The following is a 115,343-nucleotide window of genomic DNA, read 5'->3' on the forward strand; positions in this document are numbered from 1 at the left end:
GATAAGTCAACATCGGATCGCTAGCGCTTCTCCGTGTTTCCTTTATCTCCTGCGGTTCAGTCCAGTCCGTACGTCGGTAAACGGCCGCTTCCGCTTTTCATGTCTAGCTGCAGCGGCCACCGACTAGTGAGACTTCCTTCACCGCCGTACGATAAGTCAACATCGGATCGCTAGCGCTTCTCCGTGTTTCCTTTATCTCCTGCGGTTCAGTCCAGTCCGTACGTCGGTAAACGGCCGCTTCCGCTTTTCATGTCTAGCTGCAGCGGCCACCGACTAGCGAGACTTCCTTCACCGCCGTACGATAAGTCAACATCGACTCACTTTTTCTAATTTTAACGTAACAAATAAAAGAAAGCTAGAGAAGCCATTTTACTGTGAAATGTGTTTTTTAATTACTAGGCTAGAGTGATCAGTTTATTCATAAATTGGTGAGGGGTCTCCAATGCTTTATTACTAAGATATATTGCATATTCTAATGGAAGCTCTCTAGAAGTAATATCTTCTTTTTTTAATTTGCCTTGTTCAAAAATTAATCTTCCAGGTTTTGAATTGGCTTCAAATAGCCAAACTTGCCCATTTTCGTCCATTCCTAGGTCAAAGCCAATTTCTCCAATGCAGCCTTCTAATTGCTGCTCTATTTCTTTACTTAATATTATGGAAGCTCGCTTCAAGTCACGTACCTGCTCTTTTGAAAATAGTCCGTTTTGACAAAGCTCTTCAACCGACAACACTTCTCCTCCACGGTGAATATGAGTCGTCACACTTTGCCAGCCAGCCTTTTTGGCTGCAATTGCACTTACTTCCCACTGTCCATCTATATTTTTATTTGTATGAATTCGGAAGTCGAGTGGATGTTTTCCGATTTTTAAAAGATCAATACCTTGTTGAACAATAATATCATTTAAGCCTTGAGAGAACTCATCACGTAATAGCCTTTTTAAGCTAGAGTATCTTCTTAAACGAAGCTTTTCTTCCTCATGGAAGCGACAATAATAATAAGGCTCATCAGGGAGTTTAATGATTTGTTTGATTTCTTCACCGTGACTTCCTTCAATCGGTTTCAGATAAAGGTGTTTATATTTTTTTAATAGCTTCTGAACTTCTAGGTAGTTTGGTTTGTTTAAGCTTTCAGGTAAATAATGTTGAACTTTATCGACCGTCGATAGTTTTTGATATACCTCCCATTTATTAAAAAAGCTAGGGTTGAAATATGGGATTGCATAATCGGTTTCAAATTTTACTTTTGCCGATTGGATAACCTCAAGGTTTTCGGTGCGCCGGTTTGGAATTCGGTTATAGATTACATTTGGAAACGGAACGGTCATTAATGTCCAGCTTCCTTTTTCTAGGAAATACCCATTAATTTCTCCGTTCTCCCAGTTGATATGATGATGACCAAACAAGAAGTAAAAACCACCAATTTCATCTTGGGTTCTTAACATTTTTGTATACTGTAAAGTTCTCTGTCCTAACGGGAACTGACTTGAAGAAGTAAAGCCTGCTGTAAAAATGCCAATCAGAGGCCCAATCGCTAAACATCCGTTCTGATAAAAGAGATGAATGGGCTTTTCAAAGGGAATACTCAATTCTTTGTATAGGTTTTCTGATAGAAAGATGGTATGTTCACATTCTTCGTTTTTCTTAATCTGGCAATGCACAGTTTTACTTCCAAATGACAATTCAATTGAAGTATTCGTATTAAGTGATCTTTGACCTAGAAATGAAGGGGGTAACTGGACAATAGAAGCATCATCGAAACTTCTTTTTAATTGAAATGATTGTTTCATTAGGAGCACTCCTTCACTCAATTTTTATAAACAGAAAAAAGGGGCAACCATTTCTTTTTTTTTACTTTTTCGATATGATGGTTAATAGTGTATATTAGGCATTTGTTGATAGCGTATAGTATGTAAATGACCAATTTTTTGTGAATAGATGAGTTGTAGGAGGTTAGTTAGAAAGTGAAGGATGTCCTTTTAGTTTTGATAATGATCGTCATTGGAGCAATTATTGGTGGGGTAACTAATTCTTTAGCTATTAAGATGTTGTTCAGACCCTATAATCCAATATACATAGGAAAAAAGCGAATTCCGTTTACACCCGGTTTAATTCCTAAAAGAAGAGGAGAATTAGCGGAACAATTAGGGAAGATGGTTGTTCAACACCTCTTGACTCCTGAAGGGATACAACGAAAGTTGCTTGATGAAACGTTCACACATGAAATGAAGCAGTGGGCTCAAAAGGAAGTCGCCTCATTTTTAGAAAGTGATACGACATTAAACGATTTATTGGCTCAACGTTTTGGAGTGGAAAATGTACGAGATACACTCGAAGTAAAAACTGAGCAATGGATCAAAACTAGCATAAAGACTTTTTGCGTTGAAAATAGACAACGACCGCTTGACCAATTGTTACCTAAGAATTGGTCAAGAAAATTGGAAAAAACCATTCCGAACTTAACCCAATTTATATTAGAAAGAACAAAGGATTACTTTCAAAATGAGGATGGTAAAGAGCGATTAAGTCAAATGATTGACCGATTTTTAATGGGAAAAGGAACACTAGGAAATATGATATCAATGTTTTTAGGCAACGATCGATTAGTCGATAAAGTTCAGCCCGAGATCATTAAGTTTTTAAATGATGAAAGTGCACAGAAAATGATTGAGTCAGTATTAAGAAAAGAGTGGAATAAGCTTAAAGAAAAACCACTTTCTTACTATTTAAATAAAGTAGAGGAAGAGGAAATTATTTCATTTATAAAAAAAACAGTAGTAGAGCGTGTTCCAGTGTATCGCTGGGTGGTTGAACCATTAAATGACTGGACAAAACCGTACGCAGAAACAATCGTTCAAAACTGGATCCCTAAGGTAGTTGACATGGCTGGTTTAGCATTAGTTTCACGTCTTGAAGGGCTAATGCAAAAACTTAATTTAGAAGATGTTGTAAAAGGACAAGTGGAAGGCTTTGCTGTAGAACGTCTCGAAGAAATGGTCCTTTCGATTTCAAGAAGAGAATTTAAAATGATTACTTATTTGGGGGCACTTCTTGGGGGAATGATTGGCTTTATTCAAGGTATAATAGTTGTTTTTTTATAGATTGTACATTAGTGTTTAGTTAATAATTTATAAAAAATCAACATGAGAGATGAAATTGAACTCATATTATGGTAGAGTCGGTAAATACCACATTGAAGGAGGAGTTATTATGGCTAATATTTACGATATAGCACATGAACTTGGAAAAACGATTAAAGAAAGTGATGAGTTTAAATTATTAAAACAATTGCATGTAGAAATCGAGAAAGATCAAGCAGCAAATCAAATGCTTGAAAATTTCCGTAAAATGCAAATGGAATTACAGCAAAAGCAAATGCAAGGAGTGCAAATTTCTGAAGAAGAGGCACAAAAAGCACAACAGCTATTTGAATTAGTGCAACAACAACCAATCATTTCAAAGATGATGGAAGCAGAACAACGTTTAAGTGTCATCATTACAGATATTAATCGTATTATCACTGAGCCATTAGAGGAATTGTACGGAAATCCTGAGCAATAAGAGCTCTAATAATATGTGTTTAAAAAGCAGAGCCAGACTTTTTTGAACAACAGCTAAAGAATGTTCTATTCTAGCCCCCGTTTTCATAGTCTTTACTATAACGTATGTCACGTTCTTAGTAGAACAATGAGAAGGGGGATTTTTGTGGCTTACCGTCTATTAGCTCTAAATATTGATGGGGTTCTTTTACGCTCTAATGCTCGCCTTAGTCGACAAACAAAAGATGCGATTGAATTCGTCAAAAGTAAAGGTGTATATATTACATTAGCGACTGATCGACCATTTCCAGCTGCTAAGAGAGTTGCGAAGGCCTTAAAATTAGATTCATGTTTAATTACACACGATGGTGCATATTTAGCTTCAGAATTGGATGAACCTATATTTGAAAAACGAATTCATGAAGATAAAGTGTTTCAAATTGGAGAAATACTTGAAAATTATTCTTGTCACGTACGCCTTCTTCATGAACGATATGGAATTGGTAATAAATTACGAAGCAAAAGTCAGCTCATGGCAAAAATGACGATAGGACTCGGTGATCCGTTATTTTATCCAGTCACTTTTGTCGATTCAATTTGTGATTATATTTTAGATAATCCAATTGCACCACCGAAGATTCAAATTCAGTTTTTAGAGCAAGATCAAAAAATAGAAGCTATTGAAGAAATAGAGAAACAAGTAGGTAATATCAATGTTATAGAAGGTCAACAAGGACGAATTAGTATTGTACCTGAGGGTGTTTCGAAGGTAAGAGGACTCCAACGTTTAGGGCGTGAACTTGGGATCGGGTTAGATCAAGTAGTAGCAATTGGTTCAACCGAAGAGGATATAGATCTTATTACGCAAGCAGGTTTGGGAGTAGCGATGGGAAACTCACCAAAATCAGTTCAACAAGAAGCAGATTGGGTGACTCGTTCAAATGATATGCATGGTGTAGCGTATATGGTTCGTGAAGTGTTTCGAAAGCAGTTGAAAATCGAAAAGTAATAGCATTAGTATAGATAAATTTAAATAAATGAGGCGGACCTATTGGTCTGCCTCATTTATTTAATTACAACAAAGTATAACTGTTACAGTTAGAACCCTGTCTAGCTACAGCTTAGCGGTGAAAAAGTAATAGCTTTCCAGCTCTTGTTAATCGATGAGGGTGCGCACTATAATTTGCTTCTGCTAGCTTTTGCTCCCCTATCCGTTTCGCTTCCTCATCACTAGCTGCTTGGATGGTTTCATTTAATAATTGTTCACCCGATTGATTGAAAACAGTTAAATAATAGTCTGCCATCATAACCCACCTCTAATATATTATTAGACTTGTAATCATATTTTAAAATTAAACGCTTACATATTCAAGTGAAAATGTATTCAAAACTTTATGCAAACGCGTGAAAGTTAATAGTAATCTATTAAAGAAGTCGTTAAAATTTCATATAGAAGCTTTGGCTTATCGATTATCTTTGTCACCATCTTTATCCGTTTAGTTATTTTACCGTTAACAATAAAGCAAAGCCGTAGGAGCTTAAACAAATAGAAGACATAAAAAGTGAGGGCTGCCTCGTTTTTTATTTAGGAACAGGATAGAACGTGTGTTCACTTTTTGTTATAATTAATAAATATACCATTATTTCCTATTGGGTGGTGAAATGATGAGACGATTGCGTTTTATTCATACAGCAGATTTACATTTAGATAGTCCATTTAAAGGCTTGACTCATTTACCTGAGTCGTTACTTCACCAAATACATGAAAGCTCATTTCAATCGTTTCGGAAAGTGATTGATACGGCAATACAAGAAAATGTTGATTTTGTCATTATTTCAGGAGATTTATATGATAGTGATCAAAGAAGTTTAAAAGCCCAACTGTTTTTAAGAAAAGAATTTGCACGTCTTGACGAAGAGAATATCCCTGTATATATAATTCACGGCAACCATGATCATTTGAACGGGAAGTGGGTCTCTGTTAACTGGACGAAAAACGTTCATGTTTTTTCTAGTGAAATAGAGTGTAAACACTTTGTTGCTCGTAATGGAACTACAGTTCATTTATATGGGTTTAGTTACCGTGATCGTGAAGTGTTCGAACGAAAGGTTAGTTTCTATAAAAAAATAGCTGGAGTAGATTATCATATAGGTCTTCTTCATGGTCAAGAGCAAACTATGTCAGGTCACAATCCATATGCACCATTTCATTGGCGAGAATTGGAAGAAAAAGAGTTTGACTACTGGGCTTTAGGGCATATTCATCAATTGACGCAACTAAAGCCTTCAATTTTCTACCCGGGAAATATTCAAGGTAGACATCGTAAAGAAACAGGAAAAAAAGGATGTTTGCTTGTTGAAATAGTTGAAAAAAAAGATGTAAATGTACAATTTTATGAAACAGCTCCAGTAATATGGGGAACGATTGAAGTTTCAATTAACAAAATTAAAACCGCAGAGCAATTTTTTTCATACTGCGAACAAGTTATTGATAATCAGCGTTTAATAAATAAAAACACGATGTTACACCTTCATTTTACTGGTGAAGGGTCAGCTTCAGAAATTATAGATGAGGCAGGTCAAATGGAGGAGTGGATTGAATACGTTAATGGAGAGCAAGAGTACGAAGATGGTTTTGTATGGATTTGTTCATATGAAAATGACACAAAAAAGAAATGGGATATAAATGAATTAAAAAAACAGGAGGACTTTTTAGGTGACATTACAAGAGTAACCGAACAATTAGTCGAAGGATCTTATGAAGATGTAAAAGAAATTCTAAAAGAATTATATCGTCATCGTAAAGCTAGACATTTTTTACAGCCACTGAACGAAGAAGAGTATAAGAAGCTTATACAAAATGGACGAGATGTACTTTTAAAAGAGCTGTTAAAGGAGTGGGGTTAATTGAGAATTACCAAGTTACATATTTATGGATTTGGAAGGTTTTACAATGTGCACATTGACCTCTTACCCTCAGCGTTACAAGTAGTTTATGGAGAAAACGAAAAAGGAAAATCCACGATAAAATCGTTCATAACAACGGTGCTTTTTGGGTTTCCGATGAAATCTCAAGTTGGCGCACACTACGAACCGAAACAAGGGACAAACTATGGTGGTAAGCTATTTTTAGAAACGAAGGACTTAGGGGAAGTAACAATCGAAAGACAAAAAGGGAAAAATGGTGGTAAAGCAATCGTCTATTTCGCAGATGGCTCAATTGGTGGAGAGGATACATTACATCAGCTACTAGGTGGTATGGATAAAAGTTTGTTTACAGGAATATTCTCTTTCAGTGCTAGCGACCTTCAAAAAATTGAGCAACTAAAGTCAGATGAATTAAACCGATATTTGCAAGGGGCGAGTATTTTAGGAAAAGGTTCATTAATCGAGTTAGAGAAAAAACTGGAAAAAAATCAACAAGAGCTTTTTAAACCAAGTGGAAAAAAGCCGATTCTTAATGAGAAACTTCAACGGCTAGAAGATATTCGTCATAAACTAAGAGAAGTTGAAGGACAGCTTTCTCAGTATGACGAATTACTGTCGCAAAGAAAAAATTTAAGCTATCAACAAATAGATGTAGACAAGGACATCAATCGCATAAAGGAAGAAATAAGGGTACTAGAAATTCTAAAAATCATGAAGCCTTTATATTTTAAAGAAAAAGGCATTGTTGCACAACTAGAGCAACTTCCGTCTGTAAACGATTTTCCATTACATGCAGTCGATCAAGTAAAAGATAGTTTAGCGAAAGAACAAACGCTTAGAGAACAGATAAACGAATTAGAAGGAAAGTTAGTTGAATATAAAATGCGGTTGAAAGACATTGCTTTAAGACCAAACTTTGATCAATTAAAGGAACAATCCTTATTAATCAATGAGAAATCGTTTGAATATGGTAAGTTAAAAGAAGAGCTATCGAATATTGAATTGGAGATACGTAAAGTAGAGCAATTAATTACTGATCAAACAGAAAGGTTAGGTAAGGATTGGAATAATGACCTCATTCTCCAAACACAAACTAGTTTAACAGCAAAAGAAGAGTTGAAAAAGCTCGCTAAAAGAGAAAGAAAGGTTCACTATGAAAGAGAACAACTAGAAGTTGAGCTTAAAACAAAGTCGATGCAACAGGAACAAACCAAACGTACTATTCAAGAAATTCTTTCACAATGTCTATCTGATGATGATGAACATAGATTAGAGCAACAAATGTTGAAAGTGAAAGAAGACATAACTAGAAGAAAAGAAATCGAACAAAATATCAATTGGCTTAACATTCAGTCGAAAGACTCTATTAATAAGAATAAAAACAGCTGGTTGTTTAAATGGATCGCTTTATTTTTTCTTGGGGTGAGTGGGTGGCTAATATCTACACAGCAATGGATTCCTGCTTTACTTTCAATCATTTCAGCTATATTCATGATTATCGTAGGTAGTAATACGAAAAAAAGTGAGAACAATCAGTTGCCACAAAAAATAAAGGAGTACAAAAAAAAGCTAGATCAACTCCAAACGACTCTAGAACTTGAAAGAGAAATGGATCGCATTGATCACATTGTAAACGAAAATGTTGCTAGAAAAAATCAGCTAGATTTATGGATTAAACAAAGTTCTCAAGAGGAAAATGGATATAGATTATTATTGCAAGAGTTTGAAATATGTGAAAATGAAAAAGAGCTCATTCATAATCAAATAACAGAATGGTGCAATAAGTATCAATTTGTCCATTATGGAAATTGTGAGCATCTATTAGAATTGTTTGGTCTCATTGTTGAAGTGAAACAAAACATCAACCATAAAAATTATTATGAAAATAGAAAAATAGAAATCGTTGAAAACCTCAATGAAATTGAAGAGTTAGGTCGTAACATTGCAGCAGAGCTCGAAATTGATGAACATGTTAGCTTATCTGTTCTTGTGCATAAAATAGCAGAGATCGTAGAGATGGAACAAAAGAGTAGGTTTGAGTATAATGAGGGCCAAAAAAATATTAATATGATCGAGCTGGAGTTGGATGCTCTTAAACAAAAAACTCATTATTTGAAAGATGAACGTTCAAAATGGATGATGAAAGCGAAGGTAAAAAACGAAGAACAGTTTTTTTATTATGCAAAAGTCGCTATTGATAGACAAGCACTTGAAAAGGAATTGTTATTGTTACGTTCACAGCAAGCGCAAGTTAAACCAGATCAGTTCACATTAGAACAAGTGAAAGGCTTATTAGATCAAGACAATACGAGTATTCTAGATCCATTAAAAACGTTAACTGAGCAATTAAAGCAAGCTGAAGTTCAGCAATCTACTTTACAAAACAAGCTTGGTCGCATAGAGCAAGAAATTGAACAATTAGAAACTGAAGAAAGCTATTCCCAGCTTCGTCAAACCTATGAAATAAAAACAGATGAATTTCAAGCGGTAGCTAAAGAGTGGGCGACAGTTCGCATAAGTCAACTTATTTTGAGTAAAGCAAAATCGATCTATGAAACAGAAAGGCAGCCTGTTGTGATTCAAAAAGCGAAGGAGTTGTTCTCTCTTATGACAAATGGAGAGTATGTCAATTTAATTGCACCTGTATCAGAAAATGCATTTATTGTTGAGCGTTATGATGGTATGCGTTTCTCTCCAGACGAGTTGAGTCAAGGAACAGGTGAACAATTGTACTTATCGCTAAGACTGTCACTTGCTTTAGCTTATCAAGCGCCATCTCCAATGCCGATCATTTTAGATGATATAATGGTAAATTTTGATGATGAGAGAAAGCAAAATACTAAATATGTTATTGAGCAAGTAGCCGAAAATCATCAGATTCTTTTCTTCACATGTCATCAGCAAATTAAAGATCTGTTTCATCAAGAATTAACGATGGTTTTGTCATAGTCATGTTTCTTTATTATAGGATGTAGATTTGATAAAATATCAATGTACCATTATGATACATTTGTTGGAAACTAGTATTGAGGAATCCTGCTTAAGAAGAGTAGGATTTTTTCATATCATAATGATTGTAATAAAGGACACCTTGTAAATCCTAGGAGGGATGAAAGTATGAGTAAGTTTATCGTATATTTAGTTGAAGATGAAGAAAATCTTTCTCAAGTATTAAAAGCGTATTTAGAAAAAGAAGGTTGGACTGTAAAAACATTTAACAATGGAGATGCTGCTGTTCAAGCCATAGAAGATAAACCGCATTTATGGATATTAGATATTATGTTACCTGGTACAGATGGTTACCAAGTGTTAAAGGCGATTAAAGAACACGGGGACACACCTGTTATCTTTATTTCAGCTCGAGATCAAGATTTAGATCGAGTATTAGGATTAGAAATGGGTAGTGATGATTACCTAGCCAAACCATTTTTACCACAAGAATTAGTGATCCGTGCAAAAAAATTACTTTCAAGAATTTATGGTACAGGTCAAACTGAACAACGGAAAATAGAATTAAATGATTATTTAATTGACCCGATTGGAAGAACAGTAATCGATAAACACGGGTCAACCGATCCAGTAGATTTAACGACAAAAGAAATGGATTTAATTTTATTGTTAACAGGAAAAGTAGGAAAAGCTTTTTCGCGTGAAGAAATTATTGAACATGTGTGGGGAGAAAATTATTATGGATCTGAACGTGCAGTTGATGATGTAGTAAGACGAGTTCGAAAGAAGATGCCTCGAGTACATTTAGAAACTTTATATGGTTATGGATACCGCGTACTATCGTCATGATTAGAGTTAATTTAACCCAAAGAATTTGGCTGTCTTTTATTTCATTAATTGTACTTGTTGGACTTTCTATAATTATCATCTACCCGATTTCTATTAAAGGAACACTAACTGAAGAAACGTATCGGATTATTGAACAGGAACAAGCACGCTTTGCGAATCCGTATAGTGAGTATTTTACTCCGCCACAATCAGAAATTGATTTTATCGAACGGCGAGAAGCGGAACGGTCAGTGGGGCACTTGTTTGTTTTAAACCAATATGGGACTCTGCGAGGAGACCCAGTTCCGAATGAAGTACTCCAAGAAATGGGGGAAAATGCGTTTACACAAGAAAGCACGAGAGGCCGATACGAATTAACATACGGTGGTGCGACATTATTTTATGTCATCACTAAATTAAAAACAACCAACGAAGAAGCTTATCAAATTTCCTTTATGTGGGATACGTATCGGGATCGGATGGTTAACCGACTTTGGGAACGATTGCTTTACATTTTATTACTTACGAGTGCATTAAGTTTATTGCCAGCCATTTATTTAAATCATTATTTAAGACAACCACTAGCCGTATTAGGTAATCATTTTGAACAAATAGCAGCACGTAATTGGCAGGAGCCTTTCAAATGGAAAGGCGATGAAGACTTTCAAAAGCTATCTTATCAGTTTGAACGAATGCGTCAAAATTTGATGCGTTATGACCGGGCACAAAAGACGTTTATTCAACATGCATCACATGAACTAAAGACACCGATCATGGTTATTAAGAGTTATGCTCAGAGTGTTAAGGATGGTATACTACCAAAAGAGAATATAGAAAGTACGATGAATGTCATCCTTGAAGAAGCGAATCGAATGGAACGTCGTGTGAAGGATATGTTGTATTTTACAAAACTAGACTCTTTAAAAGATGAGGATCCGATTCGAGAAGAAATTTCGTTTGGAGCGATAGCCTTTCACTTGGAGGAGAGGTTCCGTATTCAGCGTGAAGATGTGACGTTTATTATTACAGGAGCAGATATTAAATTCAAAGGAGATAAAGAACAAATTCAAGTTTTATTAGAAAACTTCATTGAAAATGCGCTTCGCTATGCCGATCAAAAAATCTATATAAAAGCTGAGAAGAAAGAACAATCGGTAAAATTAACTGTAGAGAATGACGGTGAACCAATACCCGCAAACGATGTGCCTAATATTTTTACACCATTCCATAAAGGAAATAAAGGACAATTTGGTTTGGGGCTAGCTATTGTAAAACGAATTGCTGAATTACATGGTGGTTATCCTGGTGTTGAGAATAAAGAGCAGGGTGTTTGTTTCTTTGTCATATTACCACAGGATGATGTTAAGAGGAAAAGATAAAAATAAAAAAAGAGGAATAATGTGATGAACTTTGATAACAACATTGTTATTGCAGGTAAAATCACATGTCCTTATAAAATAGGGTCTTTTACGCAAACGATACACTAAAGTGAATAAACAATATGATATACTAAATGAGATAAAATTGTTGAAAGTGGTGGAATTATGAGCAAAGGAATTGTCCACTATCGAACAGGGGATTCTTTAGATAGTTATTTTCTAATTAAAACAGCAACAAAAGGTATAGCTAGTAATGGAAAACCTTTTCTAACCTTAATATTAAGTGACAATACTGGAGAAATAGAAGCCAAACTTTGGTCCTGTTCACCTGAAGATGAAGTAACATTTGTAAGCAAGGAAATTGTTCATATTATTGGTGAGCTTTCTGAGTTTCGAGGAAGAAATCAATTAAAGATTAATAGTATTCGTCCAACAACGGCACTGGATAATGTAAAAATAGCTGATTTTATACGTTCGGCACCAGTTTCACCAGAGGAAATGCTTGAAAAGATTACTCAATATATATTTGATATGAGGAATGCTAATATTCAACGGATTACTCGACATCTATTGAAGAAACATCAAGAAGTATTTCTTGAATCACCAGCCGCAACTAAAAATCATCATGAATTTGTTTCAGGTTTAGCGTATCATGTTGTGTCGATGTTGGATTTAGCAAAATCAATATCAATGCTTTATCCTAGCCTAGACACAGATTTACTCTATGCTGGAATTATATTACATGACTTAGGGAAAGTTCGAGAGCTCTCGGGTCCAATTGATACAGTTTATACTCTTGAAGGAAAGCTACTTGGCCATATTACAATTATGGTCAATGAAATAGGTGAGGCCGCTCAAGAGCTTGGGATAAATGGGGAAGAAGTGATGATCCTCCAACACCTTGTCCTTAGTCATCATGGAAAAGGCGAGTGGGGGAGTCCAAAACCACCATTAATACGTGAAGCTGAAATTCTGCATATGATTGATAATATTGATGCAAAAATGAATATGATGGACCGAGCCCTTGAACGAGTGGAACCAGGTGAGTTTTCTGATCGGGTCCAAGCTCTTGAAAATCGCTCACTATATAAACCATCATTCCATGACAGACCGTTAGATTTATAATTCAACGAACTCGGAATAAAAAGCTTCCTTCCAAGCAGTAAAATAGACATAGAAAAAAAAGACAAGCATAGATTAGTAGAAAGAACTGTTTAAGGAAGGGAGATTTTAATGAAAAATAAGCAAATACAAATGATAGTCCTCGTATGTATTGGTCTTTTTCTTTTCTTTGTTTCTGGACTTGATTTTTCATCAGTTGTATTATTGAATGCGGATCCATGGTGGATGTATTTTGTAGTCTTGGGAATATTAGTAAGTGCCTATTATTTTATGAAATATTCGATAGAAGATAAAAAAATTGATGAAGAATTTATTGAAAAAGAAGGACAAGTGTTTATGGAGCGTATCGAAGAGGATCGTGCAAAAAGAAGAGAATATAGTGAAAAGCCATAAGGAAGCTATCCTTATGGCTTTCTTTTTTAATTCCCTTTTGGTTGATAATTAGCAGTATGATGCACCTACAATGATTAATAAGATGAATAGAACAACGATTAAAGTAAAACCACCGAATGCTGGTTTAGGAGTTGGACATGCTGACATTTATACCATCCTTTCAATTACTAATTAATGACTTATACAATAACCTATGCGAGAGGATAGAAGTTGGTCTAGGCAAATGTGGAAATAAAAAAATGCAGGTGAAGCATTTGCTTTACCTGCGGCATTTCAATTAATTAAAAAGATCTTTAAATTGTGGATCATTTACTTTTAAGTTGGCATCATTATACAATTCGTCCATGACTTCATCATAGGATTTCACTATCACACGTTTATCCGTGACTTTAATAATATGGAAACCGTGTTCAGTTTCGACAATGTCACTAACTTCACCGACCTCTAAATTGAAGGCAGCTTCCTCAAACTCTGGAACCATTCTTCCTTGTCCAAAGAAACCAAGCTTTCCACCTTTTTGAGCAGAGCCTGGATCAACAGAATGCTCAGTTGCCAGTTCCTCGAAGTCTTCTCCAGCATTAATTTTTTCAAGTATTTCTTTAGCTAAGTCTTCTTCTTTAACTAAAATATGACTAGCTTCGACTTCAATTGTAGATTCATCTATATTTTCTGCATCAACTTCTTCGATATCTTGAGTCATTAAGTCCTGAATAGCAAGTCTTGAGATAATAAAGTCATTTTTAAATTCTTCGATCGTTTCAACAGGTAAGCCGAATTGTGTTTGAAGGATTTGTAATAGTTCCTCATCTGTTTCAACACCAAATTCTGCTTTAAAAGTATTAATCTCTTCTTCAACGGTAGCTGGATCAATACCTGCATCTGCAATAACTTGATTTAAAATTTGCTTTTCAACCATTTCTTTTAATAATTCATTACCATGTCTATCTTTTAATTCTTGAAGGAATTCCTCTTCTGTAACTGTTACATTTGTTCCTTCAACAATTGTTCCACCTTGTGTACCATTATTAGCACATGCTCCTAATAATAGCGCACCAGACAAACTAAGCGCTAAAATGCTTTTTTTCATCATGCTTGTCCACTCCTCAACCGTTTATGTTTTCAACATTTTTTCTTGCACAATCTTTACTATAACACAATCTTTAATGAAATGAAAAAGGTACAAGGCTTTTAAACCACTATCAGAATTAGTGCAATCGCCCAGTACATTCAATTGTTTCGTGCATAGGATATGGTAACGAAGCAATGAGGAGGTGTTTTAGATGTCTCACGCATATTACGGTGGCTTCGCGTTAATTGTGGTGTTGTTCATCTTATTAATCATCGTTGGTGCAGCTTGGTGCTAAAAGAACGACTTTTATAGCCTAAACCTAACTTAATCGGATCGACAGGTGAAACTTGAGTTAATTAGAGAGAGCCTATTTAAAATTCAAAAGGAGGATGGCTTATGTCAGGCGGATACGCTGGTGGATTTGCGTTACTTGTCGTCTTATTCATCCTGTTAGTAATCATTGGAGCTAGCTGGGGCTACGGTTACTAATAATGGAATAAAAAGGATGGGGCATATAGCCTCATCCTTTTTACACTTTAGGTGTTTTCCTTTTACTTATTATGTAAATAGTATTTTTACATATGTTGATGTTAACAAAATGGTAATGAGAACATTTATAGTACGAAAGACAACTGGTTGTCTTTCTTCAGGAATTTCTTTTTGCAAACATAAAGCATTCGTCATAGAATTAAAAATAAAAAGGATAAATAAGGCAAAAATAGCAAATATAAAAAGCATATATGAGCCCCCAATATATTTAATAAAAATAAGATGGACGTAACGTAGCAAGTTCTTATAAAATAACTTTAACAAAAGATGAGTAAAAAAGATAGTTGTTCGCCTGAAGAACAACTCGAGTGAAGATTAGAAAAAATTGTAGGTGGTGTAGTTTGAAGAAAACTGTTAATTGGAAAGTTAGTTTTTTAGTTTTAGCAAGTTTCAATGTAATTCTATTTTTTTCAGTCGGAATTTTATTTTTAATGCTATTATCTTCCATTGACCAAGACGAGGGTCAAATGATAGATGAAACTAAACCTGAAGCCAACTTTACGATTAAAACGACGCGAGACGAATTAAATCAACTCATTGCCTTAAAGCTTAAAGAACAACCGAAACAAGTTGTGACATACCATGTTTTTTTGACAAATGAACAAATCGAACTGCGAACAGCAATACCAATATTGTCTAGAAATATAGAAGTCCAAGTAAATATGATTCCAGAAGTTGCACCTAATGGAGATTTATTATTGCATATTTCCACCTTATCAATGGGCCAACTTCAATTACCACAGCAAATCGTACTTCAGATGCTCACAGACTTTCTTTCATTTCCACCATATGTAAATTTAAACCCTACTGAACAAACAGTGCATATTGTGATGTCAGAAATAACGGAAGTAGAAAATATATTCTTCTATTTTGAAAAATTTGATTTACCAAATAATGAGATTGAATTATTAATGAAAATCGAGTAAATGTGAGGCTGACACATAAGTAGTTTCGCTATGAGTCAGCCAACACTAAATCATTCCTACTAGCCAATAAAAATCTATCGTTAGCAAAATTATCATTAGCTAGCTCTACTTAATAAAATATGAAAACCGTCATAATGATCTTCAATAAACGATGATTTTGGTGCTTTAAATAAGTGAGTAACATAAATAATATCGTATATACTAAGTCCAAAATTGATCGCTGCAAAAATAGAGAAATAAGGTAGATGTTCAGGTGAAAAAATCGACCCGATAGTTGCAAATACAGTTATCGTTAATAATGGAAATAAGGCAGATGTAATACATAGCCTTTTGGTAATCGTATTTGGAATAAAGCAATACAAAATAGGGAATTTCTGTGTTCTTTTTATCGTTAATTTAGCATACTTCCCACAAAGCCAAATCGGTACGCAATGTAATAATTTATGGAAAATAGTGATTAATATAAGTCCGCCGATAAAAGGGATCACCCCGTATTGATTTATACTTGTTACTTCAATAAATGAACTTAAGAATAAATAAAAAACAAGAAAAAATAAAACTCCAGAAGTAATTGAGACGATAGTAAGTCGAGTGTGACCAAAGTCACGAGCAATATTAACAGATTTCCAGCAAAACAAGGTGAATAGCACCTCCTTAATCTATTTGAATAATTTACGATGAATTCGCTAGAAAATCAATAGGTATGACAAAATAATTAAATATTCTTTTTTTATTGACAAATAAATTTTTTAGTGAAAAGTAGGTGATGAAGGTGTATGACGAGGATTATTTTAAAAAATTACAATTTCAATATAGTCTGTTATTAAAGATGATTGATAGAGAATCTTATCCATTTTATGCACTAGCACTTGAAAAAAACTTATCAGAGGATGAAGTTGAGCAAGTATTATTATTGTGTCAAGAACTACAAAAAGAATACGAGGAGCAGTGTGAACTTGGTTTTGTTCATCATACACCACTTCTCGTACATTTTGTTGGTATGCTTCCCGAAAAATTAAATTTAGAGGATACATTGAGTGCTTTAAAAGCACAAGATTTATATTCTGATCTAATTGAAGTGTTACAAAAGGCTGTAAAAAGGATTGAAAAGGAATAACCAGCAACCGTGCTTACCTAGTTTCTGCAGGTTGTTGCGGCTTTAATATTCCATCTTCATCAGTGAAGTCATGTTCAAATTTGTCTAATGTTTTTTCAAAAATGTCCATAAAATCATGACCATAAATGTGGCGAACAATACTCATTAATTCAGAAAACTCAGGAAATTTACCATATAAGTCTTTAATTGGCAATGCTCCACCATAAATGCTATAAGTTCCTGGGTTGTAGCATTCTAGAGTTTTTAGAAGTAGCTTTTCACCATCCGGTGTTAAATAAACATAGGTATTCCTTTTATCATTTTCTTTTTTCGAGAATGTTAGTAAACCACGCTCTTCTAGCTTCTTGGAAAAATTGAAAGCTGTTGAAACATGCATAACTCCGAATTTCGCTATATCAGAGATTGAAGCCCCCTCTAAGTGATAGGCAATCCACAAGATATGATGTTCGTTAATGTTTAAGTCAAAGGGTTTAATCCATGACTGCCAATCTTTTTCAACAGACTTCCACAAGGCCTTACTTAGCTGAGCAACCTTGTGGCTAAACATTATTGACTGCTTAATAGAGTAAGGTACGTTATGGTCCATTGTTCTCCCCCATTACTAATATTATTTTTATACTATATTTTCTTTATATTATGACAATAAATTGTATATTAATAAAGAGAAATTTTAATTTTTTTTAAAAAATCCGATAATTTCATGAATTATTATTCATGAAAGCGTTTAAATAATGAAATGATTACCAGCGTCGACTACTTTCAACTACTTCTTGTAACCTATTAATTTCCTTTTGGAGTTGCTTTAGAGCAGGCTCTATTTCTCGTTTCCAATCGTCGACAGAGTCTTTTACGTCTTGTGAAACGATTTCGATTGCTTCTTTACTTATTTTTGCTGTTTCAGAAAACTGTTTTTTGAGTGAAATAGTTTGTTCTTTTGTTTCGTCTAAGTTTTTTTTAATTTTAGTAACAGATTCGGTAAGTGAAGCTTGTACTTCTTGGCCTGATTTAGGTGTGAATAATAGAGTTGTAATGCCTGTTACCACGCTACCAAAAATCACTCCATAAAATAAAGGTTTGAACTTCATATAAATAACCTCCCATTATTAAATAGTAGGAAAATATATTAACTATCAACATATAATGGTTAAAATACAAAATTGAAATATTTTATAATTTGTGTTCATGAAAAGCCAAAGAAATTTAAAAAGGAGGCTTTACAATGAGTGGATTAATATTTGCTTTTTTTGCATGTGCAATCTTATTCCTTTTTAGTACGGGTTATATATTCCTCCGAACTGTAAAACGTGCCCAAGATAATGAGGAAAGGAAGAATTGGAAACGATATGGACTTAGGCTAGGTTTCTTTTCGTTCCTCTTCTTAGGACTTGCAATATGGCTATTAACTTCATATTATTAATTATTTTTAACAAAGCACCCCCAATGAATGGAAGGTGCTTTTGGTTTAAGACAAATTATTGATTGTTTTTAAATGTGATCATAAACTGACGTAATGCCTCACAAGCTTCGACTGGCACAGAATTGTAGGTTGATGCTCTGCAACCTCCTACTGAACGATGGCCATTAAGACCAACAAAACCTGCTGCTTTTGCTTCAGCTAAAAACTTTTTATTCAGCTCTTCGTTTGGAAGGTTAAATGTAATATTCATTAGAGAGCGGCTGTCTTTTTCAGCATGCCCACGATAAAACCCAGAACTTTCATCAATGACATCATAGATTAATTTTGCTTTTTCAACATTTCTATTTTCTATTGCTGCTAGTCCACCTTGTTCTTTTACCCACTCCAATACTTTCGATAACATGTAAATAGCAAATGTAGGAGGGGTATTATAAAGTGAATTTGCATCAGCATGAGTCGTGTATCGAAGGATGCTTGGAATATCTTGACGTGAATTTTCGAGTAACTCTTTTTTTACAATAACAACTGTTACACCTGAAGGTCCTAAGTTCTTTTGAGCCCCAGCATAGATCATCGAAAAATTCTCAACTTCGATAGACCGGCATAAAATATCGCTTGACATATCAGCAATTAAAGATGTATTTTCTAATTGTGGGAATTTATGCCATTGTGTACCGAAAATTGTATTATTGGATGTAATATGGAGGTATGCATCATTTTTATTAATTGAAATTTGTTCCACATTAGGAATGGAAGTATACCCACTTTCTTTTGTTGAAGCGCCGATAAATGTTTCACCAATTAGCTTTGCTTCCTTTAAAGCTTTTTCAGACCATGAACCAGTTAAAACATAATTTCCAATTTCTCCTTCTTTTAACAAATTCATTGGAATTTGTGCAAATTGAAGGCTTGCTCCACCTTGAAGGAAGAGGACTTCATAGTCGCTAGGAATTTGTAATAATTCTCGTAACAAGGATTGAGCTTGTTGGTGAACGCCTTCATACTCCTTACTTCGATGGCTCAGCTCCATTACAGACATTCCAGTTTGCTTAAAGTTTACAAGTTCTTCTTGAGCTCTCTTTAAAACCTCTAACGGTAATGCAGATGGGCCTGCATTAAAATTGTACGCTCTCTCCAATTCTTTCACTCCTTTATCTCTTTAAAACATTAATGTTTATATTACTCCTATACTATCACGGCAAGGGTTGTGTTTCTATTATTTTTTTAATTATTAATAAATTTGCCTTTAATTGAAAAGTGAGAATGAGACTGGTGTTCAGCCTCATTCTCTTACCTATTTAATTCCGGCTGAAATGGAAGTGGCTATTTCTTGTAGTTCTTCGAATGAATATTGACTGCTATTGTCTTTCCATACAGCCCCAAAGCCATCGCCTTCTCCATATCTAGGGATGAGATGAATATGATAATGGAATACAGTTTGTCCAGCAGCTTTACCGTTATTATTAACGATATTTAATCCGAGTGGGTTGAATTGTTTCTTAATTGAATTTGCAATCTTTGGAACGACTGAAAAGAGGTGAGCAGCAATTTCCTCATCCAATTCAAAAATATTTTCCTGATGAACTTTTGGTATGATTAGAGTATGGCCTTTTGTTACTTGACTTATGTCCATGAATGCTAAAACATGTTCGTCTTCATAAACCTTTGCGGCAGGAATTTCGCCCTGAACAATTTTACAGAAAATACAGTTTGGATCATAATTAGTCATCGATTATCCTCTCTTTCACTTTTGGTACTTTTTACTATATGTAAAGAATAACGTGTAAAAGTATTGGATGCAACAACATAACAAGAGAACAAAAAGGAAGTAAACAAAGTAAAATAACCTGTTATAAAACAGAATGAAAAATTATTGAATTAATTATACAGAATATAGACACAGACTGAGTGGTTTGTTATAATTGTTTCGAAGATTAAAAAAATATAAAATATTTAGTGTGGAGTAAAATGATGATAGGGGAGGAATTAATATGCACGTACCTTTAGTTTTAACTCAATTTTTAGACAGAGCCGTAAGTCTTTATGGAGAGAAAACCGCAATCATCGATGACACAAGAGAACTAACGTATAACCAATTAAATGAAAGAGTGAATCAACTTTCACATGGATTGAAAGCGCTTAATATCAAAAAGGGTGATAAAGTAGCATATTTAGCACCCAATACAATTGAAATGCTAGAAGGCTTTTACGGTGTGTATCAAGTTGGAGGGATAATGACTCCGTTAAATACACGTCTTAAGCCAGAAGACTATGTTTTTATTCTTAATCATAGTGAAAGCCAAGTTCTATTTGTCGATGAAGAACTTTATCCTTTAGTTGAACCAATTCTCAGTGAATTAACAACGGTTAAGAAAGTTATTGTTCACGGAGCTACTAAATCATATGAAAACTGTGAAAGCTATGATGAATGGCTAAGTCAATTTCCATCTTCAGTTTTTGACCGTATAGAATTAGAAGAAACTGATATTGCTAGCTTACTATATACGAGTGGTACGACAGGTAATCCTAAAGGAGTATTATTAACACATCGTTCCAATTATTTACATGCTTTAAGCGTACAACATCACTTACGAGTTTCTGACGAAGATAAATTGCTTCATATTTTACCGATGTTCCATGTGAATGGATGGGGTTCACCATTTTACTACACAGCAAATGGTGCTACTCAAGTTATGCTTCGTAAAGTAGACCCTAAAGTTATTCTAGAAAAGGTTCAGAAGCATAACATTTCGATCATGCACATGGCTCCTACGGTATTAAATATGATTTTTGAAGAGTACAATCAATCTAAACCATCTATTGATCAAGATGTTCGAGTAGTTATTGCTGGTTCTGCACCACCGCCTGCATTCGTAAGACGAGTAGAAGAAGATCTCGGGTGGGAATTTTTACAAGTTTACGGTATGACTGAAACATCACCACTTATTACAGTTTCTCGTATTCGTTCACACCTTAATGATTTACCAATCGAACAGCAATACCGTTTAAAGGCGAAAACAGGATACTCAATGATTGGTACACAGGTTAAAGTAGTTGATGAGAATGGTGATGAAATCCTACATGATGGTGTTGCAATTGGAGAAATTGTCACTCGTACAAATGGTGTTATGGAAGGGTATTTAAAAAACCCTGAGGCTACAGCGGAGACGATTCGTAACGGTTGGCTGCATACAGGTGATATGGCTACAGTAGATGAAAACGGCTATATTGAAATTTGTGATCGGAAAAAAGATGTCATTATTAGTGGCGGAGAAAATATTTCTTCCATTGAAGTTGAAGGTGTTCTTTATGACCACCCTGCAGTACTTGAAGCGGCAGTCATCGCTGTTCCACATGAAAAATGGGGAGAAGCTCCACATGGAGTAGTTGTTCTTCGTGAAGGACAATCTGTTTCTGAAGAAGATTTAATAGCATTTTCGCGTACAAAACTAGCTAATTTTAAAACACCTAAAGGAATTACATTTACAGATGCCCTACCAAAAACAGCGTCTGGTAAAATCCAAAAGGTTCAAATACGTAAAGAGTTCTGGGGCGAGCGTACACGTCTCGTTAACTAATGAAGGGCTGGCACAATTTTCGTTGTGTCAGCCTCTTTAGTTTTATGATATTCGATTTAAGAATATTATCTGATACAATAAATACAATAGGATAAAAAAGGAAGGGATATAACGACGTGGGAAAAGTATTAGAAGTAACTAACTTAACAGGTGGTTATCATGCGAGTAAACCTGTTCTTCATGATGTTAATTTCTCGGTTCGATCTGGAGAGATTGTCGGATTAATTGGTTTAAATGGTGCAGGGAAGAGTACAACCATTAAACATATATTAGGCTTAATGGAACCAATTAATGGTAAGGTAACCATTGATGGACAATCGTTTATCGAAAATCCGAATGAGTATCGAGCTACGCTAGCTTACATACCTGAAATTCCAATTTTATATGAAGAACTTACATTATGGGAACATTTAGAACTCACAGCGATGGCTTATGGTATTGAGGAAAAGACACTTCAAATGAGAGGTGAATTATTACTTAAAGAATTTAAAATGGAACAAATGAAACGATGGTTCCCTTCTCACTTTTCTAAAGGTATGAAACAAAAAGTAATGATTATGTGTGCGTTTCTCGTCAACCCTAGTGTATATATCGTGGATGAACCGATCGTTGGATTGGACCCTGTTGGGATAAAATCATTTTTAGACTTGTTAGTTGAAATGAAAGGAAATGGAGCAAGTATCCTTATGTCGACACATATACTAGCAACAGCTGAAAAATACTGTGATCGCTTTGTCGTCTTACACAGAGGAAGAGTCATTTTATTTGGAACTTTAAACGAATTAAGGCAAAAATTAGGTATTCCAAATGGGAGTCTTGATGATATTTATATCGAAGCGACGAAGGATGAAAGCCAATGAAAGAGGTCGAACAGTTATGGAGCAGTCGTTTAAAAAGTTATTGGGAAGTGGCGATAAGATACCTACGTCTAATTGGAAATAGTGGATTTTTATTCACAATCTATTTATTGATTATTGTTGGAAGTTATTATTACCGTCACTTTTTAGATTGGCTTCCTGAAACATTTCCGGCAGTATTGTTTTTTGTTCTCGTCAGTATGTTGCTATTAACAAGAGGTGCAGTGAGGACATTTGTAAAAGAAGGAGATTTAGTATTTCTATTACCAATGGAAGGAAAGCTACAACCTTATTTTCGCTCATCGATAATTTATTCAGTTATCATACAGAGCTCTTCCATGGTTATTATATTATTTTTGTTAGCACCAATATTCGCAGAGCGAATCAATCGTTCTTTTTCATCTTTCCTATTAGTGTTACTCTTCCTCATTGGAGCAAAAATATGGAATTTATTATGTAACTTTGAAGAGCAACGGCTGACATCACTACAGGAGAGAGTTTCTCATATAATTTTACGTGCTACCATAAATAGTACATATGCTTTCTTTTTATTTATTGAAGAGGGGTTGCTCTTTTTACTTGTAATAGCTGTAATTATGATAGGTGTTTATTTGATTTATTATCGTAAACTTCAATCGAAACATAGTATAAAGTGGGAGCAACTATTATGTATTGAAAATAAAATGCTCACTCATTTTTACCGGATTGCTAATCTGTTTACTGATGTACCTAAATTAAAAAGTTCAGTTAAAAAAAGGAGTTGGGCTAATCCCATCTTAACTATGATAAGATATCAAAGTCAGAATACATTTGATTATCTTTATACGAGAGCGTTTTTTCGTTCAAATGATTATTTTGGAATATATATCCGACTTATCATTGTAGGTACGATCGTACTTTTAGTTTTACCTGAAGGAATAGTACGTTACCTTTTATATTTCGTCTTTATTTATATGTCAGGATTGCAGATGTCGACTTTGTGGAAACATTTTTATAAAGCTATATGGGTTGAGTTGTATCCTATTGGCAAGAAAGCAAGACAACAATCTTTCTTCAGGTTAGTATTTGTTCTTCTTTCTGTTAAAGCTGTACTACTTGTTGGACTATTATCTTTATTTGCAGAAAGAATGGGTCTCTCGCTTAGTCTTTTACCACTTGGTATTGCTTTTGCTTATATATATAGTTTTCATTGGATGCATAGAAAGTTGAGAGTCAGTTGAAGTGACCCTTAAGGAAGGACGATGAAAATGGTAACGGATGATAGAGTAAAAGATGAACTTCGCAGCTGGCAAAAAAAGATGATGAAGCGTCAGTCAATGACAGGTCGGTTAGCGAAGCGGCTGCAAACAAAGGTGAATCAGATGATCCCTGAGAAAGTCCATCAAGTTGTAACAGCAAGTATTAAAAAAATGGTACATGCTACTTTAATTGGTTCAGAGTATACGACCTCTGTCAAACTTATTAAAAATAAAACGTTTGAACAGCGTGAACATTTAGTAGATGAAGCTATTAATAAGTATAAAAAGGCAGCTGCAGTTGAAGGGGCCGGAACTGGCGCTGGTGGGATTTTATTAGGAATGGCGGATTTCCCTCTATTATTAGGTATTAAGATGAAATTTCTTTTTGAAACAGCGAGCTGCTATGGATGTGATGTGAATAACTTTAGGGAACGATTATTTATCCTTTATTTATTTCAATTAGCCTTTTCAAGTGAGGCGAAACGAATAGAAGTGTACGAAATTGTTTCGAACTGGGAGGAATATGTACAAACGATTCCGACAGAACAAGCGTATTTAGAGAATATTAATTGGAAAGAGTTTCAACTGGAATACCGTGATCACATCGATTTAGTTAAAATGCTTCAGCTTATTCCTGGGTTTGGAGCCATCGTTGGGGCCGCAGCTAATTATCATTTTTTAGATGTTCTTGGTGAAACCGCCAAAAATGGATATCGTATGAGAATATTAAAAGAATAGTTGCAAAATACGTTGTAGCAACTATTAAGGAATACAAGGAGCGTTCCTATACTATAGATACGCTCCTTCTTATGAAGTATACTTTTGTTATTTATTACGTTAATATTAAATTAGAAATTCCTATAGACCTTATTCGTCTTCTACTAAATAGTGTAATGTGATATGCCCTAAAGTTTTAGCTGCGATTAGCATAGCTCTTTCATCAAAGTCGAATTTTGGGTGATGATGTGGATAAGCAACGTTCCACTCTGGGTTTCTAGCTCCAGTAAAGAAGAAAGAACCTTTAACATTCTGAAGGTAATAGGCAAAATCTTCGCCACCCATTTGTGGTGTCATATTTTCAACTTCGTAAACTCCTGGAACTTTATTCGCGATTGTCGCTACAACTTCAGTTTCTTCATCATGGTTCACCACTGCAGGATAGCCTCTAAAATAATGATACGTAGCTGAAGCATCAGCAGCTAAAGTTGTACCATCTACGATCCTCTTAATCTCTTGTTCCATTTTAGTACGAATATCTTCATCAAATGTTCTTACTGTACCAATTAATTTGGCAGAATCAGCAATAACATTAAAAGCATTTTTAGCTTCAAATGAACCAATGGAGAGTACGGCTGCTTTTAATGGGTCTACTCTTCTACTTACAAGCTGTTGCAAGTTTGTAACTAGCTGTGATCCAATAACAACGGCATCTTTTGTTAAGTGAGGCATCGCACCGTGTCCACCTTGGCCATGAATTTCTACTTCAAATCGGTCTGCAGCAGCCATGATTGGTCCTTTTCGATATTGAATTTTTCCTAAAGGCTCAGTTGCCCATAAATGAGTGCCGAACACATAATCTACACCGTCGAGACAACCGTCTTGTATCATCGCAATGGCCCCACCTGGAGCGTATTCTTCTGCATGTTGATGAATAAATACAATTGTTCCAGAAAGCTGTTCTTTCATACTATTAAATACTTTAGCTAAACCAAGTAGAGTAGCTGTATGTCCATCATGTCCGCAAGCATGCATAGCCCCATCTACTTTTGATTTATAAGGAACATCTTTTTCATCTTGAATCGGTAAGCCATCAAAATCAGCACGAAGAGCAATCGTTTTACCCGGTTTACTTCCACGAAGAATAGCTACTACTCCTCTTTCGCCGACATTTATTTTTACTTCATGTCCAAGCTTTTTATGGAATTCAGCAATGTATGCTGGTGTATTTTCCTCTTGAAATGAAAGCTCAGGATATTGATGTAAGTACCTTCTAATATCGACCATTTCTGAATATACGGAATCTAAGCCTTTGTTAAGTTGTTCTCTCACGGTTATCACCCCAAAACTAAGAAAATGGCATTCTTAATATTATATTTCGATAAATGAGTGAAATATTCCTTTATTTCTAAAGGGGTTTCTATTTAACAGGGCAGTTGTCTTCCACTTAAAAAACGAAAAAACCTAAAGGAAAAGCAAAGCTTTAACCTACAGGTTTTTTACACAAAGCCAAGTATTTGCTAGTCGGAGCTAAACAAGATTCTGCTAATGTTTTTAAATAGTTAAAGGTTGAATATTTGGAAACGGGAGAAGTATGCTGCAATTGCTGCAAATTTCCCAGTAAATAATAATATTCCGAGAATGATCATAATATATCCGCTTACTTTTTGAATTCTAGGAAGTATTCGGTTGAGTTTTCTCAGCTTGTGTAAAGAACGAGACCATAATAATGCAACAACGATAAATGGTACACCTAAACCCATTGAATAAATAAAAAGCATAAACATTCCTTTAACCATTGTTTCTGATTCCATCGCTAAAAGAAGAATCGATGAAAGGACAAGACCGATACATGGTGACCAGCCGGCGCCAAAGAATAAACCGAAGAAGACTGAGTTAGCAAAGCTTGTTGATTTTTTTGGAGTCCCCTTTAAACGCTTCTCACTTAATAACATGGAAATGGAAATAATACCAGCCATTTGTAAGCCGAAAACAACAATAATAATACCGCCGATTTGTTGAATTAATTGCTGATTTTCAAGGAATATACGTCCGACAAATGTTGAAGAAGCCCCAAGCATAACAAATATGATAGTAAAGCCTAAAATAAATCCAATACTTCTTGAAAGGATGAGTGACCGGTCGGCTTGGATTTGATTTTCACTCACTGACGTTCCTGTTAATTGCGCTAAATAAGCTGGAACTAATGGGAAAATACAAGGAGATAAAAATGAAATAACTCCTGCAAAGAAGGCTAACCATATTGTGATTTCTGACATATTTTCACCTCGATTAAAGATTCCGCTATAAGAGGATTTACTCTCACCATTAAATACTCTATGAAGACGAGTATTCAAGTAATACCGTCATTATAACTGATTTTCCTCAAATGAAAAAAACGAAACGTCCTTACAATATAATGATATTTCGTAAATGTGTAGGATTTGTGAAATTGGTCAGAAAAGTGGTCCGTCTTAAGTCCGAGAGTAAAACCGTTCTCATGCTCGTTATGTACGACATTTAGAGTGTTTACAATAAAGGAAGTTAAAACAAAGATTGCCATGGTTTAGTCAATTAATTAACTGTCTAAGTGTAAAAAGAGCTTAGACAGTTTTTTTTACGTTTGAAACTATATTATAATGGTACGTATTAGGATTCGACAAAGGTGATGCGAATGACGAAAAAACATTTGTTTTTAAGTGGCGCAATAGTATTTTTAGCTATAGGCTTGGGCTTTTTAATGTATTTAACAATCATATTAGCAGGCAATTATGTCGTCGATGATAAAAAATTAGTGATGCACAGTTCATCATCATTAGTAGATGAAGGAGGAAAGTTGTTAACGAAGTTATTTATTGAAAATAGAGAAATTGTTTCGATACAACAAGTACCAGAACATGTTGAGGAAGCGTTTATAGCGATTGAAGATTCTAGGTTTTATGATCACCAAGGAATTGACTTTCGTGCCATTACTAGAGCTTTGTATCGTGATATATTAACAGGATCTAAGGTAGAAGGTGGAAGTACGATTACTCAGCAGCTCGCAAAAAACACTTTTCTAAGTCATGAGAAAACATTTTTGAGAAAGACAAAAGAAGTTCTGATTGCGATGAACTTAGAACGGAAATATAGTAAATCAGAAATCTTAGAGTTTTATTTAAACCGTATATATTTTGGTCATGGTGCGTACGGTATTCAAGCAGCAGCTAAGCTTTATTTTGATAAAGATGTAGAAGAGTTAACCATTGAAGAAGGTGCATTATTAGCAGCCCTTCCAAAAGCACCAAATGCGTATTCCCCAATTACTTATCCTGAACGAAGCAAACAAAGAAGGGATTTAGTTTTAAGTATGATGGAACGAAGGGGATATTTATCACCAGAAGAAGCTGTTAGGTTACAGGGTAAAACAATTTCTGTTCTACGAAATAATGTGAATAAAAAAGAGGAGTATTTGACTTACATTGATATGGTGCTAGACGAAGCAGAACAGAAATATCAAATTTCGAACGAAGAACTTTTAACAGGTGGCTATACGATTGTTGTACCGATGCATGCCGATCTTCAAAAAAGTGTGTATGAGAAGTTTCAACAAAATAAACATTTTCCAAGTAAGAATCCAAATGTCGAAAGTGCGATCGTTCTAATGGATGTTCAAACAGGTGGGATACTTGCAGCTCAGGGAGGAAGAGAGTATGTGAGTAAAGGGATTAATCGAGTCAATGCGAAGCGTCAGCCAGGTTCAACTATTAAGCCTTTAGCTGTTTTCGCCCCAGCACTTGAAACTGGACAATATCATCCATATTCGATGTTGAACGATGAAATAGTAGACTATGATGGGTATGAACCGAAAAATTTTACGAATGATTATAAAGGCGAAGTACCATTAGTTGATGCACTAACGTATTCAATGAATGCACCTGCTGTATGGTTATTAAATGAATTAGGAATAGAACGAGGGAAGGCCTATTTAGAACAGCTTGGCTTAAGTACAGAAGATAATGGACTAGCAATTGCATTAGGTGGTATGACAGAAGGTTTTTCTCCGCTACAATTAACGAATGCTTACCGGACGCTTGCTAATCATGGAAAATATTCTGATCACTATTTTATAAAAGAAATGTATGATCGAAATGGTCAGCTCATTGGCGCTTCAGAAGTAAAGGAACATAAAGTCTTTTCAGAGCAAACGGCTTGGTACGTAACGAGAATGCTCGAGTTAGTAGTTAAAGAGGGTACCGGTACGAATGGTTTTACGAATGAACCGTTAGCTGGGAAAACGGGAACAACCTCATTTAAAGGGGTAAGTGGAGGCGTGAGGGATGCATGGTTTGCTGGCTATACACCAAATGTCGTAGGCACCATTTGGATGGGATTTGATAGGACGACCGAAACATCATATTTAGAAGGTGGAAGTAGTTATCCTACAGCATTATTTAAAGAAATTTTGAACGATTTACCGAACGACCTTAAAAGCACTAGTTTTATCAGATCGATGGCAGTCAATGATCTAGAACCTCCTATTCAACTTGATAAAGTTTCAGACCTCAGTGCTTCTTTAGTTTTTGGAGGAAAACGATTATTAAGTGTAAAATTAACGTGGACACCTTCTGATGATGAACGAACTCGTTATCATATTTACGAGGTTACTAATGAACATGGTGCCAAAAAGATTGGCTCTGTTGATGGAAGTGGTGAATATTTTATAAGAAGTATTAATGTATTCCGATTACATGAGTATTTTGTCGTTCCTTATGATTATTTAACAGATAGAGAAGGCCCTGCTTCAAATGTGTCGGAAGTTTCTGGTCCATTTGGATTTTAGTATTCTCAAATAAAAAAGTGTTAGGCTGTATATAAATACGGCTGACACTTTTTTATTATATTTTGTCAATAAGTCCTAGATATTCATCAATTTTTTGACAGTTTGTTTAGGAGTATATACATTGTAATTTGTGGGATTTATAGTAAAAGAGGACAAAAAATGATTTTTACCATAGAATGATTTACAATAAACTTCGTATCGATTGATTAGGAATCAGAAAGGTGTGCAGGAATGACTACACAATTTAATGATAATTTTTTAAGAGCCTGTAGAGGAGAAAAAACAGATTATACACCAGTTTGGTATATGAGACAAGCTGGCCGTTCACAACCAGAATATCGTAAATTAAAAGAAAAGTACTCATTGTTTGATATCACACATCAACCTGAGCTTTGTGCTTATGTAACGAAGCTTCCGGTTGACCAATATAATAATGATGCAGCGATTCTCTATAAAGATATTATGACGCCATTACCAGCAATAGGTGTTGACGTTGAGATTAAATCAGGGATTGGTCCGGTCATTGATAACCCGATCAAATCAAAAGAAGATGTAGAAAAGCTAGGGACGATCCAACCTGAAGAAGATGTTCCTTATGTTTTGGATACCATTAAAATCCTAAGGGAACAACTAAATGTTCCACTTATTAGTTTTGGAGGAGCTCCGTTTACCTTAGCGAGTTATATGATTGAGGGTGGGCCTTCTAAAAACTATAATAAAACAAAAGCATTTATGTATGCCGAACCAAAAGCGTGGCATCTTTTGATGGAAAAGCTTGGAGAAATGACGATTACATATGTGAAGTCACAAATTAAAGCAGGGGCTCAAGCAATTCAAATTTTTGATTCTTGGGTTGGAACTTTAAATGTTCAAGATTATCGATTATTTGTAAAGCCTGTGATGACAAGAATTTTTGCTGAGCTAAAAGGGGAAGGTGTTCCACTGATTATGTTTGGTGTTGGGGCGAGTCACCTAGTGAATGAGTGGAATGATCTCCCATTAGATGTTGTTGGCTTAGATTGGAGGCTTTCAATAACAGAAGCACGTAATAAAGGTATAGATAAACCTGTTCAAGGAAATTTAGACCCTGCGATCCTTTTGTCTCCTTGGGAAGCAATTGAAGAGAAGGCAAAGAGTATACTTGATCAAGGAATGGATCATGCACCAGGACATATCTTTAACCTTGGACACGGGGTTTTTCCTGAAGTAAATCCTGACACATTAAGAAAACTCACTGCATTTATACATGAATATAGCAGTACTAAATAATTAGGAGAATGGGGCTGTTAAAGGATGTCTAAACGAAAAATAGGACTTCTTGTGATGGCATATGGCACCCCTCGTAGTCTTGAAGAGGTTGAACCATACTATACACATATTCGTCGAGGCAGAAAGCCATCTGAAGAAGCACTAGAGGAATTAACTTCACGCTATGAAGCGATTGGTGGAATTAGTCCGTTAGCTAAAATTACAGAAGCACAAGCAAAAGGACTAGAAGATGAGATGAATAAACGTTTTGATCATCTTGAATTTAAGGCGTATTTAGGGTTAAAACATATTGACCCTTTCATTGAAGATGCAGTCGGACAAATGAAAGAAGATGGAATTGAAGAAGCGATTAGTATTGTCTTAGCCCCACATTATTCAACATTTAGTGTGAAATCTTATAATGGTCGAGCTCAAGAAGAGTCAGAAAAAGTTTCTGGGCCAGCAATTTATAGTATTGATAGCTGGTATGCTGAGCCGCTTTTTGTTGAGTATTGGGCGACACAAATTAAGCAAACAATGATGAACATAGAAAATAAAGAGGCAGCTATTGTGATTTTTTCAGCACATAGTTTACCTGAGAAAATTCTTCAATCTGGTGACCCATATCCAGACCAACTGCAAGAAACAGCAGATCTTATTGCAGCAGCTGCTAATATTAAAAATTATACAATTGGGTGGCAAAGCGAAGGAAATACTCCAGAGCCATGGTTAGGACCAGATGTTCAAGATTTAACGCGTGATCTTTATGAAAAGTCGAATTATCAATCGTTTGTATTTTGTCCTGTTGGCTTTGTTGCAGATCATCTTGAAGTTCTTTATGACAATGATATTGAATGTAAAATAGTAACTGATGAATTAGGTGTCAATTATTACCGACCAGAAATGCCTAATGCAAAGCCAGAATTTATTAGCTGTTTAGCCAAAGTTGTGACGGAAAAACTTAAAGAGAAAGTACGTGACATTTAGTGGTAAATGAACAGAAAAAAAGAGTGGCTATTATTGGAGGGGGAATAACGGGTTTAACGGTGGCCTATTACCTTCAGAAAGAAGTGATGAGTAAAGGCTTAAACTTAGAATATCAATTGTTTGAGTCTAATCAACAGTTAGGCGGGAAAATTCAAACCGATTATTCAAACGGATTTGTTATTGAACGTGGTCCAGATTCCTTTCTTGCTCGAAAACAAAGCGCAGCAAGATTAGCGAAGGAAGTAGGGTTAGAAAAAGAACTGGTTTATAATGATTCAGGACAATCATTCGTTTTAAAGGGGGATGAACTGTATCCTATTCCAGGTGGTGCAATTATGGGAATCCCAACAAAGGTAGCACCATTTGCGACGACAAAGTTGTTTACACCATTAGGAAAACTTCGTGCAGCAGGCGATTTGTTTATCCCTAAAACGAGTTCATCAAATGAAGATCAATCTCTAGGACAGTTTTTTAGAAAGCGGTTAGGAGATGAAGTTGTTGAAAATTTAATTGAACCGCTGTTATCTGGTATATATGCAGGGGACATTGATCGCTTAAGCTTATTGGCGACTTTCCCACAATTTCATCAAGTGGAGCAAAAGTATCGTAGTCTTATTTTAGGAATGAGTAAAGCGATGCCCAAGCCGACAAAACCTGCAAAGACAAAACAAACAACTAAGTCTAAAGGAATGTTTTTATCGTTTAAAGGTGGTTTACAATCGTTAGTGGAAGGGATTGAAAACCATTTAGATGAAGACGCTGTTAAAAAGGAGACAGGTATCGAGCGAGTAGAAAAAGTAGAGAGCAATACAAGCTTACTTTTACGAGTGGCAATGTTGAGCTGTTTGACCATGTAATCTTAACGACTCCACATGAAGTGACGGCAAAGTTATTAAATGAATATCATCAGACGATCGCTCCATTAAAAGAAATCCCATCTACTTCTGTAGCTACTGTTGCTATGGCATTTCCACTATCAAGTATTAAAGGTGAACTTGGTGGAACAGGATTCGTAGTTACTAAGAAAAGTGGCTATTCGATTACAGCTTGTACATGGACACATAAAAAGTGGAAGCACTCGGCTCCTGATGGTTATGCCCTTCTCCGCTGTTATGTCGGTCGTTTTGGCGATGATGAAATTGTAAGTGAGTCGGATGAGGTGATCCTTTCAGCAGTCAGAAAGGATTTAAAAAAGATCATGAATATCGATGAACATCCAGAGTATCAAAGTATTAAACGGTGGAACAAAGCGATGCCACAATATATTGTTGGTCATCAGCAAAGAATTGAGAAGTTTCAATCGAATTTAGCCAACAATTTACCTGGAATACACGTAGCTGGGGCAGCATACGAGGGCTTAGGTCTCCCAGATTGTATTGACCAAGGTGAAGCTGTCGTGAAGAAAGTCCTTGAAATGATTTAAAATATAAGGCCTCTCTAATAGCGTTCAAAAACGTTTATTAGAGAGGCTATTTATTATGTCACCCACTTCTTTTATTTCAAGAACACTAGTAAAAGAGGCTGCCATTAAAGTAAAGGCAGCCTCACTCATTTTTTTATTAGATAAGCATGTAGAAATTTCGAGAATGTCTAGCGGAAGCGCCCACCAACTAGCGAGACTTCGCTTCCCCTCCTTACGAGAAGTCAACATCGGCTCGATACCTCTCGCCGTGTTTCCTTTATCTCATACGGTGGGGCTCCAGTCCGTACGTCGGTATACGGGCGCTTCCGCTTTTCTTATTTTAAAAGTTCTTCAAGTTTTGAAGTATCGACAAAGCCTGTTAGATCAGGCTCTTCTTCAATAAAGCTTAATTGGTAAGAAGCATCGGCCCAAGCTTGTAGTGCTTCTGGGAATGTATTAGTTGTAACTACCATACGTTGCCAAGCACTTTCAAGAACACTTTCAGGTAAACGTTGCTGTGTTAAATTATAAAGAGCATCATTAATTGTCTTTAACGTATCTTCAGTATTTTCATGAGTATATTCAACCGATTGGATGTGTCCTTTTAATACAGACTCTACGATTTCAGGCTGTTCTTCTAGGAAACGTTTAGAAGTTACTAGAACTACACTTGGTAGAGTTTCACCTAAAAATACTTCGTCCCACTCAGCAACAACTTTTGCACCTAATTCTTCAACAAGGTACGTTCCCCAAGGCTCTGGAGCTGCAGCAGCATCAATTTGCCCTTGTTCAAACATAGCAACCATGTTTGCAGGAGCAACACGTGATTGATGCTCAACAGTACCACCTAAGCGGTTAGATTCAAGGCCAAGATCCTGTAGCATAATTTCTAACTGAACGTTATGAGTACAACCATTACCAGGTGTACAGAATGATTTCCCATCAAAGTCAGTAAGTTCTTCAATACCTGCATCATCGCGAGCAACAATTAAAGTGGCTCCATTAGCTGCTGCACTTATAACGACCACATCCCCACCACGTAAAAAGTAGTTAATTGCAGGACCTGGTCCAACGTATCCGATGTCTAAAGTTCCAGCGTCTAATGCATCAATAAAATCATTTCCATTAGGGAAGTCTCTGAAATTTGCTTCTACATCCCCTAGTTCATCCTGGAAAAAGCCTTTTTCCTTCCCAACTATACCTGCAGCGTGATCAAGGTTTGGAAAATATCCGATTGATACACTATCTGCAGAAGAGCCGTCACCTGAAGTGTTGCCAGTTCCACAAGCTGTGAGCATTCCAACCAAGGCAATACCTGCAAATGCTTTTAATATTTTTTTCATTTTGTTTCCCCCTAGAACTATTTTCTTTAATTATAAGAAAGTGATATCCGCTTTTCTTATGTGTTTTTTGATAAACCAAAGCGAGTTAAAACTCGTTTTTCGACTCTATTAAAAATTAAATATTCTACTATTAAACCAATTAATGAAATAATGACCATGATTGCGATAACTAAGTCCATATTGAACATATCTTTTGCGTTAAGAAGTGTACGTCCTAATCCGCCTGTACCAAGTAGTTCCCCGGCCATTAATGCTCGCCATCCGAAAGCCCATGCAAGTCTAGCGCCAGTTAAAGCAGATGGTATAGAAGCTGGGATCATAACTTTCCATACGAGTTCGGATCGATTGTATCCCATCGTTCGTGCAGCTCGGATAAGGAGCGGCTGAACATTTTTAATTCCCATTCTTACGTTTAATGTCATTGCCCACGTTCCACCTAATAATACGATAAAGATAATAGCGAAATCACTACCGGCAAAAAACATTAGTGCAATTGGTAACCAAACAATACTTGGCACAGATTGAAGGGCAATTACAAGAGACCCCAATGTTTCGTCTGCAACCTTTGATCGGGCTAAAAGAATTCCAATAGCAGTACCAATGACTAAAGCAATTGAAAAACCTATAGCAATTCGTTGAATACTAGTTATTAACGCATGAAATAAAATTCCTGTTTCAAAGAAGCCTCGATATAACTGTGTTAACGTTCCACCTGGTGATGGGAACATCATTACAGAGAAGAATTGATAACTGAGGTTTAATCTATATGTGATCTCCCAGATTGCGATTAGTACCATAAAGAAGAGCAGCCTTCTTACTATTGTAGTCATCTCCCATCTCCTCCCTCATGACTTTTTCGATTTCACCAGCTAGATGCCCCATAATTTCTTCTTCAAGTTTCAAAAATTCAGGACTCGCTTGCTTTCTAGGCCTAGGTATATTTACGTCAAATGTTTTAATAATACCGCCGGGTCTAACACCCATTAAGACGATACGATCTGATAAAAGGATAGCTTCTCGAATATTATGTGTTACAAAGAGGATCGTTTTTTTTGTTTCTTCCCAAATATACTGAACTTCTTTGTGTAGCATTGATCTTGTTTGCTCATCTAAAGCCCCAAAAGGTTCATCCATTAATAGAATTTTCGGGTCCATCGCTAAAGCACGTGCAATAGAAACACGCTGTTTCATTCCCCCAGAAAGTTCATGAGGATAGGAATTAACAAATTTACTTAAGTGCACGAGTTTAAGATATTCGATCGCTTTTTGTGTAGCTTCTTCTTTATTCATTTTCTTTTTTAATGCAAACATGACGTTTTCAAGCACCGTTAACCAAGGCATTAGTGCTGCTTCCTGAAAAACAACCCCACGGTCAGGTCCAGGATTTGTAATGACTTTGTTGCTAATTTCAACAGTCCCATTTGTCGCTTGATCTAGTCCTGCAACAATATTTAATAATGTAGACTTACCGCATCCGGAAGGACCGAGCAATGATACAAATTCTCCCGATTTTAATTCAAGGTTAATATTTTCAAAGACTGTGTAAGCTGTTTTATCTTCTTTGTTATGGAATGTCTTGGCCACATTTTTAATTTGGACTTCAGCCATTGCACAGACCTCCTTCAACTGACTTATTTTGTAATTCGTGATAAATCATATCTTTTTAGTCGGCTTTAATCATGTTGTTAGTATATGACTTTAATTTTTGTCTGTCAATACTTATTTAGAACATTGTTTTTGGTAAGGACGAGACCTAACATGTCGGTCTTTGGATATCGAATAGTCCACCTTGAGAATGGCTATCTAACGAGGAATAAGACCGAAAAAATGAGAGTTGGACCGATATAACTGGAATTAGACTGATATAATTGGGGTTAGACCGATAAATCCGGAGTTAGACTTACTTATATATTAATTATTTAAACCAAAGCCTTTGTTGTTGATGTAATTGGTGGTTTAATTCATATAACATGGCTTCAATTTGTTGTTCGGTTTGTTGTATTTGTTGTTGGACTTGAGGAATAGCTGAATTTTCTTCCTCTTTAAGTTGTTTCATTAGTTCTTTTAATTTGATTTCAGCGTCAATCATTAATTGTGGGTTTTCAGCCTTAACTTGTATTGCTTGTAAAGCCTTTTGCATGGCGAGAATTGACTGATGGATGATTTCGTTTTGTGGTTGGGGCATTTTTTAGTCCTCCTTATGCTCTTTTTTATTAGTATGGATTAGTTAGAAAAGATTATTTTAGTTATTAATTTATTAAGGCTTATATCCTAGGTTATTATTTCAAATAATTAGAAATTTCTGTATAATAAAACTGGAGGGGACAATATGAGCCAATTATTAAAAACGTTTTAGTGATTTTTACATGTATAATTTCAACTTCACTTTCATTTTATATGTACATATATTTATTAATGGACTTAATTCTTGGTATCTTTTGCAAATAAAAAGAAACATACGTGAATTTTTGCTATACTGTTTAGAGCATAGTAATGATAAGGTGGAGTACAGGCATGACAAAACCAAATGAAATAATTAATATTTTACGTCATTCTCGGCATGATTGGTTAAATGTAATCCAATTGATCAAAGGAAACCTTGCCTTGAATCGTCCTGAACGAGTCGAAGAGATTATTCAATCTGTCATACAGCAGTCTCAAAATGAAAGTAAGCTATCCAATTTAAACATACCAGTGATTGTTGCGGATTTATTAACTTTTAATTGGGAAAACCATGGGTATAAACTAGAAATAGAAGTTATTGGTGACGCAAAAGATTTAAGTCATTATGAGCAGGAATTGCATGAATGGTATTCTCAGTTCATGCAACTTCTTGATCAATGCTGCGATGAAGGTACAGAAAATCACTTATTGATTACATTTCAACTATTAGTAGATGAAACAAAATTAATGTTTGATTATCAAGGACAGTTCAAAGAAATTTCATTAATTAATTCTTGGTTGCAGTCCCGATCATCAGAGCTATTTTTTATTACTGAAGAACAAGTTTCAGTTAATGAATTGTTTTTTGTTGTAACGTTGAAATAATTAGAGGTGAGAACAAGATGTTTGTAGATAAGGTTAAGGTTTATGTTAAAGGTGGCGACGGAGGTAATGGTATGGTTGCCTACCGCCGTGAAAAATATGTTCCAGATGGTGGTCCAGCTGGTGGGGATGGCGGAAAAGGAGCAGACGTTGTTTTTGAAGTCGAAGAGGGATTACGAACGCTTATGGATTTTCGGTATCAAAAGCACTTTAAAGCACCTAGAGGAGAGCATGGGCGTCCTAAAAATCAACATGGGAAAAATGCTGACGATTATGTAATCAAAGTTCCTCCAGGTACAACAGTCGTGGATGATGACACGAAGGAAGTGATCGCGGATTTAACGCAACATGGTCAACGGGCAGTCATTGCTAAAGGTGGTCGCGGAGGACGAGGAAATACTCGGTTTGCAACGCCATCCAATCCAGCACCAGAAATTGCCGAAAATGGAGAACCAGGTATAGAAAGGTATGTAACGTTAGAATTAAAAGTTCTAGCTGATGTCGGTTTAGTTGGATTTCCTAGTGTAGGTAAGTCTACACTTTTATCTGTTGTTTCTGCTGCAAAGCCTAAAATTGCTGATTACCATTTTACAACCCTCACTCCAAACTTAGGTGTTGTCGAAACTGAAGATGGTAGGAGTTTTGTAATGGCAGACCTACCAGGATTAATTGAAGGAGCTCATTCTGGGGTGGGATTAGGTCATCAATTTTTAAGACATATTGAACGTACGAAAGTCATTGTACATATTGTTGATATGTCTGCGCTTGAAGGTCGTGATCCTTATGAAGATTTCTTGAAAATTAATGATGAATTAAAACAGTACAACATGCGTCTGTTGGAACGACCGCAAATAATTGTTGCCAATAAAATGGACATGCCAGATGCAGAAGAAAACCTCGAGAAATTTAAAGAACAGCTACAAGAAGATCTTCCGATTTTTCCAATATCAGCTTTTACAAGGCAAGGTGTGAGGGAGCTTCTCTTAGCGATTGCAGACAAAGTGGACAATACGCCTGAGTTTCCACTATATGAGGAAGTACCTGACCAAACGAGAGTATTGTATCGACATGAAAAGAAAGAAGATCCATTTATTATTACACGAGCGGATGATGGTTCGTATGTTATTTCAGGCGCCGATATAGAAAAATTATTCAAAATGACTGACTTTTCACGGGACGAGTCGGTTCGTCGTTTTGCAAGGCAGTTACGTGGAATGGGAGTAGATGATGCATTACGTAAGCGTGGTGCAAAAGACGGGGATATTGTTCGTTTATTGGAGTACGAATTTGAGTTTGTTGAATAAGCTATTATAAGAAAGCTGCCTGGTGCAAGGCGGCTTTTTAAGTTGTTAAAGCGTAGTTAAAAAGTCTTTCCTTGATGAGAAAAACTTTTATTTTTTAGAATGTCTGTTATTATAAAAAAAGCTGAAAAGGATAATGGGGAAATTACCATTGTCAAAAAGTTCTAACAAATTTATAATGATATAATAGCTTTAGATGGAATGGGTGGTGGTACGATGTCCAAAGGGATTGAACAATTTTACCTCGTTCGTGAAGATATGTTAACTGAGGCGATGCAAAAAACATTGGAAGCGAAAGAGTTATTAGAATCAGGTAAAGTGAAAAAAATTAATGAAGCTGTGAAAGAAGTTGGCTTAAGCCGAAGTGCATTCTATAAATATCGCGACGGAATATACCCTTTTCATAAAATGGTTAAAGAGAAGATTATCACCTTATCCATTAATTTAGAGGATCGTTCAGGAACTTTATCCCAACTACTTTCCATTGTGGCAGCTTCGGGGTGTAATGTATTAACGATTAACCAAACGATCCCATTGAAAGGAAAAGCTAATATTACATTATCTTTAGATACAGTTTCTATGAAAATAGAAGTAAGTAAGCTTATTGAATATATTCGTGAACTAGAAACTGTTGTAAAAGTTGAAATTGTTGGATCAGGCTCTTAACAGAAAGGAACGGTGTACTAAAGTGAAAACGATTGGATTTTTAGGACCAGCTGGAACATTCACAGAAATGGCTACAATGTCAATTTTTCCAGAACTAAAACGAAAAGAATTTGCAACTATTCCAGCATGCATGGATGGTGTTTCTAAAGGAGATGTGGATGCCGCAGTTGTTCCATTAGAAAATGCAATTGAAGGCTCAGTAAATTTAACATTAGATTATATTATTCATAAACATCAACTACCAATCGTTGGGGAAGTCGTCGTACCTGTTGAACAACATTTACTTATTCATCCAAGACATATAGATGATTGGAAATCTGTTAATACAATATATTCTCATCCACATGCAATCGCTCAATGTCATGAATTTTTAAGAATGGCATTACCGGATAGTGAATTAAATTATACAAATTCAACAAGTGCTGCAGCAAAGTTTATTATGGAAAATCCAAACCTTAAAGCAGCAGCGATTGGTAATGAACTAGCAGCGAAAACGTACAATCTATCGATAATTGAAAAGAACATCCATGATTACGAAAATAATCGAACACGTTTTGTTGTTTTATCTAGAAAACAGGAGGATATCATTACGCCACATAATATAGGCCATAAAACGACGTTAATGGTAACACTACCTTCTGATTATTCAGGAGCATTACACCAAGTTTTAAGTGCATTTTCATGGAGAAAGCTTAACCTGTCTAAAATTGAATCACGTCCAATGAAAACAGGGCTAGGTAACTATTTCTTTGTCATTGATGTTGAGCAAAAGATGGATGAGATATTAATTCCAGGTGTAATTGCTGAACTAGAAGCATTGGGCTGTGGAGTTCGAGTATTAGGTAGTTATCCGTGTTTTACAATTACTTCTAGGAAAGAAAAAGAAGAAGCAGTCAAGAGACCAATTTAATGCAGTAAGAAGGAAAACTGAAATTAAGTATATGTTACAGGATGAAGTTATTTGACGACCGTAGGCTATAGATGCAAATACGGTCGTCAAAGCTTAATACTTCTGTTAATTTAAGGCTATTTTATTTTCAAAATCTTCACGCATAGCGTGAAGAGCCAAGCATCCGCTTGGCTTACGGTCCAAAAGCTAAAAGCAACAATCTTAGAGAAAAAAGCCTAATTTAATAAAAAACCTCTTTGTTTTAAAGCATTAACCGCCGCTTCGATATGTTCCATTCGATCAGCTTCAATGGTGTGAAGATGTACACCTTCAGTCAGTTCAGAAAGAAGTAAAGCTTTCGTATCACGCATTTTTGTCATAAACTGAATCACGTCGTTTCGGTTATTTAACATTAATGATCCTGTCAGATCACCGTAAATAGGATGTTCTATCATTACATCTCGAATGGTAATACGGTGATCAACAAGTAGTAAAAGTTCTTCTTCCGTTTCTTCAGGAGTGTGTTGACAAGCAATCACTTGTTTCACAGTTTGTTCTTCTTGAGTTGGTTTGATATACATATACCCTTGTGCGGTAGCTAATAAAGGATGATTTCTAGCTTTTAATATAGAAATATCCTGAACGATAACTTGGCGGCTGACCCCAGTCTTTTCAGCAAGCTCATTCCCGGTAATTGGAGCTGTTGATGATTTTAACCAGCTTAAAATTAACTTCCTACGTTCTTCTCCTAATATTTTTTTTGAAGTCATTATTTTCCTCTCTTCCTAGTAATAAAAGTTTTCTATAATATCGTTGATGGCTTTGGCGATATAATGAATATGATCTTCAGTTGTATCTACCCCGAAAGATATTCGAATCATTTCTCTTGCTTCGTCTAGATTTTTTCCCGTTTCTGTCATTGCTTTTGAAGGAGCAGTTTGTCCAACTTTGCAGGCACTACCTGTGGATATAGCAATCCCTCGCCGATTACATTCAAGCATCATATATTGTCCTTCAATTCCTTTTATACGTAGGCAAAGGTGATGCGCTAATCGCCTTGTCGGATGACCTTCAAGAATGACTTTTGATGAATCAATAGAGGATAAAAACAATTTCTGTAATTGCTCGAAGCGTTGTAATTCATTATCCATTGATTGAATAGAGTCCGTTGCTGCAATTGTAAAAGCTGCAATACCAGGTACGTTTCCAGTGCCTTGACGGAATCCTTTTTCTTGTGAACTATTGGGAACAGATGCTTGCCATGAGATGTCAGGAGATAAGTAGACAGCACCTACTCCTTTAGGACCGTATATTTTATGTGCTGACATCGAAACAGCCGACAGATGAAAAGCCTCTACGTCAATTGGGATTTTCCCAAAGGTTTGGACACAATCACTATGAAATAATACATTTTTACACTTTAATAATCCACCGATATCCTTCATATTTTGAATCGTTCCAAGTTCACTATTGGCATGGCCGATTGAAACAAGTATCGTATTCTCATTAATTTCTTGCTCTAATAGTTCAAGTTCCACTTCTCCATATGAATTGACGGGAACAAACGATATTGTAAAACCTTCCTCTAGTAAAACATTTAATGAATTAATTACGGATGGATGCTCGATTTTTGTTGTAATGATATGGTTTCCTCTATGCTTATTTCCTCTTGCAATTGATAAAAGTGATAAATAATTACTTTCTGAACCACCACTTGTAAAAAAAATGCCTTCTTTTTCTGCTTGGATCATCTTTGCTATATCTTCTCTTGATTGCTCAAGCAAATGATTTGCCATAGTACCGTAATCATGAAGGCTACTCGGGTTACCGAAGTGTTCCTTTGCTACTTTTGAGTAGATGGTTAATGACTTTTCTGACATAGGAGTTGTAGCACAATAATCGAGATAGATCATTTATAGAAACCTTCTTTCAGATGAATTTCGTCATTTTCTAAAATATAACACTGATCTAAATATAAAAAAACTCTTGTCACTAGTTTAAAATTATGTAAAGATAGGTGTCAAGACAGATGTAAATGACTAAGGGGGTCATTTAAATATGAACGTATATACTTCAGATGTCATTATTGTAGGAAGTGGACTTGCTGGATTAATGGCAGCTGAACTTCTTTCTTTCCATAAGAATGTGATAATTGTCACAAAGTCTGAGATAGAGCATAGCAATTCAATGTTAGCTCAAGGCGGAATAGCGGCAGTAATTGATAACGAAGATGATTGGAGAGATCATTTTCTGGATACAATTCGAGCTGGCTGCTATTACAATAGCGAGGATGCTACTGAGCTTCTTGTAAAGCAAGGTGCCTATATGATTGAGAAACTAGAAGCACTTGGTATTCAATTTGATAAAAACAAAGATGGTAAGTACGTACTAGGTCAAGAAGGAGCGCATATGAAACGGCGAATCCTTCATGCAGGTGGAGACGCAACAGGGAAGGAGCTCACCTCAAAATTGATCTCGAGAGTTAAACAACATGTTCCTATTCATGCCCATGTGGATGCTATTGATCTAATAGTCGACAATAATCGGTGTATTGGTGTCATGTGCATAGATGAAAATCAACAGGTTGTCCAATATTTTGCAAAGCATATAGTATTAGCGACAGGTGGAGCAGGACAACTATACTCCGTCACTTCTAACGATTCGTCCATTACTGGGGACGGAATGGCACTCGCTTATCGTGCAGGAGCACGTCTTGCTGATATGGAGTTTGTTCAATTTCATCCAACGATGCTCGTAAAGGATGAAAAAGGAGCGGGCTTAGTATCAGAAGCCGTGAGGGGTGAAGGGGCCAGGCTTGTTACTGAAGACGGTAAGCTATTAATGGAAGACAAGCATGAGCTTGGTGATTTAGCTCCTAGAGATGTTGTAGCAAGAGAAATTTATCAAAAGGTCTCACAGAAGCAAAAGGTTTTTCTAGATATACGTTCGATTAAACATTTTGAAAAGAAGTTCCCTTCAGTAACTAATCTCTGCAGAAAAGCAGGAATTCACATAGAAAAAGGGTTAATTCCAATTGCTCCTGGGGCCCATTTTGTAATGGGGGGAGTAGAAACAAATGCACAAGGAAGAACATCTCTTAATGGTTTATATGCTATTGGAGAAGTTGCGAATACAGGAGTGCATGGAGCCAATCGGTTAGCGAGTAACTCGCTATTAGAAGGTATAGTATTTGCCAACGAACTAGCACAGACGATCGTTCATGCTAAAGAAAACGTATTGAAACCAAGAATGAGTCCCAACGTTAGTAGTATCAAAAATTATTCACATCCACTACCAACCAAGAACGAAATTCAAGCAATAATGTCTAATTATGTTGGGATAGTGAGGACAAAAGAAAATCTATTACAGGCCATGCGCTGGTATGAGTTGTATAAACCTCTCATTCAATCGAAGCAATATTACGAGCTTACTTCTGAAGAGCACACGATAAGAAACATGCTGACAGTAGGATATTTAATTACAGCTTCAGCCCTTTGTCGAAAGGAAAGTCGTGGTAGTCACTTTCGCACAGATTTTCCGCTGTCCAATGAATGTTGGTTAAATCAAACGGTTTATTGTTCCATTAACAAGAATGGACCGTTTACGCTAAGCAAAAAAGACTTTGTTAGTAATTTTGTCATTTAGGGGGGACTAGCATGAATGATCTTAAAGTAAAAGAAAAGCTCCAGCAGTTTTTTATTGAAGATATCGGTGAAGGTGATATTTCAACGACTACGATTTTTACTGATGATGATATACAAACAGGTAAATTTGTCGTTAAAGATGAAGGAGTCATTGCAGGCTTAAGTATTATAAAGCTTGGCTTTGAAACACTTTGTTCCAATGTAGATGTTCAGATTAATTACACGGATGGTGATAAAGTTCATTTCGGATCTTGTGTTGCACAAGTAACTGGTCCAGTAAAAACTTTATTAACAGGAGAACGAGTGATATTAAATTTACTACAACGTATGAGTGGAATTGCGACATTTACAAGACTAGCGGTTGAAACATTAAACGATAAGCATACGAGGATCTGTGATACAAGAAAGACTACGCCAGGTTTACGAATGTTTGAAAAATTTGCCGTTCGATGTGGGGGTGGATTTAACCACCGCTTCGGCCTTTATGACGGTGTAATGATCAAAGATAACCATATAACCGCAGCAGGTGGGATTACACAAGCTGTTAATAAAGCAAAGGCAACTTTAGGACATATGGTGAATATTGAGGTTGAAGTTGAAACAGAGGATGAAGTATTAGAAGCAATTGAAGCGGGAGCACATATTATTATGTTTGATAATTGTCCACCAGATATTATGAAAAAATGGGTTGAACTAGTTCCTGCACATATTGTAACTGAAGCATCAGGTGGAATTAAAGTCAGTAACCTTGCTAATTATCGAAATGTAGGGGTCGATTATATATCACTCGGTGCATTAACACATTCAGTTAAATCATTAGATATAAGCTTTAATTTACAAGGGGGTAAAAAAGGATGAGTTTATTAGAAGTAATGAGCACAACCCAAGTTCTACCAGAAAAATATCGACAAATGGCGACGGAAGAAATGGAAAATAGAATTCGTGAAATAAAAGCAGAATTAGGCGAAAAACTGTTCATACCAGGACATCATTATCAACGAGATGAAGTGATTCAGTTTGCAGACGCAACGGGTGACTCCTTACAACTGGCACAAATCTCTGCTAAAAATAGTAAAGCTGATTATGTCGTTTTTTGTGGGGTTCATTTTATGGCTGAAACAGCAGATATTTTAACAGATGAACGTCAAGTTGTTGTTTTACCAGATATGCGTGCAGGCTGTTCGATGGCAGATATGGCTGATATAAAACAAACAGAAAAAGCGTGGAAAGCATTAGAAAAGGATTTCGGAGATACGATACTCCCTTTAACTTATGTAAATAGTACTGCAGCAATTAAAGCGTTTTGTGGTCGTAATGGAGGAGCGACAGTAACTTCTTCGAATGCAAAAAAAATGGTTCAATGGGCTTTTACTCAAAAAGAACGAATTTTATTTTTACCTGATCAACATTTAGGTAGGAATACAGCGTATGATTTAGGAATTCCACTTGTACAAATGGCAGTATGGGATCCATTAGCAGAAAAGCTTGAATATGAAGGTTCTCTTGATGAAATCAAAGTAATTTTATGGAAAGGGCATTGTTCGGTTCATGAAAAGTTTACGGTTGAGAATATTCAAGAACTACGTGAAAATGATCCTGAATTCAAGGTTATCGTTCACCCTGAATGCACCCATGAAGTTGTTCAATTAGCAGATGATGCAGGATCTACTCACTATATAATTGAAAAATTAAAAGCAGCTCCACCTAATAGTAAGTGGGCAGTAGGTACAGAAATGAACTTAGTTCGTCGTTTAGGAAATGTCCACACGGATAAAACAGTTATATCATTAAACCCGAATATGTGTCCTTGTTTAACGATGAATCGCATCGATCTACCTCATCTATTATGGTCTTTAGAATCGATAGTAGAAGGTAAGCCAATTAATCAAATTAAAGTTGAAAATGATGTAGCGAAGGATGCTGTAATTGCATTAGAGCGTATGCTACAACGTGTATAACTATTCAAGAAGGAGATGAAGGAAAATCTCCTTCTTTTTTTACAAATAAAAATTTTTAATACATACCATGTTAATTTATATGGTATTTTTTGTTATTTTTATGTTAGTTGCACTTACATAAATGGGCGCTTTTTACTCTTTAGATCAAAAATTGTTATGGAGGGTACTAATTCTTTATCTCACACCAGGGAAATACGTTTCAGTTATTCGTGGTAATAGGACAAGGTTTGGACGCATAGATTGACCTTAGAGAAATCATTTCGTCCATTTATTTAATTTAATAAAGGATACTAAGTTAAGGAGGGACATTTATGAAGATTCATATCGTTCAAAAAGGCGACACGCTTTGGAAACTCGCCAAAAAGTACAATGTTGATTTTGAACAACTGAAAGCGGCCAACAATCATTTATCTAACCCAGACATGATTATGCCAGGAATGAAAATTAAAATTCCTACAGGAAGTGTTCCAGTTAAAAAAGAACAACCACTGGATTCTCTTGTTGGAATGGCAAAAAAAGAAGCTCCGATTGTCAAAAAAGAAGCACCAGTAACACCACCAGTTAAAGAAAAACCTAAAGTAGCACCAAAGCCACCAGAAAAGCCAAAACAAGTGCCAATGCCAGAAATGCCACCAATGATGATGCCTACTGCTCCACCACCACAGCCAATGACTGCTAAGCAAATGCAAGAATTTAACATGAATTTTAATATTTACAAGCCGCAACCATACCAACCACCAAAACCTAAAGAAGCACCAAAGCCACCAGTTGCTCCTAAGGCGGAAAAGCCAAAAGAAATGGTGAAGCCTGAAATGCCTAAGAAAAAACCCGTTATGCCTAAGGAACAGCCAAAGATGATGCCACATATGCAGCCAATGGTACCTTGTCCACCATATTACCCAATTTCACCAGTTTTACCAGGGTGTGCACCTTGTGGTAGTGGGAATCAGTGGCTTTATGGTCAACAACAAAATATGGCACCATATTATGGACAGCAAGTAATGCCGGGAATGATGCCTAGTTATCATATGCAACAACCATACCAAATGGCACCACAACAAGGCATGTCATATCCATCACCACAGCACATGGCACCGCAACAAGGCATGCCATATCCATCACCACAGCACATGGCACCGCAACAAGGCATGCCATACCAACCACAGTATCAAATGGCACCACAGCAAGGTATGCCATATCAAAAATATACAAAACCAGATATGAATAATTACGATCCAAATACACAGCCAATAGAGAATGTGCCGGGTTGGAGTGGAATGAGACCTTCACAACAAATACTAGGGATGAATCCATACTATAGTATGCCAGGAATGATGCCAGGCCCAAGTCAACCAATGGGAGCACAAATGCCTCATCAGTTTCAAGAGTTTGATGATGTAGATGATTAAAATGAGGTGCAATTATTATGTGAAGAGACAGTGTTTTAGACTGTCTCTTTTTTCTGTTTTTTCTACATTTGCAATGTGTCTCATTATCATTTTAATCTTTGTAAAATATCCCCTTATTTAGTAAGCCTTGTTTTACTTTATTTCCTACATATTAACAGACTAAAATAGTTCACTAAATGCCACTCTAAGTGGTGAAAGGAGGTTATCAAATGCGAAAATTCGCTATTACAATAACTGCAGCAACAATGATTATAGGTGGTTTAGCTGGTTGTGGTGTTGACAATCAAGCAAGGGATATGGGTGGAGCTGGTGCCGCTAATAGAGAAATTGGATACAATACAATGGATGCAGGTAGATATGGTGCTGCTGGAACTGGCGCTGCCGGAACTGGTGTAAATGGCACTGCTGATTACAGAGGCGGCTGGCTTGGACGAGATGCTGGTACGACTGGTGCAGCTGGTAGGAATGTAACAGGTGCAAGATGGACGGGTGAGGGCCCGATTACAGATATGTTTACACCAAACCGGCGTACTGCTCGTCAAGGAATTACTGGATATGGTGTGCAGCAAGGTCGAGGTAATGGCATTCGTGGTGGACAATTAGGTGTGAATGATCGTGGTGCTGAATTAAATGGAACTGACAATACCATAAACCAACGTTTAATGCGTGGAACAGGTATCGGTGGTGCAAGGTTTACCGAACGTGGAATGGCTGGAAGAACCGGTATGACTGGAAGAACTGGTATGACTGGTGCTGGAACTACAGTCCCTCATGGAACGTTGGATGATCAAGACGGCATGCGTAGAGCAGGGATCCGTGGACAAGCAGGTACACGTAATGGTACTACAGGGATTACAGGTGGAAACCGTGAAGGTATGGTAGATCAACGTGGCGTATTACGTGGTCAAAACCGTACAATGAGAGGTCAAACTACAGCTAATTACCATCGTGGTTATGACGGAAAAACCGTACAACAAATTGAACGATCTGTTGAGAATATGGACGGTGTTAGAGACTGTCGTGTTGTCATAAATGGTGATGAAGTTGTAGTTGCAGTTGAACCTTCTCAAACAGGTACGAACCAAGGTCAAATAGAAGAAAAAGTTGAGAAAAATATTGAAAAAATGGTTCGTGGTAAAAATGTTCATGTTGTAACTGACAGGGATGCATTCACAAGAGTACGTACAATGGATGATCGTTTGCGTGGTGGAGCTGCATTTGATGAGATTGGAGCAACATTTACGGAAATGGTAAGGGACTTAGGACGTGCAGCTGGTCGACCATTTGAACGTACACGTGATTAGTTAATATAAGAACAGGAGATCTCTTCTCCTGTTCCATTACATAATGGGTAATATTATTGCTGAAGATTATAGATTGGAACTAATTTCATACTACACGGATAAAAGCATTTATTCATGGCAATGATAGACGATGAATATATGCTTTTATTTTTTATATGGTGGTGATCATTATGAAGGGCGGTCAAATCATTAAAAAGTGTACAAAAAGAAATATGGTTATAGCTGTCCTATTTTTGTTAAGTTGTGTCTTACTTTTAGGGTTTCAAACGGAAACCGAAAAGACGTTTCAAGCTCATGCACCGAAACAAGCAGCTACTGTATTAAAAACAAATCAGGATGAAAAATTAGGACCTAAAACGATTCAGGTGATATTACAACGAGTATACTTAGATGGAGAAATAAGTGAAGAAATTGTAGAAGAAACAATATGGTCTATGGAGGACTTTTGGGCTTTTTATGACGAGTGGTTACTTATTGATCAAAATGAAGAAAAAATTCTTTTTAAAAAAGAAATAGATGACATATCCCCTTTACTAAAGATCAATGGTTATTTTGGTATTTCTGAAGATGGTGTATTAAATATTTATGAAGGAAAGCCAGAAGAAAGAAAGATCATACAATCTTTTTTTCAGATCAATACGAAAAAATTAAAAAGTCACCATGAAAATGAATTAAAAAATGGAATTCCAGTAATGTCACGAGAAAATTATCAAGAAGTGATAAAAACATTTAAAAAATATGCAGTAACTGAAATGTAAAAGACGTGGAACTTTCACGTCTTTTTCGTTCTTTTTTCCACTTTCTACTACAGAGCTTTCTTTACACTATATGAAAGGATATGGATATGATAAAATAGAAATGCATGTTCGTTTTTTAATTGGAATTAAAGGGAGCGAGTTTTTTGTTTGATTTTATTCATGGAAAAGTGGAATTTATAGATATTCAATATATAGTCATTGAAGTAAACGGGATAGGCTACCAAATTCACTGTCCTAATCCATATATTTTTCAAAAAGAGATAAATGAACAATGTAAAATTTATACATACCAACATGTACGAGAAGATTTAATCCGTTTATATGGATTTAAGACAAGAGAGGAACGTCATTTATTTGAAAAGCTATTAAATGTTTCTGGGATTGGGCCAAAAGGAGCTTTGGCCATATTGGCATCCGGACAGCCGGAACAGCTTGTTAATGCGATTGAAGAGGAAGATGAAAAGTACCTTGTGAAATTTCCTGGAGTAGGTAAAAAAACAGCTCGACAAATTATTTTAGACTTAAAAGGTAAATTAGATGAATTTGCCCCGAATTTATTTCAGCAGGATGTGTCTAAAGTATTTAGTAAAGAAAGCAGAAGCAGTAATTCAAAAGAGCTAGATGAAGCTGTGGAAGCATTAAAAGCACTTGGTTATGTCGACCGAGAAATAACAAAAATTGTTCCACAGTTAGAAAAAGAACAAACAACAACGGATCAATACATTAAAAAAGCGTTACAATTGATGTTAAAGCAATAGTAAAAATTGGGGGGGAGGGACAAATCGTGGAAGAACGTATTATTTCTGCGCAATCGCAGCTGGAGGAAGACATGATTGAGGGGAGTCTCCGTCCACAACAATTTTCTCAATACATCGGACAGGAGAAAGTGAAAGAAAACCTTAAAATCTTCATAGAAGCTGCTAAAATGCGTCAAGAGTGTTTGGATCATGTACTTTTATATGGACCACCTGGACTTGGTAAAACAACTCTCTCAGCTATTATTGCTAATGAAATGGAAGTACAAATGAGAACCACTTCAGGGCCCGCGATTGAAAGGCCAGGTGATTTGGCTGCTGTTTTAACGGCTCTCGAACCAGGAGATGTCTTATTTATTGATGAAATTCATCGTTTAAACCGAGTCGTTGAAGAAGTACTGTATCCAGCTATGGAAGACTTTTGTATAGATATTGTGATTGGGAAAGGACCAACGGCCAGGTCAGTACGTCTTGATCTCCCACCATTTACATTAGTTGGGGCAACGACAAGAGCCGGCTTATTAAGTGCTCCTTTACGAGATCGTTTCGGTGTGTTATCTCGACTTGAATATTACAATGAAAAAGAACTTGCACAGATTGTCATAAGAACAGCCGATATATTAGAAGTAGAATTAGGAGAAGATGCAGCTTTAGAGATTGCGCGACGATCAAGAGGGACACCAAGAATTGCTAACCGCCTGTTGCGACGCGTCCGAGATTTTGCTCAAGTACAAGGAGACGGAAAGATCACAGCACCATTAGCACATCATGCGTTAGAGCGTCTTCAAGTGGACCGTTTAGGATTAGATCATATTGATCATAAATTATTAATGGGGATTATTGAAAAGTTTCGTGGAGGGCCGGTTGGTATTGACACGATCGCAGCGACCATTGGTGAAGAACCAGATACTATTGAAGAAGTATACGAACCATATTTACTGCAAATCGGCTTTTTACAAAGAACCCCGCGAGGACGTGTAGTCACTCCACTAGTGTATGACCATTTTAATATGGAGGTGCCAGAAGCTTGAGCAATATGCCTAAGTTATTAATAACCGTTGGTGTCATATTAGTAATTATAGGAGTTTTGTGGCAGTTAGGTGGAAAAATCTTTCCGTTCGGAAAGTTACCAGGAGATATTTTAATAAAAAAGGAAAATACGACTTTTTATTTTCCAATTGTAACTTCGATTGTTTTAAGTGTTGTTATTTCACTTATTTTATTTATCATCGGCCGTTTTCGTTAAGTTGTACTTGTGTTTAAGATTTCATTTATGTATGCTAATAAATATTGACATTTGATCATTTTGAAAAGGAACGATGGAATGAATGTAAACGACTTTGATTTTTACTTACCAGAAGATTTAATTGCACAAACTCCTTTATTAGATCGAACTGCTTCTCGACTACTTGTGCTAGATAAAGAAACAGGTGAAATACAAGACGCCCACTTTTACGACATCATAAATTATTTAGCTGAGGGGGATTGTCTTGTCTTAAATGATACGAGAGTTTTACCTGCCCGGTTATATGGGGTTAAAGAAGATACAGGTGCTAAAGTTGAATTGCTTCTTCTTAAACAATTAGAAGGAGATCAGTGGGAGACATTAGTTAAGCCTGGAAAGAAAGTAAAGGAAGGAACTACACTTCTTTTTGGCGATGGAAAACTTCGTGGAGTATGTAAAGAGGGCCTTGAACATGGTGGTCGTATTATTGAATTTATTTATGACGGGATATTCCATGAAATATTAGATGCTCTAGGAGAAATGCCATTGCCGCCTTATATTAAAGAACAGCTTGAAGACCAAGATCGTTATCAAACTGTATTTGCTAAACATCGCGGTTCTGCCGCTGCACCAACAGCAGGACTTCATTTTACCGATGAATTGTTAGTGAAACTCCGTGAAAAGGGTGTGCATATAGCGTTTATTACACTCCATGTTGGTTTAGGCACGTTTCGTCCTGTTAGTGTTGACAAAATTGAAGAGCATGAGATGCATGCGGAGTTTTACCAAATGACAGAAGGAACAGCATTACTTCTTAATCAGGTTAAAGATCAAGGGGGTAAGGTAGTTGCTGTTGGAACCACTTCTTCGAGAACGTTAGAAACCATCGCTAATCAATATGATGGGAAATTTGCGGCTTCGTCGGGGTGGACCAATATTTTTATTTACCCAGGCTATACGTTTCGCGGTATTGACTCGTTGATTACAAATTTTCACTTACCTAAATCAACACTAGTCATGCTTGTTTCAGCCCTAGCAGGTAAAAATAACATACTTTCAGCATATGAACATGCTGTCCGAAACAAGTATCGCTTTTTTAGTTTCGGTGACGCTATGTTTATAAGAGAAGGGGGGCAACTTTAATTGTCTGCCATTACATATGAATTAATAAAAACATGTAAACAGTCAGGCGCGCGTCTTGGTAAAATCCATACACCCCATGGCGTCATAGAAACACCGATTTTTATGCCAGTAGGAACGTTAGCAACAGTAAAAACGATGAGTCCAGAAGAATTAAAGGAAATTAATGCTCAAATTATCTTAAGCAATACATACCACCTATGGCTTAGACCTGGTCATGATATAATTAAAGAAGCAGGTGGGCTTCACAAGTTTATGAATTGGGATCGACCGATATTAACGGATTCTGGTGGCTTTCAGGTCTTTAGTTTAAGCGATTTGCGTAAAATCGTAGAAGAGGGAGTCCATTTTAGAAATCATTTAAGTGGAGAAAAGCTATTCTTAAGTCCAGAAGGTGCAATGGAAATTCAAAATGCGCTAGGACCAGATATTATGATGGCATTTGATGAATGTCCACCATACCCTGCAGAATATGACTATATGAAGAGTTCAGTCGAACGCACAAGCCGCTGGGCAGAGCGGTGTTTAAAGGCACATAATCGACCGGAGGACCAAGCATTGTTTGGAATCGTTCAAGGTGGCGAGTATGAAGAGCTTCGCAAGCAAAGTGCGGCTGATCTTGTCTCATTAGACTTTCCTGGCTATGCAGTTGGTGGTTTATCTGTTGGAGAACCAAAAGATGTGATGAACCGAGTTCTCGAATTCACTACTCCGCTTCTACCGCAAAATAAACCTAGATATTTAATGGGGGTAGGATCACCTGATGCTCTTATCGATGGTGCGATAAGAGGAATAGATATGTTTGATTGTGTATTACCGACTCGTATTGCTCGAAATGGAACATGTATGACAAGCACGGGACGTCTCGTTGTTCGTAATGCGAAATATGCCCGGGACTTTAGGCCGCTGGATGAAAACTGTGACTGCCATGTTTGTAATAATTACAGTCGTGCTTATATTCGTCACCTTGTCAAATGTGATGAAACGTTTGGATTTAGACTTACCTCTTATCATAATCTCTTTTTCTTGTTAAAATTAATGGAGCAAGTGAGACAAGCTATTCGGGAAGACCGTCTTCTTGATTTCAAAGAAGAGTTTTTCGAAACGTATGGTTTTAACAAACCTAATGCGAAAAACTTTTAAAGAGGAAGTTCAAAAAGTATATTTTGTAAAGGGGGGAAATGAGTATGGAAATGTTAGGCACTATTTTACCATTGCTACTGATGTTTGCAATCTTCTGGTTCTTACTAATTCGGCCACAGCAAAAGCGTCAAAAGGCAATTCGTGAGATGCATTCAAATCTGCAAAAAGGTGATAAGATTGTCACGATTGGTGGCTTACACGGTGTCATTGATTCGATTGACGAAGACATCGTCGTTATTCTTGTAAATGATAATCGTAAACTCACATTTGACCGTAATGCGGTTCGTGAAGTAGTAAACCCTGATTGATGTACATAAAGAGGCTGACTCTCTAGAGGTGTTAGGTGTCTTCATTACACATTTGTGTAAATGAGCGAACCTTCACATAAGGAGTCAGCCTCTTTTCTTTCCAGAATTTAAGCGTCAGTATTACTAATAGGGCGCATTTACATCTCCTACTTTGCTAAATTGACCCCAATGATTCCTCCAAAAACGGATGAGACTAAATAACCGCCATGGTATAAGTATTGCTCCGTTGTAAATCCTGAATTGTACCCTAAATATTGAATAAAAAACGTGATTGCTGTAAATAAAAGTGCAGTACCAGCTCCTACAATCCATCCTTTTTCCTTTGCTTTAACCCCTGATATCAATCCTCCGATGAATAGAGCTAAAAAGGAAACAATAAGAATGAACCAATTAAACGAAGCTTCGGTTAAAGAACTAAAAGATAAAATTAATGAAATGATAAAACTAAATGCTATAGCAATTACTAATATACTGACAAGGCCATATAGCATTGATCCAAACATTCCACGGTATGCCAAAGAAACCTCTCCTCTCACCTTTCTTTTGTATGATTAATATAGCTTATTCATGCTTGACCCAACATAGAATATAATTTAAAAAAAATGACATTTCAAACGCTTGTGCAAAGCTTGAATAGCTAGGCACCGGCTTGGTTATGATCCAAATAAATGATAGCGACAATTTGTTTAGGTAAAAGTTTTGAAAATTGAGATTTTTGATTTGTTTAAAAACAAACATGATAAGGACATCCCTGTCATAGGATGATAGAAATAAGAGGAGAGGAAAATCAGCATGGAAGTGACCTTAGCCTTTATCATTTTTATCATCAGTTACATATTCATTATTAGTGAAAAAATAAATCGAGCGTTAGTGGCATGTGTTGGTGGAGTGGGAATGCTTTTCGTTGGGATTATTGACTTAGACGGAGCTTTTCTTCAATATATTGACTGGCATACGATTTCGTTATTATTAGCGATGATGATATTAGTTTCGATTACTAGTCAAAGTGGTTTTTTTGAATATATTGCACTCCATGTGGCAAAGTATGTAAATGGAAGACCGATTCCATTACTTATTTTAATATCATTACTTACTGCTTTTGGTTCGGCATTTCTTAACAATGTGACAATGGTCTTGTTGGTCGTTCCAATTATTTTGACGTTAACAAAAATTCTAAACCTTAATGCAGTGCCTTTTCTGTTATCTATCATATTGGCCTCTAATATCGGTGGCACAGCAACATTAATTGGTGACCCACCAAACCTAATGATTGGTCAAGCTGTAGATCATTTAACATTTAATGATTTCCTGATTCACCTTGGACCGGTTGTGTTAATTATTTTCATTGTTGTCATGCTTGGACTTGTATTTTATTACCGTAATTCTTTACAGGTTTCAAAAGAAGATCAACTTAAACTAGCCCAAGTTCATCCAAAAGCGTATTTAAAAGATAAAGTTCTTTTATTGAAGTCGATTTCTGTACTAACCATTACTACCTTTGGGTTTATTATCCAACCTTTACTGGATGTGGATATTACAAGTATTGCAATGGGTGGAGCCCTTCTTTTGATGTTACTTACATACGAACAACAAGATGTAGAAGAAGTGTTTCGGTCTATTGAGTGGGTAACTTTATTCTTTTTTATCGGATTATTTATGCTTGTTGGTGGAATAAAAGAAGTTGGTTTAATTGATGAAATTGCCAAATCCATTATTTATTATACCGAAGGAGATTTACCGAAGACTGCACTTTATATTTTGTGGGGGTCAGGTATTTTATCTGGATTTGTTGATAATATTCCTTTCGTTGCTGCGATGATCCCAGTGATTCTTGAATTTCAAAGTTATGGCATGACAAACTTAGATCCTTTATGGTGGTCACTTGCATTAGGAGCTTGCCTTGGAGGGAATGCTACATTAATTGGAGCAACAGCCAACGTAATCGTTGCAGGTCTTGCAGTTAAAGCTAAACAATCGTTTAGTTATCTGGAATTTTTAAAGGTAGGAGCACCGGTTGCGCTTATTTCCTTTATAATTTCCACAATCTATATTTATTTTCGCTATTTAATTCATTTTTATTAGTGTCAAATCATCAGGTTTTTTTAGAAATACTCAAATGCTTAGTATATATATATATCTAGATAAAAGTCTGATTGGGCGTGTTGCCAAAAGCTTCATCTCATTTTCTAATGAACTTAAGCAAAAACTACAGTTAAGGATATTTGCAATAAGGGTGATTGTCTTACTTCCTTTTTTGCAGATTCACCTAAAGTGGTGTGTAAGATGAGATGGAAGGAGGCGCGATCAAATGGACTATTCAACAATTGTTTTACGGACGATATTTATCTATTTCATCATTCTTTTAGTTCTTCGTTTTATGGGAAAGCGAGAAATAGGTCAGTTATCCGTGCTTGATTTTGTCGTTTCCATTATGATTGCAGAATTGGCTGTTATTTCAATTGAAAATATTCGTGCACCGATGCTACATACAATCATTCCAATCGTCGTCCTTTCATTAATTCAAATAATGTTTGCGTTTATTTCATTAAAAAGTGAAAAGCTTCGAAAGCTTGTAGACGGAAAGCCTTCTGTCTTAATTAACCAAGGGAAAATTGATGAAGGAGAAATGCGTAAACAACGTTATAATTTTGATGATTTACTCATTCAGTTAAGACAAAATAAAGTCAGTAAACTATCTGACGTTGAATTTGCAATACTGGAACCTTCTGGTAAATTATCGATCATTGAAAAAGATGAAGACCAACAAAATGGTAAACAATCGAGATTACCACTGCCGCTTATTCTTGATGGAAAAGTGAATAAGGAGCATCTTGAACAAATAAATAAAACGCCACTATGGTTAAGGCAACAACTCCGTAAACTTGGATATCGAGATGTAAAAAAAATATCATATTGCGCATTGCATGATGATGACACTTTTTTTATTGATGAAAAAGATGAAAAATAATCATTGATATAACGATACTATACACCCAAAATATAGAAAAATCGATAGGGCTTATAGATTTGAAGAAAACATATCGGATTAGGTACATTCGTACAAGCATTAGGCCTCGTCAGTACGTTGCACCAATCCGACGATCGACTGGGTTAGGTGGGTTTAGTTTTGGCTTTTTTGGTGGAGGTTCTGGCTATGGTTACAGCTATGGCTATGGAAGTGTAATTCCAGTTGCATTAGCTGCAATAGGAGGATTTGCATTAGCTAGTGCATTTTTTTTGTGGTAATAATACGGTGTCAGGCACCTTTAACGCGATTAAGAGTTAAAGGTGCCTGACACCGTTCTTATTCTTTCGTAAACGGCGCTAACCTTTTTCCGATTAATGGAATACGAACGATTTCTTCCCTTTTAATAAGTCCAAATGCAATTAATAAGATAGCGTAGAATATTCCAACAATACTTATTGATAATAATGTTTTAATTAGTAAGCCCATGGATAAAAAAGCATGTTTATATAAGAGCATTCCGATAACCCCTGTTACAATCATAGCGATGAATGCTTTTACGATTTCCCTAACATGTAACGTAAAGCTTATCGTTTTAACGACGGAGGCAAAGTGTAGCATCGTAACAAGGACCATTCCAATGACAATGGCTAAAGCGGCCCCCATAATTCCTAATTCTGGTCGAGTAGCAAGTACGAAGATTGCGGCTGTTTTAATAACGGCACCGAATAAGCTGTTCATCATGGCTGCCTTGGCTAAATTTAATGCTTGAAGAGTTGCTTGTAATGGCCCTTGGAAATATAAGAATATGCTAAACGGTGCCATAATTTGAAGGTATACTGCGGTAGTAGGGGCGTTATACATTAATGACATGATTGGACCTGCAAATATATATAGGATAACAACCGAAATTCCTCCTGAAATAAGGGCTAGCCTTAATGCTTGATCTAAACGGTGGTTAATTAATTGATATCTTTTTTGTGCAGCTGCTTCACTGATGGCTGGAACGAGCGAAACAGATAAAGAATACGTAATAAAGGTCGGGAGTAAAAGGAGTGGGATGACAAACCCAGCCAGCTCCCCGTATTGCTTGGTGGCAACAACCGTCGCTACCCCAGCAATTGCTAGACTTTGTGCAACAACAATGGGTTCAAAGAAAAAGGAGATGGAACCGATCAGTCTACTACCAGTTGTTGGTAAAGCAATATTCATTAGTTCATTAAATGTCGTCTTACCTTGGCGTAAATAATTCATAAACCCTTTTCGGATTCGAATTCGTTTTTTCGTTTTAAACATAAATAACATGTAAAGAAGGGAAGCAAGCTCTCCTATCACGACCGAAATCATTGCTCCAGCAGCAGCATATTCGACCCCATATGGCAAAAAGGCACTTGTCATTACAGCAACGAGAGTAATTCGGACGACCTGTTCAATGACTTGAGAATAGGCGGTAGGGCGCATATTTTGTCGGCCTTGGAAGTATCCCCTAAGTACACTTGATAAAGCAACAATGGGTACAATCGGTGCAATTGCAATTAATGGGAGGTAGGCACGTTCATCAGTTAATAATGTTTTAGCAATGATCGGAGCAAATACAATCATTGCCGTTGTAAAAATCGCGCTTAAAATACTTGTAACTGCTAAAGAAACAACAAGGATCCTTTTTATTTTTTTTCGATCTTCTCTCGCTTCAGCTTCGGCGACGAGCTTCGAAATCGCTACTGGTAACCCTAACTGGGTAATCGTAATCACGAGTAAAAGTGTCGGGACAGCCATCATATACAGACCAACACCTTCAGCTCCCATAATTCTTGCAACAACAATTTTATTTATAAATCCTAAAATACGAGTAATAAGTCCAGCTATTATCAAAATAACAGTCCCTTGTATAAAGGTTTGTTTTGACATGTCAGAAGCCCTACTTTCTAAAATTGATCTATGTCTCATCTACATTCATTTATATGCACGAATGGTGGTCAAGCATGACAAGTTGTTAAGTGAAAAATGAACGATAAAATAAATTGACATATCTGTTAGAAAGTGAGAAGATGACTTTTGATTTCATTTATTTTCATAAAGAATACAAGCTGTACATAAATTGAACTATATCTATTTTGTTAAAGGGGCTTCATTATGTTTGAGTGGAAAAACTTGTTTCGCGGAATGATGATTGGTATATCTGACCTTGTCCCAGGTGTAAGTGGAGGAACGATAGCGGTAATCTTAGGGATTTACGATCGGTTGATTGCCGCTATTAGTGGTTTTTTTAGTCGAAAATGGAAGGAACATATCGGGTTTATCGTACCATTAGCTTTAGGTACCGTTTTAGCTATTTTTTTATTGAGTCATCTCATTAAATGGTTATTAGAATACTACCCGCAACCAACATACTTCTTTTTTCTAGGCTTAATTGGTGGTATCATCCCTTATTTATTCAATAAAATAAATTACAAAAGCACGTTTCGTGCACTCCATTATTTAGCTTTACTAATAGCAAGTATTGCAGTTGGTTCCACAGCCTTTTTTGTAGAAAGAGAAAGTCAAACGTTAATTGAGACCGTGACAGTTTCTTCGGGGTTGTTCTTATTTTTCTCAGGGTGGATTGCAAGTATGGCTATGTTACTACCAGGGATTAGTGGATCATTTGTTTTATTATTACTAGGAGTTTATCATTCTGTTATTCATGCAGTAGCCGAATTAAATTTTGTCATCATCCTACTTGTAGGTGCTGGTGTAGGAGTTGGACTGATTGTTAGTAGTAAAATCATCCGAGTTTTACTTAATAAAGTACCAGTTCTTACTTATGCGATCATTATTGGGATGGTAATTGGTTCTATCGTAGTGATTTTCCCTGGTATTGAAAATCATCTTTTGTTACTTCTTATAAGTATCGTAACGTTTATTTTAGGCTTTTTTGTCGCAGCGTTTTTTGGAAAGATGGAAACAGGTCGAAATAAAAAACTGTCCTAAGGGCAGTTTTTTTGTATAAGTCCTGATTATAAAAAACTGTAATAGTTTTTTAGTGAGTAAAAGGTTTATAATGGAAAGTAGGGGAAAGGAGAGTAAATCGAATGAAACAACAGTTTGAAGTTTGGAAAGATGACGTAATGCCTGCTCTACAGAGTAAGGTGGAAGAGTTCCATATGCTAGGGTATAACAAAGCAACAAAGGATCAAATCTGGAAAAGTATCATTTACAAGTTACGTAAGAAAAAGGAGTACATCCATTTACATGAGTTTGTTAATGTTATCTTAACCCTTCGTGCCCCAGAGTATATGAATTACTTGACGGTTGAAAGTTATAATGCTAAGGATTGGTTCGCTAATGAAGGGGTGTTAGAAGACTTAGTAAACGAAGGAAATTAAATTTTGATCTGATACGGCACACATAGTCACTCTGGTTTTTTATTAGAACATAGTGACATGATATATAAGCAAATTGACATGGAAAAAGTATCATCGCTATAATTGAACTATTGCTAATTTGTGGACAAGTATTTTCCGTTGTGATAGTTAAGGAGGAAGTTCGTAGTATGGTGAAAAAAGGTCGTATTTTTGCTTTTTTTCTCATTGTAATTATTCTTGGTGGTTTAATAAGTACGACCATTATGGGAATTGCAAAGGAAATTAAGTTAGGTCTAGATCTCCAAGGTGGGTTTGAAATTCTCTATCAAGTGAAACCTGCTGAAGAAGGGGATGTTATCAACGAAGATGTTTTAAATGCAACAGTAAGTGCTCTTGACCAACGGGTTAATGTTTTAGGGGTTTCTGAGCCATACATAACGATTGAAGGGGAAGACCGAGTTCGTGTTCAGCTAGCTGGTGTAGAAGATCAGCAAACGGCAAGAGACCTGCTTGCAACGGAAGCTCAGTTAACGTTCCGTGATGTTGATGATGTTGTGAAATTAGACGGGGCAGACTTAAAGGAAGGTGGTGCAAGAGTTACCTTTAATGATGCCAATCAACCTGAAGTTGCAGTAACCCTTAAAGATGCCAATATGTTCGGAAATGTAACTCGAGAAATACTCGACCGAATGCCTCAAGGTGAAAACCTTCTTGTTATCTGGTTAGATTATGAAGAAGGTGATAGCTTCTTTGAGGAAGTGCAAAAAGAAAACCCTAAATTTTTATCCGCACCAACTGTAAGACAAGTATTAAATACAACAGATGTTGTTATTCAAGGAAATTTTACAATTGAAGAGGCTACGTTTTTAGCTGAAGTATTAAATGCAGGTGCGCTACCTGTCCAGCTTGAGGAAATTTATTCGAACTCTGTTGGTGCATCGCTCGGTGAAGAAGCGATGAAAAACACGATATTTGCTGGATTTATTGGAGTTGCGCTTATTTTCTTATACATGCTAGCTTTTTACCGTTTCATGGGAACGATCGCGATTATTACCTTATCGGTTTATATTTTCCTTGTTCTCGTGATTTTTAACTGGATGAATGCTGTACTTACTTTACCAGGAATTGCAGCTCTTATCCTCGGTGTAGGGATGGCAGTAGATGCTAATATTATTACCTATGAACGTATCAAAGATGAAATTCGCTCAGGCAAATCGATTATGTCGGCATTTAAAGCAGGAAGTAGACGGTCTTTATCTACCATTTTAGATGCGAATATTACGACTATCTTAGCAGCGAGTGTTCTATTTTACTTTGGAACAAGTTCCGTTCAAGGTTTTGCGATCATGTTAATTGTGAGTATTTTAACTAGCTTTGTAACAGCAGTTTATGGATCTAGATTATTATTAGGATTATGGGTTACGAGCCGAATTTTTAATAAGAAGCCTCGTTTCTTTGGAGTAAAGGAGAGTGAGATCAGTGAGCTTTAATTTTCATGACCGAACGATTGATTTTGTTCAACATCGTAAGAAGTTTTTCATCTTTTCTTTGGTCGCGGCTCTAGTTGGTGTGATCTTACTTTCAACGGTAGGACTCAACCTTGGAATCGATTTTGAGAGCGGTTCGAGGGTCGAAGTGTCTACAAATGAATCTGTTACTGCTGAACAAATTTTAGCTGATTTTGCTACTATAGGTGAAGGCTATACTCCTGATGATATTACAATGGCAGGAGAACAAAATAATCTTGTTCACGCTCGTTTTATCGGTGTTCTTGACGCAAATGAAATTGCAGAGATTCAAACTTTTTTCAATGAAAAGTATGGGTCAGAACCTAATGTAAGTACGGTTTCACCAATGGTTGGTAAAGAACTGGCCCGTAATGCTTTAATTTCTGTATTAATTGCATCCATTGGAATTGTTATCTATGTTGCGATCCGTTTTGAATGGCTTTACGGTATTGCTGCAATTGTAGCCTTGTTTCATGATGCATTCTTTATCATCGCAGTTTTTAGTGTCGTACAGTTTGAAGTTAATGTTCCGTTTATTGCTGCTGTCCTCACGATTGTTGGTTATTCAATCAATGATACGATCGTTACGTTTGACCGTATTCGTGAAAATTTGAGTAAGACAAAACGTGTAAAATCGTTTGATGATTTAGCAAAAATTGTTAATGTCAGTTTAACGCAAACATTAGCAAGATCGATTAATACGGTAATGACGGTTGTATTAGCTGCAGTAGCGATTTTCATTTTTGGCGGTGAGGCGATTCGCTCATTTGCATTTGCATTAGTTGTCGGCTTAGTTGCAGGGACGTATTCATCGATATTCTTAGCTGCTCAGTTATGGCTTGTATGGAAAGCTCGTCAATTAGAAAAAGGAAAGTTTAAAAGTCAGCCGAAAGTAGATGAAGTTTAAATACTTAAGGTCATGGTGCATACCATGGCCTTTTTATTGGTATAATTTACTTATGTGCCCTTTTTTATAACTCAGTCGAGGAGACACATATTTTGTAAGTGTTAATATGATATGAGAAGGTGAAAGTATGGATGAGGATATTCGCTATGAAAAAGTGAAGATGGGTGCATGGATTGGCATAATCGGTAATATCGTGTTAGCGGTTCTTAAAGGTATCATTGGTTTCATGTCAAATAGTCGTGCGTTAATTGCAGATGCCGTTCATTCTGCATCTGATGTTGTAGGGTCAGTCGCAGTGCTGATTGGCGTACGTGCAGCGAAAATGCCACCTGACCAGGATCACCCATACGGTCATGGAAAAGCTGAGTCCATTACTGCAATTATTGTGGCAGTTCTTCTTTTTTTAGTTGGAGTAGAAATCGCGATTGATGCAATTAAGGCTTTTTTCGAACAGATTGCCGTTCCAAAGATTATAGCAATTTATGCTGTTATTTTTTCGATTGTTGTCAAGGAAATTATGTTTAGATATAAGTATCATTTGGGAAAAAAATATAGAAGTGAAGCGTTAATAACAGATGCTTGGCATCACCGATCTGACGTTTATTCATCAATAGCAGCTTTACTGGGTATTGGTGGTTCTATATTAGGAGGAACTATAGACGTTCCTTGGCTTGTATATGCCGATCCGGTTGCAGGACTATTTGTATCGATATTAGTGGTCAAGATGGCGTGGCAGCTCGGGAGTCAGTCTATTCACAATACGTTAGATCATGTCCTTCATGATGAAGATACGATAGATATGAAAAAAGCAGTCGCCTCTGTTGAGGGGGTATTAAATGTTGATGAATTTTTAGCAAGAGAACATGGTCATTATGTTATCATTGACTTAAAGATTGCCGTTGATCCTGAAATAACTGTGAAGGAAGGCCATTCGATTGGTAAAGCAGTAAAAAGAAGACTTCTTGAAGAAAATTATGTTCACGATGTATTAGTACATATAAATCCACATGAGAAAAATGGGGAGGTGTCTTAAATGAAAGGTCAGTGGGGATTAATCTTAGGAATTATAGCTGCACTTATTATTGCTATCTTTGCAGTTATCAATGTAGAAGCAGTACGTGTTAATTATTTATTTGGTACAGCGGAATGGCCGTTAATTCTAGTTATCATCGGTTCTGTACTTATGGGTGGTATTATAGTTGGAGCTGTAGGAATGGTAAGAGTTTTTCAGTTACAACAAGAAATTAAGCGGATAAAACTAAAACAAAGTAATGCACTGAAGAATGACACTTCTGAAACAACTGCGAAAGAAACAACCCGTCATGACGGTGAAAAAGAAAATGTCCAGACAACTACACTAAAGGACTAATAATTGAATACAAATGAAAAACGACCATAATATTATTCATTGCCCCTCTATGACCCCTCTTGTATAATAGGTAGGTCAAGGGGTGTTTTTTTATGCTTAAATCAAACAAAAGATGGAAAGTAGCACAGCTAGAACAAGCTAAAGTAAATCAGTTGATAGAAGAGTTAAGTTTATCATCAATTGTTGCAAAACTTCTCGTACTACGTGGGATTGACACAGTTCAAGCTGCAAAACGTTTTTTATATAAAGAGGAAGTAGATTTTTACGATCCGTTTTTATTACATGGAATGAAAGAAGCTGTTGATAGAATTAGAGTAGCGCTTTCAACTAAAGAAAAGATTTTAATTTATGGTGATTATGATGCTGATGGCGTAAGTAGTACATCAGTGATGATCTATTTAATGCGTGAGTTAGGTGCGAACTTTAACTATTATATTCCAAACCGCTTTACAGAAGGATATGGTCCAAATGAAGCTGCATTTCGTCAAGCGAAGGCGGAGGGGTATGATCTAATTATTACAGTTGATACAGGAATATCGGCTGTTCATGAAGCTGAGGTTGCTAAAGAGATCGGGATCGATTTAATCATTACAGATCATCATGAAGCACCGCCTAAACTTCCCGATGCTTATGCGATTGTTAACCCGAAAAAACCAGGGTGTACATATCCTTTTAAAGGCTTAGCGGGAGTGGGGGTTGCTTTCAAAGTGGCACATGCCTTACTTGAGGATGTACCTACTCATTTACTAGATATAGTAGCGATAGGAACGATTGCAGATCTAGTACCGTTGGTAGATGAAAATCGATTACTTGCTAAAAGGGGAATTGATGCACTACACCGAACAACGAAGCCAGGATTAAAAGCGATAAAAAAAATAGCTGGTATCGACGGACAAGTGTTGAATGCTGAGCATGTAGGTTTTACGATAGGTCCTCGTATTAATGCAGCAGGACGCTTGGAATCGGCCGACCCAGCAGTTGAATTAATGATAACCGATGACGAAGTAGCAGGTAAAGAAATGGCAGAGGAAATCGATCTGCTGAATAAACAAAGAAAAGCGATCGTTGATGAAATAGCAAAAGAAGCGATCTTACAAGTAGAAACGGAATACCCGTCATCAGATAATCGCGTGTTAATTGTCGGAGGGGAAGGCTGGAATCCTGGAGTTATTGGTATTGTAGCTTCTCGTTTAGTCGAGAAGTTTTATCGACCAACGATCGTTCTCAGCATTGATAAGGAAAAAGGGGTAGCAAAAGGGTCTGCTAGAAGTATTGAAGGATTTGACATGTTTGTAAACCTTTCAGAAAGTCGAGATATTCTTCCACATTTCGGTGGACATCCTATGGCTGCTGGACTTACTATGCAAATTGAACATATTGAAGAATTAAGAAGTCGATTAAATGCTCAAGCAGAGCAATTGCTGACAGAAGAAGATTTTATACCAATCACAAAGGTTGACCTCGTGGCGACGTTAGATGAAATCTCATTAGATGTAATTAACCAGCTTGACGAACTCGCTCCTTACGGTATAAGTAATCCCATTCCTAAGGTGTTGATTGAAGATGTTAGCATCGCGCAAGTGCGTAGAATTGGTAGCGATGAAAATCATTTAAAGGTACTGTTTGAACAGGATGGAACGACGTTAGATGGAATTGGCTTCCAGCTCGGTTATCTTCATCCTGAAATCAATCCAGCAGCGAAAATCTCAGCAGTAGGTACGGTATCGGTTAATGAGTGGAATGGTCATTGTAAGCCACAATTATTTATTGAAGATGTTCGAGTGAAGGAATGGCAGTTATTTGATTGGCGGAATGCAAAAAAACTGTTAGAAAATATTCAAGACTTACCTAAACAAAAACGGAAGTTAATTGCATTTCAACGTTCAACGGTGGATAAGCTAGGATTAGAAACGATAAAAGATGAAATTTGTCTTGCTCCGGCAGAGGAAGTTCATTTAGTCGATAAATATATTGTATTACTCGATTTACCTAATTCAATTAACCAATTAGAAGAATTACTTTCCGTGATAGAAGGTACTCCAGAACGGATATATTCTGTTTTTTATCAAGAAGATTCACATTATTTTTCAACCCTTCCGAAAAGAGAACATTTTAAATGGTATTATGCATTTTTAAAGAAAAAAGGAATTTTTAATATTAAGAAATACGGCCAACAACTTGCAACACATAAAGGTTGGTCTAAAAACACAGTTGATTTCATGACAAAGGTGTTTTTTGAATTAGATTTTGTTACAATTGAAAATGGAATTATTAGCCTGCACCCTACCCCTTCTAAAAAAGGGCTCGACGAATCTGAAACGTATCAACGGATGACAGAACAGTCGAAGCTAGAGCAGCAATTTTTATATTCTTCATATTATGAGTTGAAGCTCTGGTTCGATCAAGTGATAGAACAGGCAAGAAAAGTTAAGGAGTCGGTATAACAGATGGATTTTAAAAAATATATTACGATTGTAGAAGACTACCCAAAAGAGGGCATTCGTTTTAAAGACATTACTACATTAATGCAAGATGGAAAAGTATACAAAAAAGCAATTGAAGAACTATCAAATTATGCTCGTGAAAAAAACGCTGACATCATTGTTGGTCCAGAAGCACGTGGATTTGTTGTTGGTTGTCCGATAGCTTTCGCATTAGAAAAAGGCTTTGTTCCTGTACGAAAAAAGGGAAAGCTTCCTCGTGAAGTGATTTCAGTGGATTATGGCTTAGAGTATGGAAAAGATAGCTTGACGATTCATAAAGATGCTATTCAAAAAGGTCAACGAGTTCTTATTGCCGATGACCTTCTTGCAACTGGTGGAACAATTGAAGCAACAGTTAAAATGGTTGAACAATTAGGTGGAGAAGTTGTTGGGATTGCCTTTTTAATTGAACTATCGTACTTAGATGGAAGAGACAAGCTTAAGAACTACGATGTTTTTTCTTTAACACAATATTAATATAATAAAAAGGCTGACTCATAAGTGTCTGCACTCCTCTCCTCGCAATTACACAAAATATAGTTGCTTTATAGCAACTATATTTTGTGATTGAGGTGCCTGACATTTTTCACTTCGCCTTTGGTTCACCATATTCCATCCTTTACTTTATCTATCGTCTCCTGAGTTAGTTGCATATAGAATTGTTTTTCAATTAACCTTTTTTCAGTCTTTTTTGCCTCTTAATGCCCTCGTTTTTTATTTCACGGCTATTTTTCAAGAAGATCGTCAAAAATAAAAAAGAATTCGACATTTTTCGTAATATATCTTTACACATCTAGGTTACTTAATGATAATATAAAGAAATATAGAAAAAATGGGACCAATTATGAGTAGGGATAAAAAGGTGATTCCATGACGATAGATCAATTATTTGAAAAAGCAGAGCGCTATCTTTCAGAAAAAGATATGACGTTCATAAAAAAAGCATATGCATTTGCTGAAGATGCACATAGTCATCAGTATCGGAAATCGGGTGAACCGTATATTCATCACCCGATTCAAGTCGCTGGTATTTTAGTCGAGCTAGGAATGGATCCAGATACGATTGCAGCTGCTTTTCTTCATGATGTAGTAGAGGATACAAATGTGACCATTGATGAGCTGAAAGAAGCTTTTAATAGTGAAGTCGCGATGCTTGTTGACGGAGTTACGAAGCTAGGGAAAATAAAATATAAGTCAAAAGAAGAACAACAAGCTGAAAATCATCGAAAAATGTTTGTTGCGATGGCTAAGGACATTCGTGTAATTTTAATCAAACTTGCCGATCGTCTTCACAACATGCGAACATTGAAACATTTACCTCCGGAAAAGCAACGTCGTATTTCTAATGAGACGCTGGAAATATTTGCCCCATTGGCGCATCGTCTAGGGATCTCTACGATTAAATGGGAGTTAGAAGATACAGCGCTTCGCTATTTAGATCCACAGCAATACTATCGAATTGTTAACTTAATGAAAAAGAAGCGGGCCGAACGAGAACAATATATCGATGAAGTTTTAAAAAAGATAAGATCAAATTTAAATGATATTCATGTTGTGGCAGATATATCAGGCAGACCGAAGCATATTTACAGTATTTATCGAAAAATGGCATTACAAAATAAACAGTTTAATGAAATTTACGATTTGTTAGCTGTTCGAATTATCGTAAAGAATATAAAAGATTGTTATGCAGTCCTTGGTGTTATTCATACGTGCTGGAAACCAATGCCAGGACGGTTTAAAGATTATATTGCGATGCCAAAAGCAAATATGTATCAATCGCTACACACAACAGTAATCGGACCAAATGGAGACCCGCTTGAAGTGCAAATACGTTCTGAGGAAATGCACCGAATTGCAGAATTTGGGGTAGCTGCTCATTGGGCATACAAAGAAGGAAAACGCGTCACGCAAGATGATGAATCCTTAGAAACGAAATTAACATGGTTCCGAGAAATTATTGAATTTCAAAATGACTCACAAGATGCTCAAGAGTTTATGGAGTCGCTGAAAATTGATTTATTTTCTGACATGGTATTTGTATTTACTCCAAAAGGAGATGTCATCGAACTTCCGCGAGGATCTGTTCCATTAGACTTTGCTTATCGGATTCATTCTGAAATCGGTAATCGCTGTATCGGAGCAAAAGTCAATGGGAAAATGGTTCCACTAGACCATGCACTTAAGACAGGCGATATTATAGAGATTATGACTTCGAAGCACTCGTATGGTCCAAGTCAAGATTGGATTAAGATCACACAAAGTTCTCACGCGAAAAATAAAATACGGCAATGGTTTAAGAAAGAGCGCCGAGAAGAAAATGTTTCTAAAGGTCGTGAAGCGATTGAAAGAGAAATTAAGGCTCTTGATTTAGATCCAAAAGTTGTAATGACAGCTGACAATCTGGCTGAGGTGGCTCATAAGTTTAGCTTCGCAGGGGAAGAAGATATGTTTGCTGCGGTTGGTTACGGTGGAATGAGCCCAAAACAAATTGTTAACCGATTAGCTGAGAAGTTTAGAAAAGAAGCTGGGCAAGAACAAGAGGAACGATCTCTTGCACAAGCTGTTGCGGAAGTTCAAACATTAGCACCGAAGAAAAAAACGAGTACAGGGGTAACAGTTAAAGGAGTTGATAACTTACTGATAAGGTTATCGAAATGCTGTAACCCGGTTCCTGGTGATGACATCATTGGCTACATTACAAAAGGGCGTGGTGTATCGATTCACCGTACTGACTGTCCTAACGTTTTAGCAGAGGAAGCAAAGACACGTTTATTGCCAGTTGAATGGGAAGCTAGTCATCTAGAAAATAAAAATTACAATGTTGATATCGAGATCACTGGATTTGATCGAAACGGCCTACTAAATCAAGTTCTTCAAGCAGTGACTGAATCGAGAACGACGATAAACGCAGTTTCTGGTCGTTCAGATCACCGAAATAAAGTTGCAACAATTCATATGACGATATTAATTCAAAATGTCGATCACTTGCATAAGGTTGTTGAAAAAATTAAGCAATTACCACACATTTATTCGGTACGAAGAATAATGCATTAAAAGATAGGAGTTTGAGCATTAGCATGAAAGTCGTTTTACAAAGGGTAAGTGAAGCTTCAGTTAAGGTAAAAGAAGAGGTTGTCGGGAAGATTAATTCTGGCTTAATGCTACTTATTGGTATTACTCATGAAGATACAATTGAGGATGTTGAATATATTGCAGAAAAAATTGTGAACCTTCGCATATTTGAAGATGACGAAGGGAAGCTGAATCTTTCATTGTTAGATGTAGGTGGTCAAATTTTATCGATTTCTCAATTCACATTATATGGAGATTGTCGTAAAGGGCGCAGACCTAACTTTATGGGAGCTGCAAAACCGGATCTCGCTGAACCTTTATATGAAACATTCAACGAACAGTTACGTCAAAAGGGTGTTCACGTTGAAACGGGAATATTTGGAGCAATGATGGATGTACAGCTCACCAATCAAGGTCCAGTCACTTTAATTATTGACAGTAAACAAAATTAACATAGTTTTTCTTCTGAACCTGTAAGAATTAGTTCATTTTTGGTTATGCTAGTTCTTAATGTTATTAGGGAAGGAAGATTCTATGCGAACAAGTATGAAGCAAGAAGGTAGCGGAAGAAATGAGCACCAGCTATTTCATGTGAACTTTCATGATTTTGTAGAAAAAGAACATAGTAGTACAAGTATGGAATTAGCAGATGAATTTGGATTAACCTTAAGAGAAGTCAAACAATTAAAAAAGAGACTCAACCGGAATTGATGAAGTTTTAAAAAAATGTTGACAGATTTATTAAACATTCGTATGATAAAAAACAAATGCAAAGACCGTATACACCGATGATGGAGAATAGTAATTAAGGTGGCACATGTTAAGAGAGGAAATGTCGTGGCTGTAAGCATTTCTACATGGACCTTAATGAATGAACACTCCGTAGGTTTTTTTCTGAAAGCGATCATGTTAGTAGGAAAAAACGTAAGCGAGGCGTTAACTGCTTAAAGTGGAAGCTTAGGCTTCAATAAGGGTGGCACCACGGGTATAACTCTCGTCCCTGATTGATTTTTGATCAGGGGTGGGAGTTTTTTTATTTTCTAACAGAAATAGATGTTAGCTGTCGATAGTATAAAAAAGCTCTGGAGCATTGATGATAAACCAAGCTATTCTAATGGAAATTTAAGTAGGAGGATCATGATGAATATACATATCCCTAGAGGAACACAAGACATTTTACCTGGAACTTCAGAGCTATGGCAATATGTTGAAGCAAAGGCTCAAGATATTTGCCGTAGGTACAATTATAGAGAAATTAGAACACCGATATTTGAGCATACAGAGCTTTTCCAACGAGGCGTTGGTGATACGACAGATATCGTTCAAAAGGAAACGTATACGTTTACCGATCGTGGCGATCGTAGTATTACTTTACGTCCAGAAGGAACAGCATCTGTCGCACGAGCGTTCGTTGAAAATAAATTGTATGGAAACCCTGGACAGCCGACCAAGCTGTATTATATCGGACCGATGTTCCGCTATGAGCGGCCTCAATCCGGAAGAATGAGGCAATTCGTTCAATTCGGGATTGAGGCGTTAGGAAGTGCTGATCCAGCCATTGATGCCGAAGTGATGGCTCTTGCGATGGAATTTTATCGGGAATTAGGATTAACCGGCTTAAAGCTTGTAATTAATAGTCTTGGTGATACAGAAAGTCGAATAGCGCATCGTGAGGCATTAATTAAGCATTTTAAACCGAGTATTCATGAGTTTTGTTCTGACTGCCAACAGCGACTTGAGAAAAATCCACTACGAATCCTAGACTGTAAAAAAGATCGGGATCATGAGCTTATGGCAACTGCACCTTCCATCTTAGATTATTTAAATGCAGAGTCTCTCGCATTTTTTGATAAAGTAAAAAATCATTTAGATGCAATGGAAATACCATATGTCGTAGATCCAACATTAGTGCGCGGTCTCGATTATTACAACCATACAGCTTTCGAAATCATGATCGAAGGTGAAGGCTTTGGATCGATTACGACTTTATGTGGTGGTGGGCGTTATAACGGTCTCGTTGAGGACATTGGTGGACCAGAAACACCAGGTATCGGTCTAGCTCTAAGTATTGAGCGCTTGCTTATGGCATTAAAAGCAGCAAATATTGATATTCCAATTGAACAATCGATTGACTGTTACATCCTTACTTTAGGTGAGGAAGCGAAAAATAAAGGTGCTAGCCTTTTATTTGAACTACGTAAAGCAGGATTATCAGCTGAAAAAGACTATCTAGATAAAAAAATAAAAGCGCAATTTAAAGCCGCAGACAGGCTAAAAGCAAAGTATACTGCTGTATTAGGTGAAGAGGAATTAGCTGCTAATAAAATCAATGTGAAAGAAATGAGTACTGGAGAGCAAGTAGAAGTTTCACTAGAGAAGTTTATTTCTTATATGCAAGGTCAATTAAAGGAGGAGCAATAATGATAGGGAGAACACATCATTGTGGGCAAATATTAGAGAACATCATTGGAGAAAGAGTTCAATTAAAAGGATGGGTACAAACACGACGCGATTTAGGACAAGTCATTTTTATCGATTTACGGGACCGTTCAGGGATTGTCCAAGTCGTTTTTAATTCAGAGGTATCAGCAGAAGCGCATGCGATTGCAGACCGCGTTCGCAGCGAGTATGTGCTTGATGTAGAAGGAACAGTTGTAAAGCGTGAAGCTGAGACAGTAAACGAGAAAATTCCAACGGGAAAAGTTGAGGTACATGTTGATAAAATTACCATTTTAAACGCATCGAAACCACTTCCGTTTCAAATTGAAGAAGGTACAGATGCTTCAGAAGATGTTCGTTTACGCTATCGTTATTTAGACTTGCGACGTCCTGATATGCAAAACATCTTTACATTACGTCATAAAACGACGAAATTAATTCGTGATACGCTCGATAGCGAGCAATTTTTAGAAATGGAAACACCGATGTTAACAAAGAGTACACCAGAAGGAGCTCGTGATTATTTAGTACCGAGTCGCGTGCATCATGGAGAGTTTTATGCTCTTCCTCAGTCACCACAACTTTTCAAACAGTTATTGATGGTTTCAGGGTTTGAACGTTACTATCAAATTGTTCGTTGTTTCCGTGATGAAGACTTACGTGCAGATCGTCAGCCAGAGTTCACTCAAGTCGATATTGAAACATCGTTTATGGATAAAGAAGATTTACTTGCGATGATGGAAAACATGATGGCAAAGATCATGAAAGAAATCAAAGGTATTGATATTACAACGCCGTTTCAACGACTTACTTACGATGAAGCGATGAATCGTTACGGGTCAGATAAGCCAGATACACGTTTTGACTTAGAGCTATCTGAATTAACTGAGGTTATGAAAAACTCACAATTTAAAGTGTTTGCTAATGCCATTGGTAATGGTGGTATCGTCAAAGGGTTAAATGTAAAAGGAGCTGCCACAAAACTTACTCGTAAAGAAATTGATGACCTTGCAGACTTTGTAGCCATTTATGGAGCGAAAGGCTTAGCATGGCTTAAAGTTGAGGAAAACGAGTTAAAAGGACCTATTGCGAAGTTCTTAAGCGAGGAAGAAACGGTCGGTATGCGTGAGGCGATGAACGCTGAACCAGGTGATTTGTTGTTCTTTGCTGCTGATAAAAAGCAAGTTGTATATGATAGCTTAGGGGCATTACGTCTAAAGTTTGGAAAAGATTTAGACCTAATTGATAAAACGAAGTTCAACTTCTTATGGGTTGTAGATTTCCCACTCGTTGAATTTGATGAAGATGCTAAACGCTACGTCGCTCTTCACCATCCGTTTACGAGCCCTAAAACAGAAGACTTACATTTGCTAGATACTGATCCTAGTCAAGTACGTGCTGAAGCCTATGACCTCGTGTTAAATGGTTATGAACTTGGTGGTGGATCACAACGTATTTACCAACGTGAAGTACAAGAAAAGATGTTTAGTACTCTAGGCTTTTCTGAAGAAGAAGCAAAAGAGCAATTCGGCTTCCTATTAGATGCATTTGAATATGGTACACCACCGCATGGAGGTATCGCATTAGGTTTGGACCGTCTCATCATGCTTTTAGCAGGTCGAAATAATTTACGTGATACAATTGCGTTCCCTAAGACAGCGAGTGCGAGCTGCTTACTAACAAATGCACCGAGTACTGTAAGTGAAGCACAATTACGTGAATTGAATTTATCAATTGTTCCTAAAAAAGAGGAAGAAAAAAAAGTTCAAGTATAATTAAAGATTGACAAAGATCGATTATTCGAATTATAATCATAACTATTAAAATTCGAATAAATACGTAGACAATATAACTTATCACGAGAGGCTGAGGGACTGACCCGATGAAGCCCGGCAACCGGTTTGTATGCCAAGCAAACAAAGGTGCTAATTTCAGCAGAGCAATGGGCTCTGAAAGATAAGTGGAGGCGTTTTTTTAAAAAAACCTTTCCCTTATCCGGAGAGGTTTTTTATTTTTTTCTTGCTTAGTGAAAAGTAGTTGCTGAAATGGACGTGAAAGTAAATCAAGGCGTTTTATGCATTCAGATTAGGGGGAAGATGTATGTTGAAAATTGGAATCATCGGGTTTGGGACAGTTGGTTCAGGTGTTTATGAGCGTATCCTAAGCTCCCAAAAAGAGTTAGAAACAGCTTTGAAGAAAGAAATTCTTGTTAAAAAGGTTTTAGTTAAAGATCATGGTAAGGACCGAGAGAATAGTAGTGTAACGCCATATATAACAAGCGATGCTGCTGAATTTTTTGCCCTTCAATATGATGTGGTATTTGAGGCGATTGGCGGCATCGAACCTGCTAAAGGATATATCACCAATCTCATCAAGGCAGGGACGTCAGTTATTACAGCGAATAAAGAGCTCATTGCGAAACACGGAGAAGAACTGGAGGCGTTAGCTAATAAGCATGGTGTTTATTTAGGTTTTGAAGCAGCTGTTGGTGGGGGAATTCCTATCGTAAATAGCTTTAAAACATTATTTACAACAACGCCAATTCATTCGGTAACTGGCATATTAAATGGTACGACGAATTATATCTTAACAGAAATGAAAGAAAAAAATCGCCATTTTAATGATGTATTAGCTGAAGCAAAGCAATTAGGCTATGCAGAAGCTGATCCAACAGACGATATTGAAGGCTATGATGCATTGTATAAGATCAGAATATTAAGTCGACTAGCGTTTAACGTTTGGCCAAATGAACAGCATTTTCACTGTAATGGTATAAGTAATATTGAAGATGAAGCACTCGAATTTGCAGAAAAAAACGGATTAGCGATTAAGCTCATTGCAAAGACATCTAATGAAGGTGGAACGATTCATGGCTTTGTATCACCTTCATTTGTTACTCAATCACACCCTCTTTATAATATTAATGGTGTAACGAATGGTGTATGTATTGATGGGAAGACGATCGATCAGATTATGATGAGCGGACCAGGTGCAGGAAAGCATGCGACTGCTAATAGCATGGTCGAAGATTTTGTACTACATGAACAGTTTCAAAATTTTGCAAGGCAGACGATTGGGCAATCAAACAAAGAGTTAAGCAAAGGAACGGAGGTTGTTATCTTTGTAGGAGAACATGAAGAAAAACAAGTAGCTTCTCAACTACTTGCTATTACAGACCAAATTAAAACGGAAGATGTTCTAAATGGAAAAAGAGCTCTTATTGTGACGTTAGCACCAGGAAAGACATTGAGTGATTTACAAGCTTCTATTCAAATACAGACGTATCCTCTTTTAGGAGAGCTAGCAATTAATAAAATCGCTTTATTTTCCTAAAGTTATCGATAAAGGATATAGGGTCTGTTTTAACTAAAGATGGTATGACACCTTGATTGGTGTGAAGGTATAAAAAGCCGATCTCTTTTGTTACCTTTCGATAAGAGATATCAAACACATTCTCGAGTAAAAACTCTTTTTCTTTTAACCGAATTTTATCAGAGTAAAGCTCAATGTCGAAGTTTTTTTCGATGGTATACTTTTTAGTGAATTCTATTTTTTGTTCAACTTCAATACAATTATGAGTTGAAATGAGATCCATTGAAAACATCCTTTTAAAAAATTAGGCTCTTTTCTTAAAGATTGTTGCTTTTAGCTTTTGGACCGTAAGCCAAGCGGATGCTTGGCTCTTCACGCGTAGCGTGAAAAACGGTCCAAAAGCAACAAAGTTTACGAAAAAACAGCCAAAAAATTAATATAATTAATGTAGCATAGCTTATTTAAATTTGCAAAAGAATACATGATAGAAAATTCAGAAAAATGTAACTTTTTTTCTTGATCAAGAAAAATTTTTATGCTATGATTTCATTAAGGTAAAATAAGAGTCCTAGCGTGTTTGTAAGCGACTGACAGTTTTGAGCCAACACTTTTTTTTCGGGAGTATTAAGTCTTCTTTTGGAATACATGCCTTGATCGCTGAGGACGTATGAAGAAAGAAGCTAGGCACCCACCTGCGAGAGCAGGTTCAAAACTAGGGAGTTACGGCACTTTGGGTCTCTTATTTTTTGTGTATCGTCTTACAATATAAGATGAATTTCAAAAACAACAAAGATTATCGAAAGCAGTGAAAAATTAACCAAGCTGACTCAAATATCAGTGTCAAGCATCTTGAAAACGACAAGTTGCAGCCACAAAGAAGCAACGATGTCGTAAAAGGAAAGGTGCCCAAACACTTAAGAGGCGGCTTTTTCTTATGTAGATCAAGCTTTTGGTGCATAATAATGAATGTAGTTATTATTCGATCATAGATTTTTCTTTATAGCTATGGTATATTTTACCCCGATTGCGTTTATAGGTATAATCAGTATATGAAACGAGCTTACAGATCGTATGTGTTGGCATAGTGAGAAAGGAAGAGGTAAGATGTTGTATCAATTTTCAAGAAACGAACTTGCAATTGGAAAAGATGGTGTCCAAGCATTAAAAAACAGTACAGTTGCAGTATTAGGTGTCGGTGGAGTAGGGTCATTTTCAGCAGAAGCCCTAGCAAGGTCTGGTGTAGGACGCCTTGTCCTTGTAGATAAAGATGATGTCGATATTACAAACGTTAATAGGCAAATTCATGCACTAATATCTACTATCGGTCAACCTAAAGTGGAGTTAATGAAAGAACGGATAAAGGATATCAATCCTGATTGTGAAGTAATTGCTTTAAAAATGTTTTATACAGAAGAAACGTATGAGCAGTTTTTTGACTATGGGCTAGATTTTGTTGTTGATGCTTGTGATACTATTACGTATAAAATTCACATTATAAAACAATGCTTGCAACGGAACATTGGTATTATATCAAGTATGGGTGTTGCCAATAAAATGGATCCTACAAGATTACGAATTGCTGATATTTCTAAAACAAGTTACGATCCTATTGCAAAAGTGGTTCGAACAAAGCTACGTAAAGAAGGCATTCATAAAGGTGTAAATGTAGTTTTTTCAGACGAACGTCCGGTTAAAATTCGAGAAGAAATCCGTAAAGAAATCGTACCCGAAGCTGCTGAAGAAGGGCCTATTCGGAAGGCGAAGCTACCACCATCCTCTAATGCTTTTGTTCCTTCGGTTTCAGGACTTATTATGGCAGGCCATGTGATCACGAAAATTTTAGAACAAAATAAGATTCTTATAGAACGATAAATTGACTTATTCTTAGGCGGTTTAACAGTTTTCAAGATTAATTAATATTTTTTTGGTAATACCTCGGTGACTTTACTGACCAATCTACGTAGATTGAGTCAGTTTTTTATAGTGTTTTTTTAATTTTATAAAAAATTAGAAGTGGAATTTTAAAAAATATATTGAATAATGTATGAACATTTTTTATAATGAAAGCACTTGCAGTTAATTAAACATCTGATGACCGGAAGATAAGATAATAGGATGAGATGTTAGGTTATCAGGGGAGTATGAGGGGGAGTTTGAATAATGAGTTTAGGAGCTTTATCAGTTTTAGCATTAATACCAATTTTAACGGTCTTACTATTTTTAGTCATCTTAAGATGGCCTGCTAAACGAGCAATGCCTTTAGCATTTTTTGTAACCGTTTTAATTGCATGGTTTGTTTGGGATGTTCCAACAAATCAAATCGCAGCTGCTAGTACTAGAGGTCTAGTTTCTGCAATAGAAGTATTAATTATCGTTTTTGGAGCGATCCTTCTTTTAAATGCTTTAAAGGAAAGCGGTGCCATTCAAACAATACGTCAAACATTTACGGATGTGTCACCTGATCGTCGAGTTCAAGCGATTATTATTTGTTGGCTATTTGGTTCGTTTATTGAAGGAGCTTCTGGTTGGGGGACACCAGCGGCTATTGCAGCACCATTGTTAGTAGCCATCGGCTTTCCAGCAATGGGAGCTGTTATTGTAGCTTTAATTATTCAATCGACACCAGTTTCTTTTGGTGCAGTTGGTACGCCGATCTTAATAGGTGTAAATTCAGGATTAAGTGAATCGACGATTGTTCATGAGACGGCTTCAAGTCTTGGAATGACTTTTGATGCATACATTCGTGCAATCGGTGGAGAAGTTGCTATTATTCATGCGATGGTCGGGTTATTTATACCGCTCTTTATGGTTACGATGTTAACTAGATTCTTCGGGAAAAATAGATCAATTGTCGAAGGTTTAGCAATTTGGAAGTTTGCAATATTTGCGGGTCTTGCGTTTACTATTCCATATGCAATAGTAGCTAATTTACTTGGACCTGAGTTTCCTTCCATGTTTGGTGGGTTAATTGGGTTAGCTATTGTAATCCCAGCAGCTAAGCGCGGCTTCCTCATACCTAAGAAAACGTGGGATTTTGAAGATAAAGCAAGTTGGGATCCAGATTGGACAGGCCAATTAAAAGTATATAATCAACCTACAGGAAAGAAGATTACTCCTTTTATGTCGTGGTTACCTTATGTAATTGTTGGAGTAATTCTTGTATTCACACGTATTAATTCATTACCATTTGGTGACTGGTTAAAGTCAGTTAAGTTTACTGCTACAGATGTTTTTGGTACTACAATTACATTTACTAGTACACCTTTACATTTACCAGGGACGATATTAATTTTAGTTTCATTTATTGTATTCTTTATGCATCAAATGGATACAAAAGCATATGGACGCGCTGTTAAAGAGTCGTTTGGCACGGTGGCTAGTGCTGCACCTGCATTACTTTTTGCAGTACCAATGGTTCAAGTTTTTATTAATTCTGGTGTAAACGCTTCAGGATATAGTAGTATGCCTCTTGTTTTAGCAGAAACGGTTTCGGTCGCAATAGGGGAAAATTGGCCTGTTGTGGCTCCTGCCATTGGTGCATTAGGGGCATTTGTCGCAGGAAGTAATACGATTAGTAATATGATGTTTTCATTGTTCCAGTTTGGAGTAGCTGAAAATATTGGTGTGACAGCTTCAACGATTATTGCTTTACAAGCAGTGGGTGGTGCAGCTGGGAACATGATCTGTGTTCATAATGTTGTAGCTGCTTCTGCAGCGGCTGGACTAATTGGTAAAGAAGGAAATATTATTCGTAAAACATTAATACCGACTGCATTTTACGTGTTCTTTGCAGGGGGAATAGGCTTCGTTCTTATTAATGGCTTTGGATTAAATATTGGTACATTGATGGTACTAACCGTTGTTGCTACTGTCCTTTTTGCCTTTTATAAAGGGAGTAAGGAAAACCGTCGCGGAAAAAAAGAAAATAAAGCTGCTTGATTTAAATGATTTAATTTCAAGCTCCACATTAGTTGTGGGGCTTGAATCTTTTTTCTTTTCCTATTAAATTTGTTATATAAGTATATTCATCTGATGACCGGATAACTAAGGAGCTGAAATATATGAAAGTATCATTATTTATCACTTGTCTTGCTGATGTCTTTTATCCAGGAGTCGGCAAAGATACCGTTGAAATATTAGAACGTCTTAATTGTGAAGTCGTGTTTCCAGATAACCAAACATGCTGCGGGCAGCCTGCCTATAATAGTGGCTACCATAAAGAAGCAAAAGAGGTTGCAAAACATATGATTGAAACGTTTGCTTCATCTGATTATGTCGTGTCACCATCAGGGTCCTGTGTTTCCATGATACATGAATATCCTCACCTTTTTAGTGACGATGCGATCTGGAAGGTAAAAGCTAACGCATTAATGGATAAAACGTTTGAATTAACGCAGTTTATAGTCGATGTACTTAAAATTGAAGATGTTGGAGCATCTTTACCAACAAAAGCGACGTATCATACGTCGTGCCATATGACACGTTTATTAGGCGTGAAAGATGCTCCAATGAAGTTGTTAGAGAATGTCGAAGGACTTGAGTTTGCAAGCTTACCAAATAAAGAAACGTGCTGTGGTTTTGGTGGTACATTCTCAGTAAAAATGGTGCCAATCTCAGAACAAATGGTTAATGAAAAAATAGAGCATATAGAAGAAACGGAAGCTGAAGTATTGGTTGGTGCTGATTGTGGCTGTTTAATGAATATTGGTGGTCGGATCGAGCGTCAAGGAAAACCAATCAAAGTGATGCATATCGCACAAGTTTTAAATAGTAGAAAATGAAACGTACAAGGTGGTGAAACGTATGCCAATGAAAATTAGTGATGAACAATTTTTTGGACGGGTTGAAAAAGGATTGAAAAATGAGTTTATGAGAAGCGCCATGGTTTCGGCTCAGGAACGTTTAAAAAATAAAAAGTTGGAATCCCAGGAAGAACTCGGTAACTGGGAGGAATGGCGAAATCTTGCCGAAGAAATTCGTCAGCATACATTAGAAAACTTAGATTACTATTTGGAGCAATTAACAGACAATGTCATCCAACTTGGCGGAAACGTCTTTTTTGCGCAAACAGCCGAAGAAGCGAATGAGTATATTACAAACATCGCGAAACAAAAAGAAGCCAAAAAAATCATTAAATCAAAATCGATGGTGACAGAAGAAATAAGTATGAATGAGGCGCTTGAAGCCCTAGGATGTGAGGTAATTGAGTCAGATCTAGGGGAATATATCTTACAAATTGACGATCATGATCCACCTTCACATATCGTCGCACCTGCTTTACACAAAAATAAAGAACAAATTCGTGATACATTTCAAGAAAAGCTTGGATACACTAAGTCATCTAAGCCTGAGGAGTTAGCTTTATTTGCAAGAGAACAGCTTCGCGCCGAATTTTTAGCAGCAGATATCGGCATAACAGGCTGTAATTTTGCGGTAGCAGAATCGGGAAGTATTTCACTTGTTACCAATGAAGGAAATGCAAGGCTTGCTACATCTCTACCGAAAACACAAATTACTGTTATGGGAATGGAACGCATTGTACCTACATGGGAAGAACTTGATATTCTAGTAAGTATGTTATGTCGCAGTGCAGTCGGACAAAAGCTTACAAGCTATATTACAGGATTAACAGGCCCGAAAGACGAAGGGGATGTCGATGGGCCAGAAGAGTTTCATCTTGTTATCGTAGATAACGGTCGTTCTAATATTTTAGGAACAGAATTTCAATCAGCCCTTCAATGTATACGCTGTGCCGCTTGTATTAACGTTTGTCCAATATACCGACATATTGGTGGGCATTCTTACGGTTCAATTTACCCAGGCCCGATTGGTGCGGTATTGTCACCATTACTCGGAGGCTATGACGATTATAAAGAACTTCCTTATGCATCAAGTTTATGTGCAGCATGTACTGAAGCCTGTCCAGTGAAAATTCCACTTCATGAACTCTTAGTAAAACACCGTCGCAATATCGTTGAAGAGCAGGGTAAGGCTGGGTTTGGTGAAAAGCTAGCAATGAAAGGCTTTGCGATGGCTGCCAGCTCGCCGAAATTGTATAACATGGGATCAAAAGTAGCGCCGACAATGATGGGACCATTTGCCAAAGAGGGGAAAGTAACGAAGGGGCCAGGCCCGATTAAGCCATGGACAGATATCCGCGATTTTCCAGAGCCAAGCAAACAAAGCTTCCGCAAATGGTTTAAGGAACGGAAAAAGGAGGAGAACGAATAATGGCTAACGGAACGGTTTACAACAAAGAGAAGTTTCTAAACCAAGTAGCTAAGAGCCTTGGACGACAGCGCCAAACGAAGCCTGTACTTCGCCCGAAATGGAAGCATCAGCCACAATGGGACGTCTATCAAGACCTTTCACAAGATGGATTGCTTGAAGTATTAAAGGATCAATGTACTCGTATTCATACGGAAGTGGCTATGGCTACCATAGAAACTTTAAATAATGTATTAGCTAAGGTTGTGGGTAACTACCAGGCAGAAACGATTGTGAGCTGGGCTGACCCACGCTTTACAGAATACGGAATAGATCAATATTTTGAGCAAGCAAAAGCTACTGAAATCGATATTCATATCTGGGATACAAGTAAAGGAGAAGAAAACGTAAAATTAGCTGAAAAAGCGGATATTGGCATAACGTTTGCGGATATGACTCTTGCTGAATCTGGAACGGTTGTTTTACTAAGTGATAATGGAAAAGGAAGGTCGGTAAGCTTGCTACCGAAGTATTATGTTGCGATTATTCCGAAAAGTACGATCGTACCTCGAATGACACAAGCAACGTACTATATTCATCAGCTTCAAGAGGAAACAGGTAAAGTTCCTTCGTGTGTGAATTTCATCTCGGGTCCAAGTAACAGTGCCGATATTGAAATGAATTTAGTCGTCGGGGTTCACGGACCTGTAAAAGCAACGTATATCATTATAGAAGATAAATAGAATTAAATGAATCAGATTTAGTACCAAGAATGCGAAGACGGTGAAAATCGAGATCTTTTTTAATACTTTATTTCTGAAAATAAGTTAAATATAAAGTAAAAGAAGCAACAGAAGAAATGTTCTGTTGCTTTTATTTTGCTACTTTTTCTAAATTTCCGTTTTTATCCATTCGGAAAGTGGCATTAGACAATGGCTCTTCTTCTTGTAAAATAGCCATACGTCTAGCACGGTTCATAATTTGAATAAGTGACTGATAGTCCTCTTCAATCGTTTTGTGTTCATCCTTTATCGCCTTCAATTCTGCTTCTAGCTCTTTATTCTGCGTTAATAGTTCGAGATTTTCTTTTAAAAGTTTCTCATTCTCTTTTTTTAAGTGATCTGCCGGTAGTTGATTAGAAGTTAGAGAACGAAGATACGAAATAACCGTTTCGATATCTAAATTATCGAGATTTAAAGGTTGTGCTGGATTAACAACAGGGTAATACAAAGATGCATTTCTTACAGGTCTGCGATTTGTTGCAAATGCCGCTGCTCTTTTTCTTTCTTTTCTTTCTTTTTTCGCTTCTTTAATTTGTTCTACATATTTTTGGCGTACGACTGCATTCCAGCGAAATCCACAAGCTGCTGATGTTCGGTGTAATTCGTCACCAACCTCATCAAATGCAACTAACTGTGTACTTCCTTCTCGAATGTGACGTAAAACCGTCTCTGCTAATAAAACATCATCTTCATGTGACCAAGCATCTTGACGAACTTTCATTAAATCATCTCCTTATCTTTCTTGGTTATAAGTAAATTCATATTTTAGTGAAATTTACTACTACTATTACCAAGAAATCTAGGATATATACATTCATGTTTAAAAAAATACTAGTGTTGTGTTTTTCATTTGAAGATAAGAAAGTTTTTCTAATTTGCAAAGTGGAACAGAATGATATATATAATAGAAATATTAATATGAAGAACTATTGTCAAATGACACGTAAACTCTGTATCTAAAATGTTGAATATTGAATTTTTGTTTTTGAAAAATAGATCAGTGGAACAGAGACTAATAGATTAGACTGGAATTTTATTGTTGGAGTTGATTTTAGTGGATAATTATTTAAGAGAACCACTAGCTTATCGAATGCGTCCTAGTACGCTGGGTGAAATCGTCGGACAAAAGCATATTGTTGGTGAAGGAAAATTACTTCAACGAATGATTAAATCAAATCGACTATCATCCATTATATTGTATGGACCACCTGGGACAGGAAAAACGACGATTGCAAATGTAATTGCCCAGCTGACGTCATTACCCTTTCATGAAATTAATGCTGTTTCTTCAGGGAAAAAGGAAATGGAAGCAGTTGTACAGGAAGCAAAGTTACTCGGTAAGTCAATATTATTCGTGGACGAAGTGCATCGTTTTAATAAGAGTCAACAAGATTTTTTGCTTCCGTATATGGAGAGTGGACTGATCATTCTTATTGGAGCAACAACAGAGAATCCCCATTTTGAAATAAATAATGCAATTAAATCTCGCTGTACAATATTAGAATTAACTCACCCTCAACCTGAAGAAATAAAAGAGGTGCTTGAAAGAGCACTATACGACGACAAGAAAGGTTTTGGGAAGCTTGATTTCATAATTGAAAATGGTGTACTTGATGAGTTAGCACTTCATTGTGGTGGTGATATTCGATTAGCACTTAACGGGCTAGAAATTGCTGTATTATCTACAGAGCCAAATGAAGATGGTCAAATTGAAATTACATTAGAAATTATTAAAGAGTGCTTGCAAAAGAAAAGTCTTCATTACGATAAAAAAGGCGATCATTTTTACAACATTATTAGTGCGTTTCAAAAAAGTATGAGAGGCTCAGATGTCGATGCGGCGCTCCATTATTTAGCACGATTAATAGAGGCTGGTGATTTAGATGTGATTTACAGACGACTTCTAGTTACTGCGTGGGAGGATGTTGGTTTAGCAAACAGTCAAGTGCCACAAATGGTATTATCAGCGATCCAATCCGCAGAACGACTTGGCTTACCAGAAGCAAGGATTCCATTAGCAGTTGCTGTGACGGAACTTTGCCTTTCACCAAAATCAAACACGGCTTACAAAGCACTCGACCTTGCGTTAGCCGATGTCAGGTCGTCTAATATTGGTGAAGTACCTGACCATTTAAAGGATGCTCACTATAAAGGTGCAAAGGAATTAGGTCGAGGTGTTGAGTATAAATACCCACATAACTTCGGTGGTTGGGTAAAGCAACAGTATTTACCTGATACCTTGCAAGGAAAATCATACTACCAACCGAAAGAAAGTGGTCAAGAAAAACGGTTGTCACAATTTCACAAGCGAATTCATGAATTGAAAAATAGTTAAACCTCTTCGATTCAAATAAAAACCATTTCGTGCTATAATGGCTAAGAATTTAAAGTTTCAGCAGAGTATAGAGAGAAGGAATATGACATGAACATAGATAAGCGTAGGGAGTGGAGAAGAAAGAAACTGGGCTTTCGCTGGGGAATATTTATGCTTGGTTTAGTGATCATGTCTTTTGGAATTTCGTTAATGATAACCGCTGACCTAGGAAGTGCACCTTGGGATGTCCTTCATATTGGTCTGACATTACAGTTAGGATTAACGATCGGTACGTGGTCAATAATCATGGGGTTTGTCATCATTGGTATCACAGCTTTATTGACAAAGGAATGGCCTCAATTAGGGGCGTTTGTTAATATGGTCCTAGTTGGAGTATTTATTGATATATTTTTATTTTTCTTAATCACACCAGATTCTTTTATTAGTAAGCTTATAATGCTTATTAGTGGGATCATTATTATTGGTTATGGAATGGGACTTTATATTGCTCCAAACTGTGGAGCGGGTCCAAGAGATAGTCTCATGTTAGCGATAACGAAAAAAACAAAATTTAAAGTACAATGGGTACGAAGTGCAATGGAAATCGTCGTTCTCACAACGGGTTGGTTATTAGGTGGTCCCGTTTTTATCGGTACATTAATTTTTTGTTTTGGTATTGGAAGTGTCGTTGGGATTACGCTTCCGCAATGCCAACGTTTAGTAGATCGATTGATAGAAAGAGGGGTAAATAATGAAGATATCGACAAAAGGACGTTACGGGTTGACCATCATGATGGCATTAGCGAAGAAATACGGTGAAGGACCGGTCTCATTAAAATCAATTGCGAAAGATCATGAGTTGTCCGAGCACTATCTAGAGCAATTAATTGCACCACTAAGAAATGCAATGCTTGTAAAAAGTGTACGAGGCGCTTATGGTGGCTATATGCTTGCCAAAGAACCTATTGAAATCACAGCAGGTGACATCATTCGTGTTCTTGAAGGGCCGATTAGTCCGGTTGAAGTACTCGAGGATGAAGAACCAGCCAAACGAGATCTTTGGATAAAAATCCGCGATGCGGTTAAAGATGTATTAGATAACACAACTCTTCAAGATTTAGCGGATTATGAGGGTGAAGGAGAACAGGAATATTATATGTTCTACATATAGAAGGTAGTTCAAAATGTCCGGGAAAAATAGCTGTCGAACCTCTTCGTTGGCTCTTTTTGTCCTCCTTTTTGAACCTATATAATAAAAGAGGTAGTTCTAGTTAAGTGAATGTAAAAGTAGGTGTAATCATTGAAACCAATTTATTTAGACCATGCTGCGACTTCACCGTTGCACCCGAAAGCTCTTGAAGCTATGATGCCATATTTTTCCGAGCATTTTGGTAACCCTTCTAGTATTCACCGCTTTGGGCGAACAACGAGGCATGCGTTAGATGAGGCTAGATCATCACTTGCACAATCAATAGGTGCGAATCCAGATGAATTGATTTTTACAAGCGGTGGAACAGAAGCAGATAATATGGCTATCACCGGTTATGTATTGAAAAATAAGAAAAAAGGTAACCATATTATCACGACAGCTATAGAGCACCATGCGGTTCTCCATACGTGTAAGGCGCTAGAAGAACAAGGCTTTGAAGTAACTTACCTTCCTGTCGATGAAAAAGGAATAGTATCATTAGCTGAGCTAAAAAGGCATGTTCGTCAAGAAACCATCCTTGTATCGATCATGTACGGTAATAATGAGGTAGGTACAATTCAACCAATTGAAGAAATTGGCGCATATTTAAAGGAATATGATATTGCATTTCATACTGATGCGGTTCAAGCATACGGAACAATTCCACTTGATGTTGAACAATTATCAGCCACATTCCTGTCTGTCTCTGCTCATAAAATCAATGGTCCAAAAGGGGTTGGCTTTTTATATGCAAAGAAAGGCTATGACCTTAAACCTCAATTTTATGGTGGTGAGCAAGAAAGAAAGCGCCGGGCTGGAACGGAAAATGTTGCGAGTATCGTTGGTTTTGCTGAAGCTGCCAAACTTGCAGTAGCAGAAATTCAAGAAAAACAACAACGGTATCTCGAATTTCGTGAGCGGATGATTACAGTTTTTCGTGAAGAAGAACTAGAATTTTCGGTTAATGGACATGAAGTTGATGTCCTTCCTCATGTGTTCAATGTTAGTTTTAAAGGTGTAAATGTAGAGTCACTTCTTGTAAATTTAGACCTTGCAGGTATTGCAGTTTCAAGTGGGTCGGCTTGTACCGCGGGTTCAATTGAACCTTCCCATGTTCTCACTGCGATGTTTAATGATAGTGAAAAAGCAAAATCTGCTGTTCGATTTAGCTTTGGATATGGAAATACAATCGAAGATATAGAGAAAGCAGCTAAGGAAACAGTCCAAATTGTAAAAAGAATTACATCATTTTAATCTGTAAAAGCCTTAGCTTTGTAGGTGGTGAAAGTAATATGAATAGACAACTAGATAAAAAACCAGAAGACACTCGAGTTGTAGTCGGAATGAGCGGCGGGGTTGACTCATCCGTTACAGCACTCGTTTTAAAAGAGCAAGGCTATGATGTGATCGGCATCTTTATGAAAAACTGGGACGATACAGATGAAAATGGGGTTTGTACAGCAACGGAAGATTATAACGATGTTATCAAGGTGTGTAATCAAATTGGTATCCCGTACTATGCGGTAAACTTCGAAAAAGAGTATTGGGATAAAGTGTTTACTTATTTTCTTGATGAATACCGAGCAGGTCGAACGCCTAATCCAGATGTGATGTGTAATAAGGAAATTAAGTTTAAAGCCTTTTTGCATCATGCGGTAACATTAGGGGCTGATTATGTTGCTACAGGACATTATGCCCGGGTCGAATATCGTGACGGAGAGCATAAATTAATTCGTGGTTTAGATCAAAATAAAGATCAAACGTATTTCTTAAATGCTTTAAGTCAGGAGCAAATTTCAAAAGCCATGTTCCCAATAGGGCATATGCAGAAAAAAGAAGTACGTGCCATTGCAGAACAGGCCAATTTAGCTACTGCAAAAAAGAAAGATAGTACAGGCATTTGTTTTATTGGTGAACGAAATTTTAAAGAGTTTTTAAGCTCCTATTTACCAGCTCAACCAGGTGAAATGCAAACGTTAGACGGAGAAGTTAAAGGTAAGCATGATGGTTTGATGTATTACACTTTAGGCCAGCGTCAAGGCCTAGGAATTGGTGGTGCTGGTGAACCTTGGTTTGTCATCGGTAAAAATATTGAGAAAAACATTTTATATGTTGGACAAGGCTACCATCATGAAGGTCTTTATTCTTTAGGATTACTAGGTGTTCATGTGAATTGGATTAGCTCTAATCAACCGACTGAACCATTTAAATGTACAGCAAAATTTCGCTATCGTCAGCCTGATCAGGGTGTGAAAGTGATCCCTCTTTCTGATCAAACAGTTAAAGTAATTTTCGATGAACCACAACGAGCAGTTACCCCAGGCCAAGCCGTCGTCTTTTATGATGGGGAAGTATGCCTTGGTGGTGGAACGATAGACGTTATTATAACAGACGAGGGAGAACTTTAAACCAAAGGTTCTCCTTTCTTTTTGTTTGGAAAAAAATTGGTCAGGCTTCACCTTAAGTGGAGCTTGGTTCTTTTTACTTCTTTGTTATACTAAAAATAAAAATATCATAAAGGTAAGGAAGGTAAAACGATGAACGATAACATACAACTTGGACTTCAAGCCATGCAGGATAGAGATTATGAAAAAGCGGCGTCCTATTTTAATCAAGCGATTGAAGCGAACCCAAGCGATCCAATTGGCTTTATTAATTTTGGGAATTTATTAGCGATTGTCGGTGAACTTGAAAAAGCGATCGTATTTTTTGAGCGGGCAATCGATTTAGACTCCAAGGCAGCAACGGCATATTACGGTGCGGGTAATGCGTTTTATCAATTGGAGAAGTTTGAAGAAGCGATTAAGATGTTCCATCAGGCAATGCAAAACGACCTGAAAGAAGCAGATGTGTTTTTTATGATTGGAATGAGCTATTACAATTTAGGGCAGTTCAATCATGCGTTAGTTCATTTTCAAACAGCAACTGAAATGAAACCAAACGACATTGAAGCTCGTTTTCAATATGCTCTTTCCTTAGCAAGCGCTGATCACATCGATGATGCAATTATACAGTTTAAGGGAATCTTGCAACAGGATGAAAATAATGCTGATGCATTCTATAATCTAGGTATAGCTTATGCCTGCAAAGATGATCCAAAAGCAGCAAAAGAAGCATTTGAGCATGCCCTTGAGGTACAACCTGATCATCTTCTCGCGGGTAACGGTAAAAAGCTAATGGAGGAACTGCTAACGCAATAGGAGGCAGATTGATGGAGAACCAAGGAACCCAAGAACACTCTCCATACATCAAAGGAGAGGTCACCCATCTTATATTTCATAATGAAGAAAATTTTTATACGGTAGCAGCTATAAAAGTTCTAGAAGCTACAGAAGTGATAGATGATCTACAAATAACAGTGGTTGGTACACTTCCGAAAATTGAACCTCAAGACGTCTATACTTTCTTCGGTAGACTACATGACCACCCCAAATTCGGATTGCAATATGTCGTTGAGCAATTTCGTCGTGATATCCCGCAAACAACTCAAGGGATCATCCAGTACTTATCGAGTGATCGCTTTCCTGGGATCGGTAAAAAAACAGCAGAGTCGATTGTTAAAAACTTAGGAGAACGTGTCATTACATTAATTTTAGAAGATCCGTCGGTATTAGAAAGTGTCCCAAAATTGAGCGAAGAAAAACGAACGCTCATTTATGAACAATTGGTGGAACATCAGGGGATTGAACAAGTAATTTTATTTTTATCCAAATATGGTTTCGGCATTGAACTTGCGATTAAAATATATCAAGTATACAAACAACAGACACTAGATGTCCTTCAAACTAATCCGTATCAACTGATTCAAGATGTTGAAGGAATCGGCTTTAAACGAGCAGATTTACTCGGTGAAGCGATTGGAATTTCAGGTAACCATCCGGACCGTATCCAAGCTGGGTGTATTTATTGTTTAAATGAATTATGTAATCAGCAAGGACATGTTTTTTTAACACAACAGGATATGATCCAAGAAGTTTCTACGTTATTGACAACTCCATCTAACCAAATAACAACAGATGAAGTTGTCAATGTTTTAACAATGATGGATGAAGAAGGAAAAATCGTTATTGAAGAGGAGCGAATTTATTTAAAGACGTTATTTTTCGCTGAAAAAGGTTTAGTTACACACATAAAACGTCTCGTTAATCGAGAGGAGCCTTTAGCATTTGTCCAGTCTGAGTTTTTATCAGCGCTTGGAGAACTAGAAGAGACATTGAAAATTGAGTATGCGGAATCACAAAAAAAAGGAATTGAAACGGCCCTTTCATCACCTATTATGATCTTAACGGGTGGACCTGGGACAGGGAAAACGACGGTGATAAAAGGGATTGTAGAAGTTTATGCAAAGCTTCACGGAATCTCACTTGAACCAAGTGATTATAAGGCAGGAGATTCATTTCCAGTTTTGTTAGTTGCCCCTACAGGTAGAGCTGCTAAACGAATGGGCGAAGCAACTGGTCTCCCGTCCTTAACGATCCATCGCCTCTTAGGATGGAAAGGTGGCAATGGTGGGTTTGAAAAAAATGAATTTGAACAATTAGAAGGTAATTTACTTATTGTTGATGAAGTGTCGATGGTCGATATATGGCTAGCCAATCAATTGTTCAAATCGATTCCTGACAATATGCAAATCATTTTAGTAGGTGATCAAGATCAGCTTCCTTCCGTTGGTCCAGGACAAGTATTAAGTGATTTATTACGATCGCGTGCCATACCGATAGTTGAATTAACGGATATTTATCGACAGGAAGAAGGGTCTTCAATTATTAAGCTGGCTCATGAAATAAAAAATGGTACTTTGCCACAAGATTTAAAAGAAGCAAAGGATGATCGACGATTTTTTCCTTGTACCCAAAATCAAGTGATGCAAGTTATTGAAAAAGTCTATTTAAATGCAATCAAAAAAGGGTATACTCCAAAAGATATTCAAGTATTAGCACCAATGTATAGAGGGAATGCCGGGATTGAACGTTTAAATGTGCAATTACAAAACCTAGTAAATCCCTCAGTTGAAGGAAGGCGCGAAATTGAGTTTGGAGATATCGTTTATCGGAAAGGCGACGTGGTCCTTCAGCTAATTAATAATCCTGATGAACAAGTGTTTAATGGAGACCGTGGTGAAATTGTAGCGATTATATATGCAAAAGAAAATATCGAAAAAATGGATCAAATTGTGATTTCTTTTGAAGGTATAGAGGTTGTTTATAATAAAAAAGATTTAAACCAAATCACTCATGCCTATTGTACATCTATTCATAAAGCGCAAGGAAGCGAGTTTCCGATCGTTATTATGCCTGTTGTCAAAGGGTATTATCGTATGCTAAGACGTAATCTTATCTATACTGGAGTGACTCGTGCGAAGCAATTTTTAATCTTGTGTGGAGAGCAACATGCACTTTTTCAGGCAATTGAGCAGAAGGACGAACACATTAGAAATACCATGCTTTCCGATAAGCTTAAGGAAGCACTGGTAACAAGAAACTAGCATGAAAGGATACTAACTGTTAGAAACTATAACTGTTCGAGAGGAGGAGGTTCCTTTGCGAACATTTGCTAGTATATGTGGACATTCAATTTTTTGTTCAAAAACTGGAGAAGAAATTGGGATCGTGAATGATTTGTTGTTAAACGATCGTGGAGTAGTCATTGGTTTGGTTATCGATAAAAAGGGCTGGTTTAATCGTCATTTATTCGTACCGATTGATGCAGTAACAGGGTTTGGACATGATAGCCTAATGGTGCATGATCATGAAAATACAACGGTTTATTATAAAAAAAAGAATGAGCACCCTTTAAAGCAAGGGAAGGAAAAGCTATCTGGAAGACCGCTGTTAACCAGTGAAGGCGAGAAGCTAGGGTTGGTAGAAGATGTATATTTTATGGAAGAATTGGGCACCATTGTAGGGTATGAAGTAACAGAAGGTCTAATTGCTGATATTAAAGAAGGACGAAAAGTAGTAAAGACAGATCGTCCTTTGACGATTGGCAAAGACATTCTCGTTGTTCAATTATAAAAAAGAGGAGACCCTATCATGCAATGTCCAAACTGTAATTGTAAAGATATCGGTAAAATAGGCACGAACCAATATTATTGTTGGAATTGCTTTGTTGAAATGACGATTACAAAAGGGAAGTTGTCACTTCACCAAGTCGAAGAAGACGGCTCTCTTAGCTCACTCGATGATCTCTTTGAAGACCAGGATCTACAAATCGAAAATGTAATCCAATAAAGCTGGTGGTGGTTACCGATGCGTAGTTTGTTTTTAGCATTTGGTTTAGGTGCGGCAGCTTATTCGATGAGAGATCGCCGCAATCGAAAACGGTTGATGCAATGGGTACGACCTATCACAAAAATTGATTTCCAAGACATCGTACCAAATAAAAATGACTTACAAAAGATGAGAAAACGAATGATGAAAAATTTCGCATAACCTTTTGAAAAGAGGCTGATAAAATGAATATCGGTCTCTTTTTTATAGGATCATGACGAATTTCATTTGTTTTAACCTATGGCGGTCACTACGTCCGTTATTTACCTAAATTGCAACACTTTGCTTCATAGTTTTTGTGAAATTGTGCAAGATATAACTATGGAGGAAAATAAATGGAAAAATCAAAAGGGATACAATGGATTATCAAACTTTCTATTGCTATTTTAGTACTTTTATTAATATATATTTTTTTACAATTATCACCACTCTGGCTACCGGTCATAAAAGTCTTATCTAGAGTCGCAATTCCGTTACTTATTGCTGCAATCATTACATATTTATTACATCCTGTCATTGAAAATGCACATGCTTATGGAGTCCCACGTCCGATTGCGGTGTTAATCATTTACTTATTATTTTTTGGTGGGTTGGCTTACTTGGTTACTACTGCTTTCCCATATGTCATCAAACAGCTTAGAGAATTAATTGAAAATTTGCCTTTGATCATCCAACAAATTCAAGAATGGAGTAATGTATTCGAAAGACAAATTTCTGCTTTACCTGAAGGCATGCAAAATCAATTAGCTGATTGGATTACAGGGTTAGAAGGACGAGCTGAGTCGATAGGAGAAAGTATTTTAGCAGCAATAGGATCGATTTTAAGCTCATTTATTTATTTTATTGTCATTCCTTTTTTAGTGTTTTATTTGCTAAAGGATTATCAGTTAATAGAGAAGGTTGCTTGGTATGTAACGCCGAAGAAATGGAGAAAGGAAGGCGTTGCATTTATTCGAGATGTCGACCAATCGTTAGGTAATTATATTCGAGGACAAATACTAGTATCTATGTGTGTTGGGATAATAGCAATGGTTGGTTTATGGTTAATTGGAGTTCCTTACCCGATAATACTGGGCCTATTTATTGGAATGACTGATATTATTCCTTACTTTGGCGCATTTTTAGGTGCATTTCCAGCAGCGATCGTAGCTGCTCTACATTCATGGCAAATGCTTCTTTTTACAGTATTATTGATTTTTATACTCCAACAGATTGAGGGGAATATCCTGTCACCTGTTATTGTTGGGAAATCGGTTCATTTACATCCAATTTTAATTATGGTCGCTTTATTAATTGGAGTTGAAACAGCTGGAGTACTCGGACTCGTTTTAGCTGTTCCGATCCTTTCTGTTGTTAAAGTCGTTTTACTACATTTACGAACAAATTTACTCAATCATTGACAACTCTAGTATCGATTTTTATAATAAATATTGAAATCAAATATAATGAATACGTTGATGGAACAAGTATGTCAAAGCCCATTTTAAAGAGAGGTATTTCCTTAGCTGAAAGAAATACTAAATGAAGATTGACAGAAAGCTACTCCTGAGTGTAGAAAAACCTACCGTTAGCTGCGTTAAAGCTTTTAAGGTGATGGACTACTTTAAGTCCATAACTAGGGTGGTACCGCGTGAATAAAACTCTCGTCCCTTATTTAGGGATGAGAGTTATTTTATTTTAGAAAACTCGCCGCAAACCGGGCGTATTACGCTTTTCGATTGTCTAGCTTCATCGCCCAGCGTCTAGTGGACTTCGCTCTCCTCCTTACGATAAGTCAACATCGCATCGCTAGCGCTCTGCGTGTTTCCTTTATCTCATACGGAGGGCTCCAGTCCATACGCCGCTAAACGGTCGCCTACACTTTTCTTTGTCTAGTTGCAGACGCCATCGGCTCGAGGTCGCTTCGGTCCATCAAACGTGTCCAAAAGGCAGGACACTTATTGCTGGCCCTCCAGCGCTTGTCGCCGATAAGCAGGCGTCTTACACTTTTCTATTTTTCATTTGGTTATTTTTTATTTTTTTTGGTTACGATGAATAACGAGAATTAAGGAGGAATACATAGTGAAGAAGTTAACTTCTGCCGAAGTGCGTCAAATGTATTTAGATTTTTTTAAGGAAAAAGGCCATGATATTGAACCGAGTGCATCATTAGTTCCTGTTGATGATCCGTCTCTATTATGGATTAACAGTGGTGTTGCCACATTAAAAAAATACTTTGATGGTCGAGTGATTCCTGAAAATCCAAGAATAACGAACGCACAGAAATCGATCCGTACTAATGATATTGAGAATGTAGGGAAAACAGCGCGTCACCACACCTTCTTTGAAATGCTTGGAAACTTTTCGATTGGTGATTACTTTAAAGAAGAAGCGATTGATTTTGCTTGGGAATTTTTAACGAGTGAAAAGTGGATTGGATTTGATCCTGAACGTTTATCAGTTACCGTTCACCCAGAAGATGACGAAGCATATACCTTTTGGAAAGAAAAAATTGGAATTCCTGAAGAAAGAATCATTCGCCTTGAAGGGAACTTCTGGGACATTGGTGAAGGTCCTAGTGGCCCAAATACGGAAATATTCTATGACCGTGGACCAAAGTATGGTAATGATCTAAATGATCCAGAGCTATATCCTGGTGGAGAAAACGAGCGTTATCTAGAAGTATGGAACCTAGTGTTTTCTCAATTTAATCATAATCCTGACGGAACTTATACACCACTTCCTAAAAAGAACATTGATACAGGTGCAGGATTAGAAAGATTAGTTTCAGTTATTCAAGATGTAGAAACGAACTTTGATACGGATCTGTTCATGCCGATTATTCGAGCAACTGAAGAAATTTCAGGTGTAAAGTATGGCAAAGATAAAGAAACGGATGTTTCGTTTAAAGTGATTGCCGATCACATTCGTACGGTAACTTTTGCAGTAGGTGATGGAGCACTTCCGTCGAATGAAGGTCGAGGGTATGTCTTACGTCGTTTATTACGTCGTGCGGTTCGTTATGCAAAATTGATTCATATTGAAAAACCGTTTATGTATGAACTCGTTCCGGTCGTTGGAGAAATCATGGTTGATTACTATCCAGAAGTCAAAGAAAAAACCGAATTTATCCAAAAAGTGATTAAGAATGAAGAAGAGCGTTTCCATGAAACTCTTCACGAAGGACTCACGATTCTTTCTAAAATCATAAAAGAGGCTGAGAGCAAAGGAGAAAAGACAATATCAGGTAAAGACGTGTTCCGTTTGTACGATACGTATGGCTTCCCAGTAGATTTAACGGAAGAATACGTGGAAGAAAAGGGATTAACTATTGACCGTGAAGGCTTTGAGCAAGAAATGCAAGGACAAAGAGAACGTGCTCGTGCCGCTCGCCAAGAAGGAGACTCCATGCAAGTACAAGACAAAGTACTTGGTGAGTTAAAAGTTGAAAGTCAATTTGTTGGCTATGAACAATTAGCAGCAGATGCCACAATCGAAGTGATTGTGAAAAATAAAGCAGTAACAGATTTTGCAGGAACGTCTGATGAGATGGTTCAAATTATTTTAGATGTTACACCATTTTATGCTGAAAGCGGTGGACAAGTTGCCGATAAAGGAGTTCTAACAGGTGACGGAGTTGTCGCTCATGTTGAAGATGTACAAAAAGCACCAAATGGTCAGCATCTACATTTAGTTAAAGTAGTAGAAGGTACGTTGAAAAAAGGTGCAAAAGTTGAAGCCGTTGTTTTAGAAACGAGTCGTAATGGAATTGTTAAAAATCATACGGCGACACACCTTCTCCACCGAGCACTAAAAGATGTATTAGGAGAACACGTAAATCAGGCAGGATCATTAGTATCTGAAGATCGTTTACGTTTTGACTTCTCTCACTTTGGTCAAGTGACAGCTGAAGAACTTACGAGAATTGAAGAGATTGTGAATGAAAAGATTTGGAAGGCCATTTCAGTTAATATTATGAGTAAAAACATTGAAGAAGCTAAGGCGATGGGAGCGATGGCCCTTTTTGGCGAAAAATACGGGAGTGTCGTTCGTGTCGTTCAAGTTGGTGAATACAGCATCGAGCTTTGTGGAGGCTGTCATGTAAAAAATACGGCTGAAATTGGTTTGTTTAAAATTATCTCTGAATCTGGTATCGGAGCTGGAGTGAGAAGAATTGAGGCAGTAACTGGCCAAGGTGCGTATGAATTTATGAATGGGCAATTAGATTTATTGCGCAATGCCGCGGAGCTGTTAAAGGCAAAAAATATTAAAGGTGTTCCTCAACGTGTTCAATCGATGCAACAACAAATTCGTGATCTTCAGCGTGAAAATGAGTCATTAAGTGCGAAATTAGGTAATATGGAAGCCGGTAGCCTCGTAAATGAAGTTACCGAAATTGCTGGAACTAAAGCACTAATTAAACAAGTTCAGGCTACAGATATGGATAATTTACGTGGAATTATGGATACACTGAAAGATAAAATTACATCAGGAGTGATCGTACTTGGTGCTGCGAGTAATGGTAAAGTAAATATTGTTGCTGGAGTTTCTAAAGATTTAGTTGAAAAAGGCTTCCATGCTGGAAAGCTGGTGAAAGAAGTGGCTACACGTTGTGGCGGTGGCGGCGGCGGTCGTCCTGATATGGCGCAAGCTGGTGGTAAAGATCCTGAAAAGCTAGCAAGTGCATTAAATTATGTTGAAGAATATATAAAATCAATTTCCTAAAAAGGAAAATTTAGTGTACAATGAAATCAAACAAGCTATGGGTATGATTACTCATGGAAATAGGCAGTATAGAAAGAGGTGTTTGTGATGGGCTCAATGGACAATACGATGAAGTTTAATATTCAAGAAGATACGGTTGATGTCGATGTCCGCGAAGTGCTGCTAACGGTTTATGAAGCCCTTGAGGAGAAAGGTTATCACCCAATTAATCAAATTGTTGGATATCTTTTATCAGGGGATCCTGCATACATCCCAAGACACAAGGATGCAAGAACAATTATTCGAAAGTTAGAGCGTGACGAATTGATTGAGGAGCTAGTAAAGTCTTATTTATCACAGCACCAAAAGGAGAAGTAATGAGAATTTTAGGCTTAGATGTAGGCACTAAAACAATTGGAATTGCTGTTAGTGATGAATTAGGATGGACAGCTCAAGGCATTGAGACATTGAGACGAAAAGAAGATGATCCGTCAGCAGATATGAATTATATTGTGAATCTTGCAAAAGAGTACAATGTTGGTGGTATAGTTGTCGGGTTGCCTAAAAATATGAACGGAACGATTGGACCGAGTGGCGAAGCGTGTCAACAGTTTGCCGAAAAATTAAAGGAGAACGTTAATTGTCCTGTCATCTTATGGGACGAGCGACTGACGACTGTGGCAGCCGAAAGAATGTTAATTTCAGCAGATGTAAGTCGAAAAAAGCGAAAGCAAGTCATTGATAAAATGGCGGCAGTTATTATTTTGCAAGGCTATTTAGACAGTAAGTCATAATGAATAAAGAGGTGTAGTATGACACAAGAAGAAAGAGAAAGAATTATTATTCCTGATGAAAATGGGGATGAGCATCTTTTTGAAGAGCTATTTAAATTTACAGTAGATGAAACTGGTAAGTCGTATATTCTTCTCGTACCCGTTGGTGATAGTGAAGATGATGAGTTAGATGAAGACATGCAAGAAGTCATTGCCTTCCAATACGAGGATAAAGAAGGCGACGACGGAAGTGACCTAGCATTAATGCCAATTGAAACGGATGAAGAATGGGCGATGGTTGAAGAAATGCTCAATACTTTCGTTGCAGAACAAGACGAAGAAGAATAATACAGCGTTACACAGGGCCAAGGTGCCCTGTGTTTTTTTTTTTCGGAAGATAAGAAAGTAGTGCCCACCGACTAGCGAGACTTCCCTCACCTCCGCGCGATAAGTCAACAGCGTCCGTACGTCGGTAAACGGACGCTTCCGCTTTTCGTAATAAATTATGTCATTTTTACACGAACAATGAAATGTTTTGTAGTATAATGGTAGAGGTGAAAGGAGGATATCAAGTGAGTGAAACAAAAGATAAACAGCAAGAAATGTATGCTGAGAAAGTACGGAGGGCTAAAGTCGTCCGAAAAATTGTACTTATATGCATCGCAATTATAGCTTTACTTTTTATTTCAGTAGTAACATTTGGTTATATATATATTAAGTCGGCTGTCGGTCCAATGAATGCTGAAAGTACAGAAACTGTTAATGTAGAAATTCCGATCGGTTCATCAAGTTCGCAAATTGGAAGAATTCTTGAAGAAGAAGGCGTAATAAAAAATGGGGGATTCTTTCGCTATTATGTAAGGTATAAAAATGAAACTGGCTTTCAAGCTGGTAACTATGAGCTATCGCAAGCGATGACACTTGATGAAATTATTGATGAATTAAAAGAAGGTCGGCTCTTGCAAGAAGCAGAACTTGTCTTTACAGTTCCTGAAGGACTTTGGTTAGATAGTGTCGCCAATATAATTGCCCAAAATACAAACCATGAAAAAGATGAAATTATAAAACTACTGAGTGATAAAGAATATATAAAAGGATTAATTGATCGATATCCGGTATTAACCGATGATGTATTAAAAGAAGGAATCAGGCATCCGTTAGAAGGATATTTATTCCCAGCACGCTATGATTTTTTAGATGAAGATGTATCCATAGAAACGATTGTTGAAGCAATGATTGAGCGTACAGATAAAGTAGTTACAAAATTCGTAGCAGCGTATCCAGATCATCCGTATTCGGTTCATGAAACATTAACATTGGCTTCTATAATCGAAAGGGAAGCTCAAAAAGAAGAAGATCGCTATAAGATATCTGGTGTGTTATACAATCGATTAGACCGTAATATGAAGCTGCAAGTAGATCCAACCGTTGCTTATGCAGTTGGGGATCATATCTATATGACTTCTTATGCGGATTTACGAGTAGATTCGCCATATAACACGTATATGTATGCTGGAATTCCAATTGGACCTGTTGCGAATCCTGGAGAAGCTTCAATTAAAGCAGCTTTTGAACCTGAAGAAATTGATTATTTATATTTCTATGCAAGATACGGTGGAGAAGTGTTGTATTCAAATACGTATGAGGAACATAATCAAATTCACCAAAAGTACCGTCATGAATGGGCAGAAGCAGAACAATCGGAAGAGAACGAAGGCGAATAAGTAAAATTTTAAGATTAAGATAACAAAAAATTGAAATGCACTAGGATTTTTCACTATCCTAGTGTTTTTTATTGATATTTCACTAACGGACGATGATTATGGTAAAATAAAGCGTTATAGAGTGTGGAACACTAAGGAGGAAAAAAAAATGCTTCCTAATGATCAAAAAATAAATGCTTATATCGAATCACTAATCCCGAAGCGAAATGAGCTTCTTTTAGAAATGGAGCAGCTTGCAAAAAATGAGCAAGTGCCAATTATGGAATTAGTTGGTATAGAAGCGTTGATACAATTATTAAAAATGAAGCAGCCTAAATCGATTCTCGAAATTGGAACAGCTATCGGTTATTCAGCGATTCGGATGGCTCAAGCAATAGAAGAAACAAAAGTAGTAACAATTGAACGAGATGAGCATAGATATCAACAAGCATTACAATTTATTGAACGTGCAGAATTAAGTGATCGAATCGAAATCATTTTTGGAGATGCTCTGCAAGTGGGCGAACGACTTGAATTTTATCCCCCTTTTGATGTATTATTTATTGATGCTGCTAAAGGGCAGTATGAAAAATTCTTTCAAATTTATGAACCATTTGTCCGTTCCGGAGGGCTTATCATTTCAGATAATGTATTATTCCGAGGCTTTGTAGCTGAAGAAATAATTGAAAATAAAAATCATGCAAATATGGCTAAAAAACTCCGCCATTACAATGAATGGTTGATGAAAAATGAACAGTTTTCAACTACTATTTTGCCAGTTGGAGATGGCATTGCATTATCAATAAAAAAGTAAAGTAGGTGTAAGACCATGGGGAAGAAACCTGAAATTTTAGTTACCCCAAACAGTGTAGAAGCGATTGGACGATTAATAAATGCTGGGGCCGATGCAGTATTAATAGGTGAACAACGCTTCGGGTTACGTTTAGCAGGGGAATTTAATAGAAAAGATATAAAAAAGGCTAAAGAAATTACTCAAGCTCTAGGTGCGAAAGTGTATGTTGCAATGAATGCGATTTTTCATAATGAACATCTAGATGACGTTTCCGATTATATGAAGTTTCTTAACGAAACCAATGTAGATGCGATTGTATTCGGTGATCCTGCGATATTAATGATAGCCCGTGAAGTTGCACCAAACATAAAGTTCCATTGGAACCCAGAAACGACAGCGACGAACTGGTATACGGCGAATTACTGGGGAAGACAAGGAGCAAAACGCGCAGTCCTTGCCAGAGAAATTAATATGGATGCGATTGTGGAAAGTAAAGAAAATGCTGAAGTTGAAATTGAAGTACAAGTCCATGGAATGACAAATATGTTTCAATCGAAACGTTCATTAATTGGAAACTACTTTGAATACCAAGGTAAAAACCTTTCAATTGAAAAGACAGATAAAGAACGTCAAATGTTCTTATTCGATAAAGAACGTAATGCAAAATATCCAATTTTTGAAGATAAAAATGGTACCCATATTATGAGTCCTAAAGACATTTGTATCATTGATGAGCTTGAAGAGATGATTGATGCAGAAGTTGATTCATTCAAAATTGACGGGATTTTAAAAACGACAGAATACATGGAAATCGTTACGAAACTATACAGAGAAGCCATTGATTTATATTTAACTGATGAAGAGGCTTATAGTGATAAGAAAGAAGAATACGTAGAGAAAATTCGTGAGATTCAACCACCGAACCGTGATATTGATACAGGATTTTTCTTTAAAGAAACGGTATATTAAGGAGGGAAAATGATGCAAACTATTTCAGAAGTGAATGAAACAGGAAAACGAGTCATCACAAAAAAACCTGAATTGCTCGCTCCAGCAGGAAGCTTAGAGAAATTAAAAATTGCGGTTCACTATGGTGCTGATGCTGTATTTATTGGTGGACAAGAGTTCGGGTTACGTTCAAACGCGGACAACTTCTCATTAGAGGAAATGCGTGAAGGCGTAGAATTTGCTAAACGATATGGTGCAAAAGTGTATGTAACAACAAATATTTTTGCCCACAATGAAAATATGGACGGATTAGAAGAATATTTAGCAGGATTACAGGAAGTCGGAGTTACAGGTATTATTGTTGCTGACCCATTAATTATTGAGACCTGTCGTCGAGTGGCTCCAAATGTTGAAGTTCATCTATCGACTCAACAATCTTTAAGTAACTGGTTAGCGGTAAAATTTTGGAAAGAACAAGGACTAGAGCGAGTTGTATTGGCAAGAGAAGTTGGCTTAGAAGAAATGCTTGAAATGAAAAAGCATGTCGATATTGAAATTGAAACATTTATTCACGGGGCGATGTGTATCGCATATTCAGGGCGATGTGTATTAAGTAATCATATGACCGCTCGTGATTCTAACCGTGGAGGATGCTGTCAATCGTGTCGTTGGGACTACGATCTCTTTGAACAAAAAGAAGAAGATAAAGGCCTCGTTAAAGAAATTCCGCTATTTGCTGAAAATGATACGCAATATACGATGAGTCCTAAAGATTTAAATTTACTTCAATCGATTCCGCAATTAATTGAAGCAGGCATTGACAGTTTAAAAGTCGAAGGTCGAATGAAATCCATTCACTATGTAGCAACAGTAACTTCTGTGTACAGAAAAGTAATTGATGCTTACTGCGAAGACCCAGAAAATTTTGTTATTAAAAAAGAATGGTTAGAGGAGCTCGAAAAATGTGCAAATCGTGACTTTGCGCCGCAATTCTTTGAGGGAACACCAACTTATAAAGAGCAGATGTATGGAATTCATCCAAAGCGTACGACGTATGATTTTGCAGGACTTGTATTAGACTATGATGAAGCGACAGGTATCGTTACGTTGCAACAAAGAAATCATTTTAAACCAGGCGATGAAATAGAATTTTTTGGTCCCGAGATTGAAAATTTTGTTCAAACGGTAGGTACGATATGGGATGAGGATGGGAATGAGCTAGATGCAGCAAGACACCCATTACAAATTGTAAAAATAAAAACAAAGCAACCCGTATTTCCGTGGAATATGATGCGTAAAGAGGTTAAATAATGAAACGAAAGCCGATTATTATTGGTGTTGCAGGTGGAACAGGTTCTGGTAAAACCACAGTTGCAAAAGAAATTTTTCACCAATTTAATGAAAAATCAATAGTATTAATTGAACAAGATGCATATTATAAAGATCAAAGTCATTTATCTTTTGAAGAAAGGCTATGCACGAATTATGATCACCCATTAGCATTTGATAATGATTTGTTAATGAAACAATTACAAATGCTTTTAGAGGGTGAGTCGATTGATGTTCCAGTCTATGACTATGCAAAGCATACGAGATCGGAAAAAGTAATACCAGTCTTACCAAAAGATGTGATTATCTTAGAAGGAATATTAATATTAGAAGATGAACGTCTTCGTGATCTCATGGATATTAAAGTATTTGTGGATACGGATGCCGACATTCGGATTTTACGGAGATTGTCTAGAGATATTCAAGAACGTGGCAGAACATTAGAATCTGTAGTTGACCAATATACGAATGTCGTTAGGCCGATGCATTTACAATTCATTGAGCCAACTAAACGCTACGCGGACATCATTATCCCAGAAGGTGGACAAAATCGAGTCGCAATTGATTTAATGGCAACAAAGATACGTTCTATCGTAGAAGCTCAATCTTATATCACCTAGCAAAAGTAAAATTAATAAAAAACGAAAAAGTTATCATAACAGCATAGCAGGATACGTTGTTTTTGTTTATACTATAAGAGTATCTTTAAAAAGGCTTTAAAGTACTAATGGGTAAAGAAAAGCGGGGTAATAATACCTTGCTTTTCTTTTACATAGCCTAATTTTCGAAATGTTATTTCATAATGTAATTTACTTTTTTTGTAGGAAAGAGGAGTGAACGTCATGGCTGAAGAGAAAAAACATTATATGACCCTTGAAGGGAAGCAAAAATTAGAAGATGAATTAGAGTTTCTAAAAACGGAAAAACGTAAAGAAGTTGTTGAGCGAATTAAAGTTGCCCGCAGCTTCGGTGACCTGTCTGAGAACTCTGAATACGATTCAGCAAAAGAAGAACAAGCTTTTGTTGAAGGGCGTATTTCTCAATTAGAAAAAATGATCCGTAATGCAGTGATCATTAAAGATGATGAAACGAATAGTTCTGTTGTCTCATTAGGGAAAACAGTTCGTTTTGTTGAACTTCCTGAAGGTGACGAAGAAGAATATACAATTGTAGGTAGTGCAGAATCAGATCCTTTTGAAGGAAAGATCTCAAACGACTCACCGATGGCACAGAGCCTGCTCGGAAAATCCGTTGGTGATAAAGTAACCGTTAACACACCAGCTGGTGAAATGGAAGTTAAGATTTTAGAGGTTAAGTAAATATGATAAGCGAAAAAAACTGTTCAGCGTTTGAACAGTTTTTTTATTTAGAAGGTGAGAAATTATAACTTACCAGTCCATAAGCCGCTAACCGGGCGCTTGCGCTTTTCAAATTATGTGAAGCGGATAGAATAATTAGAAGGAATCCTTAATAGAATATTTTAAATATTGACAATAAGGAACAGGGGAGTTCGTAATTAATGGTACAGCATACACCCAAAATAGTTGCTAATTGTTATATTAGCAACTATTTTGGGGTTGAGGTGCCTGACACCTTTGCTTTTGATTCACCATCCATTATTTATTAAGAGGGGCACATGAATCCATGACCTTTAATTCAGGTTCTAATATGATGGATGACTGAACGTCATTTCCATCGATAATATTTAATATAGTTTTAGTTATGGCCTTTGCAATACGATCAATCGGTACTCCGACTTTAGAAATCCGGACATCAAGATTTTCCACTTGTGGAATGTTATCGTAGCTAATAATGGACAGGTCATCTGGAATACGTTTTTTTTGTTCTTGAGCGGCACGAAGAATGCCGCGAGTTAAGTCGTAGCTTCCACATACAAGGGCAGTCACTTGATCGTCTCCCGCATGCCAAAGTGATTTGGCTGCAAGGTAGCCATCATACAGCTCTAGTCCATTCGTGGAAATAATCATTTCTGGTTTTACAGCGAGAGACAGTTCGTTTAGCGCTTCTAGATAGCCTATAAATTTTTCTTTTTGTAAAGGATCAGTTGATGACATATCCCCGATGTATGCAATTTGTTCGTGACCGATTTTCTTTAAATACTGAACAGCTAATTTGATCGCTAATCTCCTGTTCACATCAATGGTAAGGTAATCGGTGTTTTTAGATATTCCGTAATAGAGGATCGGTACAGATGAAGCGTAATTCTTTGCTGGATTAAAGTCTTCTTCATTTTCACCAAAAACTAAAATGGCATCGACTTGAAAGCGATTAAATGTTGCAATCGCTGATTCTGGTTTATTAATTGAAAGTAGGGTTGTATAAGAGTGTGATTCTAACAAATAATTAATTTGGGTAATTAATACCGACGGAGCAACTCTTTCAACGGTTGGCCATACGACCCCGATCGTATAAGATTTTTTTTGAACTAAGCTTCTCGCTACAACATTCGGTTGATACCCTAATTCTTCAGCGATTTTAATAATCTTTTTTTTCGTCGGTTCCTTTACTAATGGGCTATTTCTTAGTGCTTTTGAAACGGTTGAATAACTAACTCCAGCGTATTTTGCAATATCTTTAATCGTAATACTCATTGAATCCTCCAAAAATGTAAATGATATATAATAGGAAACTAATTACAACGTTGTTATTGTTGGCCCTATTATACCAAACTCTATATATGATCACTAACTATTTTTTGAAAATTCTTTTGTGATTTATTTTTATTTGTATTAAAGTTGATTTAGAGGTGAAGGATGAAGATGTTAAATACGATAAATCACTATTTAGAAAAGGGAATGCCGATAATAACACCTTTAAGTTTAATATTTGGTATGCTTTTTGCCAGTCTTCTTGATACATGGATTTATTTAGTTCCGTGGGTGTTCGCATTCGTTACTTTTGCAAGTACAATCGGTGTAAAGATAAGTAAAATAAAGAGCGCTGTAAAAAAACCTTTACCTATTATCCTTTGTCTACTTATCATCCAAATCGTTATGCCTATTGTCGCTTATGGATTAGGAATGCTTGTATTTCCACAAAATAGCTTAATTATTGTTGGCCTCGTCATTGCATTTGTTATTCCAACAGGCGTTATAAGTTTAATGTGGGTATCTATTCATAACGGAAACTCATCTGTATCGTTGCTAATTGTTTTACTAAATACGTTATTATCACCGGTACTCATCCCATTATCGATCTATTTTTTTGTAGGGCAAAGTGTAACAATGGACACAATTGGTCTCATGATTCAGTTATTGTGGATGATTTGCCTCCCTTCATTAATAGGGATTAGTATCAATTATTTACCTTTGACGAAGAACAAAGATATTAAATCATATTTAGCCCCTTTTGCTAAATTAGGGTTATTTTTTGTTATTGCTATTAATGGTTCAGTTGTCGTTCAATACTTTAGAGAATTAACCGCTAGTCTTTTGCTTATTTTCGTTGTTATTTTTATTTTAGCTTCACTCGGTTATTTTCTAGGGTTTTTTATTTCAAAATTATGTAGCTTTGACAATGATGTAACGGTAAGCATAGTGTTGAACTCCGGTATGAGGAATATTAGTCTTGGTGCAGCGATCGCTGTATTGTATTTTCCTCCGATCGTATCTTTACCGATTATTGCTTGTACGCTCTTTCAACAAATACAAGCATCTTTATTTGGACACGTGCTTTCCAAGTATTTATCCCGAAATCAATCGGTTAAAACTACGTAGTAGTAGATCGATTGATTATTTTTTTGTAAATAGTCTTAATATTGATGACAATCAGCTGTACAACAACTACAACCAAAATTAACAACGTTGTTATTTTAAGGAGGCTAGCATGGAAACGAACTATATTCTAGTAAATAAAAACGATAATGTCATAGTTACATTAAAAGAATATACACAAGGTGAAAAGCTTACCATAGACAATTTTGAACTTACGATTCAATCAGATATTCCAGTAGGACATAAAATAGCCATTAAAAAGATAAATCAGAACGCAGCAAAAAACTTTGTTGATGCGGTCGCAAAAGTAAGATCTAGTAAATAAAAACGAAGCGAAGTCATTTAAGGCATTACTACTAACCTAAAAGGAGTCTTCCTGCAAAAATACGGACTACAAGATGATTTTAAATTTAATATTGAAGCTAATCATGCCACACTTGCAGGTCATACATTTGAACATGAACTGACTAGCTCGTATTAATGGAATGCTCGGTTCAGTCGATGCAAATCAGGGAGATACTTTATTAGGATGGGACACAGATGAATTCCCTACGGATTGATACTCTACGACATTAGCAATGTATGAAATTTTGAAAAACGATAGACTCGGTACAGGCGTAGTTTAAAGCTTGAGGATCGTTTACTTCCTCAAGCTTTATTACTGTACTATTCACTAAAAATATAAACAGTTGTTTGTAAAGGGATGTTGTTATACATCCATAGAACATCCGTATTGTCCATCCGAATACAGCCAAGGCTCACATGCTTTCCGATAGAGGAAGGGTCATTGGTGCCGTGAATGCCATAAATGAAGTTATTGGTATCTGGAACATTGAGGCCAAGCCAATGACTGCCTAGTGGATTATTTGGATCACCACCAGGAATGTTTTTAGGATTATACCAAGGCTTTTCAACTTTATTAACGATTTGATAGATGCCTTCAGGTGTTAATGATGGGTCTTTTCCTGTTGCGATAGAAAATGTTTGGATGATGTTTGCCTCTCGATAAACGGTTAATGTGTTCATCGTTTTATTTACTGCTATTGTATAACCATCCTGTGCATAGTTCTTAATTAATGTAGGATGGGGAATGTAGAGCTTCTTCCCTATTTTAACATCAGCTGCTGGATCGACAATCCGATTATAGTTTGCTAGCGAAATAAGGTGGTTTGCATTCCCGTAATATTTATTTGTAATACTAAAGAGGGTCTCGCCTTTTACAACTTCATGTAAAGCGATAATGTCAGGGTCAGGCAGCTTTAATTTCAGCCCTACTTTTATGTCTGTTTCAGGGTTAGTAATTCCGTTAAACTGAGCGACTCGGTGTTGCTGATTACTATTTAAATAATACTTTTTCGTAATACTAAATAACGTTTCATTTGACCCGACTTCATGAGTAATGACAAATTCAGGTTTGCGTTCAGCAGGGGCTTTACTAGTTTCCTTTTGTGGGAGACTACTTCCTTTAGAATCCGAATCGTTTGGTGAAGGTTGTCCCGATTCACTTTGGACTGTCTCTTTTCCCTCTTCTTTTGCACCACCTGTTTTAATTTCCTGATCCTGTTCTGGTTTTTCCTCTAATGTATCGTGTGACTCATTATTTATTTCATCCGATGGAGTATCCGTTTGATTTTGGTCTGTATCTGACAGGTGAGTTGTCTCTTGATCTTGCTCTTGGTCGACCGCTCCCATTTGTAGCTGCGGCACTAATCCTAAGTTTAAGACAGTAGCTGAAACACCACCTAAGCTTAGCAATAACAGGATTGCTAGTATAATGAAAGATGATCTTTTTTTCTTCTTTTTTTTATGCTTGATTGAACGTGGGGTAAACTCAAAGTGTTCATTTGATTCCTTTGACACAACTTCTCCTCATCTCTATTAAGTGTTACTTCTTTATTCGACAATCATTGCCAAAATTCCTATTCCATGTAAGAAAATAGTTGAATAAAATAGATTCGTAGTAGTCTAACAGCAGCTTTGAAAATTGAAGTTAATGACTAGTAAGTAAAAGGAAATAGTAGTAAAATAACTAGAAACATAGTAAATTGCATGGTAGTATTAGGGTGGAATCGGGAAGGAGAGATAGCCAATGAACAGCTTAACACGATATGAACAACGAAAAAAACGTCGCTTAAATCGATTGCTAAATGTAGCAATTGGAATAGTAGCTATCTTAATCATATACTTTGCTGTTCAATTACTTTTTAGTTCTGGAAGTAGCGAAGAAGTAATTGCAGACCATGGTCAAGAAGAACAACAGCAAGAGCAAACAGAGGAAATACCTAAACAAACACATGAAGAAAATAAAGATATTGATTCTGCTCAAGACGAGGCAACTAGAAATGAAGCGGAAAATGAAGATATTCGTGAAGAAGATGTAGAAGATGTTGAGGAAAGTTTTGAAGAAGAGGTTCAGTATGGAGAATGGGAGCCAATTGGTACCGTTCAAAGTGAACCATTTGAAATTAATTTTTCAAAAGACCATGTCAATTGGAAGGAGATGACCCATGCGCTCCAATACGCGACAGGTTTAGGTGACGATATTATTCTATGGCGTATTGAAAATGGAGGCGACTCACAGAGTGCTGTTGGTACCGTTAGTGATCCTGAGAACAAACATACTCCTTACAGAGTTAGGATTGAGTGGGTGCCAGAGCGTGGGTGGAAACCAGTAGAGGTCATTCAGTTGTCTGAAAATCCATATCTTAGTCAATCATAAACAGGTAAATCTGTCTTAAAACAAAGAACCAGAAACCTTGATGTTGGAAGGGATAACCGCCTCTTATAGGTTCGGAATAGTTTAAGGAAACTCAAAAAGTATAACAATTAGAGACGGAAATCATGTTGATTTTCGTCTCTTCTTTTTTGTATCAGCTGCTTTGATATCAACAATATAAATTAAATGAACCTCTGTTTTGTCAAGACCCCCTAAAATAGTCGAAAAACTAAGGATTAACCTATTATTTGAATGTTTCCGGTTCTCAACCGAACGGGTTACTCTCATAGGGCAGCTTTATTTTTTTGCTTTAAAATGAACAATGGCTGTATAGATTGGTAGAGATGTTTTTTGGTCAATATATACGTGATGTTGGATATGATGTACTTCTAACATTAACACTTTATTATTATCAATTTGTTCATTAATTTGTTTTTCTAGCTCCTTAAGACTTCGAGCTTCAAAACATTCAACTTTGTCATCAATTTTATCTAAATGAATCTGCATACTATGCTCTCCCTTTCAATGAAATTTCAGTTATAATATACCAAGAACATTGGACATTGTATACTTTACTGTAATGTTTGGGAAAATGTTGAAGTGTAATGAAGGAACAGAAAGGAAGATACATATGAGAATTGGAATTATTGGAGCGATGGATGAGGAAGTAGAATTATTAAAAAGTAAGCTTGATGGTCGCGTTGATCAAACGATTGCAGGGTGTGAATTTCATCAAGGTACACTCAATGGGCTCGATGTCGTTTTATTGAAATCCGGAATTGGTAAAGTGAATGCCGCTATCGGGACGACTTTACTTATTCAACTTTTTAACGTAGAAAAGATTGTTAATACTGGTTCAGCAGGTGGATTTCATGAAAGTTTAAAAGTGGGTGATATCGTCATTTCTACTGAAGTACGTTATAACGATGTTGATGCTACAGTCTTTGGCTATGAGTTCGGTCAAGTTCCAAGAATGCCTGCATTTTATACACCAAATACAGAGTTAGTTGCAATAGCCGAGGAAGCTGCGAATGATGTCGGGGTCCATTCGGTAAAAGGTTTAATCGTTTCTGGGGATTCGTTTATGAGCGATCATGAACGAGTAGAGGAAATTAAATCTCGTTTTGATAACCCATATTGTGCTGAAATGGAAGCAGGGGCGATTGCACAAGTGTGCCATCAATTTGAATGTCCGTTTGTCATTATTCGTTCGCTTTCTGATATCGCAGGAAGTGATGCAAAGGTATCATATGATCAGTTTTTGGAGAAAGCATCGGTGAATTCCGCAAATCTTGTCTTACTCATTGTTGATCAATTAAAGACGAAATAATTACGAAATACTGAAAGCTAATTAGAAATTCAACTCGAACGTTTCCTGTACTTTTTATAACGCTATATCCTATTTGTTTCCTCTAGTAACAACAGTTACATCCTATCGGCTACGCTTTACTGTGATAGAATAGAAGAGTGTTATAGGAGGAATGTAAAAATGGATGATAATAAAAAGATGCGGGAACTAAAAGGAAAAGCAGAAGACTACAAACGTTTTGGTTTTATATTATTGTCATTAAGTGTTTTTATGTTTCTTGGAATCATCATTCCGAATGATGCTCCGTTAACGGGGAATTATGCAGAATATATGATGATAGGAACTGTGCTGTCGCTAATAATAGCGTTCATCTTTCATCGAAAAGCGATGCATTACAGAAATCAGCTTGATAATGAAGAGTTTGGACAATAATTTAAAATAAAACATCTGCTATGAAAAAAGAAGAAGCTGACATACAATATGTCAGCTTCTTCTTTTTTTGTGTGGCACCTTTAGTGCGCTAAAGGTGCCTGACACCATTATGCAGGTGGAGTTACAATATAGTAGATGCTAATAAAGAATATAAAGATCACGAGCACGGCTGTATAGGCTTTCCATGGTACAAACCTTTGTGTGACGAGCACGATTCTTACACATGTGATATACATCCAAGCAATCCCTAGTATCACACCTACTATTGCGATAAAAGGAACAGCGCCCTCGAGTCCTGCAGCAATAAATCCTGGCATCGCAAGAATTGAAGGGATAAGAGCTCCCGCTGATAGTCGGAAAAGTTGTCCGAGTAAGCCGGGCCCTCCAAAGCCTCGCGAAGCAGCCCATAAAAGTAGAGATAGGGCAACTCTAGTTAAAAAGACCATAATAATTCCTGCAATAATGAAAAATCCAGGGATGACGATGTCTTTTAAAAATTCAGCATCGAAGCTAGTAATATATTCGATGTTTTGCTGAATAGAGAATAAGCCATATATGACACCTAAAAGGATAGTAACAAGGTGACCCCATATATTCCATTTCGGAGAAGTTGTTAGTTCGGCTATGGATCCGTTGTTTAATAGAGTGGTGCGAATATAAAGTATCAACCCTGTCATTTTATCCCCTCATTTTAACTTCATTTGTTTTTGTATTAATGCTGTCTAGCTCCAGTCCATACGCCACTTAACGAGCGCTTCCACTTTTCTAATTAAAATTCCCATGGTAGTAGTGACCAAACTAAGATAGCGATACTTAGTGCTGTAATGACAAATGCTCCAAATGTGCTGTTGTAACGAGCTGGGTTTACATCGTTCCAGCCATGAATCCGTTCAATTAACTTATGATCAGCATCAGTTGGTAAATTCTTTTGTAACGCTGGAATTCGGTTTGTAATATATGATACTACAATTAGTAGGATAAAGCTAAGTGGTACGCAAAGCATTGCTCCAGATAGTCCCATACCGTCAGTAAGAGCATGTCCACTTACAACGATATTCGGTAAAACGAATGGAGAGACGATCACATATAAAATACCGCCAAAGACAGAAGCTGCCATTGCACCATATTTGTTTGCTTCTTTCCACCATACACCCATAATGATGAGTGGTGCATTCGTAACTCCAGCTAAACCAAACGCCCATAAAATACTTACTGTTAAAAATTCAGGTGGGTTAAAGGCAAGTAACACACTAATTAGACCACCCATTGCAATCGAGAAATATCCTAGACGTACTTTTGCTTTACTTGTTAAGTTTGGCTTAAGCGTTGTTACAATATCTTGAGAAATTAAAGCACCAATTGCTAGCAGGTTACCACTTAAAGTAGATAGACCGGCAGAAATTGCACCAGCAATAACAAGCGCTGTGACCCATTCAGGGTTATATACAAGATTTAAGATAATTGTGAGCTTGTCAGCATCGGCAGCAGAAATTTCTACTCCAGAAATTTGCGTGTAATAAACGCCTGCAAATCCCATTGCGTATGTCGCTGAGAAAACAAGACCTAATACAAGAGCAAACCAGATCATTGCTTGACGTGCACTTTTTAAACTAGACGCTGTATAAATACGCATCGCTAAGTGTGGTAAACCAAGTGAACCAATCGTTAATGCTGGAATAATAGCAAAATACCATTTTGAAGAATACTGGTAATCAAAGAAAGTAGGCATAGACTCAAGCATAGCTGGAACCATGTCTGCATATAAAAGTGGAGGGAAGTACCAGCCAGATCCACCCATGGCTTTCATGATTGCCCCTAATGGAACGATAAACATTAATGCGATGATGACCATTTGAATAGCAGCGTTGTTCGTTGCCCCGCTCATACCACCAATCGTTACGTATCCAACAATTAAAATTCCGCCAACGATAAGACCAGTAATATAAGGAATACCTAGTAATGTTTCAAATGTAACGGCAATACCGATCATTTGCCCTAATGCATACATAATAGAAACTAGGATCATGAATAAAGCTGCAATAATGGAAGCGGATACACCGTAACGCTCACGAATAAAGTGAGTAGGAGAGAATGCACCCATACGACGTAAAGATGTACCGTAAATAATCGTGATTAGCGGAATAGCTAAGATCAGTTGAATCCATAACAATACAAATGGAACTTGAAGTTTAAGGATCAGTCCAGTTACGCCTAAAAATGTAGCTAAACTCATGTATGTTGATGCCATTGCTAGACCGTTTGTAATCGGACCAACGCCGCCGCCGGCAGCATATAAGTCTTCAACGGATTTACTTGCACGATTGGAAAAATAACTTACAGCATAAAAGAGAACGAATGTTGCGATAACGATTACGATACCTATTATTGGATTGGATATTTGCCATGATTGCTCCATCTTAACTTACTCCTTTCTGGCTATCTTTTGCCTCTAGGTTTAGACGTGAATTTTCTTCATCAATTGCATCATCAATGTGGTTTCCAATTTTACCTGCAACAATAGTTAAAATGAAAATTCCAAACCAGCCGACCAAGATAGGTACGATATACATAATTGGGAACCCAAACAAATTACCTTCTACAGGAAAGATCGAAAAGATAAAGCCGATATTCCCAGCAAGAAGAAAAACAACAGACATAATAATCGTAAACCACACTTCTTTTTTGTACGCACTCATTAAAATTCCTCCCCTTTTAAAAATGTAAGTGCTTTCATTTTTGAGCAAGTCCACTAACTAACAGTAAGCTGAACGAACACTCAATCTGCCCTCATGCTAAAAAAATAAAAAACTGAACGATCACTCGGTTTCAATGCAAAACAAAACCAAGACTGAAGACAAAATAAGTTGAAAAATCCCCCTCTCTTCCATCAGTAGAGAAAAATTAGTAAACTTAATTAGAATTTACACGAAATTTTGAATTATTTCAAGATAGAATCGTTAGAAAATTAAATTAAATTTTAAAATTTCTAAAAATTTAAGTAAAATTGGTAGTAATTGATAAAAACGAAATGAGGTTAAGGTAAAATATGAGAAATTTACTTAATAGATCCACTACCCATCGCCCAATTGTATTATTTGCGATTATAATGGCGATGTTTATGGCTGCTGTTGAGGCAACGATCGTGGCTACTGCGATGCCGGGCATTGTTTCAGAGCTAGGAGGTTTTCATTTATTTACGTGGGTGTTTGGTGGATACTTATTAATGAAAGTTGTCTCGATTCCTATCTACGGGAAGCTAGCTGATTTGTTTGGTCGAAAAATTGTCTTTTCAATTGGTATTTTTATTTTTCTTCTTGGATCCATTTGGTGTGGTTTTGCATCAACAATGGAATGGTTAATCATTGCAAGATTTCTTCAAGGATTAGGAGCCGGAGCGGTTCAACCCATTGCAACGACGATTGTTGGTGATATTTATACGAAAGAAGAACGAGCAAGCATCCAAGGGTATTTAGCTAGTATATGGGGGATATCTTCTATTCTGGGACCCATATTAGGTGGAGTTTTTATTGAGTATTTTCATTGGTCTTGGATATTTTGGATGAATATACCGTTTGGATTACTAGCGACCTTGTTAGTCGGTTTATTTTTAAAAGAAAATATTGAAAAAACAAAGCCATCAGTTGATTATTTCGGGGCACTATTAATTTTAATTAGTATTGGTTCGTTAATGATGGTCTTAATACAAGGTGGGGTAGAATGGAATTGGCATTCTCTTCCTGTACTATTGTGTGTTAGTTTGTTTGCCGTCAGTTTTATCGCCTTTATATATCAAGAGAAAAAGGCAAAAGAGCCGATTATGTCAATGGACATTTGGGGAACACCATTAATTGTTGTTGCCAATATTGCATCCTTTACGTCAGGGGCATTGTTACTCGCCGTTTCCTCTTTTCTGCCAACATACGTTCAAGGAGTTATGAATCAACCGGCTATGGTTGCCGGTTTTGCGTTAACGATGATTTCTATTGGCTGGCCGATTTCATCAACGATTGCCGGCAAGCTTTTACTTAAGATTGGGTATCGAAAGGCCGCGCTGATCGGTGGGGTGGCTTTAGTTGTCGGGTCTATGTTTTATTTAACTTTATCGTTCGTGCACCATCCGTTTTGGGCAGGGATAGGATCATTTTTTATCGGGGTAGGAATGGGCTTTTCAACAACGACGTTTATCGTCTCGATTCAAAGTCATGTTGATTGGAGAAAAAGGGGTGTGGCCACAGCTTCTAATATGTTCATGCGAACGTTAGGAGGCGCAGTAGGTGTGGCCTTATTAGGTGGTATACTCAATAGTCGTCTAAAAGCAAGACTTGAAGGTGAGATGGAGCAGCTTGATTTTGAATTAGACATGGATATCGTCAATGTTATATTAGATCCCGAGCAAAGAAAATTATTGACTGCACAAGAAGTATCTTACATTCAAGAAGCACTTTCACAGGCGCTATTTCATGTGTATTGGGGAATATTTATTTTTGCTTTCATAAGCCTTATCTTAATATTCTTTTTACCGAAAGATGAAATGAAGAAAAATTAATGTTTCAATTTAATTAATTCAATGAGATGATGAAGAATTCGAGCGGTTAACCCCCAAATTACATATTGATTGTAAAAATAAAAAATCTCGGGGAAGGTATGGGTTCGCTTCGTATAAGCTTCTCGATTAGGAATATGATCAAATGGAAAGTTTTCATCAGGTTCAAAATGAATATTCATATTGTATGTCTTCGGCTTATTTTGGAGTAAAAAAGATAAGGGTACAGTAAAAACCTCTTCTACTTCATGTTCACTAGGTGAAATA

115 protein-coding genes, 1 other RNA gene, 2 pseudogenes, 1 riboswitch and 2 other annotated features (1 of these 121 running past the window's edge) are annotated in these 115,343 nt (G+C 36.7%); of the genes and pseudogenes, 89 read left to right on the forward strand and 29 right to left on the reverse strand.

Annotated elements, in window-relative coordinates:
* Nucleotides 1-395 precede the first annotated feature (395 nt).
* Nucleotides 396-1,787 carry a YheC/YheD family endospore coat-associated protein gene (locus J0N78_RS09250; RefSeq protein WP_209122775.1) on the reverse strand — a complete coding sequence of 464 codons (1,392 nt, stop codon included), beginning with the start codon at nt 1,785-1,787 and terminating at the stop codon, nt 396-398.
* Nucleotides 1,788-1,961: 174 nt separating this feature from the next.
* Here J0N78_RS09250 and J0N78_RS09255 point away from each other — a divergent pair, with 174 nt between their 5' ends.
* The 3 genes from J0N78_RS09255 (at nt 1,962) to J0N78_RS09265 (ending at nt 4,545) form a co-directional block, all read left to right on the forward strand.
* Complete coding sequence (locus J0N78_RS09255) at nt 1,962-3,098, forward strand: DUF445 domain-containing protein (protein WP_307794919.1); 1,137 nt, start codon at nt 1,962-1,964, stop codon at nt 3,096-3,098.
* A 109-nt stretch (nt 3,099-3,207) separates the two neighbouring features.
* The gene (locus J0N78_RS09260) at nt 3,208-3,558 is read left to right on the forward strand and encodes a YlbF/YmcA family competence regulator (RefSeq protein ID WP_209122776.1); all 351 of its coding nucleotides are present in this window, start codon (nt 3,208-3,210) and stop codon (nt 3,556-3,558) included.
* A gap of 144 nt (nt 3,559-3,702) precedes the next feature.
* Nucleotides 3,703-4,545 (forward strand): HAD family hydrolase, encoded by an 843-nt coding sequence (locus tag J0N78_RS09265; protein ID WP_209122777.1) that lies wholly within the window; start codon nt 3,703-3,705, stop codon nt 4,543-4,545.
* A 112-nt stretch (nt 4,546-4,657) separates the two neighbouring features.
* On the opposite strand, the gene J0N78_RS09270 is transcribed toward J0N78_RS09265, so the two are convergent.
* Nucleotides 4,658-4,840, reverse strand: coding sequence for a YhzD family protein (locus tag J0N78_RS09270; protein WP_209122778.1), 183 nt, complete (start codon nt 4,838-4,840; stop codon nt 4,658-4,660).
* Nucleotides 4,841-5,201: 361 nt separating this feature from the next.
* On the opposite strand from J0N78_RS09270, the gene J0N78_RS09275 reads away from it, so the two are divergent.
* From J0N78_RS09275 to J0N78_RS09300, 6 genes are all read left to right on the forward strand, one after another.
* Nucleotides 5,202-6,443 carry a metallophosphoesterase family protein gene (locus J0N78_RS09275; RefSeq protein WP_209122779.1) on the forward strand — a complete coding sequence of 414 codons (1,242 nt, stop codon included), beginning with the start codon at nt 5,202-5,204 and terminating at the stop codon, nt 6,441-6,443.
* The gene (locus tag J0N78_RS09280) at nt 6,444-9,413 is read left to right on the forward strand and encodes an ATP-binding protein (RefSeq protein ID WP_209122780.1); all 2,970 of its coding nucleotides are present in this window, start codon (nt 6,444-6,446) and stop codon (nt 9,411-9,413) included.
* Nucleotides 9,414-9,581: 168 nt separating this feature from the next.
* A complete protein-coding gene (locus tag J0N78_RS09285) occupies nt 9,582-10,262 on the forward strand; it encodes a response regulator transcription factor (RefSeq protein ID WP_209122781.1) in 681 nt (226 codons plus the stop codon).
* Nucleotides 10,259-11,620, forward strand: coding sequence for a sensor histidine kinase (locus J0N78_RS09290; RefSeq protein WP_209122782.1), 1,362 nt, complete (start codon nt 10,259-10,261; stop codon nt 11,618-11,620). The genes J0N78_RS09285 and J0N78_RS09290 overlap by 4 nt, the downstream gene beginning before the upstream one ends.
* Nucleotides 11,621-11,785: 165 nt before the next feature.
* Nucleotides 11,786-12,745 carry a 3'-5' exoribonuclease YhaM gene (gene yhaM, locus J0N78_RS09295; protein ID WP_209122783.1) on the forward strand — a complete coding sequence of 320 codons (960 nt, stop codon included), beginning with the start codon at nt 11,786-11,788 and terminating at the stop codon, nt 12,743-12,745.
* A gap of 108 nt (nt 12,746-12,853) precedes the next feature.
* Nucleotides 12,854-13,135, forward strand: a complete 282-nt coding sequence (locus J0N78_RS09300; protein ID WP_209122784.1) for a sporulation YhaL family protein — start codon at nt 12,854-12,856, stop codon at nt 13,133-13,135.
* A 48-nt stretch (nt 13,136-13,183) separates the two neighbouring features.
* On the opposite strand, the gene J0N78_RS09305 is transcribed toward J0N78_RS09300, so the two are convergent.
* Nucleotides 13,184-13,282 (reverse strand): YjcZ family sporulation protein, encoded by a 99-nt coding sequence (locus tag J0N78_RS09305; protein ID WP_209122785.1) that lies wholly within the window; start codon nt 13,280-13,282, stop codon nt 13,184-13,186.
* Nucleotides 13,283-13,412: 130 nt separating this feature from the next.
* Complete coding sequence (locus tag J0N78_RS25775; RefSeq protein WP_247747227.1) at nt 13,413-14,225, reverse strand: peptidylprolyl isomerase; 813 nt, start codon at nt 14,223-14,225, stop codon at nt 13,413-13,415.
* 190 nt (nt 14,226-14,415) lie between these two features.
* Between J0N78_RS25775 and J0N78_RS09315 the strand changes: the two genes are divergently transcribed.
* On the forward strand, nt 14,416-14,499 hold the full coding sequence (locus tag J0N78_RS09315; protein WP_209123028.1) for a YjcZ family sporulation protein: 84 nt from the start codon (nt 14,416-14,418) through the stop codon (nt 14,497-14,499).
* Nucleotides 14,500-14,600: 101 nt separating this feature from the next.
* Nucleotides 14,601-14,693, forward strand: a complete 93-nt coding sequence (locus J0N78_RS09320; RefSeq protein WP_209122786.1) for a YjcZ family sporulation protein — start codon at nt 14,601-14,603, stop codon at nt 14,691-14,693.
* 69 nt (nt 14,694-14,762) lie between these two features.
* Here J0N78_RS09320 and J0N78_RS25780 read toward each other — a convergent pair whose 3' ends face one another.
* Complete coding sequence (locus J0N78_RS25780; RefSeq protein WP_216829381.1) at nt 14,763-14,942, reverse strand: hypothetical protein; 180 nt, start codon at nt 14,940-14,942, stop codon at nt 14,763-14,765.
* A gap of 152 nt (nt 14,943-15,094) precedes the next feature.
* Between J0N78_RS25780 and J0N78_RS09325 the strand changes: the two genes are divergently transcribed.
* Nucleotides 15,095-15,679 carry a YpmS family protein gene (locus J0N78_RS09325; protein ID WP_209122787.1) on the forward strand — a complete coding sequence of 195 codons (585 nt, stop codon included), beginning with the start codon at nt 15,095-15,097 and terminating at the stop codon, nt 15,677-15,679.
* A 95-nt stretch (nt 15,680-15,774) separates the two neighbouring features.
* On the opposite strand, the gene J0N78_RS09330 is transcribed toward J0N78_RS09325, so the two are convergent.
* Complete coding sequence (locus J0N78_RS09330) at nt 15,775-16,317, reverse strand: DUF3267 domain-containing protein (protein ID WP_209122788.1); 543 nt, start codon at nt 16,315-16,317, stop codon at nt 15,775-15,777.
* Between the two features lie 134 nt (nt 16,318-16,451).
* Between J0N78_RS09330 and J0N78_RS09335 the strand changes: the two genes are divergently transcribed.
* Nucleotides 16,452-16,796, forward strand: a complete 345-nt coding sequence (locus J0N78_RS09335) for a DUF1878 family protein (protein WP_209122789.1) — start codon at nt 16,452-16,454, stop codon at nt 16,794-16,796.
* Between the two features lie 13 nt (nt 16,797-16,809).
* Here the strand turns inward: J0N78_RS09335 and J0N78_RS09340 are convergent, their stop codons facing one another.
* Together J0N78_RS09340 and J0N78_RS09345 are read right to left on the reverse strand one after the other, a co-directional pair.
* Entirely contained in the window at nt 16,810-17,382 is a 573-nt protein-coding gene (locus J0N78_RS09340; protein ID WP_209122790.1) for an HTH-type transcriptional regulator Hpr, read from the reverse strand.
* A 154-nt stretch (nt 17,383-17,536) separates the two neighbouring features.
* Entirely contained in the window at nt 17,537-17,881 is a 345-nt protein-coding gene (locus J0N78_RS09345; protein ID WP_209122791.1) for a YtxH domain-containing protein, read from the reverse strand.
* A 134-nt stretch (nt 17,882-18,015) separates the two neighbouring features.
* Here J0N78_RS09345 and J0N78_RS09350 point away from each other — a divergent pair, with 134 nt between their 5' ends.
* Entirely contained in the window at nt 18,016-18,213 is a 198-nt protein-coding gene (locus tag J0N78_RS09350) for a hypothetical protein (RefSeq protein ID WP_209122792.1), read from the forward strand.
* 55 nt (nt 18,214-18,268) lie between these two features.
* On the opposite strand, the gene serC is transcribed toward J0N78_RS09350, so the two are convergent.
* Nucleotides 18,269-19,351, reverse strand: a complete 1,083-nt coding sequence (gene serC, locus J0N78_RS09355; RefSeq protein ID WP_209122793.1) for a 3-phosphoserine/phosphohydroxythreonine transaminase — start codon at nt 19,349-19,351, stop codon at nt 18,269-18,271.
* 156 nt (nt 19,352-19,507) lie between these two features.
* On the reverse strand, nt 19,508-19,942 hold the full coding sequence (locus tag J0N78_RS09360; protein ID WP_209122794.1) for an HIT family protein: 435 nt from the start codon (nt 19,940-19,942) through the stop codon (nt 19,508-19,510).
* A gap of 262 nt (nt 19,943-20,204) precedes the next feature.
* On the opposite strand from J0N78_RS09360, the gene J0N78_RS09365 reads away from it, so the two are divergent.
* The 4 genes from J0N78_RS09365 (at nt 20,205) to J0N78_RS09380 (ending at nt 24,624) form a co-directional block, all read left to right on the forward strand.
* The gene (locus J0N78_RS09365; RefSeq protein ID WP_209122795.1) at nt 20,205-21,791 is read left to right on the forward strand and encodes a long-chain-fatty-acid--CoA ligase; all 1,587 of its coding nucleotides are present in this window, start codon (nt 20,205-20,207) and stop codon (nt 21,789-21,791) included.
* A gap of 116 nt (nt 21,792-21,907) precedes the next feature.
* Nucleotides 21,908-22,651, forward strand: a complete 744-nt coding sequence (locus J0N78_RS09370; RefSeq protein ID WP_209122796.1) for an ABC transporter ATP-binding protein — start codon at nt 21,908-21,910, stop codon at nt 22,649-22,651.
* Nucleotides 22,648-23,868 (forward strand): ABC transporter permease, encoded by a 1,221-nt coding sequence (locus J0N78_RS09375; RefSeq protein ID WP_209122797.1) that lies wholly within the window; start codon nt 22,648-22,650, stop codon nt 23,866-23,868. The genes J0N78_RS09370 and J0N78_RS09375 overlap by 4 nt, the downstream gene beginning before the upstream one ends.
* Nucleotides 23,869-23,895: 27 nt before the next feature.
* Entirely contained in the window at nt 23,896-24,624 is a 729-nt protein-coding gene (locus J0N78_RS09380) for an EcsC family protein (protein WP_209122798.1), read from the forward strand.
* Nucleotides 24,625-24,753: 129 nt separating this feature from the next.
* Here the strand turns inward: J0N78_RS09380 and J0N78_RS09385 are convergent, their stop codons facing one another.
* Both J0N78_RS09385 and J0N78_RS09390 read right to left on the reverse strand, forming a co-directional pair.
* Complete coding sequence (locus tag J0N78_RS09385; protein WP_307794920.1) at nt 24,754-25,935, reverse strand: M20 family metallopeptidase; 1,182 nt, start codon at nt 25,933-25,935, stop codon at nt 24,754-24,756.
* Between the two features lie 230 nt (nt 25,936-26,165).
* Nucleotides 26,166-26,882, reverse strand: coding sequence for a cytochrome c biogenesis CcdA family protein (locus tag J0N78_RS09390; RefSeq protein ID WP_209122799.1), 717 nt, complete (start codon nt 26,880-26,882; stop codon nt 26,166-26,168).
* 395 nt (nt 26,883-27,277) lie between these two features.
* Here J0N78_RS09390 and J0N78_RS09395 point away from each other — a divergent pair, with 395 nt between their 5' ends.
* The 4 genes and pseudogenes from J0N78_RS09395 (at nt 27,278) to hemY (ending at nt 33,083) form a co-directional block, all read left to right on the forward strand.
* Complete coding sequence (locus J0N78_RS09395) at nt 27,278-29,425, forward strand: transglycosylase domain-containing protein (RefSeq protein WP_209122800.1); 2,148 nt, start codon at nt 27,278-27,280, stop codon at nt 29,423-29,425.
* 231 nt (nt 29,426-29,656) lie between these two features.
* The gene (gene hemE, locus J0N78_RS09400; protein ID WP_209122801.1) at nt 29,657-30,694 is read left to right on the forward strand and encodes a uroporphyrinogen decarboxylase; all 1,038 of its coding nucleotides are present in this window, start codon (nt 29,657-29,659) and stop codon (nt 30,692-30,694) included.
* 24 nt (nt 30,695-30,718) lie between these two features.
* Nucleotides 30,719-31,660 (forward strand): ferrochelatase, encoded by a 942-nt coding sequence (gene hemH / locus J0N78_RS09405; protein ID WP_209122802.1) that lies wholly within the window; start codon nt 30,719-30,721, stop codon nt 31,658-31,660.
* Nucleotides 31,660-33,083 (forward strand): annotated as a pseudogene (hemY, locus tag J0N78_RS09410) (protoporphyrinogen oxidase). The gene hemH and the pseudogene hemY overlap by 1 nt, the downstream one beginning before the upstream one ends.
* A gap of 314 nt (nt 33,084-33,397) precedes the next feature.
* Here the strand turns inward: hemY and J0N78_RS09415 are convergent.
* From J0N78_RS09415 to J0N78_RS09430, 4 genes are all read right to left on the reverse strand, one after another.
* Nucleotides 33,398-34,405: an aliphatic sulfonate ABC transporter substrate-binding protein gene (locus J0N78_RS09415; protein ID WP_209122803.1), complete on the reverse strand. Its 1,008-nt coding sequence runs from the start codon at nt 34,403-34,405 to the stop codon at nt 33,398-33,400.
* 56 nt (nt 34,406-34,461) lie between these two features.
* Nucleotides 34,462-35,235, reverse strand: coding sequence for an ABC transporter permease (locus J0N78_RS09420; RefSeq protein ID WP_209122804.1), 774 nt, complete (start codon nt 35,233-35,235; stop codon nt 34,462-34,464).
* Entirely contained in the window at nt 35,168-36,013 is an 846-nt protein-coding gene (locus J0N78_RS09425; protein ID WP_209122805.1) for an ABC transporter ATP-binding protein, read from the reverse strand. The genes J0N78_RS09420 and J0N78_RS09425 overlap by 68 nt, the downstream gene beginning before the upstream one ends.
* A gap of 307 nt (nt 36,014-36,320) precedes the next feature.
* Nucleotides 36,321-36,590 carry a hypothetical protein gene (locus tag J0N78_RS09430; protein WP_209122806.1) on the reverse strand — a complete coding sequence of 90 codons (270 nt, stop codon included), beginning with the start codon at nt 36,588-36,590 and terminating at the stop codon, nt 36,321-36,323.
* Between the two features lie 329 nt (nt 36,591-36,919).
* Here J0N78_RS09430 and J0N78_RS09435 point away from each other — a divergent pair, with 329 nt between their 5' ends.
* The 4 genes from J0N78_RS09435 (at nt 36,920) to pheA (ending at nt 40,327) form a co-directional block, all read left to right on the forward strand.
* Nucleotides 36,920-37,453 carry a Spo0B C-terminal domain-containing protein gene (locus J0N78_RS09435; RefSeq protein ID WP_209122807.1) on the forward strand — a complete coding sequence of 178 codons (534 nt, stop codon included), beginning with the start codon at nt 36,920-36,922 and terminating at the stop codon, nt 37,451-37,453.
* A 17-nt stretch (nt 37,454-37,470) separates the two neighbouring features.
* On the forward strand, nt 37,471-38,754 hold the full coding sequence (gene obgE / locus J0N78_RS09440) for a GTPase ObgE (protein ID WP_209122808.1): 1,284 nt from the start codon (nt 37,471-37,473) through the stop codon (nt 38,752-38,754).
* Between the two features lie 213 nt (nt 38,755-38,967).
* Nucleotides 38,968-39,417 (forward strand): ACT domain-containing protein, encoded by a 450-nt coding sequence (locus tag J0N78_RS09445; RefSeq protein ID WP_209122809.1) that lies wholly within the window; start codon nt 38,968-38,970, stop codon nt 39,415-39,417.
* Between the two features lie 22 nt (nt 39,418-39,439).
* Nucleotides 39,440-40,327, forward strand: a complete 888-nt coding sequence (gene pheA / locus J0N78_RS09450; RefSeq protein ID WP_209122810.1) for a prephenate dehydratase — start codon at nt 39,440-39,442, stop codon at nt 40,325-40,327.
* Nucleotides 40,328-40,542: 215 nt separating this feature from the next.
* On the opposite strand, the gene J0N78_RS09455 is transcribed toward pheA, so the two are convergent.
* Nucleotides 40,543-41,076 (reverse strand): transcription repressor NadR, encoded by a 534-nt coding sequence (locus J0N78_RS09455; protein ID WP_209122811.1) that lies wholly within the window; start codon nt 41,074-41,076, stop codon nt 40,543-40,545.
* 15 nt (nt 41,077-41,091) lie between these two features.
* Nucleotides 41,092-42,219, reverse strand: coding sequence for an IscS subfamily cysteine desulfurase (locus J0N78_RS09460; RefSeq protein WP_209122812.1), 1,128 nt, complete (start codon nt 42,217-42,219; stop codon nt 41,092-41,094).
* A 145-nt stretch (nt 42,220-42,364) separates the two neighbouring features.
* Between J0N78_RS09460 and nadB the strand changes: the two genes are divergently transcribed.
* The 12 genes from nadB (at nt 42,365) to yajC (ending at nt 53,950) form a co-directional block, all read left to right on the forward strand.
* Nucleotides 42,365-43,951 carry an L-aspartate oxidase gene (nadB, locus tag J0N78_RS09465; protein ID WP_209122813.1) on the forward strand — a complete coding sequence of 529 codons (1,587 nt, stop codon included), beginning with the start codon at nt 42,365-42,367 and terminating at the stop codon, nt 43,949-43,951.
* An 11-nt stretch (nt 43,952-43,962) separates the two neighbouring features.
* Nucleotides 43,963-44,808: a carboxylating nicotinate-nucleotide diphosphorylase gene (gene nadC / locus J0N78_RS09470; protein ID WP_209122814.1), complete on the forward strand. Its 846-nt coding sequence runs from the start codon at nt 43,963-43,965 to the stop codon at nt 44,806-44,808.
* The gene (gene nadA, locus J0N78_RS09475; RefSeq protein WP_209122815.1) at nt 44,805-45,908 is read left to right on the forward strand and encodes a quinolinate synthase NadA; all 1,104 of its coding nucleotides are present in this window, start codon (nt 44,805-44,807) and stop codon (nt 45,906-45,908) included. The genes nadC and nadA overlap by 4 nt, the downstream gene beginning before the upstream one ends.
* A 311-nt stretch (nt 45,909-46,219) precedes the next feature.
* Entirely contained in the window at nt 46,220-47,317 is a 1,098-nt protein-coding gene (locus J0N78_RS09480; protein ID WP_209122816.1) for a SafA/ExsA family spore coat assembly protein, read from the forward strand.
* Nucleotides 47,318-47,526: 209 nt separating this feature from the next.
* Nucleotides 47,527-48,621: a YhcN/YlaJ family sporulation lipoprotein gene (locus tag J0N78_RS09485; RefSeq protein WP_209122817.1), complete on the forward strand. Its 1,095-nt coding sequence runs from the start codon at nt 47,527-47,529 to the stop codon at nt 48,619-48,621.
* Between the two features lie 170 nt (nt 48,622-48,791).
* Entirely contained in the window at nt 48,792-49,379 is a 588-nt protein-coding gene (locus J0N78_RS09490; protein ID WP_209122818.1) for an intercompartmental signaling factor BofC, read from the forward strand.
* A gap of 143 nt (nt 49,380-49,522) precedes the next feature.
* The gene (ruvA, locus tag J0N78_RS09495) at nt 49,523-50,137 is read left to right on the forward strand and encodes a Holliday junction branch migration protein RuvA (protein ID WP_209122819.1); all 615 of its coding nucleotides are present in this window, start codon (nt 49,523-49,525) and stop codon (nt 50,135-50,137) included.
* 71 nt (nt 50,138-50,208) lie between these two features.
* Nucleotides 50,209-51,165 carry a Holliday junction branch migration DNA helicase RuvB gene (ruvB, locus tag J0N78_RS09500; RefSeq protein ID WP_247747239.1) on the forward strand — a complete coding sequence of 319 codons (957 nt, stop codon included), beginning with the start codon at nt 50,209-50,211 and terminating at the stop codon, nt 51,163-51,165.
* Entirely contained in the window at nt 51,162-51,380 is a 219-nt protein-coding gene (locus J0N78_RS09505) for a DUF2905 domain-containing protein (RefSeq protein WP_209122821.1), read from the forward strand. Before ruvB ends, J0N78_RS09505 begins: the two co-directional genes overlap by 4 nt.
* 78 nt (nt 51,381-51,458) lie before the next feature.
* Entirely contained in the window at nt 51,459-52,502 is a 1,044-nt protein-coding gene (queA, locus tag J0N78_RS09510) for a tRNA preQ1(34) S-adenosylmethionine ribosyltransferase-isomerase QueA (protein ID WP_209122822.1), read from the forward strand.
* Nucleotides 52,503-53,642: a tRNA guanosine(34) transglycosylase Tgt gene (gene tgt / locus J0N78_RS09515; RefSeq protein ID WP_209122823.1), complete on the forward strand. Its 1,140-nt coding sequence runs from the start codon at nt 52,503-52,505 to the stop codon at nt 53,640-53,642.
* 44 nt (nt 53,643-53,686) lie between these two features.
* Nucleotides 53,687-53,950: a preprotein translocase subunit YajC gene (gene yajC, locus J0N78_RS09520; RefSeq protein ID WP_209122824.1), complete on the forward strand. Its 264-nt coding sequence runs from the start codon at nt 53,687-53,689 to the stop codon at nt 53,948-53,950.
* Nucleotides 53,951-54,096: 146 nt separating this feature from the next.
* On the opposite strand, the gene J0N78_RS09525 is transcribed toward yajC, so the two are convergent.
* Nucleotides 54,097-54,468, reverse strand: a complete 372-nt coding sequence (locus J0N78_RS09525; RefSeq protein ID WP_247747228.1) for a TIGR04086 family membrane protein — start codon at nt 54,466-54,468, stop codon at nt 54,097-54,099.
* A 274-nt stretch (nt 54,469-54,742) separates the two neighbouring features.
* Between J0N78_RS09525 and J0N78_RS09530 the strand changes: the two genes are divergently transcribed.
* The 3 genes from J0N78_RS09530 (at nt 54,743) to J0N78_RS09540 (ending at nt 57,196) form a co-directional block, all read left to right on the forward strand.
* Complete coding sequence (locus tag J0N78_RS09530) at nt 54,743-56,032, forward strand: ArsB/NhaD family transporter (RefSeq protein ID WP_209122825.1); 1,290 nt, start codon at nt 54,743-54,745, stop codon at nt 56,030-56,032.
* A 226-nt stretch (nt 56,033-56,258) separates the two neighbouring features.
* Nucleotides 56,259-56,918, forward strand: coding sequence for a DUF421 domain-containing protein (locus J0N78_RS09535; protein WP_209122826.1), 660 nt, complete (start codon nt 56,259-56,261; stop codon nt 56,916-56,918).
* A 59-nt stretch (nt 56,919-56,977) separates the two neighbouring features.
* Nucleotides 56,978-57,196, forward strand: a complete 219-nt coding sequence (locus J0N78_RS09540) for a hypothetical protein (RefSeq protein WP_209122827.1) — start codon at nt 56,978-56,980, stop codon at nt 57,194-57,196.
* A gap of 58 nt (nt 57,197-57,254) precedes the next feature.
* Here J0N78_RS09540 and spoVB read toward each other — a convergent pair whose 3' ends face one another.
* On the reverse strand, nt 57,255-58,823 hold the full coding sequence (gene spoVB, locus J0N78_RS09545; protein ID WP_209122828.1) for a stage V sporulation protein B: 1,569 nt from the start codon (nt 58,821-58,823) through the stop codon (nt 57,255-57,257).
* Nucleotides 58,824-59,048: 225 nt separating this feature from the next.
* Between spoVB and J0N78_RS09550 the strand changes: the two genes are divergently transcribed.
* From J0N78_RS09550 to J0N78_RS09615, 14 genes are all read left to right on the forward strand, one after another.
* Entirely contained in the window at nt 59,049-59,885 is an 837-nt protein-coding gene (locus tag J0N78_RS09550) for a DUF368 domain-containing protein (RefSeq protein ID WP_209122829.1), read from the forward strand.
* 101 nt (nt 59,886-59,986) lie between these two features.
* Entirely contained in the window at nt 59,987-60,280 is a 294-nt protein-coding gene (locus J0N78_RS09555; protein WP_209122830.1) for a post-transcriptional regulator, read from the forward strand.
* Between the two features lie 167 nt (nt 60,281-60,447).
* A complete protein-coding gene (secD, locus tag J0N78_RS09560) occupies nt 60,448-61,749 on the forward strand; it encodes a protein translocase subunit SecD (protein WP_209122831.1) in 1,302 nt (433 codons plus the stop codon).
* Entirely contained in the window at nt 61,739-62,674 is a 936-nt protein-coding gene (gene secF / locus J0N78_RS09565) for a protein translocase subunit SecF (RefSeq protein WP_209122832.1), read from the forward strand. The genes secD and secF overlap by 11 nt, the downstream gene beginning before the upstream one ends.
* A gap of 127 nt (nt 62,675-62,801) precedes the next feature.
* Nucleotides 62,802-63,707, forward strand: a complete 906-nt coding sequence (locus J0N78_RS09570) for a cation diffusion facilitator family transporter (protein WP_209122833.1) — start codon at nt 62,802-62,804, stop codon at nt 63,705-63,707.
* The gene (locus J0N78_RS09575; protein WP_209122834.1) at nt 63,708-64,043 is read left to right on the forward strand and encodes a LapA family protein; all 336 of its coding nucleotides are present in this window, start codon (nt 63,708-63,710) and stop codon (nt 64,041-64,043) included. It abuts the gene before it with no gap.
* A gap of 92 nt (nt 64,044-64,135) precedes the next feature.
* Nucleotides 64,136-66,487: a single-stranded-DNA-specific exonuclease RecJ gene (gene recJ, locus J0N78_RS09580; RefSeq protein WP_209122835.1), complete on the forward strand. Its 2,352-nt coding sequence runs from the start codon at nt 64,136-64,138 to the stop codon at nt 66,485-66,487.
* Between the two features lie 3 nt (nt 66,488-66,490).
* Nucleotides 66,491-67,003 carry an adenine phosphoribosyltransferase gene (locus tag J0N78_RS09585; protein WP_209122836.1) on the forward strand — a complete coding sequence of 171 codons (513 nt, stop codon included), beginning with the start codon at nt 66,491-66,493 and terminating at the stop codon, nt 67,001-67,003.
* Nucleotides 67,004-67,396: 393 nt separating this feature from the next.
* Nucleotides 67,397-69,583: a RelA/SpoT family protein gene (locus J0N78_RS09590; protein WP_209122837.1), complete on the forward strand. Its 2,187-nt coding sequence runs from the start codon at nt 67,397-67,399 to the stop codon at nt 69,581-69,583.
* 23 nt (nt 69,584-69,606) lie between these two features.
* Nucleotides 69,607-70,053, forward strand: coding sequence for a D-aminoacyl-tRNA deacylase (dtd, locus tag J0N78_RS09595; protein ID WP_209122838.1), 447 nt, complete (start codon nt 69,607-69,609; stop codon nt 70,051-70,053).
* Between the two features lie 82 nt (nt 70,054-70,135).
* Complete coding sequence (locus tag J0N78_RS09600; protein ID WP_209122839.1) at nt 70,136-70,312, forward strand: RNA polymerase subunit sigma-70; 177 nt, start codon at nt 70,136-70,138, stop codon at nt 70,310-70,312.
* A gap of 68 nt (nt 70,313-70,380) precedes the next feature.
* Nucleotides 70,381-70,606 (forward strand) — a binding site (T-box leader).
* Between the two features lie 135 nt (nt 70,607-70,741).
* The gene (gene hisS, locus J0N78_RS09605; protein WP_209122840.1) at nt 70,742-72,022 is read left to right on the forward strand and encodes a histidine--tRNA ligase; all 1,281 of its coding nucleotides are present in this window, start codon (nt 70,742-70,744) and stop codon (nt 72,020-72,022) included.
* Nucleotides 72,022-73,815 carry an aspartate--tRNA ligase gene (gene aspS / locus J0N78_RS09610; protein ID WP_209122841.1) on the forward strand — a complete coding sequence of 598 codons (1,794 nt, stop codon included), beginning with the start codon at nt 72,022-72,024 and terminating at the stop codon, nt 73,813-73,815. The genes hisS and aspS overlap by 1 nt, the downstream gene beginning before the upstream one ends.
* Nucleotides 73,816-73,890: 75 nt before the next feature.
* A riboswitch (SAM riboswitch) is annotated at nt 73,891-74,003 on the forward strand.
* A gap of 137 nt (nt 74,004-74,140) precedes the next feature.
* The gene (locus J0N78_RS09615) at nt 74,141-75,373 is read left to right on the forward strand and encodes a homoserine dehydrogenase (protein WP_209122842.1); all 1,233 of its coding nucleotides are present in this window, start codon (nt 74,141-74,143) and stop codon (nt 75,371-75,373) included.
* On the opposite strand, the gene J0N78_RS09620 is transcribed toward J0N78_RS09615, so the two are convergent.
* Nucleotides 75,348-75,635 (reverse strand): hypothetical protein, encoded by a 288-nt coding sequence (locus J0N78_RS09620; protein ID WP_209122843.1) that lies wholly within the window; start codon nt 75,633-75,635, stop codon nt 75,348-75,350. The genes J0N78_RS09615 and J0N78_RS09620 overlap by 26 nt on opposite strands.
* Nucleotides 75,636-75,914: 279 nt before the next feature.
* On the opposite strand from J0N78_RS09620, the gene ssrS reads away from it, so the two are divergent.
* The 6 genes from ssrS to J0N78_RS09650 all read left to right on the forward strand — a co-directional run bounded on the left by ssrS (nt 75,915) and on the right by J0N78_RS09650 (nt 82,302).
* A non-coding RNA gene (gene ssrS / locus J0N78_RS09625) (6S RNA) lies at nt 75,915-76,093 on the forward strand.
* 363 nt (nt 76,094-76,456) lie between these two features.
* Nucleotides 76,457-77,224: a tRNA threonylcarbamoyladenosine dehydratase gene (locus J0N78_RS09630; RefSeq protein WP_209122844.1), complete on the forward strand. Its 768-nt coding sequence runs from the start codon at nt 76,457-76,459 to the stop codon at nt 77,222-77,224.
* A 288-nt stretch (nt 77,225-77,512) separates the two neighbouring features.
* Nucleotides 77,513-79,291, forward strand: a complete 1,779-nt coding sequence (locus J0N78_RS09635; protein ID WP_209122845.1) for an L-lactate permease — start codon at nt 77,513-77,515, stop codon at nt 79,289-79,291.
* 122 nt (nt 79,292-79,413) lie between these two features.
* Nucleotides 79,414-80,133, forward strand: a complete 720-nt coding sequence (locus J0N78_RS09640; RefSeq protein ID WP_209122846.1) for a (Fe-S)-binding protein — start codon at nt 79,414-79,416, stop codon at nt 80,131-80,133.
* A 22-nt stretch (nt 80,134-80,155) separates the two neighbouring features.
* Nucleotides 80,156-81,583, forward strand: a complete 1,428-nt coding sequence (locus J0N78_RS09645; protein WP_209122847.1) for a LutB/LldF family L-lactate oxidation iron-sulfur protein — start codon at nt 80,156-80,158, stop codon at nt 81,581-81,583.
* Entirely contained in the window at nt 81,583-82,302 is a 720-nt protein-coding gene (locus J0N78_RS09650) for a LutC/YkgG family protein (protein ID WP_209122848.1), read from the forward strand. The genes J0N78_RS09645 and J0N78_RS09650 overlap by 1 nt, the downstream gene beginning before the upstream one ends.
* A gap of 130 nt (nt 82,303-82,432) precedes the next feature.
* Here the strand turns inward: J0N78_RS09650 and J0N78_RS09655 are convergent, their stop codons facing one another.
* Nucleotides 82,433-83,062, reverse strand: a complete 630-nt coding sequence (locus J0N78_RS09655) for an RsfA family transcriptional regulator (RefSeq protein ID WP_209122849.1) — start codon at nt 83,060-83,062, stop codon at nt 82,433-82,435.
* 369 nt (nt 83,063-83,431) lie between these two features.
* Between J0N78_RS09655 and J0N78_RS09660 the strand changes: the two genes are divergently transcribed.
* The 21 genes from J0N78_RS09660 (at nt 83,432) to greA (ending at nt 103,661) form a co-directional block, all read left to right on the forward strand.
* Entirely contained in the window at nt 83,432-84,676 is a 1,245-nt protein-coding gene (locus J0N78_RS09660) for a replication-associated recombination protein A (RefSeq protein WP_209123031.1), read from the forward strand.
* 87 nt (nt 84,677-84,763) lie between these two features.
* The gene (locus tag J0N78_RS09665) at nt 84,764-85,474 is read left to right on the forward strand and encodes a YczE/YyaS/YitT family protein (protein WP_209122850.1); all 711 of its coding nucleotides are present in this window, start codon (nt 84,764-84,766) and stop codon (nt 85,472-85,474) included.
* Entirely contained in the window at nt 85,407-85,826 is a 420-nt protein-coding gene (gene cymR / locus J0N78_RS09670) for a cysteine metabolism transcriptional regulator CymR (protein ID WP_209122851.1), read from the forward strand. The genes J0N78_RS09665 and cymR overlap by 68 nt, the downstream gene beginning before the upstream one ends.
* A 129-nt stretch (nt 85,827-85,955) precedes the next feature.
* On the forward strand, nt 85,956-87,098 hold the full coding sequence (locus tag J0N78_RS09675; protein WP_209122852.1) for a cysteine desulfurase family protein: 1,143 nt from the start codon (nt 85,956-85,958) through the stop codon (nt 87,096-87,098).
* Between the two features lie 38 nt (nt 87,099-87,136).
* Nucleotides 87,137-88,252: a tRNA 2-thiouridine(34) synthase MnmA gene (gene mnmA / locus J0N78_RS09680; protein ID WP_209122853.1), complete on the forward strand. Its 1,116-nt coding sequence runs from the start codon at nt 87,137-87,139 to the stop codon at nt 88,250-88,252.
* A 129-nt stretch (nt 88,253-88,381) separates the two neighbouring features.
* Nucleotides 88,382-89,044: a tetratricopeptide repeat protein gene (locus J0N78_RS09685; RefSeq protein ID WP_209122854.1), complete on the forward strand. Its 663-nt coding sequence runs from the start codon at nt 88,382-88,384 to the stop codon at nt 89,042-89,044.
* A gap of 11 nt (nt 89,045-89,055) precedes the next feature.
* Nucleotides 89,056-91,329 carry an SF1B family DNA helicase RecD2 gene (recD2, locus tag J0N78_RS09690; protein ID WP_209122855.1) on the forward strand — a complete coding sequence of 758 codons (2,274 nt, stop codon included), beginning with the start codon at nt 89,056-89,058 and terminating at the stop codon, nt 91,327-91,329.
* Nucleotides 91,330-91,384: 55 nt separating this feature from the next.
* Nucleotides 91,385-91,858 carry a PRC-barrel domain-containing protein gene (locus tag J0N78_RS09695; protein WP_209122856.1) on the forward strand — a complete coding sequence of 158 codons (474 nt, stop codon included), beginning with the start codon at nt 91,385-91,387 and terminating at the stop codon, nt 91,856-91,858.
* 18 nt (nt 91,859-91,876) lie between these two features.
* Nucleotides 91,877-92,074 carry a hypothetical protein gene (locus tag J0N78_RS09700; RefSeq protein WP_209122857.1) on the forward strand — a complete coding sequence of 66 codons (198 nt, stop codon included), beginning with the start codon at nt 91,877-91,879 and terminating at the stop codon, nt 92,072-92,074.
* Between the two features lie 18 nt (nt 92,075-92,092).
* Nucleotides 92,093-92,275, forward strand: a complete 183-nt coding sequence (locus tag J0N78_RS09705) for a DUF3918 domain-containing protein (RefSeq protein ID WP_209122858.1) — start codon at nt 92,093-92,095, stop codon at nt 92,273-92,275.
* Nucleotides 92,276-92,448: 173 nt separating this feature from the next.
* Entirely contained in the window at nt 92,449-93,513 is a 1,065-nt protein-coding gene (locus J0N78_RS09710) for an AI-2E family transporter (RefSeq protein ID WP_209122859.1), read from the forward strand.
* 45 nt (nt 93,514-93,558) lie between these two features.
* Nucleotides 93,559-93,767: a binding site (T-box leader), on the forward strand.
* Between the two features lie 407 nt (nt 93,768-94,174).
* The gene (alaS, locus tag J0N78_RS09715) at nt 94,175-96,817 is read left to right on the forward strand and encodes an alanine--tRNA ligase (protein WP_209122860.1); all 2,643 of its coding nucleotides are present in this window, start codon (nt 94,175-94,177) and stop codon (nt 96,815-96,817) included.
* An 87-nt stretch (nt 96,818-96,904) separates the two neighbouring features.
* Nucleotides 96,905-97,174, forward strand: a complete 270-nt coding sequence (locus J0N78_RS09720) for an IreB family regulatory phosphoprotein (RefSeq protein ID WP_209122861.1) — start codon at nt 96,905-96,907, stop codon at nt 97,172-97,174.
* Nucleotides 97,174-97,590 carry a Holliday junction resolvase RuvX gene (gene ruvX, locus J0N78_RS09725; RefSeq protein WP_209122862.1) on the forward strand — a complete coding sequence of 139 codons (417 nt, stop codon included), beginning with the start codon at nt 97,174-97,176 and terminating at the stop codon, nt 97,588-97,590. The genes J0N78_RS09720 and ruvX overlap by 1 nt, the downstream gene beginning before the upstream one ends.
* An 18-nt stretch (nt 97,591-97,608) precedes the next feature.
* The gene (locus tag J0N78_RS09730) at nt 97,609-97,917 is read left to right on the forward strand and encodes a DUF1292 domain-containing protein (protein ID WP_209122863.1); all 309 of its coding nucleotides are present in this window, start codon (nt 97,609-97,611) and stop codon (nt 97,915-97,917) included.
* A gap of 224 nt (nt 97,918-98,141) precedes the next feature.
* Nucleotides 98,142-99,293 (forward strand): endolytic transglycosylase MltG, encoded by a 1,152-nt coding sequence (gene mltG, locus J0N78_RS09735; protein WP_209122864.1) that lies wholly within the window; start codon nt 98,142-98,144, stop codon nt 99,291-99,293.
* 148 nt (nt 99,294-99,441) lie between these two features.
* On the forward strand, nt 99,442-100,086 hold the full coding sequence (locus J0N78_RS09740; protein ID WP_209122865.1) for an O-methyltransferase: 645 nt from the start codon (nt 99,442-99,444) through the stop codon (nt 100,084-100,086).
* A gap of 15 nt (nt 100,087-100,101) precedes the next feature.
* Nucleotides 100,102-101,034, forward strand: coding sequence for a peptidase U32 family protein (locus tag J0N78_RS09745; protein WP_209122866.1), 933 nt, complete (start codon nt 100,102-100,104; stop codon nt 101,032-101,034).
* Nucleotides 101,035-101,046: 12 nt separating this feature from the next.
* Entirely contained in the window at nt 101,047-102,324 is a 1,278-nt protein-coding gene (locus J0N78_RS09750) for a peptidase U32 family protein (protein WP_209122867.1), read from the forward strand.
* Nucleotides 102,324-102,962 (forward strand): uridine kinase, encoded by a 639-nt coding sequence (gene udk / locus J0N78_RS09755; RefSeq protein ID WP_209122868.1) that lies wholly within the window; start codon nt 102,324-102,326, stop codon nt 102,960-102,962. The genes J0N78_RS09750 and udk overlap by 1 nt, the downstream gene beginning before the upstream one ends.
* A 222-nt stretch (nt 102,963-103,184) precedes the next feature.
* Entirely contained in the window at nt 103,185-103,661 is a 477-nt protein-coding gene (gene greA / locus J0N78_RS09760; protein WP_209122869.1) for a transcription elongation factor GreA, read from the forward strand.
* Nucleotides 103,662-103,958: 297 nt separating this feature from the next.
* Here the strand turns inward: greA and J0N78_RS09765 are convergent, their stop codons facing one another.
* A complete protein-coding gene (locus tag J0N78_RS09765) occupies nt 103,959-104,954 on the reverse strand; it encodes a LacI family DNA-binding transcriptional regulator (protein WP_209122870.1) in 996 nt (331 codons plus the stop codon).
* A gap of 162 nt (nt 104,955-105,116) precedes the next feature.
* On the opposite strand from J0N78_RS09765, the gene J0N78_RS09770 reads away from it, so the two are divergent.
* From J0N78_RS09770 to J0N78_RS09780, 3 genes and pseudogenes are all read left to right on the forward strand, one after another.
* Nucleotides 105,117-106,079, forward strand: coding sequence for a bile acid:sodium symporter family protein (locus J0N78_RS09770; protein WP_209122871.1), 963 nt, complete (start codon nt 105,117-105,119; stop codon nt 106,077-106,079).
* A gap of 109 nt (nt 106,080-106,188) precedes the next feature.
* Nucleotides 106,189-106,401: a hypothetical protein gene (locus tag J0N78_RS09775; RefSeq protein ID WP_209122872.1), complete on the forward strand. Its 213-nt coding sequence runs from the start codon at nt 106,189-106,191 to the stop codon at nt 106,399-106,401.
* A 48-nt stretch (nt 106,402-106,449) separates the two neighbouring features.
* A pseudogene (locus J0N78_RS09780) lies at nt 106,450-106,633 on the forward strand (xylose isomerase); the annotation flags it as partial.
* Between the two features lie 109 nt (nt 106,634-106,742).
* On the opposite strand, the gene J0N78_RS09785 reads toward J0N78_RS09780, so the two are convergent.
* Nucleotides 106,743-107,936 carry a L,D-transpeptidase family protein gene (locus J0N78_RS09785; RefSeq protein ID WP_209122873.1) on the reverse strand — a complete coding sequence of 398 codons (1,194 nt, stop codon included), beginning with the start codon at nt 107,934-107,936 and terminating at the stop codon, nt 106,743-106,745.
* A gap of 229 nt (nt 107,937-108,165) precedes the next feature.
* Here J0N78_RS09785 and J0N78_RS09790 point away from each other — a divergent pair, with 229 nt between their 5' ends.
* A complete protein-coding gene (locus J0N78_RS09790; RefSeq protein WP_209122874.1) occupies nt 108,166-108,795 on the forward strand; it encodes a YrrS family protein in 630 nt (209 codons plus the stop codon).
* Nucleotides 108,796-109,089: 294 nt separating this feature from the next.
* Here the strand turns inward: J0N78_RS09790 and J0N78_RS09795 are convergent, their stop codons facing one another.
* Complete coding sequence (locus J0N78_RS09795; RefSeq protein WP_209122875.1) at nt 109,090-109,299, reverse strand: DUF2536 family protein; 210 nt, start codon at nt 109,297-109,299, stop codon at nt 109,090-109,092.
* Between the two features lie 124 nt (nt 109,300-109,423).
* On the opposite strand from J0N78_RS09795, the gene mtnN reads away from it, so the two are divergent.
* Complete coding sequence (gene mtnN / locus J0N78_RS09800; RefSeq protein WP_209122876.1) at nt 109,424-110,122, forward strand: 5'-methylthioadenosine/S-adenosylhomocysteine nucleosidase; 699 nt, start codon at nt 109,424-109,426, stop codon at nt 110,120-110,122.
* 159 nt (nt 110,123-110,281) lie between these two features.
* Nucleotides 110,282-110,533, forward strand: coding sequence for a YrhC family protein (locus tag J0N78_RS09805; protein WP_209122877.1), 252 nt, complete (start codon nt 110,282-110,284; stop codon nt 110,531-110,533).
* Nucleotides 110,534-110,640: 107 nt separating this feature from the next.
* Here J0N78_RS09805 and J0N78_RS09810 read toward each other — a convergent pair whose 3' ends face one another.
* The 3 genes from J0N78_RS09810 to J0N78_RS09820 form a co-directional block, all read right to left on the reverse strand.
* Nucleotides 110,641-111,210 carry a YIP1 family protein gene (locus tag J0N78_RS09810; RefSeq protein ID WP_209122878.1) on the reverse strand — a complete coding sequence of 190 codons (570 nt, stop codon included), beginning with the start codon at nt 111,208-111,210 and terminating at the stop codon, nt 110,641-110,643.
* Between the two features lie 92 nt (nt 111,211-111,302).
* Nucleotides 111,303-112,949 carry a sodium:solute symporter family transporter gene (locus J0N78_RS09815; protein ID WP_209122879.1) on the reverse strand — a complete coding sequence of 549 codons (1,647 nt, stop codon included), beginning with the start codon at nt 112,947-112,949 and terminating at the stop codon, nt 111,303-111,305.
* Between the two features lies 1 nt (nt 112,950).
* Entirely contained in the window at nt 112,951-113,229 is a 279-nt protein-coding gene (locus J0N78_RS09820; RefSeq protein ID WP_209122880.1) for a hypothetical protein, read from the reverse strand.
* A 350-nt stretch (nt 113,230-113,579) separates the two neighbouring features.
* On the opposite strand from J0N78_RS09820, the gene J0N78_RS09825 reads away from it, so the two are divergent.
* Nucleotides 113,580-115,079 (forward strand): MDR family MFS transporter, encoded by a 1,500-nt coding sequence (locus J0N78_RS09825; RefSeq protein ID WP_209122881.1) that lies wholly within the window; start codon nt 113,580-113,582, stop codon nt 115,077-115,079.
* Here the strand turns inward: J0N78_RS09825 and J0N78_RS09830 are convergent.
* Nucleotides 115,076-115,343 carry the final stretch of an NUDIX hydrolase gene (locus J0N78_RS09830; RefSeq protein WP_209122882.1) on the reverse strand. Its footprint extends 362 nt past the window's final position, so 268 of the gene's 630 nt are visible here — the last part of the coding sequence; its start codon lies beyond the right edge, outside the window; the stop codon is at nt 115,076-115,078. The genes J0N78_RS09825 and J0N78_RS09830 overlap by 4 nt on opposite strands.

It is taken from the genome of Alkalihalobacillus sp. BA299 (assembly GCF_017745675.1).
In the GTDB taxonomy this organism is placed as follows: domain Bacteria; phylum Bacillota; class Bacilli; order Bacillales; family Bacillaceae_F; genus Alkalihalobacterium.

Coding starts and splice junctions, on each gene's coding strand:
- J0N78_RS09535 (WP_209122826.1), top strand. CDS start 56,259: ATGGACTATTCAACAATTGTTTTACGGACGATATTTATCTATTTCATC.
- J0N78_RS09490 (WP_209122818.1), top strand. CDS start 48,792: ATGAAGGGCGGTCAAATCATTAAAAAGTGTACAAAAAGAAATATGGTT.
- J0N78_RS09345 (WP_209122791.1), bottom strand. CDS start 17,881: ATGAAGTTCAAACCTTTATTTTATGGAGTGATTTTTGGTAGCGTGGTA.
- greA (WP_209122869.1), top strand. CDS start 103,185: ATGGCTGAAGAGAAAAAACATTATATGACCCTTGAAGGGAAGCAAAAA.
- J0N78_RS09250 (WP_209122775.1), bottom strand. CDS start 1,787: ATGAAACAATCATTTCAATTAAAAAGAAGTTTCGATGATGCTTCTATT.
- J0N78_RS09420 (WP_209122804.1), bottom strand. CDS start 35,235: ATGACTACAATAGTAAGAAGGCTGCTCTTCTTTATGGTACTAATCGCA.
- J0N78_RS09585 (WP_209122836.1), top strand. CDS start 66,491: ATGGATTTTAAAAAATATATTACGATTGTAGAAGACTACCCAAAAGAG.
- J0N78_RS09315 (WP_209123028.1), top strand. CDS start 14,416: ATGTCTCACGCATATTACGGTGGCTTCGCGTTAATTGTGGTGTTGTTC.
- J0N78_RS09745 (WP_209122866.1), top strand. CDS start 100,102: ATGGGGAAGAAACCTGAAATTTTAGTTACCCCAAACAGTGTAGAAGCG.
- J0N78_RS09550 (WP_209122829.1), top strand. CDS start 59,049: ATGTTTGAGTGGAAAAACTTGTTTCGCGGAATGATGATTGGTATATCT.
- J0N78_RS09365 (WP_209122795.1), top strand. CDS start 20,205: ATGCACGTACCTTTAGTTTTAACTCAATTTTTAGACAGAGCCGTAAGT.
- J0N78_RS09460 (WP_209122812.1), bottom strand. CDS start 42,219: ATGATCTATCTCGATTATTGTGCTACAACTCCTATGTCAGAAAAGTCA.
- J0N78_RS09340 (WP_209122790.1), bottom strand. CDS start 17,382: ATGGACCATAACGTACCTTACTCTATTAAGCAGTCAATAATGTTTAGC.
- J0N78_RS09685 (WP_209122854.1), top strand. CDS start 88,382: ATGAACGATAACATACAACTTGGACTTCAAGCCATGCAGGATAGAGAT.
- nadC (WP_209122814.1), top strand. CDS start 43,963: ATGAATGATCTTAAAGTAAAAGAAAAGCTCCAGCAGTTTTTTATTGAA.
- spoVB (WP_209122828.1), bottom strand. CDS start 58,823: ATGTCAAAACAAACCTTTATACAAGGGACTGTTATTTTGATAATAGCT.
- nadB (WP_209122813.1), top strand. CDS start 42,365: ATGAACGTATATACTTCAGATGTCATTATTGTAGGAAGTGGACTTGCT.
- J0N78_RS09305 (WP_209122785.1), bottom strand. CDS start 13,282: ATGTCAGCATGTCCAACTCCTAAACCAGCATTCGGTGGTTTTACTTTA.
- J0N78_RS09485 (WP_209122817.1), top strand. CDS start 47,527: ATGCGAAAATTCGCTATTACAATAACTGCAGCAACAATGATTATAGGT.
- yhaM (WP_209122783.1), top strand. CDS start 11,786: ATGAGCAAAGGAATTGTCCACTATCGAACAGGGGATTCTTTAGATAGT.
- J0N78_RS09810 (WP_209122878.1), bottom strand. CDS start 111,210: ATGACAGGGTTGATACTTTATATTCGCACCACTCTATTAAACAACGGA.
- obgE (WP_209122808.1), top strand. CDS start 37,471: ATGTTTGTAGATAAGGTTAAGGTTTATGTTAAAGGTGGCGACGGAGGT.
- J0N78_RS09615 (WP_209122842.1), top strand. CDS start 74,141: ATGTTGAAAATTGGAATCATCGGGTTTGGGACAGTTGGTTCAGGTGTT.
- J0N78_RS09750 (WP_209122867.1), top strand. CDS start 101,047: ATGCAAACTATTTCAGAAGTGAATGAAACAGGAAAACGAGTCATCACA.
- J0N78_RS25775 (WP_247747227.1), bottom strand. CDS start 14,225: ATGATGAAAAAAAGCATTTTAGCGCTTAGTTTGTCTGGTGCGCTATTA.
- J0N78_RS09430 (WP_209122806.1), bottom strand. CDS start 36,590: ATGCCCCAACCACAAAACGAAATCATCCATCAGTCAATTCTCGCCATG.
- dtd (WP_209122838.1), top strand. CDS start 69,607: ATGAAAGTCGTTTTACAAAGGGTAAGTGAAGCTTCAGTTAAGGTAAAA.
- recJ (WP_209122835.1), top strand. CDS start 64,136: ATGCTTAAATCAAACAAAAGATGGAAAGTAGCACAGCTAGAACAAGCT.
- J0N78_RS09285 (WP_209122781.1), top strand. CDS start 9,582: ATGAGTAAGTTTATCGTATATTTAGTTGAAGATGAAGAAAATCTTTCT.
- J0N78_RS09805 (WP_209122877.1), top strand. CDS start 110,282: ATGGATGATAATAAAAAGATGCGGGAACTAAAAGGAAAAGCAGAAGAC.
- J0N78_RS09445 (WP_209122809.1), top strand. CDS start 38,968: ATGTCCAAAGGGATTGAACAATTTTACCTCGTTCGTGAAGATATGTTA.
- hisS (WP_209122840.1), top strand. CDS start 70,742: ATGAATATACATATCCCTAGAGGAACACAAGACATTTTACCTGGAACT.
- J0N78_RS09555 (WP_209122830.1), top strand. CDS start 59,987: ATGAAACAACAGTTTGAAGTTTGGAAAGATGACGTAATGCCTGCTCTA.
- J0N78_RS09530 (WP_209122825.1), top strand. CDS start 54,743: ATGGAAGTGACCTTAGCCTTTATCATTTTTATCATCAGTTACATATTC.
- J0N78_RS09275 (WP_209122779.1), top strand. CDS start 5,202: ATGAGACGATTGCGTTTTATTCATACAGCAGATTTACATTTAGATAGT.
- hemE (WP_209122801.1), top strand. CDS start 29,657: ATGACTACACAATTTAATGATAATTTTTTAAGAGCCTGTAGAGGAGAA.
- J0N78_RS09825 (WP_209122881.1), top strand. CDS start 113,580: ATGAGAAATTTACTTAATAGATCCACTACCCATCGCCCAATTGTATTA.
- mnmA (WP_209122853.1), top strand. CDS start 87,137: ATGAATAGACAACTAGATAAAAAACCAGAAGACACTCGAGTTGTAGTC.
- ruvB (WP_247747239.1), top strand. CDS start 50,209: ATGATTGAGGGGAGTCTCCGTCCACAACAATTTTCTCAATACATCGGA.
- cymR (WP_209122851.1), top strand. CDS start 85,407: ATGAAGATATCGACAAAAGGACGTTACGGGTTGACCATCATGATGGCA.
- J0N78_RS09260 (WP_209122776.1), top strand. CDS start 3,208: ATGGCTAATATTTACGATATAGCACATGAACTTGGAAAAACGATTAAA.
- J0N78_RS09600 (WP_209122839.1), top strand. CDS start 70,136: ATGCGAACAAGTATGAAGCAAGAAGGTAGCGGAAGAAATGAGCACCAG.
- J0N78_RS09815 (WP_209122879.1), bottom strand. CDS start 112,949: ATGGAGCAATCATGGCAAATATCCAATCCAATAATAGGTATCGTAATC.
- mtnN (WP_209122876.1), top strand. CDS start 109,424: ATGAGAATTGGAATTATTGGAGCGATGGATGAGGAAGTAGAATTATTA.
- J0N78_RS09435 (WP_209122807.1), top strand. CDS start 36,920: ATGACAAAACCAAATGAAATAATTAATATTTTACGTCATTCTCGGCAT.
- J0N78_RS09765 (WP_209122870.1), bottom strand. CDS start 104,954: ATGAGTATTACGATTAAAGATATTGCAAAATACGCTGGAGTTAGTTAT.
- J0N78_RS09655 (WP_209122849.1), bottom strand. CDS start 83,062: ATGAAAGTTCGTCAAGATGCTTGGTCACATGAAGATGATGTTTTATTA.
- J0N78_RS09455 (WP_209122811.1), bottom strand. CDS start 41,076: ATGACTTCAAAAAAAATATTAGGAGAAGAACGTAGGAAGTTAATTTTA.
- J0N78_RS09645 (WP_209122847.1), top strand. CDS start 80,156: ATGCCAATGAAAATTAGTGATGAACAATTTTTTGGACGGGTTGAAAAA.
- J0N78_RS09425 (WP_209122805.1), bottom strand. CDS start 36,013: ATGGCTGAAGTCCAAATTAAAAATGTGGCCAAGACATTCCATAACAAA.
- aspS (WP_209122841.1), top strand. CDS start 72,022: ATGATAGGGAGAACACATCATTGTGGGCAAATATTAGAGAACATCATT.
- J0N78_RS09480 (WP_209122816.1), top strand. CDS start 46,220: ATGAAGATTCATATCGTTCAAAAAGGCGACACGCTTTGGAAACTCGCC.
- J0N78_RS09620 (WP_209122843.1), bottom strand. CDS start 75,635: ATGGATCTCATTTCAACTCATAATTGTATTGAAGTTGAACAAAAAATA.
- J0N78_RS09820 (WP_209122880.1), bottom strand. CDS start 113,229: ATGAGTGCGTACAAAAAAGAAGTGTGGTTTACGATTATTATGTCTGTT.
- J0N78_RS09350 (WP_209122792.1), top strand. CDS start 18,016: ATGAGTGGATTAATATTTGCTTTTTTTGCATGTGCAATCTTATTCCTT.
- J0N78_RS09375 (WP_209122797.1), top strand. CDS start 22,648: ATGAAAGAGGTCGAACAGTTATGGAGCAGTCGTTTAAAAAGTTATTGG.
- J0N78_RS09300 (WP_209122784.1), top strand. CDS start 12,854: ATGAAAAATAAGCAAATACAAATGATAGTCCTCGTATGTATTGGTCTT.
- hemH (WP_209122802.1), top strand. CDS start 30,719: ATGTCTAAACGAAAAATAGGACTTCTTGTGATGGCATATGGCACCCCT.
- J0N78_RS09730 (WP_209122863.1), top strand. CDS start 97,609: ATGACACAAGAAGAAAGAGAAAGAATTATTATTCCTGATGAAAATGGG.
- J0N78_RS09575 (WP_209122834.1), top strand. CDS start 63,708: ATGAAAGGTCAGTGGGGATTAATCTTAGGAATTATAGCTGCACTTATT.
- J0N78_RS09700 (WP_209122857.1), top strand. CDS start 91,877: ATGCAATGTCCAAACTGTAATTGTAAAGATATCGGTAAAATAGGCACG.
- nadA (WP_209122815.1), top strand. CDS start 44,805: ATGAGTTTATTAGAAGTAATGAGCACAACCCAAGTTCTACCAGAAAAA.
- J0N78_RS09775 (WP_209122872.1), top strand. CDS start 106,189: ATGGAAACGAACTATATTCTAGTAAATAAAAACGATAATGTCATAGTT.
- J0N78_RS09570 (WP_209122833.1), top strand. CDS start 62,802: ATGGATGAGGATATTCGCTATGAAAAAGTGAAGATGGGTGCATGGATT.
- J0N78_RS09630 (WP_209122844.1), top strand. CDS start 76,457: ATGTTGTATCAATTTTCAAGAAACGAACTTGCAATTGGAAAAGATGGT.
- secD (WP_209122831.1), top strand. CDS start 60,448: ATGGTGAAAAAAGGTCGTATTTTTGCTTTTTTTCTCATTGTAATTATT.
- recD2 (WP_209122855.1), top strand. CDS start 89,056: ATGGAGAACCAAGGAACCCAAGAACACTCTCCATACATCAAAGGAGAG.
- J0N78_RS09290 (WP_209122782.1), top strand. CDS start 10,259: ATGATTAGAGTTAATTTAACCCAAAGAATTTGGCTGTCTTTTATTTCA.
- J0N78_RS09640 (WP_209122846.1), top strand. CDS start 79,414: ATGAAAGTATCATTATTTATCACTTGTCTTGCTGATGTCTTTTATCCA.
- J0N78_RS09415 (WP_209122803.1), bottom strand. CDS start 34,405: ATGAAAAAAATATTAAAAGCATTTGCAGGTATTGCCTTGGTTGGAATG.
- J0N78_RS09650 (WP_209122848.1), top strand. CDS start 81,583: ATGGCTAACGGAACGGTTTACAACAAAGAGAAGTTTCTAAACCAAGTA.
- J0N78_RS09660 (WP_209123031.1), top strand. CDS start 83,432: ATGCGTCCTAGTACGCTGGGTGAAATCGTCGGACAAAAGCATATTGTT.
- J0N78_RS09635 (WP_209122845.1), top strand. CDS start 77,513: ATGAGTTTAGGAGCTTTATCAGTTTTAGCATTAATACCAATTTTAACG.
- ruvX (WP_209122862.1), top strand. CDS start 97,174: ATGAGAATTTTAGGCTTAGATGTAGGCACTAAAACAATTGGAATTGCT.
- J0N78_RS09790 (WP_209122874.1), top strand. CDS start 108,166: ATGAACAGCTTAACACGATATGAACAACGAAAAAAACGTCGCTTAAAT.
- J0N78_RS09720 (WP_209122861.1), top strand. CDS start 96,905: ATGGGCTCAATGGACAATACGATGAAGTTTAATATTCAAGAAGATACG.
- J0N78_RS09270 (WP_209122778.1), bottom strand. CDS start 4,840: ATGGCAGACTATTATTTAACTGTTTTCAATCAATCGGGTGAACAATTA.
- J0N78_RS09590 (WP_209122837.1), top strand. CDS start 67,397: ATGACGATAGATCAATTATTTGAAAAAGCAGAGCGCTATCTTTCAGAA.
- J0N78_RS09710 (WP_209122859.1), top strand. CDS start 92,449: ATGGAAAAATCAAAAGGGATACAATGGATTATCAAACTTTCTATTGCT.
- J0N78_RS09380 (WP_209122798.1), top strand. CDS start 23,896: ATGGTAACGGATGATAGAGTAAAAGATGAACTTCGCAGCTGGCAAAAA.
- J0N78_RS09320 (WP_209122786.1), top strand. CDS start 14,601: ATGTCAGGCGGATACGCTGGTGGATTTGCGTTACTTGTCGTCTTATTC.
- queA (WP_209122822.1), top strand. CDS start 51,459: ATGAATGTAAACGACTTTGATTTTTACTTACCAGAAGATTTAATTGCA.
- J0N78_RS09395 (WP_209122800.1), top strand. CDS start 27,278: ATGACGAAAAAACATTTGTTTTTAAGTGGCGCAATAGTATTTTTAGCT.
- J0N78_RS09390 (WP_209122799.1), bottom strand. CDS start 26,882: ATGTCAGAAATCACAATATGGTTAGCCTTCTTTGCAGGAGTTATTTCA.
- J0N78_RS09705 (WP_209122858.1), top strand. CDS start 92,093: ATGCGTAGTTTGTTTTTAGCATTTGGTTTAGGTGCGGCAGCTTATTCG.
- J0N78_RS09665 (WP_209122850.1), top strand. CDS start 84,764: ATGAACATAGATAAGCGTAGGGAGTGGAGAAGAAAGAAACTGGGCTTT.
- yajC (WP_209122824.1), top strand. CDS start 53,687: ATGGAAATGTTAGGCACTATTTTACCATTGCTACTGATGTTTGCAATC.
- J0N78_RS09360 (WP_209122794.1), bottom strand. CDS start 19,942: ATGACTAATTATGATCCAAACTGTATTTTCTGTAAAATTGTTCAGGGC.
- udk (WP_209122868.1), top strand. CDS start 102,324: ATGAAACGAAAGCCGATTATTATTGGTGTTGCAGGTGGAACAGGTTCT.
- J0N78_RS25780 (WP_216829381.1), bottom strand. CDS start 14,942: ATGCTTTTTATATTTGCTATTTTTGCCTTATTTATCCTTTTTATTTTT.
- J0N78_RS09795 (WP_209122875.1), bottom strand. CDS start 109,299: ATGCAGATTCATTTAGATAAAATTGATGACAAAGTTGAATGTTTTGAA.
- J0N78_RS09770 (WP_209122871.1), top strand. CDS start 105,117: ATGAAGATGTTAAATACGATAAATCACTATTTAGAAAAGGGAATGCCG.
- J0N78_RS09740 (WP_209122865.1), top strand. CDS start 99,442: ATGCTTCCTAATGATCAAAAAATAAATGCTTATATCGAATCACTAATC.